Origin of the sequence: Enterobacter chuandaensis (assembly GCF_039718975.1) — a bacterium.
Taxonomy (GTDB): domain Bacteria; phylum Pseudomonadota; class Gammaproteobacteria; order Enterobacterales; family Enterobacteriaceae; genus Enterobacter; species Enterobacter chuandaensis.
The window spans coordinates 794,617-909,959 of record NZ_CP097173.1; the positions used below are offsets into that span (position 1 = coordinate 794,617).

The 115,343-nt window shown below is 55.4% G+C and carries 100 protein-coding genes and 1 riboswitch (2 of these 101 only partly in view); of the genes, 48 read left to right on the plus strand and 52 right to left on the minus strand.

The genetic code is table 11. The features are described from left to right. The 3 genes in view from pdxA to lptD are tightly spaced (at most 53 nt apart) and all read right to left on the minus strand, a layout consistent with a single transcriptional unit that may run on beyond the window. Positions 1-171: the 5' portion of a 4-hydroxythreonine-4-phosphate dehydrogenase PdxA gene (gene pdxA / locus MX657_RS03940; RefSeq protein ID WP_346807381.1), read on the minus strand. It extends 816 nt beyond the left edge of the window; 171 of the gene's 987 nt are visible here — the first part of the coding sequence; the start codon lies at positions 169-171; its stop codon lies beyond the left edge, outside the window. Beyond that, positions 171-1,457: a peptidylprolyl isomerase SurA gene (surA, locus tag MX657_RS03945; protein ID WP_080328714.1), complete on the minus strand. Its 1,287-nt coding sequence runs from the start codon at positions 1,455-1,457 to the stop codon at positions 171-173. The genes pdxA and surA overlap by 1 nt, the downstream gene beginning before the upstream one ends. A gap of 53 nt (positions 1,458-1,510) precedes the next feature. Continuing rightward, positions 1,511-3,862: an LPS assembly protein LptD gene (gene lptD, locus MX657_RS03950; protein WP_346807382.1), complete on the minus strand. Its 2,352-nt coding sequence runs from the start codon at positions 3,860-3,862 to the stop codon at positions 1,511-1,513. Between the two features lie 239 nt (positions 3,863-4,101). Between lptD and djlA the strand changes: the two genes are divergently transcribed. Next, the gene (gene djlA / locus MX657_RS03955; protein WP_080328712.1) at positions 4,102-4,917 is read left to right on the plus strand and encodes a co-chaperone DjlA; all 816 of its coding nucleotides are present in this window, start codon (positions 4,102-4,104) and stop codon (positions 4,915-4,917) included. Between the two features lie 30 nt (positions 4,918-4,947). On the opposite strand, the gene rluA is transcribed toward djlA, so the two are convergent. The 6 genes from rluA to araB all read right to left on the minus strand — a co-directional run bounded on the left by rluA (position 4,948) and on the right by araB (position 15,053). Next, entirely contained in the window at positions 4,948-5,607 is a 660-nt protein-coding gene (gene rluA / locus MX657_RS03960; protein ID WP_346807384.1) for a bifunctional tRNA pseudouridine(32) synthase/23S rRNA pseudouridine(746) synthase RluA, read from the minus strand. A 12-nt stretch (positions 5,608-5,619) separates the two neighbouring features. Further along, positions 5,620-8,526, minus strand: coding sequence for an RNA polymerase-associated protein RapA (gene rapA / locus MX657_RS03965; protein ID WP_119916059.1), 2,907 nt, complete (start codon positions 8,524-8,526; stop codon positions 5,620-5,622). A 129-nt stretch (positions 8,527-8,655) separates the two neighbouring features. Beyond that, positions 8,656-11,013, minus strand: a complete 2,358-nt coding sequence (gene polB, locus MX657_RS03970) for a DNA polymerase II (RefSeq protein WP_346807385.1) — start codon at positions 11,011-11,013, stop codon at positions 8,656-8,658. A 74-nt stretch (positions 11,014-11,087) separates the two neighbouring features. After that, positions 11,088-11,783, minus strand: a complete 696-nt coding sequence (gene araD / locus MX657_RS03975; RefSeq protein ID WP_119916057.1) for an L-ribulose-5-phosphate 4-epimerase — start codon at positions 11,781-11,783, stop codon at positions 11,088-11,090. Between the two features lie 47 nt (positions 11,784-11,830). Then, complete coding sequence (gene araA / locus MX657_RS03980; protein ID WP_080328707.1) at positions 11,831-13,333, minus strand: L-arabinose isomerase; 1,503 nt, start codon at positions 13,331-13,333, stop codon at positions 11,831-11,833. 10 nt (positions 13,334-13,343) lie between these two features. Beyond that, entirely contained in the window at positions 13,344-15,053 is a 1,710-nt protein-coding gene (araB, locus tag MX657_RS03985) for a ribulokinase (RefSeq protein WP_346807387.1), read from the minus strand. A gap of 337 nt (positions 15,054-15,390) precedes the next feature. On the opposite strand from araB, the gene araC reads away from it, so the two are divergent. Continuing rightward, the gene (araC, locus tag MX657_RS03990) at positions 15,391-16,236 is read left to right on the plus strand and encodes an arabinose operon transcriptional regulator AraC (RefSeq protein WP_032625458.1); all 846 of its coding nucleotides are present in this window, start codon (positions 15,391-15,393) and stop codon (positions 16,234-16,236) included. 118 nt (positions 16,237-16,354) lie between these two features. Further along, the gene (locus tag MX657_RS03995; RefSeq protein ID WP_119916054.1) at positions 16,355-17,122 is read left to right on the plus strand and encodes a DedA family protein; all 768 of its coding nucleotides are present in this window, start codon (positions 16,355-16,357) and stop codon (positions 17,120-17,122) included. A 29-nt stretch (positions 17,123-17,151) separates the two neighbouring features. Here MX657_RS03995 and thiQ read toward each other — a convergent pair whose 3' ends face one another. The 4 genes from thiQ to sgrR form a co-directional block, all read right to left on the minus strand. Next, positions 17,152-17,853 carry a thiamine ABC transporter ATP-binding protein ThiQ gene (thiQ, locus tag MX657_RS04000; protein ID WP_080328704.1) on the minus strand — a complete coding sequence of 234 codons (702 nt, stop codon included), beginning with the start codon at positions 17,851-17,853 and terminating at the stop codon, positions 17,152-17,154. Continuing rightward, complete coding sequence (gene thiP / locus MX657_RS04005) at positions 17,837-19,447, minus strand: thiamine/thiamine pyrophosphate ABC transporter permease ThiP (protein WP_346807389.1); 1,611 nt, start codon at positions 19,445-19,447, stop codon at positions 17,837-17,839. Before thiP ends, thiQ begins: the two co-directional genes overlap by 17 nt. Then, positions 19,423-20,406 carry a thiamine ABC transporter substrate binding subunit gene (thiB, locus tag MX657_RS04010; RefSeq protein ID WP_346807391.1) on the minus strand — a complete coding sequence of 328 codons (984 nt, stop codon included), beginning with the start codon at positions 20,404-20,406 and terminating at the stop codon, positions 19,423-19,425. The genes thiP and thiB overlap by 25 nt, the downstream gene beginning before the upstream one ends. A gap of 31 nt (positions 20,407-20,437) precedes the next feature. After that, positions 20,438-20,538: riboswitch (TPP riboswitch) on the minus strand. Between the two features lie 36 nt (positions 20,539-20,574). Continuing rightward, positions 20,575-22,230: an HTH-type transcriptional regulator SgrR gene (gene sgrR, locus MX657_RS04015; protein WP_252002939.1), complete on the minus strand. Its 1,656-nt coding sequence runs from the start codon at positions 22,228-22,230 to the stop codon at positions 20,575-20,577. Between the two features lie 88 nt (positions 22,231-22,318). On the opposite strand from sgrR, the gene sgrT reads away from it, so the two are divergent. The 3 genes from sgrT (at position 22,319) to MX657_RS04030 (ending at position 24,139) form a co-directional block, all read left to right on the plus strand. Continuing rightward, positions 22,319-22,471, plus strand: coding sequence for a glucose uptake inhibitor SgrT (gene sgrT / locus MX657_RS04020; RefSeq protein WP_119916050.1), 153 nt, complete (start codon positions 22,319-22,321; stop codon positions 22,469-22,471). 120 nt (positions 22,472-22,591) lie between these two features. After that, entirely contained in the window at positions 22,592-23,770 is a 1,179-nt protein-coding gene (locus MX657_RS04025) for a sugar efflux transporter (protein WP_346807392.1), read from the plus strand. Between the two features lie 216 nt (positions 23,771-23,986). Further along, the gene (locus MX657_RS04030) at positions 23,987-24,139 is read left to right on the plus strand and encodes a Hok/Gef family protein (protein ID WP_010427008.1); all 153 of its coding nucleotides are present in this window, start codon (positions 23,987-23,989) and stop codon (positions 24,137-24,139) included. A 91-nt stretch (positions 24,140-24,230) separates the two neighbouring features. Here the strand turns inward: MX657_RS04030 and leuD are convergent, their stop codons facing one another. The 5 genes from leuD to leuL all read right to left on the minus strand — a co-directional run bounded on the left by leuD (position 24,231) and on the right by leuL (position 29,090). Further along, positions 24,231-24,836, minus strand: coding sequence for a 3-isopropylmalate dehydratase small subunit (gene leuD / locus MX657_RS04035; protein WP_346807394.1), 606 nt, complete (start codon positions 24,834-24,836; stop codon positions 24,231-24,233). Between the two features lie 10 nt (positions 24,837-24,846). Continuing rightward, positions 24,847-26,247, minus strand: coding sequence for a 3-isopropylmalate dehydratase large subunit (gene leuC, locus MX657_RS04040; RefSeq protein WP_119916048.1), 1,401 nt, complete (start codon positions 26,245-26,247; stop codon positions 24,847-24,849). Positions 26,248-26,249: 2 nt separating this feature from the next. Further along, on the minus strand, positions 26,250-27,341 hold the full coding sequence (leuB, locus tag MX657_RS04045) for a 3-isopropylmalate dehydrogenase (RefSeq protein ID WP_014882533.1): 1,092 nt from the start codon (positions 27,339-27,341) through the stop codon (positions 26,250-26,252). Next, the gene (gene leuA, locus MX657_RS04050) at positions 27,341-28,912 is read right to left on the minus strand and encodes a 2-isopropylmalate synthase (protein WP_346807396.1); all 1,572 of its coding nucleotides are present in this window, start codon (positions 28,910-28,912) and stop codon (positions 27,341-27,343) included. The genes leuB and leuA overlap by 1 nt, the downstream gene beginning before the upstream one ends. Before the next feature lie 91 nt (positions 28,913-29,003). Next, entirely contained in the window at positions 29,004-29,090 is an 87-nt protein-coding gene (gene leuL / locus MX657_RS23665; RefSeq protein ID WP_119916046.1) for a leu operon leader peptide, read from the minus strand. A gap of 611 nt (positions 29,091-29,701) precedes the next feature. Here leuL and leuO point away from each other — a divergent pair. From leuO to mutT, 23 genes are all read left to right on the plus strand, one after another. Further along, a complete protein-coding gene (gene leuO / locus MX657_RS04055) occupies positions 29,702-30,646 on the plus strand; it encodes a transcriptional regulator LeuO (RefSeq protein WP_119916045.1) in 945 nt (314 codons plus the stop codon). A gap of 380 nt (positions 30,647-31,026) precedes the next feature. After that, entirely contained in the window at positions 31,027-32,751 is a 1,725-nt protein-coding gene (ilvI, locus tag MX657_RS04060) for an acetolactate synthase 3 large subunit (RefSeq protein ID WP_333017258.1), read from the plus strand. Between the two features lies 1 nt (position 32,752). After that, the gene (ilvN, locus tag MX657_RS04065; RefSeq protein ID WP_045259452.1) at positions 32,753-33,244 is read left to right on the plus strand and encodes an acetolactate synthase small subunit; all 492 of its coding nucleotides are present in this window, start codon (positions 32,753-32,755) and stop codon (positions 33,242-33,244) included. Positions 33,245-33,423: 179 nt separating this feature from the next. Beyond that, complete coding sequence (gene cra, locus MX657_RS04070; RefSeq protein ID WP_014168621.1) at positions 33,424-34,431, plus strand: catabolite repressor/activator; 1,008 nt, start codon at positions 33,424-33,426, stop codon at positions 34,429-34,431. Between the two features lie 598 nt (positions 34,432-35,029). Next, positions 35,030-35,488: a division/cell wall cluster transcriptional repressor MraZ gene (gene mraZ, locus MX657_RS04075; protein WP_014882537.1), complete on the plus strand. Its 459-nt coding sequence runs from the start codon at positions 35,030-35,032 to the stop codon at positions 35,486-35,488. 2 nt (positions 35,489-35,490) lie between these two features. Next, positions 35,491-36,432 carry a 16S rRNA (cytosine(1402)-N(4))-methyltransferase RsmH gene (gene rsmH, locus MX657_RS04080; RefSeq protein ID WP_028015503.1) on the plus strand — a complete coding sequence of 314 codons (942 nt, stop codon included), beginning with the start codon at positions 35,491-35,493 and terminating at the stop codon, positions 36,430-36,432. Further along, positions 36,429-36,794: a cell division protein FtsL gene (gene ftsL, locus MX657_RS04085; RefSeq protein ID WP_006173860.1), complete on the plus strand. Its 366-nt coding sequence runs from the start codon at positions 36,429-36,431 to the stop codon at positions 36,792-36,794. The genes rsmH and ftsL overlap by 4 nt, the downstream gene beginning before the upstream one ends. A 15-nt stretch (positions 36,795-36,809) precedes the next feature. Continuing rightward, a complete protein-coding gene (locus tag MX657_RS04090) occupies positions 36,810-38,576 on the plus strand; it encodes a peptidoglycan glycosyltransferase FtsI (RefSeq protein WP_346807400.1) in 1,767 nt (588 codons plus the stop codon). Beyond that, complete coding sequence (murE, locus tag MX657_RS04095; RefSeq protein ID WP_346807402.1) at positions 38,563-40,050, plus strand: UDP-N-acetylmuramoyl-L-alanyl-D-glutamate--2,6-diaminopimelate ligase; 1,488 nt, start codon at positions 38,563-38,565, stop codon at positions 40,048-40,050. The genes MX657_RS04090 and murE overlap by 14 nt, the downstream gene beginning before the upstream one ends. Next, on the plus strand, positions 40,047-41,405 hold the full coding sequence (gene murF, locus MX657_RS04100) for a UDP-N-acetylmuramoyl-tripeptide--D-alanyl-D-alanine ligase (protein WP_346807404.1): 1,359 nt from the start codon (positions 40,047-40,049) through the stop codon (positions 41,403-41,405). The genes murE and murF overlap by 4 nt, the downstream gene beginning before the upstream one ends. Continuing rightward, entirely contained in the window at positions 41,399-42,481 is a 1,083-nt protein-coding gene (gene mraY / locus MX657_RS04105; protein WP_008501985.1) for a phospho-N-acetylmuramoyl-pentapeptide-transferase, read from the plus strand. The genes murF and mraY overlap by 7 nt, the downstream gene beginning before the upstream one ends. 2 nt (positions 42,482-42,483) lie before the next feature. Then, on the plus strand, positions 42,484-43,800 hold the full coding sequence (gene murD / locus MX657_RS04110; RefSeq protein ID WP_346807406.1) for a UDP-N-acetylmuramoyl-L-alanine--D-glutamate ligase: 1,317 nt from the start codon (positions 42,484-42,486) through the stop codon (positions 43,798-43,800). Next, positions 43,800-45,044: a cell division protein FtsW gene (gene ftsW / locus MX657_RS04115; RefSeq protein WP_218728546.1), complete on the plus strand. Its 1,245-nt coding sequence runs from the start codon at positions 43,800-43,802 to the stop codon at positions 45,042-45,044. Before murD ends, ftsW begins: the two co-directional genes overlap by 1 nt. Beyond that, complete coding sequence (gene murG / locus MX657_RS04120) at positions 45,041-46,105, plus strand: undecaprenyldiphospho-muramoylpentapeptide beta-N-acetylglucosaminyltransferase (protein ID WP_219366769.1); 1,065 nt, start codon at positions 45,041-45,043, stop codon at positions 46,103-46,105. Before ftsW ends, murG begins: the two co-directional genes overlap by 4 nt. A 56-nt stretch (positions 46,106-46,161) precedes the next feature. Beyond that, positions 46,162-47,637 (plus strand): UDP-N-acetylmuramate--L-alanine ligase, encoded by a 1,476-nt coding sequence (gene murC, locus MX657_RS04125; protein ID WP_119916037.1) that lies wholly within the window; start codon positions 46,162-46,164, stop codon positions 47,635-47,637. Beyond that, the gene (locus tag MX657_RS04130) at positions 47,630-48,550 is read left to right on the plus strand and encodes a D-alanine--D-alanine ligase (protein ID WP_217479513.1); all 921 of its coding nucleotides are present in this window, start codon (positions 47,630-47,632) and stop codon (positions 48,548-48,550) included. The genes murC and MX657_RS04130 overlap by 8 nt, the downstream gene beginning before the upstream one ends. 1 nt (position 48,551) lies before the next feature. Next, positions 48,552-49,394 (plus strand): cell division protein FtsQ, encoded by an 843-nt coding sequence (ftsQ, locus tag MX657_RS04135; RefSeq protein ID WP_116342512.1) that lies wholly within the window; start codon positions 48,552-48,554, stop codon positions 49,392-49,394. Continuing rightward, positions 49,391-50,647, plus strand: a complete 1,257-nt coding sequence (gene ftsA / locus MX657_RS04140; protein ID WP_006173845.1) for a cell division protein FtsA — start codon at positions 49,391-49,393, stop codon at positions 50,645-50,647. Before ftsQ ends, ftsA begins: the two co-directional genes overlap by 4 nt. Positions 50,648-50,710: 63 nt before the next feature. Next, positions 50,711-51,862, plus strand: coding sequence for a cell division protein FtsZ (ftsZ, locus tag MX657_RS04145; RefSeq protein WP_008501978.1), 1,152 nt, complete (start codon positions 50,711-50,713; stop codon positions 51,860-51,862). 101 nt (positions 51,863-51,963) lie between these two features. Beyond that, a complete protein-coding gene (gene lpxC, locus MX657_RS04150; protein ID WP_008501977.1) occupies positions 51,964-52,881 on the plus strand; it encodes a UDP-3-O-acyl-N-acetylglucosamine deacetylase in 918 nt (305 codons plus the stop codon). Positions 52,882-53,161: 280 nt separating this feature from the next. Continuing rightward, positions 53,162-53,665 (plus strand): secA translation cis-regulator SecM, encoded by a 504-nt coding sequence (gene secM / locus MX657_RS04155; RefSeq protein WP_080328723.1) that lies wholly within the window; start codon positions 53,162-53,164, stop codon positions 53,663-53,665. Positions 53,666-53,724: 59 nt separating this feature from the next. Continuing rightward, entirely contained in the window at positions 53,725-56,430 is a 2,706-nt protein-coding gene (secA, locus tag MX657_RS04160) for a preprotein translocase subunit SecA (protein ID WP_119916035.1), read from the plus strand. Between the two features lie 57 nt (positions 56,431-56,487). Next, positions 56,488-56,877, plus strand: a complete 390-nt coding sequence (gene mutT, locus MX657_RS04165) for an 8-oxo-dGTP diphosphatase MutT (protein WP_080328684.1) — start codon at positions 56,488-56,490, stop codon at positions 56,875-56,877. A gap of 37 nt (positions 56,878-56,914) precedes the next feature. Here mutT and yacG read toward each other — a convergent pair whose 3' ends face one another. Genes yacG through coaE form a run of 3 tightly spaced genes read right to left on the minus strand, consistent with a single transcriptional unit; the run spans position 56,915 to position 58,482 of the window. After that, positions 56,915-57,109: a DNA gyrase inhibitor YacG gene (gene yacG / locus MX657_RS04170; RefSeq protein WP_028015516.1), complete on the minus strand. Its 195-nt coding sequence runs from the start codon at positions 57,107-57,109 to the stop codon at positions 56,915-56,917. A 9-nt stretch (positions 57,110-57,118) separates the two neighbouring features. Next, the gene (gene zapD / locus MX657_RS04175; RefSeq protein WP_119916033.1) at positions 57,119-57,862 is read right to left on the minus strand and encodes a cell division protein ZapD; all 744 of its coding nucleotides are present in this window, start codon (positions 57,860-57,862) and stop codon (positions 57,119-57,121) included. Next, entirely contained in the window at positions 57,862-58,482 is a 621-nt protein-coding gene (gene coaE / locus MX657_RS04180) for a dephospho-CoA kinase (RefSeq protein ID WP_080328682.1), read from the minus strand. The genes zapD and coaE overlap by 1 nt, the downstream gene beginning before the upstream one ends. A 228-nt stretch (positions 58,483-58,710) precedes the next feature. Here coaE and MX657_RS04185 point away from each other — a divergent pair, with 228 nt between their 5' ends. Further along, positions 58,711-59,754, plus strand: a complete 1,044-nt coding sequence (locus MX657_RS04185; RefSeq protein ID WP_217479516.1) for a GMP reductase — start codon at positions 58,711-58,713, stop codon at positions 59,752-59,754. 41 nt (positions 59,755-59,795) lie between these two features. On the opposite strand, the gene hofC is transcribed toward MX657_RS04185, so the two are convergent. From hofC to nadC, 4 genes are all read right to left on the minus strand, one after another. Next, positions 59,796-60,980, minus strand: a complete 1,185-nt coding sequence (gene hofC, locus MX657_RS04190; RefSeq protein ID WP_346807413.1) for a protein transport protein HofC — start codon at positions 60,978-60,980, stop codon at positions 59,796-59,798. Further along, positions 60,970-62,352: a type II secretion system protein GspE gene (gspE, locus tag MX657_RS04195; protein ID WP_346807415.1), complete on the minus strand. Its 1,383-nt coding sequence runs from the start codon at positions 62,350-62,352 to the stop codon at positions 60,970-60,972. Before gspE ends, hofC begins: the two co-directional genes overlap by 11 nt. A 10-nt stretch (positions 62,353-62,362) precedes the next feature. Continuing rightward, entirely contained in the window at positions 62,363-62,800 is a 438-nt protein-coding gene (ppdD, locus tag MX657_RS04200) for a prepilin peptidase-dependent pilin (protein WP_346807417.1), read from the minus strand. Positions 62,801-62,974: 174 nt separating this feature from the next. Beyond that, positions 62,975-63,868 carry a carboxylating nicotinate-nucleotide diphosphorylase gene (nadC, locus tag MX657_RS04205; protein ID WP_080328677.1) on the minus strand — a complete coding sequence of 298 codons (894 nt, stop codon included), beginning with the start codon at positions 63,866-63,868 and terminating at the stop codon, positions 62,975-62,977. Positions 63,869-63,955: 87 nt separating this feature from the next. Between nadC and ampD the strand changes: the two genes are divergently transcribed. Then, positions 63,956-64,507, plus strand: a complete 552-nt coding sequence (ampD, locus tag MX657_RS04210) for a 1,6-anhydro-N-acetylmuramyl-L-alanine amidase AmpD (RefSeq protein WP_333017270.1) — start codon at positions 63,956-63,958, stop codon at positions 64,505-64,507. Between the two features lie 9 nt (positions 64,508-64,516). Continuing rightward, complete coding sequence (gene ampE / locus MX657_RS04215) at positions 64,517-65,371, plus strand: beta-lactamase regulator AmpE (protein ID WP_346807420.1); 855 nt, start codon at positions 64,517-64,519, stop codon at positions 65,369-65,371. An 18-nt stretch (positions 65,372-65,389) separates the two neighbouring features. Here the strand turns inward: ampE and MX657_RS04220 are convergent, their stop codons facing one another. From MX657_RS04220 to MX657_RS04235, 4 genes are all read right to left on the minus strand, one after another. Further along, positions 65,390-66,340, minus strand: a complete 951-nt coding sequence (locus MX657_RS04220; protein WP_119916027.1) for a glycoside hydrolase family 43 protein — start codon at positions 66,338-66,340, stop codon at positions 65,390-65,392. A gap of 10 nt (positions 66,341-66,350) precedes the next feature. After that, a complete protein-coding gene (locus tag MX657_RS04225) occupies positions 66,351-67,748 on the minus strand; it encodes a glycoside-pentoside-hexuronide (GPH):cation symporter (RefSeq protein ID WP_080328673.1) in 1,398 nt (465 codons plus the stop codon). A 164-nt stretch (positions 67,749-67,912) separates the two neighbouring features. Beyond that, positions 67,913-69,283: an aromatic amino acid transporter AroP gene (aroP, locus tag MX657_RS04230; protein WP_028015528.1), complete on the minus strand. Its 1,371-nt coding sequence runs from the start codon at positions 69,281-69,283 to the stop codon at positions 67,913-67,915. A 46-nt stretch (positions 69,284-69,329) separates the two neighbouring features. Next, complete coding sequence (locus MX657_RS04235; RefSeq protein ID WP_218729195.1) at positions 69,330-69,557, minus strand: hypothetical protein; 228 nt, start codon at positions 69,555-69,557, stop codon at positions 69,330-69,332. Between the two features lie 263 nt (positions 69,558-69,820). Between MX657_RS04235 and pdhR the strand changes: the two genes are divergently transcribed. From pdhR to lpdA, 4 genes are all read left to right on the plus strand, one after another. Continuing rightward, positions 69,821-70,585, plus strand: a complete 765-nt coding sequence (gene pdhR / locus MX657_RS04240) for a pyruvate dehydrogenase complex transcriptional repressor PdhR (RefSeq protein ID WP_006173806.1) — start codon at positions 69,821-69,823, stop codon at positions 70,583-70,585. 123 nt (positions 70,586-70,708) lie between these two features. Continuing rightward, positions 70,709-73,372, plus strand: a complete 2,664-nt coding sequence (gene aceE, locus MX657_RS04245) for a pyruvate dehydrogenase (acetyl-transferring), homodimeric type (RefSeq protein WP_080328671.1) — start codon at positions 70,709-70,711, stop codon at positions 73,370-73,372. Between the two features lie 14 nt (positions 73,373-73,386). Beyond that, positions 73,387-75,285, plus strand: a complete 1,899-nt coding sequence (gene aceF, locus MX657_RS04250) for a pyruvate dehydrogenase complex dihydrolipoyllysine-residue acetyltransferase (protein ID WP_346807423.1) — start codon at positions 73,387-73,389, stop codon at positions 75,283-75,285. A gap of 175 nt (positions 75,286-75,460) precedes the next feature. Then, entirely contained in the window at positions 75,461-76,885 is a 1,425-nt protein-coding gene (gene lpdA / locus MX657_RS04255) for a dihydrolipoyl dehydrogenase (protein WP_165465407.1), read from the plus strand. Positions 76,886-76,938: 53 nt separating this feature from the next. Here the strand turns inward: lpdA and MX657_RS04260 are convergent, their stop codons facing one another. Both MX657_RS04260 and MX657_RS04265 read right to left on the minus strand, forming a co-directional pair. Continuing rightward, positions 76,939-77,730 carry a DUF2950 family protein gene (locus tag MX657_RS04260; RefSeq protein ID WP_346807425.1) on the minus strand — a complete coding sequence of 264 codons (792 nt, stop codon included), beginning with the start codon at positions 77,728-77,730 and terminating at the stop codon, positions 76,939-76,941. A 10-nt stretch (positions 77,731-77,740) separates the two neighbouring features. Next, complete coding sequence (locus MX657_RS04265) at positions 77,741-79,303, minus strand: DUF3300 domain-containing protein (RefSeq protein WP_346807427.1); 1,563 nt, start codon at positions 79,301-79,303, stop codon at positions 77,741-77,743. 893 nt (positions 79,304-80,196) lie between these two features. On the opposite strand from MX657_RS04265, the gene acnB reads away from it, so the two are divergent. Further along, positions 80,197-82,794 carry a bifunctional aconitate hydratase 2/2-methylisocitrate dehydratase gene (acnB, locus tag MX657_RS04270; RefSeq protein ID WP_139784175.1) on the plus strand — a complete coding sequence of 866 codons (2,598 nt, stop codon included), beginning with the start codon at positions 80,197-80,199 and terminating at the stop codon, positions 82,792-82,794. 154 nt (positions 82,795-82,948) lie between these two features. Continuing rightward, positions 82,949-83,311 carry a protein YacL gene (gene yacL / locus MX657_RS04275; protein WP_346807429.1) on the plus strand — a complete coding sequence of 121 codons (363 nt, stop codon included), beginning with the start codon at positions 82,949-82,951 and terminating at the stop codon, positions 83,309-83,311. 31 nt (positions 83,312-83,342) lie between these two features. Here the strand turns inward: yacL and speD are convergent, their stop codons facing one another. The 3 genes from speD to MX657_RS04290 all read right to left on the minus strand — a co-directional run bounded on the left by speD (position 83,343) and on the right by MX657_RS04290 (position 85,471). After that, positions 83,343-84,137 (minus strand): adenosylmethionine decarboxylase, encoded by a 795-nt coding sequence (gene speD / locus MX657_RS04280; RefSeq protein ID WP_080328665.1) that lies wholly within the window; start codon positions 84,135-84,137, stop codon positions 83,343-83,345. Further along, entirely contained in the window at positions 84,138-85,007 is an 870-nt protein-coding gene (gene speE, locus MX657_RS04285) for a polyamine aminopropyltransferase (protein ID WP_119916021.1), read from the minus strand. 116 nt (positions 85,008-85,123) lie between these two features. Further along, complete coding sequence (locus tag MX657_RS04290; protein WP_014882582.1) at positions 85,124-85,471, minus strand: YacC family pilotin-like protein; 348 nt, start codon at positions 85,469-85,471, stop codon at positions 85,124-85,126. Between the two features lie 145 nt (positions 85,472-85,616). Between MX657_RS04290 and cueO the strand changes: the two genes are divergently transcribed. Further along, complete coding sequence (gene cueO / locus MX657_RS04295) at positions 85,617-87,185, plus strand: multicopper oxidase CueO (RefSeq protein WP_346807431.1); 1,569 nt, start codon at positions 85,617-85,619, stop codon at positions 87,183-87,185. A 91-nt stretch (positions 87,186-87,276) separates the two neighbouring features. Here cueO and MX657_RS04300 read toward each other — a convergent pair whose 3' ends face one another. Continuing rightward, complete coding sequence (locus MX657_RS04300) at positions 87,277-89,667, minus strand: glucose/quinate/shikimate family membrane-bound PQQ-dependent dehydrogenase (RefSeq protein ID WP_119916019.1); 2,391 nt, start codon at positions 89,665-89,667, stop codon at positions 87,277-87,279. Positions 89,668-89,875: 208 nt separating this feature from the next. On the opposite strand from MX657_RS04300, the gene hpt reads away from it, so the two are divergent. Continuing rightward, positions 89,876-90,412: a hypoxanthine phosphoribosyltransferase gene (gene hpt, locus MX657_RS04305; protein WP_032644976.1), complete on the plus strand. Its 537-nt coding sequence runs from the start codon at positions 89,876-89,878 to the stop codon at positions 90,410-90,412. Positions 90,413-90,510: 98 nt separating this feature from the next. Here the strand turns inward: hpt and can are convergent, their stop codons facing one another. Continuing rightward, the gene (gene can / locus MX657_RS04310; RefSeq protein WP_013095615.1) at positions 90,511-91,173 is read right to left on the minus strand and encodes a carbonate dehydratase; all 663 of its coding nucleotides are present in this window, start codon (positions 91,171-91,173) and stop codon (positions 90,511-90,513) included. A gap of 107 nt (positions 91,174-91,280) precedes the next feature. On the opposite strand from can, the gene MX657_RS04315 reads away from it, so the two are divergent. The 4 genes from MX657_RS04315 to MX657_RS04330 all read left to right on the plus strand — a co-directional run bounded on the left by MX657_RS04315 (position 91,281) and on the right by MX657_RS04330 (position 94,830). Then, a complete protein-coding gene (locus MX657_RS04315) occupies positions 91,281-92,207 on the plus strand; it encodes an ABC transporter ATP-binding protein (protein ID WP_119916018.1) in 927 nt (308 codons plus the stop codon). Next, positions 92,204-92,974: an ABC transporter permease gene (locus MX657_RS04320; RefSeq protein ID WP_023334536.1), complete on the plus strand. Its 771-nt coding sequence runs from the start codon at positions 92,204-92,206 to the stop codon at positions 92,972-92,974. Before MX657_RS04315 ends, MX657_RS04320 begins: the two co-directional genes overlap by 4 nt. Before the next feature lie 104 nt (positions 92,975-93,078). After that, complete coding sequence (locus tag MX657_RS04325; protein ID WP_119916017.1) at positions 93,079-93,519, plus strand: PTS sugar transporter subunit IIA; 441 nt, start codon at positions 93,079-93,081, stop codon at positions 93,517-93,519. Between the two features lie 63 nt (positions 93,520-93,582). Then, positions 93,583-94,830, plus strand: a complete 1,248-nt coding sequence (locus MX657_RS04330) for a polysaccharide deacetylase family protein (RefSeq protein ID WP_119916016.1) — start codon at positions 93,583-93,585, stop codon at positions 94,828-94,830. Position 94,831: 1 nt separating this feature from the next. Here the strand turns inward: MX657_RS04330 and MX657_RS04335 are convergent, their stop codons facing one another. From MX657_RS04335 to thpR, 16 genes are all read right to left on the minus strand, one after another. Beyond that, positions 94,832-95,896, minus strand: a complete 1,065-nt coding sequence (locus tag MX657_RS04335) for a fimbrial protein StkG (protein WP_346807435.1) — start codon at positions 95,894-95,896, stop codon at positions 94,832-94,834. A 13-nt stretch (positions 95,897-95,909) separates the two neighbouring features. After that, on the minus strand, positions 95,910-96,518 hold the full coding sequence (locus MX657_RS04340) for a fimbrial-like protein (protein ID WP_119916014.1): 609 nt from the start codon (positions 96,516-96,518) through the stop codon (positions 95,910-95,912). 13 nt (positions 96,519-96,531) lie between these two features. Continuing rightward, positions 96,532-97,095, minus strand: a complete 564-nt coding sequence (locus tag MX657_RS04345) for a fimbrial protein (protein WP_346807437.1) — start codon at positions 97,093-97,095, stop codon at positions 96,532-96,534. A 26-nt stretch (positions 97,096-97,121) separates the two neighbouring features. Continuing rightward, positions 97,122-97,697 carry a fimbrial protein gene (locus MX657_RS04350; RefSeq protein ID WP_119916012.1) on the minus strand — a complete coding sequence of 192 codons (576 nt, stop codon included), beginning with the start codon at positions 97,695-97,697 and terminating at the stop codon, positions 97,122-97,124. A gap of 28 nt (positions 97,698-97,725) precedes the next feature. Continuing rightward, positions 97,726-100,320 carry an outer membrane usher protein gene (locus MX657_RS04355; protein WP_346807439.1) on the minus strand — a complete coding sequence of 865 codons (2,595 nt, stop codon included), beginning with the start codon at positions 100,318-100,320 and terminating at the stop codon, positions 97,726-97,728. Between the two features lie 80 nt (positions 100,321-100,400). Then, complete coding sequence (locus MX657_RS04360) at positions 100,401-101,144, minus strand: fimbrial chaperone (protein WP_119916010.1); 744 nt, start codon at positions 101,142-101,144, stop codon at positions 100,401-100,403. A gap of 81 nt (positions 101,145-101,225) precedes the next feature. Then, a complete protein-coding gene (locus MX657_RS04365; protein WP_119916009.1) occupies positions 101,226-101,834 on the minus strand; it encodes a fimbrial protein in 609 nt (202 codons plus the stop codon). 251 nt (positions 101,835-102,085) lie between these two features. Beyond that, positions 102,086-102,466, minus strand: coding sequence for an aspartate 1-decarboxylase (gene panD, locus MX657_RS04370; RefSeq protein ID WP_014168672.1), 381 nt, complete (start codon positions 102,464-102,466; stop codon positions 102,086-102,088). A gap of 32 nt (positions 102,467-102,498) precedes the next feature. Then, complete coding sequence (panC, locus tag MX657_RS04375; RefSeq protein WP_217479535.1) at positions 102,499-103,350, minus strand: pantoate--beta-alanine ligase; 852 nt, start codon at positions 103,348-103,350, stop codon at positions 102,499-102,501. 11 nt (positions 103,351-103,361) lie between these two features. Then, on the minus strand, positions 103,362-104,153 hold the full coding sequence (panB, locus tag MX657_RS04380; RefSeq protein ID WP_217479536.1) for a 3-methyl-2-oxobutanoate hydroxymethyltransferase: 792 nt from the start codon (positions 104,151-104,153) through the stop codon (positions 103,362-103,364). A 123-nt stretch (positions 104,154-104,276) separates the two neighbouring features. After that, positions 104,277-104,756 (minus strand): 2-amino-4-hydroxy-6-hydroxymethyldihydropteridine diphosphokinase, encoded by a 480-nt coding sequence (folK, locus tag MX657_RS04385; protein WP_336239212.1) that lies wholly within the window; start codon positions 104,754-104,756, stop codon positions 104,277-104,279. Continuing rightward, positions 104,753-106,150: a polynucleotide adenylyltransferase PcnB gene (gene pcnB / locus MX657_RS04390; RefSeq protein WP_208861685.1), complete on the minus strand. Its 1,398-nt coding sequence runs from the start codon at positions 106,148-106,150 to the stop codon at positions 104,753-104,755. Before pcnB ends, folK begins: the two co-directional genes overlap by 4 nt. Before the next feature lie 42 nt (positions 106,151-106,192). Next, positions 106,193-107,083 (minus strand): tRNA glutamyl-Q(34) synthetase GluQRS, encoded by an 891-nt coding sequence (gluQRS, locus tag MX657_RS04395; RefSeq protein ID WP_333017285.1) that lies wholly within the window; start codon positions 107,081-107,083, stop codon positions 106,193-106,195. 59 nt (positions 107,084-107,142) lie between these two features. Further along, a complete protein-coding gene (gene dksA, locus MX657_RS04400; protein WP_001155232.1) occupies positions 107,143-107,598 on the minus strand; it encodes an RNA polymerase-binding protein DksA in 456 nt (151 codons plus the stop codon). A 176-nt stretch (positions 107,599-107,774) separates the two neighbouring features. After that, a complete protein-coding gene (gene sfsA, locus MX657_RS04405) occupies positions 107,775-108,479 on the minus strand; it encodes a DNA/RNA nuclease SfsA (RefSeq protein WP_119916005.1) in 705 nt (234 codons plus the stop codon). Beyond that, entirely contained in the window at positions 108,469-109,023 is a 555-nt protein-coding gene (gene thpR, locus MX657_RS04410; protein WP_119916004.1) for an RNA 2',3'-cyclic phosphodiesterase, read from the minus strand. Before thpR ends, sfsA begins: the two co-directional genes overlap by 11 nt. Before the next feature lie 73 nt (positions 109,024-109,096). Between thpR and hrpB the strand changes: the two genes are divergently transcribed. The 4 genes from hrpB to MX657_RS04430 all read left to right on the plus strand — a co-directional run. Then, positions 109,097-111,526 carry an ATP-dependent helicase HrpB gene (gene hrpB, locus MX657_RS04415; RefSeq protein WP_346807448.1) on the plus strand — a complete coding sequence of 810 codons (2,430 nt, stop codon included), beginning with the start codon at positions 109,097-109,099 and terminating at the stop codon, positions 111,524-111,526. Positions 111,527-111,681: 155 nt separating this feature from the next. Continuing rightward, positions 111,682-114,204, plus strand: a complete 2,523-nt coding sequence (gene mrcB / locus MX657_RS04420; RefSeq protein WP_080328734.1) for a bifunctional glycosyl transferase/transpeptidase — start codon at positions 111,682-111,684, stop codon at positions 114,202-114,204. Between the two features lie 335 nt (positions 114,205-114,539). Further along, positions 114,540-115,112: a fimbrial protein gene (locus MX657_RS04425; protein WP_119916002.1), complete on the plus strand. Its 573-nt coding sequence runs from the start codon at positions 114,540-114,542 to the stop codon at positions 115,110-115,112. Positions 115,113-115,154: 42 nt separating this feature from the next. Beyond that, a protein-coding gene (locus MX657_RS04430) for a fimbrial biogenesis chaperone (RefSeq protein WP_080328736.1) crosses the window boundary here: on the plus strand, positions 115,155-115,343 show its 5' end (the start). It continues 525 nt past the right edge of the window; only the first 189 of its 714 coding nucleotides appear in the window; it begins with the start codon at positions 115,155-115,157; its stop codon lies off the right edge, out of view.

Below are 115,343 nucleotides of genomic sequence, written 5' to 3' on the forward strand. Positions count from 1 at the left end.
AGGGATGAGCGTTAAAGGCAGACCGAGCAGCGTGGCCCGGTCTTGTAACAGTGTTGCATCCGCGCAGACAACCAGTTCCACCGGCCAGCTGCGCTGGGCAAGCTGGACAACGAGGTCAGGCCCAATCCCGGCAGGTTCGCCGGGCGTGATAACAACACGATGCGGTTTCATTAGTTGCTCAGCACTTTCACGTAAGCACTGGCGCGCTGTTCCTGCATCCAGGTTGCTGCTTCTTCAGAGAACTTACGGTTAAACAGCATACGGTAGGCTCTGTCTTTCTGCGCCGCATCCGTTTTGTCCACGTTGCGGGTGTCCATCAGCTCGATCAGATGCCAGCCGAACGACGAGTGAACCGGGGCACTGATCTGGCCTTTGTTCAGCTTCATCAGCGCATCGCGGAAGGCAGGATCGTAAATATCCGCAGCCGCCCAGCCCAGATCGCCGCCCTGGTTCGCAGAGCCTGGATCCTGAGAGAACTCTTTCGCTGCATTGGCAAACGAGGTTTTACCGCTCTTAATGTCCGCAGCAATCTGTTCCAGCTTCGCACGCGCCTGATCGTCAGTCATGATCGGTGACGGTTTCAGCAGAATGTGGCGGGCGTGAACTTCAGTGACTGAAATGTTCTGGCTCTGACCGCGCAGATCGTTCACTTTCAGAATGTGGAAACCTACGCCTGAACGGATTGGACCTACGATATCGCCTTTCTTCGCCGTGCTCAGCGCCTGGGCAAAGATGGATGGCAGCTCCTGAATACGTCCCCAGCCCATCTGGCCGCCTTTCAGCGCCTGTTGGTCAGCGGAGTAGGTGATTGCCAGCTTGCCGAAATCGCCGCCGTTACGCGCCTGGTCGACGATAGAACGCGCCTGGCTTTCTGCTTCCGCAGCCTGATCGGACGTTGGATTCTCTGGCAATGGGATCAGAATGTGGCTCAGGTTCAGCTCTGTGCTCGCATCGTTCTGGTTACCCACCTGTTTTGCCAGCGCGTCTACTTCCTGCGGCAGGATCGTGACGCGACGACGCACTTCATTGTTACGCACTTCTGAAATCAGCATCTCTTTACGGATCTGATTACGGTAGGTGGCGTAGCTGATGCCATCATAGGCCAGACGGCTGCGCATCTGGTCCAGCGACATGTTGTTCTGCTTCGCAATGTTCGTGATGGCCTGATCGAGCTGCTCGTCAGTCACCTTCACACCCATTTTCTGACCCATCTGCAGGACAATCTGATCCATGATCAGACGTTCCAGGATCTGGTGGCGCAGCGTGGCGTCATCCGGAAGTTGCTGACCCGCTTCGCCCGAATTGAGCTTCACGGATTTCATCAGACCATCAACGTCACTTTCGAGCACGACGCCGTTGTTAACGACAGCGGCGACCTTATCAACAACCTGGGGGGCCGCGAAGCTGGTATTCGCAACCATAGCGACACCAAGCAGCAGCGTTTTCCAGTTCTTCATACTTTTTCCATTTCAATTAACCGCAAAGCGGATTACGTTGTAAATCAAGCACATTACAAAGAACTACTGTACGGCAGAATGTTCGAACGCAGCATCTGATGTGTGCCAAGGCCGTAGTTGGAGCTCAGGCCGCGCAGTTCGACATTAAAGCCAATCACGTTATCGTATTTGCTCTGATTGTTTACAGTGTCCCAGCCGTTAAGCTTACGCTCGTAACCGACGCGCAGCGCGTAACAGCAGGAGTTATATTGCAGACCCACCATCTGGTCAGCTGGCTTGTTCGCGTTAGTGTCAAAGTAGTAAGCGCCTACGATTGACCAGCGGTCGGCGATAGGCCAGCTTGCTGCGCCACCCACCTGCGAGATGCCGTCTTTATACTGTTCATTGCCAGCATAAGAAGGCAATGTTGCCTGAATATATTCCGGGCTGGCATAACGATACGTCAACTGTACCATGCGGTCTTCATCGCGACGGTACTCAATAGCGGCACTGCTTGTGGCGATATTATCGAGGCGAGTGTCATATTGCACACCACCACGCAGACCCCAACGGTCAGTCATGCGCCAGTACGTGTCTCCCGCCCAAACCAGCGAGCCCGTTTTGTTGTCTTTCTCCCAGTTAATGTTGTCATCACCGGTACGTGACTCGGTGAAATAGTAGATTTGACCAACAGAAACGTTAAAACGTTCAACGGCGGCATCATCATAAACACGTGTTGTGACGCCGGTCGTTAACTGGTTAGCGGATGCAATACGGTCCAGACCGCCGTAAGTACGGTCACGGAACAGGCCGCTGTAGTCAGACTGCAGTAAAGAGGAGTCGTAGTTCTGAATCTTGCTCTGATCGCGGTACGGTACGTACAAATACTGCATACGTGGCTCAAGCGTCTGGGTATAACCATCCGCCAGCAGGCCCATATCACGCTCGAAGATCAGCTTGCCGTCCATTTTGAACTGCGGAAGCGTTCGGTTAACTGACTCTTCCAGATGCGTATTGTTCGTGGTGTTGTAGTTATCAACATTTTTTTGCTGATAGTGTGTCGCCATCAGCTTGGCTTCGGTATTCAGGCTTGCCCAGTCGTTAGACCACGGCAGATTGATCGTCGGCTCAATGTGAACACGCGTGGCTTCCGGCATGTCCGAATCCGTGTTCACGAAATGTACCGCCTGAGCGTAAACCCGGGTATCGAAGGGACCTACGTTATTCTGATACCAGTTAACGTCCAACTGCGGCTCTGCGCCATAGGTCGGCGTGGACTGGTCAGAGAATACCTGGAACTGCTTGGTCGAGACGGTGGCATCAAAGTTCTGCACCGCATAGCCTACGCTGAATTTCTGCGTGGCATAGCCATCCGTGCTCGAACCGTATTTAGACGAGAAGTCGTTAAAATATGATGAGTCGCTAACTTTGGTGTAGTCAATATTAAAGCGCCACACCTGATCCATCACCCCGGCATGCTGCCAGAAGAATAACCAGCGGTGTTTATCGCCTTCTTTAGGGTGCTCATCCTGGAAAACCTTATCCGACGGCAGGTAATCCAGCTCCATCAGGCCAGCACCGGCCTGGGTCAGATAGCGGAACTCGTTTTCCCACATGACGTTGCCGCGCTTATGTATATAGTGCGGCGTGATCGTGGCGTCCATGTTGGGCGCGATGTTCCAGTAATACGGCAGGTAGAACTCAAAGTAGTTCGTGGTGCTGTATTTGGCGTTAGGGATCAGGAAACCTGAGCGACGCTTGTCACCCACGGGAAGCTGAAGATAAGGGCTGTAGAATACCGGCACCGGACCCAGCTTAAAGCGGGCGTTCCAGATCTCCGCAACCTGCTCTTCACGGTCGTGAATCACTTCGCTCCCGACCACGCTCCAGGTATTTGAACCCGGCAGACACGAGGTGAAGGAACCATTTTCCAGAATCGTATAGCGGTTTTCACCGCGCTGTTTCATCAGGTCCGCTTTACCGCGCCCCTGGCGACCCACCATCTGGTAATCACCTTCCCAGACGTTAGTGTCTTTGGTATTCAGGTTTGACCAGCCTTTCGGACCTTTCAGGATGACCTGATTGTCGTCATAGTGCACATTACCCAGCGCATCCACCGTTCGTACCGGCTCGGCCGCACCATCCGGCTGTTTCTGGTGCAACTGCACTTCGTCCGCCTGCAGGCGGCTATTGCCCTGGTTAATATCCACATTGCCCGTAAACGTGGCATTGTCAGGATAAGTACCTTTAGAGCTATCGGCAGTAATGGTTACCGGCAAGCTATTTGTATCGCCCTTCACCAGTGGACGATTATAACTTGGGACGCCAAGCATACACTGCGAGGCGAGATCGGCCGCCAGCCCCTGTTGACTGTACAGGGCGGTGCCAATCATTGTGGCCAGGAGGGTGGGGATACGTTTTTTCATACGTTGTATTTTATTGTTCCGTCATCAGTGGCTACGGCTTACAAACGCTCAGAGACTATCTTACTCATCAGCGCAGTACCAGCGTTAATCCTGCCCGTTTGCGTGCCAGAGTGTTAGGCTCGCTATCGAATGACGAGTATGATAAAGCAAATTATAGGCGATGTCCTTCAATTGACCGTGGCTTGAACACTGTGATGATGACGTTGCGTCGGCCAGGAATATGACTATCCGGGGAGTATATGCAGTATTGGGGTAAAATAATCGGCGTTGTGTTCGCCATCATCATGGGTGCCGGGTTCTGGGGAATTGTGCTTGGGCTTATTATTGGCCATATGTTTGATAAGGCGCGCAGCCGCAAAATGGCCTGGTTTGCCAACCAGCGCGAGCGTCAGTCGCTCTTTTTCTCCACCACCTTTGAGGTCATGGGGCACTTAACCAAATCCAAAGGGCGTGTAACCGAAGCGGATATTCAGATTGCCAGCGTCTTTATGGATCGCATGAACCTGCATGGTGAATCCCGCCTGGCGGCGCAGAATGCATTTCGCATCGGTAAAGCCGACAACTATCCGCTGCGTGAAAAGATGCGCCAGTTCCGCAGCATCTGCTTCGGACGTTTTGATTTAATTCGGATGTTTCTGGAAATCCAAATCCAGGCGGCGTTTGCCGACGGCTCGCTTCACCCAAATGAACGTGATGTCCTGTACGTTATCGCGGAAGAGCTGGGCATCTCCCGTATGCAGTTCGACCAGTTCCTGCGCATGATGCAGGGCGGCGCCCAGTTTGGCGGCGGCTATCACCAGCAGTCGTCCGGTGGTGCCTGGCAGCAGGCGCAGCGTGGTCCGACACTGGAAGATGCCTGTAACGTGCTGGGCGTGAAGCCTTCTGACGATCAGACCACCATTAAACGTGCCTACCGTAAGCTGATGAGCGAGCATCACCCTGACAAGCTGGTGGCGAAAGGTTTACCGCCGGAAATGATGGAGATGGCGAAGCAAAAAGCGCAGGAAATTCAGAAAGCGTACGAGCTTATTAAAGAGAAGAAAGGTTTCAAATAAGAAAAAGCCCGACGATGTCGGGCTTTTTCTTTAGAAGTCCACCGGGGATTTAAACGTCATCGCGTTCCCGAAGGCCGGATGAGTGATGGTGAGCGTCTGCGCATGGAGCTCCAGGCGTGATGCTAACGCCAGCGCTTCCGGCGGCGCGTAAAAGCGGTCGCCCAGAATCGGGTGACCCAGGGCAAGCATATGCACGCGCAGCTGGTGTGAACGCCCGGTAATCGGTTTAAGCAGCACGCGCGCGGTGTTATCCGCCGCGTACTCCAGCACTTCATACTCGGTCTGCGCGGCCTTGCCGGTTTCATAGCACACCTTCTGCTTTGGCCGGTTCGGCCAGTCGCAGATCAGCGGCAAATCCACCAACCCTTCCGCCTGCGCCGGGTGGCCCCAGACGCGGGCAACATACTGCTTTTTCGGCTCGCGCTCGCGGAACTGACGCTTCAGCTCGCGCTCCGCCGCTTTATTTAGCGCCACCACAATCACACCGCTGGTGGCCATGTCCAGGCGATGGACGGACTCGGCCTGCGGATAATCGCGCTGAATGCGCGTCATCACGCTGTCCTTGTGCTCATCCAGACGCCCCGGCACGGATAACAGGCCGCTTGGCTTGTTGACCACCATAATGTGCTCGTCCTGATACAGAATGACCAGCCAGGGATCCTGCGGCGGATTATACGGCTCCATCACCATCTTGCGCTCCGTTTACTGATGCGTCACAACGATAAGACGCAGGGCATCCAGACGCCAGCCTGCCTGATTCAGGCTTTCCAGCACCTGCTGGCGGTTGCTTTCAATCGCTGCCAGTTCGTCGTCGCGAATGTTCGGGTTGACCGCTTTTAACGCTTCCAGACGTGACAGCTCCGCAGACAATTTCTCGTCGGCCTCACTGCGCGCCGCGTCGATCAGCACTCTGGCCGCTTTCTCGGCCTGGGTTTCACCCAGCTGGAGAATCGCGTGCACGTCCTGCTGCACCGCGTTCACCAGCTTGCTGCCGGTATGACGGTTCACCGCACTCAGCTGACGGTTGAAGCTTTCGAACTCCACCTGTCCGGCCAGGTTCGTACCGTTTTTATCCAGCAGCAAACGCACCGGCGTTGGCGGCAGGAAGCGGTTGAGCTGAAGCTGTTTCGGCGCCTGCGCTTCCACAACGTAGATCAGCTCCAGCAGCAGCGTACCCACCGGCAACGCTTTGTTTTTCAACAGGGAGATGGTGCTGCTGCCGGTATCGCCGGAGAGGATCAGGTCCAGCCCGTTACGGATCAGCGGGTGTTCCCAGGTGATGAACTGGGCATCTTCGCGGGACAGCGCCACATCACGCTCGAAGGTGATGGTGCAGCCATCTTCCGGCAGGCCCGGGAAATCGGGCACCAGCATGTGGTCTGACGGGGTTAACACGATCAGGTTCTCGCCACGATCGTCCTGGTTAATCCCGACAATGTCGAACAGGTTCATGGAGAAGCTGATCAGACTGGTGTCGTCATCTTGTTCTTCAATGCTCTCGGCAAGCGCCTGCGCTTTTTCGCCGCCGTTGGAGTGGATCTCAAGCAGGCGATCGCGACCCTGTTCAAGCTGCGCCTTCAGCGCTTCATGTTTCTCGCGGCAGGATTTAATCAGATCGTCAAAACCGTCGGTATTTTCCGGCGCGGCCAGATAACCGATCAGATCGCCATGCACCTGGTCATAAATGGTGCGACCCGTCGGGCAGGTATGCTCAAACGCATCCAGACCTTCGTGGAACCAGCGCACTAGTACCGACTGGGCGGTTTTTTCCAGATACGGCACGTGGATCTGAATATCATGCGCCTGACCAATACGATCCAGACGGCCGATACGCTGCTCCAGCAGATCCGGGTTGAACGGCAGATCGAACATCACCAGATTGCTGGCGAACTGGAAGTTACGCCCTTCAGAACCGATTTCGGAACACAGCATCACCTGCGCGCCGCTGTCCTCTTCACCGAACCACGCCGCCGCGCGGTCGCGCTCGACGATAGACATGCCTTCGTGGAACACGGCGGCACGAATGCCTTCGCGTTCGCGCAGAACCTGCTCCAGCTGCAGCGCGGTGGCGGCTTTGGCGCAGATCACCAACACTTTCTGGGAGCGGTGCGCAGTCAGGTAGCCCATCAGCCACTCCACGCGCGGGTCGAAGTTCCACCATGTGCCGGTATCGCCTTCAAACTCCTGATAAATCTGTTCCGGGTAGAGCATGTCACGCGCGCGCTCTTCCTGAGTTTTGCGCGCGCCCATAATGCCGGAGACTTTAATCGCCGTCTGATACTGCGTCGGCAGCGGGAGCTTGATAGTGTGCAGCTCGCGTTTCGGGAACCCTTTCACGCCGTTACGGGTGTTACGGAACAGCACGCGGCTGGTGCCGTGACGGTCCATCAGCATGTCGATCAGCTCTTTACGCGCGGATTCCGCGTTGTCGCTGTCGCTGTTCGCAGCTTGCAAAAGCGGCTCGATATCCTGTTCGCCAATCAGATCGCTCAGGGTGTTGAGTTCGTCGTTTGAGAGACGTTTACCCGCCAGCAGCAGCGCGACGGCATCCGCAACCGGGCGGTAGTTATTCTGCTCTTCCACGAACTGCGCGAAGTCGTGGAATCGGTTTGGATCGAGCAGGCGCAGACGGGCGAAGTGACTTTCCAGACCGAGCTGCTCCGGCGTTGCGGTCAGCAGCAGGACGCCAGGTACGCGCTCGGCAAGCTGTTCAATCGCCATATATTCACGGCTTGGGGCATCTTCACTCCACACCAGGTGGTGCGCTTCGTCGACAACCATCAGATCCCATTCGGCATCGCACAGGTGCTCAAGACGCTGCTTGCTGCGGCGCACGAAGTCCAGCGAGCAGATCACCAGCTGTTCGGTTTCAAACGGGTTATCCGCGTCGTGCTGCGCTTCGGCATAGCGCTCGTCGTCGAACAGGGAGAAGCGCAGGTTAAAGCGGCGCAGCATCTCAACCAGCCACTGGTGCTGCAGGGTTTCAGGCACGACAATCAGCACGCGCTCGGCAGCGCCGGAAAGCAGCTGCTGGTGCAGGATCATACCCGCTTCGATGGTTTTCCCCAGGCCCACTTCATCTGCCAGCAGCACGCGAGGTGCGTGGCGACGGCCCACGTCATGAGCGATATTCAACTGGTGGGGGATCAGGCTGGTGCGCTGGCCGCGCAGTCCGCTCCACGGCATGCGGTACTGTTCGCTCTGGAACTTGCGCGCGCGGTAGCGCAGGGAGAAACGATCCATACGGTCGATTTGCCCGGCAAACAGGCGGTCCTGCGGCTTGCTGAACACCAGTTTGCTGTCGAGCAGCACTTCACGCAGGATAACATTGGCTTCATCCGTATCAAGGCGAGTACCAATGTAGGCGAGCAGTCCATTTTCTTCTTTTACGTCTTCAATCTTGAGCTGCCAGCCGTCGTGGCTGGTCACGGTGTCACCCGGATTGAACATCACGCGGGTCACAGGGGAGTCATTGCGAGCGTACAGGCGGTTTTCACCGGTGGCAGGGAAGAGGAGGGTAACCATGCGCGCATCGACGGCAACGACGGTTCCTAATCCAAGTTCGCTTTCTGTATCGCTGATCCAGCGTTGACCAAGTGTAAAAGGCATAGTTGTTCGGCTCTAATCTTTAATTGCAGGCAATAGTTCGACCCCCGTCAAAAAAAGACGGTCATCGAAAAATGGGTCCGGGAATGGAAAGGGCGCTATGGTACTGGATGGCAGCCATTTCGTCACGCGTCAAAATAGGCCAAGTTGCCCTGTCACTAGTGTAGCAAAATCATCGTCGATGAAGGGCAAAATTCCCTCCGCGACTGGCTGAAGCTGGCGCGTCAGGTAGTGATCGTAATCGAGCGGCGATTGCTGATAATCAACCGGCTCCGGGCCGCTGGTAGTCCAGACGTATTTGATGCTGCCACGGTTCTGATACTGCGGCGCGCGTCCCCGGCGCACGTTCTCTTCGTCCGCCAGACGCGCGGCGCGCACGTGGGGCGGGACGTTGCGCTGGTACTCCGCCAGCGGGCGACGCAGGCGTTTGCGATAGACCAGCTGGTCATCCAGCTCGCCGGCCATCAGGCTGGCGATGGTTTCGCGGATGTAGTCCTGATAGGGCTCGTTGCGAAATATCCGCAGATAGAGCGTCTTCTGGAACTGCTGGGCCAGCGGGGTCCAGTCGGTGCGCACTGTTTCCAGCCCTTTAAAGACCATCCGCTGCGTGTCGGCTTCCTGAATCAAACCGGCGTAGCGCTTCTTGCTGCCCTGGTCGGTTCCGCGGATGGTGGGCATTAAAAAGCGGGCGAAATGCGTTTCAAATTCCAGCTCCAGCGCGCTGCTTAACCGCTCTTTTTGCAAATGCTTTTGCCACCATTCATTTACGAAGGCCACCAGATCTTTGCCGATTCGCGAGGCATCGTCTTCCGAGTGTGCGCTTTTCAGCCATACAAAAGTGGAGTCCGTGTCGCCGTAAATAACGTCATAGCCACGGGATTCAATCAGCGCTTTAGTCTGGCGCATAATCTCATGCCCGCGCATGGTGATGGACGACGCCAGACGGGGATCAAAGAAGCGGCAGGCGCTGGTGCCCAACACGCCGTAAAAGGCGTTCATGATGATTTTCAACGCCTGTGATAGCGGCTTATTACCGTGGCGTTTCGCCTCGTCGCGGCCGTGCCAGATGTTTCCCACAATTTCAGGCAGGCAGTGTTTTTCCCGTGAGAAGCGGGCCCCGAGAAAACCTTCCGTGCTGTGTTCAGCATCCGGCTGCGCCATGCCCTCAACCAGCCCCACCGGGTCAATCAGGAAGGTGCGGATAATTGACGGGTAGAGGCTTTTGTAGTCCAGCACCAGAACCGAATCATACAGTCCTGGACGGGAGTCCATCACGTAGCCGCCGGGGCTGGCCTGGGGCGGTACGTCGCCGAGATTAGGAGCGACATATCCCGCACGGTGCATCCGTGGAAAATAAAGGTGGCTAAACGCAGCAACCGATCCGCCGTGCCTGTCGACCGCAAGACCGTTCACCGTCGCCCGCTCCAGCAGGAACGGCATGATCTCGGTTTTGTGGAAAATCTGCGTCACCAGCTCGCAGTCTTTCAGGTTATAGGTGGCGAGCGCCGGTTTGTCTTCGTTAAAGCGCCGGTCGATCTCGTCCATGCGGTCCCACGGATTGTCGATGGATTTACCTTCACCCAGCAGCTCCTGCGCCACCGCTTCGAGAGAGAAAGAGGAGAAATTCCAGAAGGCGGACTTAAGCGCCTCGATGCCGTCGATAATCAGGCGGCCGTTGGCCTGCGCAAAGAACACGCCGTTCTTAAAGCCGTGCTCGCGCCACTCCAGCTCCGTATTTCCGCGCCCGAGCATCAGCGGGATGCGATACCGCTCGGCGTGTTTTTGCAGGACGCGCAGGTCAAACTGCACCACGTTCCAGCCGATCAGCACGTCCGGATCGTGCTCGGCAAACCACTGGTTAAGCTTCTCCAGCAGCTGCGGGCGGCTGTTGACGTACTCAAGCTGAAAATCGAGCGCGGACGCATCGCCGTTCGGCGGCCCGAGCATATAGACAACCCGCTGTCCGCAGCCTTCCAGACCAATACAGTACAGTTCACCGTGGCGGGTGGTTTCGATATCCAGCGAGACCCACTTCAGCGGCGGGCGATAGTACGGGTTAGGTTTCAGACGCGCGTTAACGAGGCTGCCGTTGTGCGCGGTGCCGTCGACCCAGACGGGGGCGGTGATGAACCGCTCCATCAGAAAACGTTCCGGCGGGCGGATATCCGCTTCGTAGAGCGTCACGCCCGCTTCGCGGAGCAGTTTTTCATAGCGCATCAGCTGTCGATGGGCGCGACAGTAGAGACCGTAAACCGGCTGGCGGTGGAAATCTTTCAATTCAAGCGGCGTGATGCGCCAGCCGTTTTCGCCGCGCAGCAGCTGTTTCACTTTTTCGACGTGGGCTTCAGGAATAAAGGCCACGGATTCCTGTGGCGGCAGCGTGACCTGCAGCGGGCCGTTGTCCGTAGCCAGCCAGAATTCAACCTCAGTGCCCTGAGGCGTATCCCGCCAGTGTCGGGTCAGTAAAAAACCTTCTTGCGCCTGCGCCACGCCGTTATCCCATAAAACAAAACCAGGCCTGATTATAGCCTGGTTGAATATTTTATGCTGGGTATATATACAGTTTACTGTCCGTAATAGGCCTTCGCGCCGTGCTTGCGAAGATAATGCTTATCCAGCAGGGTTTGCTGCATATCCGGCAACTGCGGCGCCAGCTGGCGACAGAAGATCCCCATATAGGCCACCTCTTCGAGCACGATCGCGTTATGCACCGCATCTTCCGCGTTTTTACCCCAGGCAAACGGGCCGTGGGAGTGCACCAGCACGCCGGGCATCTGCGCCGCGTCGATTCCCTGTTTCTCGAAGGTTTCGACAATCACGTTACCCGTTTCCCACTCGTACTCGCCGTTGATCTCTGCATCGGTCATCAGGCGCGTGCAGGGAATGGTGCCGTAAAAATAGTCCGCGTGCGTGGTGCCGGTGGCCGGGATGGACTGACCCGCCTGCGCCCAGATGGTCGCGTGACGCGAATGGGTATGCACAATCCCGCCGATAGTCGGGAATGCCTGGTACAGCAGACGGTGGGTGGGCGTATCGGAGGAGGGCTTTTTGTTGCCTTCCACCACTTTACCCGTTTCGATACTGACCACCACCATATCTTCTGCGGTCATCACCGTGTAATCCACGCCGGAAGGCTTGATCACGAACACGCCTTTTTCCCGGTCAACGGCGCTGACGTTCCCCCAGGTGAGGGTCACCAGGTTATGTTTTGGCAGCGCCAGGTTGGCTTCGAGTACCTGACGTTTGAGATCTTCTAACATCGTTGTCTCCCTGCCCGGTGAGCGTCGCGTCACCGGGCATTCCGTACTTAGCGTTTTGAACCGTAATAGACTTCGTTCCAGCGCAGCGCGTCTTTGAAGGCTGGCAGGCGGGTGTCGTTATCAATCACGGTCAGTTCGATATCGTGCAGCTCGGCGAACTGACGCATGTCGTTGAGGTCCAGCGCGTGGCTGAAGACGGTATGGTGCGCACCACCCGCCAGGATCCACGCCTCTGACGCGGTTGGCAGGTCCGGTTGAGCCTTCCACAGGGCGTTGGCGACCGGCAGTTTCGGCAGAGAATGCGGGGTTTCAACCGCATCGACGCAGTTCACCAGCAGGCGGAAACGATCGCCGAGGTCGATCAGGCTGGCGTTGATGGCCGGGCCGGTACGGGTGTTGAAGATCAGACGCGCCGGATCCGCTTTACCGCCGATGCCGAGATACTGCACGTCGAGGATCGGTTTCTCTTCGACGGCGATCGTCGGACACACTTCCAGCATGTGCGAGCCAAGCACCAGGTCGTTGCCGTTCTCGAAGTGGTACGTATAGTCCTCCATAAAGGAGGTGCCGCCCTGCAGACCGGTCGACATCACCTTCATGATGCGAAGCAGAGCGGCAGTTTTCCAGTCGCCTTCGCCCGCAAAGCCATAGCCCTGCTGCATCAGACGTTGTACCGCCAGACCCGGCAGCTGTTTCAGGCCGTGGAGGTCTTCAAAAGTGGTGGTAAAGGCATGGAAACCGCCCTGTTCCAGGAAGCGTTTCATGCCCAGCTCGATGCGCGCCGCATCCAGCACGTTCTGGCGCTTGTCGCCGTTGATTTGTGCCGCAGGCGTCAGGCGGTAGCTACTTTCGTACTCGTCCACCAGCGCGCTCACGTCGCCGTCGCTGATTTCATTCACCACCTGCACCAGGTCCCCCACGGCCCAGGTGTTCACGGAGAAGCCGAACTTGATCTGCGCGGCCACTTTGTCGCCGTCGGTGACCGCCACTTCACGCATGTTGTCGCCGAAACGCACCACTTTCAGATGGCGGGTATCCTGCTTAGAGACCGCCTGACGCATCCAGGAGCCGATACGTTGTTGCGCCTTGCCGTCCTGCCAGTGGCCGGTGACTACCGCGTGCTGCTGGCGCATGCGCGCGCCGATGAAGCCGAACTCGCGGCCGCCGTGTGCGGTCTGGTTCAGGTTCATGAAGTCCATATCGATGCTGTCCCACGGCAGGGAGGCGTTGAACTGGGTATGGAACTGCAGCAGCGGTTTGTTGAGGATCGACAGGCCGTTGATCCACATTTTGGCCGGCGAGAAGGTGTGCAGCCACACAACCAGGCCAGCGCATTTATCGTCGTAGTTGGCGTCACGGCAGATATTGGTGATTTCGTCCGGCGTGGTGCCCAGCGGCTTCAGCACCAGCTTGCACGGCAGTTTGGCTTCCGCGTTCAGCGCGTTAACCACGTGCTCCGCGTGTTTCGTTACCTGCTGCAGCGCTTCCGGTCCGTACAGATGCTGGCTGCCAATCACAAACCACACTTCATAGTTATTAAAAATGGTCATCATCGTGTCCTTAATGGGTCAGGGTTGCCGTAGTGTCCGCGGTGCTTTTGGCCGGGGCGGCGACAGGGAGATAGTGAAGCTCGGCGCTTTTTGACCACTGCTGGTAGCGCTGATAAAGCTGTTCGAAGCGTTGTGCCTGCCGGGCGCGCGGCTGGAGCGTGTTTTCGACGGCGCTCGCCATATGCTGCTGCGCGGTCGGGATGTCGGCATGGATGCCTGCGGCCACGGCGGCGAAAATTGCTGCGCCGAGCGCGCAGCACTGATCGGAGGCCACAATCTGCAGCGGACGGTTCAGCACGTCGCAGCAGGCCTGCATGATCACCGGGTTTTTACGGGCGATGCCGCCCAGCGCCATCACGTTATTCACGTCGATGCCCTGTTCGGTGAAGCACTCCATAATGGCGCGGGCACCGAAGGCGGTTGCGGCAATCAAACCGCCGAACAGCGCCGGGGCGTCGGTCGCCAGGTTGAGATCGGTAATCACCCCTTTCAGGCGCTGGTTGGCAAACGGCGTACGGCGGCCGTTAAACCAGTCCAGCACCACCGGCAGGTGTTCGAGAGACGGATTTTTTGCCCAGGCTTCGGTGAGCTGCGGCAGAAGCTGCTTTTTGCTCTCGGCGATCTGGGTTTTCAGTTCTGGATGTGCCGTCGCCAGCTGGTCCAGCGGCCAGCCGAGCACGCGGCCAAACCAGGCGTAGATATCGCCAAACGCGGACTGACCGGCTTCAAGGCCGATAAAGTCCGGCACCACGCTGCCGTCAACCTGGCCGCAGATACCTTTCACCGCGCGGTCGCCGACGCTGGCTTTATCTGCAGTCAGGATGTCGCAGGTTGAGGTGCCGATAACTTTGACCAGCGTGTTTGGCTGCGCGCCCGCGCCCACGGCGCCCATATGACAGTCAAACGCGCCGCCGGAGATGGTTACGTTTTGCGGCAGGCCGAGGCGTTTCGCCCACTCTTCGCAGAGCGTGCCGACCGGAATATCGGCGGTGAAGGTGTCGGTAAACAGCGGGTATGTCAGGTTCTTGTTGATGATCGGGTCGAGATCGTCGAAAAACGCGGCTGGCGGCAGGCCGCCCCAGTTTTCATGCCACAGGGATTTGTGCCCGGCGCTGCAGCGGCCGCGGCGGATGTCCTGCGGACGGGTAGTCCCGGAGAGCAGGGCTGGCACCCAGTCGCACAGCTCAATCCACGATGCCGCCGCCTGCGCAACGGAGGCGTCGGCGCGGGTAACGTGGAGGATCTTGGCCCAGAACCACTCGCTGGAGTAGATCCCGCCGATGTAGCGCGAGTAGTCGGTTTTACCCGGCTGGTGGCATAAACGGGTAATGGCTTCTGCCTCTTCTACGGCGGTATGGTCTTTCCACAGTACGAACATGGCGTTCGGGTTGTCGGCAAACTCGGGGCGCAGCGCCAGCACGCGGCCTTCAGCGTCTACCGGGGCTGGCGTTGAGCCGGTGCTGTCGACGCCAATGCCCACGACATCGGCCCGCTGGGCGTCGGTCAGTTCGGCCAGTACGGTTTTGATCGCCGCTTCCATCGACTCGATGTAGTCGCGCGGGTGGTGACGGAACTGGTTGTTCGGCGCGTCGCAGTAGCGCCCCTCTTGCCAGCGCGGATACCACTCAACGCTGGTTGCTATCTCCTGGCCGGACGTACAGTCCACTGCCAGCGCGCGAACCGAGTCGCTGCCAAAATCGAGGCCAATTGCAATTGCCATGGTGTTGCTCCATCCAAAAAACAGGTATGGAAGAACATTAGAGACTGGGGGCGAAAATCGTCAGGCAGGATCCGCTAATCTTATGGACTAAATTGCTGTTGCGATTGAAAGTGTGACGCCGTGCAAATATTCAATGTGGACATTTCTGCCGCACTTATAGACACTTTTGTTACTGCTTATCTGCCCGTGCTGGCGGAGAAATCAGGGGGAAAGGCTGAAACATGGCGGACGTAAAAGAGGCGTGATGCTTTTAAGATCTTTTTGCGGGCCATTTTTAACCTGCTTTTAGTGATATGGACAATTGGTTTCCTTCAGGACCCTTGGGAGAACTGAATCTATGGCCGAACCGCAAAACGATCCCCTGCTGCCGGGATACTCGTTTAACGCGCACCTTGTGGCGGGACTGACCCCTATCGAGGCCGAGGGATATCTCGATTTTTACGTCGACCGACCGCTCGGCATGAAAGGATATATTCTCAACCTGACCGTACGCGGGGAAGGGGTGATCAAAAACGGCGATCGGCAGTTTATCTGCCGCCCCGGCGATATGTTGCTGTTCCCGCCAGGGGAAATCCACCACTACGGGCGTCACCCGGACGCCAAAGAGTGGTATCACCAGTGGGTCTATTTCCGTCCGCGCGCCTACTGGCAGGAGTGGCTGTCGTGGCCGGCCATTTTCGCGCAAACCGGTTTTTACCGTCCGGATGAGGCGCATCTGGCGCAGTTTCGTGAGCTGTTCGCGCAGATTATTGAGGCGGGGCAGGCGGGCGGGCGTTACGCCGAGCTGCTGGCCATTAACCTGCTCGAGCAGGTGCTGCTGCGCCGCATGGAAGCCATCAACGAATCCCTTAACCCACCGCTGGACAACCGCGTCCGCGACGCCTGCCAGTACATCAGCGACCATCTGGCCGACAGCCAGTTTGATATCGCCAGCGTCGCCCAGCACGTCTGCCTGTCGCCGTCGCGGCTCTCACATCTGTTCCGCCAGCAGCTTGGCGTCAGCGTGCTGAGCTGGCGTGAAGATCAGCGCATCAGCCAGGCGAAACTGCTGCTCAGCACCACCCGGATGCCTATCGCGACCGTCGGACGCAACGTGGGCTTTGAAGATCAGCTCTATTTTTCTCGCGTGTTTAAGAAGTGCACTGGCGCCAGCCCGAGCGAATTCCGCGCGGGATGTGAATAAACGGTAAACATTCAGGTGAACTTCAGGAGCATCCTGTAAACTATTCAGACAATTGATGCCTTGACGCGGTGCGGGGCGCTAAGCAGAATCGCTGATTCGTTTTCTGACCGGAATAGTTATGCAGGCATTGCTGGAACACTTTATTACCCAGTCCGTTATGTACTCGCTCATCGCCGTGGCGCTGGTGGCGTTTCTCGAATCGCTGGCGCTGGTTGGGCTGATCCTGCCCGGCACCGTGATGATGGCGGGGCTCGGTGCGCTGATCGGTAGCGGTGAGGTCAATTTCTGGCAGGCGTGGCTGGCCGGGATTATCGGCTGCCTGCTGGGCGACTGGATCTCCTTCTGGCTGGGCTGGCGCTTTAAGAAGCCGCTGCACCGCTGGTCGTTTATGAAGAAGAACAAAGCGCTGCTGGATAAAACCGAGCATGCGCTGCACCAGCATAGCATGTTCACCATTCTCGTCGGCCGCTTTGTCGGGCCAACGCGTCCGCTGGTGCCGATGGTGGCGGGGATGCTCGATCTGCCCGTCGCGAAGTTTGTAGTGCCGAACATTATCGGCTGCGTCTTCTGGCCGCCGTTTTACTTCCTGCCGGGTATCCTGGCGGGGGCGGCGATCGATATCCCTGACGGTATGCAAAGCGGTGAGTTTAAGTGGCTGCTGCTGGGAACGGCGGTACTGCTGTGGCTGGCGGCCTGGCTCTGCTGGCGCCTGTGGCGCAGCGCGAAAGCCAGCGTCGATCGCCTGACGCGCTATCTCCCGCGCGCGCGCCTGATCTGGCTGGCCCCGCTGACGCTGGGTGTGGCCGTGGTGGCCCTGGTCGCGCTGATTCGCCACCCGCTGATGCCAGTGTACGGCGAGATTTTATTAAAAGTGGTCAGCCGTTAAGGACTTTTCCCTCTCCCTTGGAGAGGGCATCAGACCGTACGAATGCCCAACAATGAAGACGCCCCCGCTTTACCACTCAGCAGTTCTTCCGTTTCCCCATCCCATAGAATACGTCCTTCGGCAATGACCACCGATCGGGGCGCAATCCGTGCGGCATCTTCAATGCTGTGCGACACCATCAGCATCGTGATCTGCTCGCGCTGGCAAACCTCCTCCACCAGCGAGAGCATCTCCTGGCGCAGCGCGGGATCGAGCGCCGAGAACGGCTCATCAAGCAGCAGGATCGGCTGCTCGCGCACCAGACAGCGCGCCAGCGCCACGCGCTGGCGCTGGCCGCCGGAAAGCTCGCCTGGCAGTCTGTCGATGAAGGCGGAAAGCCCCATTTGTTCGGCGATCGCCGCCAGCTTTTGCCGCTGCGCAGCATCGAGTTTTAACCCCGGATCCATCCCCAGCGCGATGTTCTGCCACACCGTAAGATGATTGAACAAATTGTTTTCCTGAAACAGCATCGATACCGGGCGTTTAGCCGGAGGGGCATGGGTGAAATCACGATTATCGATGACTATCGACCCGCTGGCAGGCGGCAAAAAACCGGCAATTAAATTGAGCAGGGTACTTTTTCCCGCGCCGCTTGGGCCAAGTACAGCGACCATCTCCCCCTGACGCACGGAGAGCGTGAAGCGCATCGGCAGATGCTGGTAAAGCCAGGTTACATCAGTCAGTTTTAACATCACGCCCCGGAAGTTTTTCGATAACGGTAAATAACGCAAAGCACAGCACCAGCAGTAAAAGTGCCGTGACCGCGCCGTCCTGGCTGCGATAGGAGCCAATTTGCTGATAAAGCCAGAACGGCAGCGTGCGGAAATCTTCATTGCCAAAGAGCGCCACTACGCCAAAATCGCCAATCGACAGCACGCAGGCGAAGGCCAGCGCCTGGGCGAGCGGGCGTTTCAGCGCGCGGAGTTCCACCACTTTCAGACGCTGCCAGCCTTTCATGCCCAGCGACTGGCACAGCAAACTGTAGCGGCTATTGACGTCGCGCATCGGGTTTTCCAGCACCTTGAGCGCGTAAGGGATGGCCATCAGTGCGTTGGTGAAAATCACGATGCCGTCGGCACTTTCCGGCAGGCCGATGGTGCTGTTGAACAGCAAAAAGAACCCTGTCGCCAGCACGATGCCCGGCATCGCCAGAATCAGCATGCCCGACAGCTCCAGCGCGTGTCCGGCTCTACGGGCATGTCGCGCGTACAGCTCGCGGCTGCTCCAGAGCAGCATCATGGTCAGCGTCACGCAGATTAGCCCCGCTGCCAGCGCGATGCGCAATGAGGTCCATGTCGCTTGCCAGAGGACGGGCTGTTGCAGTACTGACAGCACGTTCATATTCAGACCATCAATGATAACAGCCAGCAGTGGCGGCAGCAGAAGCAGGAGCGCCAGCGCGATCAGCATAAAATCCGAGACGCGGCTGTGCAGGCTGTCCTGCGGATCGCGCCAGCCTGTAATGCTGTTGCTTCCTGCGGGAATCGCTTTACTCAGACGCTGGCTCAGCAACACCAGCACAAGGCAGCATGCCATCTGCACCATCGCCAGCAGCGCGGCGCGGCCCGGATCGTAGTCGTAACTTAAGGCCTGATAGATTGCCAGCTCGATGGTAGTCGCCTGCGGCCCGCCGCCGAGAGAGAGCACGGTGGCAAAGCTGGCAAAGCAGAGCATAAAGATCAGTGCGGCTACCGGGGCAATCTGGCGGCGCAGCCACGGCCATTCAACAAAGTGGAAGAATGACCAGCCGCGCATGCCGAGTTGGGCGGCAATCTGGCGCTGCTCACCGGGTATGTTCTCCAGCGCCTGCAAAAAGAGACGCGTTGCCATTGGCATATTGAAAAAGACGTGCGCAAGCAGAATGCCCTTCAGCCCGTAGGGAGAGAAGGTCCATTCCAGGCCTGAAGACGCAAAGAGCGAGGCCAGCCAGCCCTGGCGACCGTAGACGCTCAGAATACCAAAAACGGCCACCAGAACCGGCAGGATCAGCGTCATGGCGCACAGGCGCAGCAGCGCCTGCCTGCCGGGAAAGCGTCTGCGGTACAGCGCCCGCGCGAGGAAGATGGCCGGGAGCGTCGACAGCAGCGCGGAGAGAAACGCCTGCCAGAAGGAGAACCGGATAACGTGCCAGAGATAGCTGTCGTGCCAGAGCGCAAACAGGTCGCTCTCCGGCGCGTTAAACCACAGTGCAAGGAACGCCCCCAGGCTGACCGCCACCATCAGCAGGGCGGCGAGCAGACCGGGCATTAACCAGCCGGGAATTAACGGCTGACGGCGCGTTGCCATTCACTTACCCATGCGGCACGCTGCGCGGCAACCTGCTGCGGCGTAAACTCCAGCGAGGTTGTTGGTTTGGTCAACTGCTCGAAACCTGCGGGCAGCGCAACGTCAGTGACCGGATACATCCAGTTGCCTGCGGGAATGGCGTTCTGGAACGCCGGTGAAACCATAAATTTCAGGAACTTCTCGGCCAGTTCCGGCTGCTTGCTGGCGGCGGTACGGGCCGCCACTTCCACCTGCAGGTAGTGACCTTCAGCGAAATTCGCAGCCGCGTAGTTGTCTTTCTTTTCGGCGATAATGTGGTAGGCCGGAGAGGTGGTGTAGCTCAGCACAAGATCGCTTTCTCCTTTCAGGAACAGGCCGTAGGCTTCGCTCCAGCCTTTGGTGACGGTGACGGTTTTAGCGGCCAGCTTCTGCCACGCTTCCGGCGCTTTATCCCCGTAGACTTTCTGCATCCACAGCAGCAGGCCCAGACCCGGCGTGCTGGTGCGCGGATCTTCGTAAATCACGCGCCACTTCTGGTCACTTTCGACCAGCTCTTTCAGGCTCTTTGGCGGGTTTTTCAGCTTGTTTTTGTCGTAAACAAAAGCAAAGTAGCCGTAATCGAACGGCACAAAGGTGTCGTTTTTCCAGCCGCCCGGCACGTTAACGGCATCTGCCGCCACGCCGCTTTTGGCAAACAGTTTGGTTTGCGTCGCGGCTTCCAGCAGGTTGTTATCCAGCCCGAGCACCACGTCGGCCTTGCTGTTTTTCCCTTCCATGCGCAGACGGTTGAGCAGCGACACGCCATCTTCCAGCGCGACGAACTTCAGCTCGCAGTTGCAGTCGGCTTCGAAGGCTTTTTTCACCACCGGGCCAGGGCCCCAGTCAGCGGAGAAGGAGTCGTAGGTGTAGACCGTCAGGACGGGCTTAGCAAAAACAGGCAGCGCAACCAGCGCCAGCAGGGGAAGAACGTTTTTTAACACTTTGCACCTCAGGGTTGAGTGGCAAAGGATTTTGAGCGACAGCCTCAAATCCCTTCGCCGGCGTTATCCGGATCAGGTTCGACGGGTATTATCTCAGCGCACATCAGTGATGCAGCACCCCGTTGAGAACGGCAGTATTGTAATGATTTGGTGAATATTACGAAAGCGTTATGGCTCCGGCGGCGCAAACCAGGCGGATTTAAAATCAAACCAGCCCAGGGTATTCATCCGCAGGCCGCGCATGCTGCGCTGCCCCTGGATCATCAGCCAGTGGTGGATCAGCGGCACGATCGCCTGTTCGGCCAGCAACTGCTGGCACCAGGTGGCCAGATTCATCTCACCCGCGCGCCACCCGGCGGCGTCCTGCTGCCAGTCCCGATCGATGCAGTGCTGGATCAGCGGGACTTCATACAGGTGCGAGAAGAGCGAGAAATCGAGCGGCAGGGTGAAGTTGGCGCTGTTGAGCCAGATATCACTGGTGATATCCCCCTGGTGCCATTCGTCATAGTCGACTTCGTTGACCTCCAGCGTGACCCCCTCGGCCGCCAGCAGCCGGATCATGATTTTAGCGATAAAGCGGTGCTCCACGTGCTCGCGGTAGTAGGTCAGGGTGATGGATTCCAGCCCGGCAGGCTTTTCGCAGCGTGCGGGACGCGCGTGGTGCCAGCGTGGAAGCAGGCCGTAGGCCGGGAACCACCAGGCCTGATACTGAATGTCGGCATGGTAGATCAGGTTCGCAGGGGCCAGAATGTGGCTTACCCACTGACGCACGTCGTGGCTTGCCCCGCGATGGGTGCGACGGTCAAACAGCAGATAATAACAGCCCTCCTCAAGGCGGCTCTCGACGGCCTTTTCACCGGTGGTTGGGCCTTCCAGCGTTAGCCCGGCGCTCAGCTCTTCGTTAAGGTCCGGCAGCACCCAGACGTTCACTTCGTCGATCAACGCCCGGTAGCCAAAATAGTCGTCAAAGGCGCGTATCTTGAGCTGATTGTTGTTATTGCGCGAGACGGCGTAGGGACCGGTGCCAATCGGCTGGCTGGCAAAATTGCTCAGCGATTCCCACTCGCCGGGCAGGATCATCGACGGCACATAGCCCAGCAGCCAGGGCAGCCACTTATCCTGCTGAGACAGCTCAATATCCAGCGTCCAGGCCGTGGGGGAGTGAATGCGCGAGATGTGCGAGTAGAGCGGAAGCGTGCGGGCGCGTTCCAGAGAGGCGATGACGTCACTCATCTCCAGCTCGCGACCGTGGTGGAAGTGAATGCCCGGGCGTAAAAAGAAACGCCAGTGCAGGGGAGAAAGCTGCTGCCAGTGGTGGGCGATATCCGCTTCCAGTTCCCCGTTTTCCTCATTTATGCGCGTCAGGCCGCTGAAAATTTGTCGGGCCATGTGGGTTTCAGAGCGCCGTAATGCCGTGCCGGGCAACAGATTTTTCATCGGACGGTAGTAGAGCACCCGCAGAATATGCCGACCCTGACGAAAACTGCGCCCAAGGTGTGAGACCAGCATCTGGCGCACGGCGGCCTTGTCGCCCACCAGCTGTACCAGCTGATCGATGCGGTCCTGCTCCAGCAGATCTTCCGCTCGCTGCTGCTGCAGCGCCAGCCCGGTATAGAGGAAGGTCAGGCGCGAGCGCTTACCGCGTCCGGCCTCGGCTTCCCAGTTCAGCCAGCCCTGCTGCTGCATGGTGTTGAGCAACGTGCGCATATGTCGGCGTGAACAGCTGAGCAGGTCAGCCAGCTCGTTCAGCGTGGTCTCCTGCGATTGCCCCTCGCAGCATTGCCAGAGGCGGATAAATTGTTGTTGCAGACGACCAGAAGGCATAAAAGGGGAACTCCTGACAAAAAACCAGCAATTTATTTATCCCTATATTAGGCCAATAATCCTTCCCGATGAAGCGAGGAGGTAAATTATGAAGAGGTCTACCGCACGTCAGTTTTATCAGCAGTACTTTTCAGCGACAAAGGGAGTGTCCTGGCTGGCCCGCCAGTGTGCAGAGCAACGGCTGAAAACGTTAGAAGAATTGATGCAGTGGGACGTTACGAAACCGACCTCTTCCCGCTAACTCGCCTCGATCATGTGTGACTGAGTATTGGTGTTTATCACCCGCCAGCAAAATGTTTTTGCTGGCTTTTTTCGTTTATTCTTTCACCCAATCTCGATTCGCTTTCACAAGGACTTGCGCATGCTGTGGTTGATGACGATGGGGCGACGCCTGAACGGCGTGTACGCCGCTTTTATGCTGGTGGCCTTTATGATGGGCGTGGCAGGGGCGCTTCAGGCACCGACGCTGAGTCTGTTTCTCAGCCGCGAGGTGGGGGCGCAGCCGTTTTGGGTGGGGCTGTTTTACACCGTCAACGCGATTGCCGGGATCCTGGTCAGCCTCGCGCTGGCGAAACGATCCGACAGCCAGGGCGATCGCCGTAAGTTGATCCTCTTTTGCTGCGCGATGGCCGTGGGCAACGCGCTGCTCTTTGCCTTCAACCGCCACTACCTGACGCTCATCACCTGCGGCGTGCTGCTGGCCTCTCTCGCGAATACCGCCATGCCGCAGCTCTTCGCGCTGGCCCGTGAATACGCCGATAACTCGGCGCGGGAAGTGGTGATGTTCAGCTCGGTGATGCGCGCACAGCTCTCTTTGGCGTGGGTCATTGGCCCGCCGCTGGCATTCATGCTGGCGCTGAACTACGGCTTTACGGTCATGTTTTCCATCGCGGCAGGCATTTTTATTATCAGCCTGGCGCTGATTGCCTTTGCGCTGCCGTCGGTTGCCCGGGTTGAGCAGACGACGGATAAGCCCATCACCCAGGTGAGCGGCTGGCAGGATAAGAACGTCCGGATGCTGTTTATCGCCTCCACGCTGATGTGGACCTGCAACACCATGTACATCATCGATATGCCGCTGTGGATCAGCAGCGATCTGGGTCTGCCGGACAAGCTCGCGGGGATCCTGATGGGCACCGCCGCCGGGCTGGAGATTCCGGCGATGATTCTGGCGGGGTATTACGTTAAGCGCTTCGGAAAACGCCGGATGATGATCGTCGCCGTGGCGGCCGGGGTGCTTTTTTACGCGGGGTTGATCCTTTTCCATTCGCGTGAAGCGTTGCTGGCGCTGCAGCTGTTTAACGCCGTGTTTATCGGGATTGTTGCCGGGATCGGCATGCTCTGGTTCCAGGATCTCATGCCCGGTCGTGCAGGCTCGGCGACCACGCTATTCACCAACAGCATTTCGACGGGCGTTATTCTTGCCGGTGTGATTCAGGGGGCGCTGGCGCAAAGCTACGGGCATGCCTCGGTTTACTGGATGATTGCGGCGATTTCGGTGGTGACGCTTGGGCTGACCTGCCGGGTCAAGGATGTTTGATTCTGGAAGGCGGCTTCACGAAATGAAACGACTTTCTGACAGGAGCAGAGAAGGCGCATAGAGTGCGTGGCGGGTGCTTGAGGCTGTTTGCCTCAGGCTTTCGCAAGAGGCAAACAGTGGAGAGTCCCACATCAAAAAACTGATGGGGAGACCAACTTCACAACCCACATTGCGAGGTTAGTCTCTTCATTGTCGAAAAGCAATAAGGAGGCTGGAATGCCAAAACGTACTCTGCTGTTAGGTTTGTTTCTGATCTGTACGACGCTGTTGATCTTCACCTGGATGGTGCGCGACTCGCTGTGTGAGCTGCACTTCAGACAGGAGAAAACAGAGCTGGCGGCAGTGTTGGCTTACGAAGCAAAACGTTAGCGGTATTGGCGGGGAAATTTCCCCGCCTCTCCAGAGTGGTTGAGCCTCAACGCACCCTTATCAATGGCCCGCGTCCTGCGGGCCATTGCCGTTAGCCCATAAACGCAGGCTGTTTTTTCTCGTACGCGGAGATGGCGTCTTCGTGCTGGAGCGTCAGGCCAATGCTGTCCAGACCATTCAGCATGCAGTGACGACGGAAGGCATCAATGCTGAAGCTGTAGCGCTTGTCTCCGGCTTTCACCACTTCCGCTTCCAGATCCACCTCAAACGCCATGCCCGGATTTGCCTGCACCATCGCAAACAGTTCATCCACCTGTTCATCACTCAACGTGACCGGCAGCAGCTGGTTGTTGAAGCTGTTGCCGTAGAAGATATCCGCGAAGCTCGGGGCGATAACTACCTTAAAGCCGTAATCGGTCAGCGCCCAGGGCGCGTGTTCACGCGAAGATCCGCAGCCGAAGTTTTCGCGCGCCAGCAGAATGGATGCCCCTTTGTATTCCGGGAAGTTCAGGACGAATTCCGGATTCGGCACTTCGCCTTTGTCGTCGAGGAAACGCCAGTCGTTGAACAGGTGCGCACCAAAACCGGTGCGGGTCACCTTCTGCAAGAACTGCTTGGGAATGATCGCATCGGTATCGACGTTAGCGGCGTCCAGCGGGACAACCCGGCCCGTATGTTGGGTAAATTTCTCTGCCATGATTGTCTCCTTATTTCAGGCTGCGAATATCGGCGAAATGGCCGGTGACTGCCGCGGCGGCGGCCATTGCCGGACTGACCAGATGGGTACGCCCACCGCGGCCCTGGCGGCCTTCAAAGTTACGGTTGCTGGTGGAGGCGCAGCGTTCACCCGGATTCAGCCGGTCGTTGTTCATCGCCAGACACATTGAGCAGCCTGGCAGACGCCATTCGAAGCCTGCTTCGATAAAGATCTTATCCAGTCCTTCCGCTTCCGCCTGGGCTTTCACCGGACCGGAGCCGGGAACCACCAGCGCCTGTACGCCCGGCGCCACCTTGCGGCCTTTCGCAATCTCTGCCGCCGCGCGTAAATCTTCGATGCGGGAGTTGGTGCAGGAGCCGATAAAGACTTTATCGATGGCGACATCGGTCAACGGCACGCCTGGTTTCAGCCCCATATAGGCCAGCGCTTTTTCCGCGCTGGCGCGCTCGACCGGATCGGCAAAGGACGCCGGATCGGGGATGCTGTCGTTGACGGAAATCACCTGGCCCGGATTGGTGCCCCAGGTGACTTGCGGCGCAATCTCTTCCGCCTGCAGCGTGACAACGGTATCAAAGGTGGCACCGTCGTCAGTTTTCAGGGTTTTCCAGTACGCGACCGCGTCGTCAAAATCCTGGCCTTTCGGCGCGTGCAGACGCCCCTTCACATAGTTAAAGGTGGTTTCGTCCGGCGCGACCAGGCCTGCTTTAGCGCCCATCTCAATGGCCATATTGCACAGGGTCATACGACCTTCCATGCTCAGCGCCTGAATGGCTTCGCCGCAGAATTCCACCACGTGGCCGGTACCGCCTGCGCTGCCGGTTTTACCGATGATCGCCAGCACGATGTCCTTGGCGGTGATACCCGGCGCGGCTTTACCCTTCACTTCAATCTTCATGGTCTTGGCGCGGCCCTGCTTCAGGGTCTGCGTGGCCAGCACATGTTCCACCTCAGACGTCCCAATCCCGAACGCCAGCGCGCCAAACGCGCCGTGGGTCGCGGTATGGGAGTCACCGCAGACGATGGTCATGCCCGGCAGGGTAATACCCTGTTCAGGCCCCATCACGTGGACGATGCCCTGATACGGATGGTTCAGATCGTACAGCTCAACGCCAAATTCGTTGCAGTTCTTAATCAACTCCTGCATCTGGATACGGGCCATTTCGCCGGACGCGTTGATGTCTTTGGTCTGGGTGGAGACGTTGTGATCCATCGTTGCGAAGGTTTTACCCGGCTGACGCACCGGGCGCTTGTGCGCGCGCAGGCCGTCAAATGCCTGAGGTGAGGTCACTTCGTGCACCAGGTGGCGGTCGATGTACAGCAGCGGGGTTTCGTTTGGCGCCTCGTAGACAACATGGGCGTCAAACAACTTTTCATATAACGTCTTAGCCATGATTACACCCCTTCTGCGACATAGCGGGCAATAATGTCGCCCATTTCATCGGTACTGACTGCTGCCGTGCCGCGTGCTAAGTCACCGGTACGGACGCCTTCTTCTAACGCCCGGTTAATGGCGTTTTCAATTGCGGTTGCTGCGTCGCCTGCATCCAGGCTGTAGCGCAGCAGCAGGGCCAGGGAGAGGATCTGCGCAATCGGGTTCGCAATGTTTTTGCCGGCGATATCCGGTGCGGAGCCGCCCGCCGGTTCGTACAGGCCAAAGCCTTCTTCATTCAGGCTGGCGGATGGCAGCATGCCCATAGAGCCGGTGATCATTGCACACTCATCAGAAAGAATGTCGCCGAACAGGTTGGAGCAGAGCAGCACATCAAACTGGGACGGATCTTTAATCAGCTGCATCGTCGCGTTGTCGATGTACATGTGCGACAGCTCAACGTCCGGGTACTGCTTAGCGACTTCACTGACGATCTCGCGCCACAAAATGGACGACTGCAGCACGTTCGCCTTATCGATGGAGGTCACCTTATGGCGGCGCTTGCGCGCAGATTCAAAGGCGATATGGGCGATACGTTCAATTTCGAAACGGTGATAGACCTCGGTATCAAACGCTTTTTCATGCTGGCCGCTGCCTTCGCGGCCCTTTGGCTGACCGAAGTAGATCCCACCGGTCAGCTCACGCACGCAGAGAATGTCGAAACCGTTGGCGGCAATATCCGCGCGCAGCGGGCAGAACTCTTCAAGCCCCTGATACAGCTTCGCCGGGCGCAGGTTGCTGAACAGCTTGAAATGCTTACGCAGCGGCAGCAGTGCGCCGCGCTCTGGCTGCTCTGCCGGCGGCAGGTGTTCCCATTTCGGGCCACCGACGGAGCCAAACAGCACGGCATCGGCATTTTCGCAGCCTTCAACGGTCGCTTTCGGCAATGGCGTACCGTGGTTATCAATCGCAATACCGCCCACGTCGTAGTGGCTGGTGGTAATTTTCATCGCAAAACGCGAACGAACAGCTTCCAGTACTTTCAGCGCCTGTGCCATCACTTCCGGGCCAATACCGTCACCCGGCAATACAGCAATATGGTAATTCTTCGACATTACACGGTTTCCTTGTTGTTCTCTTTATTCTGAGCTTTGCGTTGCAACTCTTTTTCGACTTCAGCGGCGCGCCAGATGTTGTTCAGGACATGCACCATCGCTTTCGCGGAGGATTCAACGATATCCGTCGCCAGTCCCACGCCGTGGAAGCGGCGGCCATTGTAGTTGACGACGATATCCACCTGACCCAGCGCGTCTTTACCGTGCCCTTTTGCCGTCAGGTCATATTTCACCAACTCAACGTCGTACTCGGTGACGCGGTTAATTGCCTGGTAAATCGCATCAACGGGGCCGTTACCGTTTGCCGCTTCCGCTTTAATTTCATCACCGCAGGCCAGTTTGACCGAAGCGGTAGCGATGTCGCTGGAGCCGGACTGCACGTTGAAGTAATCCAGACGGAAGTGCTCAGGCTCTTCCTGCTGCTTGTTGATGAAGGCCAGCGCTTCCAGGTCGTAATCGAATACCTGGCCTTTCTTGTCGGCCAGCTTCAGGAACGCGTCGTACAGCTGATCCATGTTGTAATCGCTGTCCTTGTAACCCATCTCTTCCATACGGTGTTTCACCGCAGCACGGCCGGAACGGGAGGTCAGGTTCAACTGCACCTGGTTCAGGCCGATGGATTCCGGGGTCATGATTTCGTAGTTTTCACGGTTCTTCAGTACGCCGTCCTGGTGAATACCGGAGGAGTGGGCGAAGGCGCCGGTGCCGACAATCGCCTTGTTGGCAGGAATCGGCATGTTGCAAATCTGGCTAACGGTCTGGCTGGTGCGCCAGATTTCGTTGTGATTGATGCGGGTGTGCACGTCCATGATGTCTTTGCGCACCTTGATCGCCATGATCACTTCTTCCAGCGAGCAGTTGCCCGCGCGTTCACCGATGCCATTCATCGCGCCTTCAACCTGACGTGCACCGGCATGCACTGCGGCGATAGCGTTGCCGACGGCAAGACCCAAATCATCGTGGGTGTGTACTGAGATAATCGCTTTATCAATGTTATGTACGCGGTCATACAGGCCGGTAATGATGTTCGAGAACTCGAACGGCATGGTGTAGCCGACGGTGTCCGGGATGTTGATGGTTTTGGCGCCCGCGTTAATGGCGGCTTCGACTACACGCGCCAGGTCTTCGATTGGCGTACGGCCCGCATCTTCACAGGAGAATTCAACGTCGTCGGTGTAGTTGCGTGCGTGTTTCACCATGTAGACCGCGCGCTCAATGACTTCATCCAGCGTGCTGCGCAATTTGGTTGCGATATGCATTGGCGATGTCGCAATAAAGGTGTGAATACGGAACGCTTCGGCGACTTTCAATGACTCGGCGGCAACGTCGATGTCTTTCTCTACGCAGCGTGCCAGGGCACATACGCGGCTGTTTTTAATAGTGCGAGCGATAGTCTGGACGGATTCAAAATCACCAGGAGAAGAGACCGGGAAACCGACCTCCATCACGTCGACGCCCATACGTTCGAGAGCCAGCGCAATCTGCAGTTTCTCTTTTACACTCAGGCTTGCCTGTAATGCCTGTTCACCGTCACGTAAAGTAGTATCGAAAATAATGACTTGCTGGCTCATGGGTTAGGTCCTTGTCAGTCTTAGGGCGCCTTGCTACGAGCATAAAAAAACCCGCGCAGTGGCGCGGGTTTTTAGTCTTACTGGTGACGATTCAACGCTGAATTTCGCCCGCCAGTCTACCGCGCACAGTGGATGCGTTTAGTAGTAGTAGACCGGTGAAACGAGTGGTGCGTGTCATGAATCGTGCTCCGTTAAATTCAATATGCTTTTAGTGGTACTGGATACGGCTGTTCATGTCAACCCCTGCTGATAAAAACGGTGTCGGCAGGCCGAAAAGCGAGGATATGTTCTTTAGCTTATTGTGCTGGATTTTACTTTTCAGACTTAACGAATTGTCTAATTTTGGACTTAAAAAATGGTTGCATAAAAGAATAAATATAACGGGTATTTTTTAGTCGACGATCCGTCCTTTGAGGTCTTGTACTTAAACTTTTTTGATATCATTTAGTTATCAGTTTTATGAATGTTTTTCGTCGGTTCGCAAACCGAATGATGATAACAGAATATTAACTTAATAGATCGCGAGAGGTATAACAGTTTAATAATACTTAAGTCATCATTAACCGAATGCCAATTGTATATTGATTGGGTTTATGGTTTCATTCCAACTCTAAAGTTAAACATATCTTTAGAACCGATTTTTTTATTTTAGCATGATTGCATCATCTTTATATATTCCGATTTTTAAACAATTCTCTTTCGCTGGTCGTATTTGCATGGTAAATCATATTTTTCGAAATTATTACAGTGCGTTGGCGAAGGGAGTGTAGCGTGACAGTGGAGTCAGAAGTGCCAGAAAATAATATTAAACAGCCGCAAATTACTGATGGAATTAAACCACAGTTGCGCACGGTGGATCTTAATCTACTGACGGTGTTTGATGCTGTCATGCAGGAGCAAAATATCACCCGCGCGGCACAAACGTTGGGCATGTCGCAACCCGCGGTAAGCAACGCGGTTGCCAGGCTGAAAGTGATGTTCAACGACGAATTATTCGTTCGTTATGGCAGAGGTATCCAGCCTACAGCGCGGGCTTTCCAGCTTTTCGGCTCCATCCGTCAGGCGCTGCAGTTGGTACAAAATGAACTGCCGGGCTCGGGCTTTGAACCCTTAAGCAGTGAGCGCGTATTCCATCTCTGCGTCTGCAGCCCATTAGATAATTATCTGACATCGATTATTTATAATAAAGTTGAAGAGATTGCGCCTAATATTAACCTGGTCTTTAAATCATCCTTAAATCAAAACACTGAACACCAGTTACGTTATCAGGAAACCGAATTCGTGCTGGGATATGAAGAGTTCCGCCGCCCTGAATTTTCCTGCGTGCCGCTGTTTAAAGATGAAATGGTGCTGGTTGCCAGTAAAAAACATCCGCGACTGAATTCTCCGCTACGTGAAAGTGATGTATATAGCGAACAACATGCCGTTGTTGCACTCGACAGATATGCTTCCTTTAGCCTTCCGTGGTACGACACTGCGGATAAACAGGCCAGCGTGGCGTATCAAGGGATGGCTATGGTCAGCGTATTAAACGTTGTCTCCCAGACGCAGCTGGTGGCTATTGCGCCGCGCTGGCTGGCGGAAGAGTTCTCAGATGCGTTAAATCTGCAAATTCTGCCCCTGCCGCTCAAGCTAAATAGCCGTACCTGCTATCTCTCCTGGCATGAAGCCGCGGGACGCGATAAGGGTCATCAATGGATGGAAGAGTTGCTTATTAGCATCTGCCGTCGTTAATGGTGTCAGGATAAATTGCATCTTCGCATGTGATTTATCCTGGTTTTGTTTTGTTTATTGCTATTTTGTTCTGTTGTTGTTTTTATCTGACGGCTGCCAGGCCTGTAAAAATAGATGATTTCCTGTATCGCCGCGCTTTTCAGCGATGAATTATCATCTCATCCTCTAATTTCAGATGAATTAACCATATCCCCTCCCAATGTCTGTTTTTTCTGCTTTGAGTGCCTCTTCGCTCTCCTGGTTTGCTAATTGCCTGCCTTATAACGAGCGGTTAAGGTAAGTATCACTCTGCAAAATAGAAGACGGGTTTGTCCCGATCGCAAGACGGTGCGGAAATGAATTCGGCGGTCCGTCTATAACAAAATGCCTGGAGGCAAAGCATGGAGATGTTGTCTGGCGCGGAAATGGTCGTCCGATCGCTGATCGATCAGGGCGTAAAGCAAGTGTTCGGCTATCCTGGCGGCGCGGTCCTTGATATTTATGATGCCCTTCATACGGTAGGCGGCATTGACCATGTTCTGGTTCGTCATGAGCAGGCTGCGGTACACATGGCTGACGGCCTGGCCCGTGCGACGGGGGAAGTGGGCGTGGTTTTAGTCACGTCCGGACCGGGTGCAACAAACGCCATTACCGGTATCGCGACGGCCTATATGGACTCTATCCCGCTGGTGATCCTTTCCGGGCAGGTGGCGACATCGCTGATTGGCTACGATGCGTTTCAGGAGTGCGACATGGTCGGGATTTCGCGTCCCGTCGTGAAGCACAGCTTCCTGGTCAAGCAAACCGAAGATATTCCTGGGGTGCTCAAAAAAGCGTTCTGGCTGGCTGCAAGCGGACGCCCGGGACCGGTGGTGGTCGATCTCCCCAAAGATATTCTGAACCCGGCCAACAAGCTACCGTATGTCTGGCCGGAATCGGTGAGTATGCGCTCTTACAACCCAACAACGCAGGGCCACAAAGGTCAGATCAAGCGCGCACTGCAGACGCTTCTGGCCGCTAAAAAACCGGTGGTCTATGTGGGTGGCGGTGCAATCAGCTCTGCGTGCGAGCCACAGCTCCGTGAACTGGTTGAAAAGCTCAATCTTCCTGTTGCCTCGTCGCTGATGGGGCTGGGGGCATTTCCCGCGACCCACCGTCAGGCGCTGGGTATGCTGGGCATGCATGGTACCTATGAAGCCAACATGACGATGCATCACTCCGACGTGATCTTTGCCGTCGGCGTGCGCTTTGACGATCGTACCACCAACAACCTGGCGAAGTATTGCCCCAACGCCACCGTGCTGCACATTGATATCGATCCCACGTCAATTTCAAAAACGGTGTCGGCTGATGTACCTATTGTCGGCGACGCCCGACAGATTCTAGAACAAATGCTGGAACTGCTGGCCCAGGAAAGCACGGCTCAACCGCTGGATGAGATCCGCGACTGGTGGCAGATGATTGAACGGTGGCGCGCGCGCCAGTGCCTGAAATATGACACGCAAAGCGAGCATATTAAGCCGCAGGCGGTCATCGAAGCGGTCTGGCGACTGACGAAAGGCGATGCATATGTAACTTCTGACGTCGGTCAGCATCAAATGTTTGCCGCCCTCTATTATCCGTTTGATAAACCACGTCGCTGGATCAATTCGGGTGGTTTAGGCACGATGGGCTTTGGCCTGCCTGCCGCGCTGGGGGTAAAGCTGGCGCTGCCGGATGAAACCGTTGTCTGCGTGACCGGCGACGGCAGTATCCAGATGAACATTCAGGAACTCTCCACCGCGCTGCAGTATGAACTTCCGGTACTGGTGCTGAACCTCAATAACGGCTACCTCGGTATGGTGAAGCAGTGGCAGGACATGATCTACTCAGGCCGCCATTCGCAGTCATACATGAACTCTCTGCCTGATTTTGTCCGTCTTGCTGAAGCTTACGGTCATGTAGGCATGCGGGTGACCGATCCGGCTGAACTGGAAACGAAGCTCGCAGAAGCGCTTGAGCACGTCAAAAACAACCGCCTCGTCTTTATGGATGTCATCGTTGATGGCACCGAGCACGTTTATCCGATGCATATCCGCGGCGGTGGTATGGATGAAATGTGGTTAAGCAAAACGGAGAGAACCTGATATGCGTCGGATATTATCGGTATTACTGGAAAACGAGTCTGGCGCACTGTCGCGCGTCATTGGGCTTTTTGCACAGCGCGGTTACAACATTGAAAGCCTGACCGTTGCGCCAACGGACGACCCGACGCTGTCGCGGATGACGATTCAGACCGTCGGCGATGCCAAAGTGATCGAGCAGATCGAGAAACAGCTGCATAAGCTGGTCGATGTGCTGCGCGTGAGCGAGCTGGGGCAGGGGGCTTACGTTGAGCGTGAGGTCATGCTGGTCAAAATTCAGGCCAGCGGCTACGGGCGAGAAGAGGTCAAACGCAATGCGGACATTTTCCGCGGTCAGATCATCGACGTCACGCCTTCTCTCTATACGGTTCAACTGGTCGGAACCAGTGACAAGCTGGATGCTTTCCTGGCGTCCGTGCGGGATGTAGCAAAAATTGTTGAGGTGGCGAGATCGGGCATTGTCGGTCTGTCACGCGGCGAGAAAATCATGCGTTAGTTGTCAAAAAGGTTCGCCTCTTTCAGCCCGGTCAGCAAAGCCGGGCTTTTTTTTGTGTAATCAGCCGACAACGCAGATAAAAGCGGTTGCCGCGAAGGCTTTTCTGCGTTTAGATGTTAAAAGATTTAACCATAACCTTGACAGGGCCATGGACTCTTTTCTTTTTTTAAGGGGCAATTGTGAAACTGGATGAAATCGCCCGGCTAGCCGGCGTGTCACGAACAACGGCCAGCTATGTGATTAACGGCAAAGCAAAGCAGTACCGCGTCAGCGATAAGACCGTTGAAAAAGTGATGGCGGTGGTTCGTGAGCATAATTACCATCCGAATGCTGTCGCTGCCGGTCTGCGTGCCGGGCGCACCCGCTCTATTGGTCTGGTGATCCCGGATCTGGAAAACACCAGCTATACCCGTATCGCCAACTATCTTGAACGTCAGGCGCGCCAGCGCGGCTATCAACTGCTGATTGCCTGCTCGGAAGATCAGCCCGATAACGAGATGCGCTGCATTGAACATCTGCTGCAGCGCCAGGTTGACGCCATTATTGTGTCAACTTCCTTACCGCCAGAGCATCCGTTCTACCAGCGTTGGGCGAACGATCCTTTCCCTATTGTTGCGCTGGATCGTGCGCTCGATCGCGAGCATTTCACCAGCGTCGTGGGGGCGGATCAGGATGACGCGGAAATGCTGGCGGCAGAGCTGAGAACCTTCCCCGCTGAAACGGTGCTGTATCTTGGCGCGCTGCCCGAGCTTTCCGTAAGCTTCCTGCGTGAGCAAGGGTTCAGAACCGCCTGGAAAGACGATCCGCGTGAAGTTCACTATCTCTATGCCAACAGCTATGAACGCGAAGCCGCTGCGCAGCTGTTCGAGAAATGGCTGGAGACGCACCCGATGCCTCAGGCGCTGTTTACCACCTCGTTTGCGCTCTTGCAGGGGGTAATGGATGTGACCTTACGCCGTGAAGGCAAGCTTCCCTCCGACCTGGCCATTGCCACGTTCGGGGATAACGAACTGCTCGACTTCCTTCAATGTCCGGTGCTGGCCGTAGCGCAGCGTCACCGCGATGTGGCTGAACGCGTGCTTGAGATCGTTCTGGCAAGCCTGGACGAACCGCGAAAACCGAAGCCGGGTCTGACGCGTATCAAACGTAATCTCTATCATCGCGGAATTTTGAGCCGCCATAAATGAAATGACGGGGCGGCGAAAATCGCCCCTTTTTGCTGAAATAATTCGCGGCGTTAATTCCCGCAGAGAAATTAGGATAATTCCTGAGGGATCGTAATCTACTATTTTTCTTAATTCATTTTGCCTTTTTAAATGTTCTTTTAAGAGCCACGAAGTGATTTTAAAAGCCTCTCTTTGTATTATTTTGTTACAAACCCTCTTCGGTCGATGAATATTCAGACGTTTTTCCTTCACCTTCGCCAGCCAGCATGCTCACCGCCGCGTCCGCTGAGTGCCTGAGTGAATCTGCCGCTGTTATCCCCAGTGAATCTGTCATAAAATGCTGCCCGCGTCGCAAACTGACACTTTATATTTATCTGCGATGATATTGAGTGAGCCTTAACGCTAGTGTGCATATTCGGTTTTTTTTTTACAAATATTCATAACGTTAATTTTGCCTCGCCAGTTGTGCAGTTATTAACCAGGACTGTTTATCTCTGTAAATAGAGGGCTTTCGGGTCCTTATAGGGAGAGTCCTGGCTTGACAAGCTTTTCCCTCGCTCCGTAAACTCCTTTAGGTGGGAATTTGTGGGTTAAAGTGGTGAGGAGGGGTGAGACTGGCATGTTCCGTGGAGCTACGTTAGTCAATCTCGACAGCAAAGGGCGTTTATCGGTACCAACCCGATACCGCGACCAGCTGATTGAGAACGCTTCGGGTCAAATGGTTTGCACCATTGACATCAACTCCCCCTGCCTGCTGCTTTACCCCTTACCCGAATGGGAAATTATCGAGCAAAAGCTGTCGCGACTGTCGAGCATGAACCCGCAGGAACGCCGCGTGCAGCGGCTTTTATTGGGACATGCCAGTGAATGTCAGATGGATAGCGCAGGGCGATTACTGATTGCGCCCGTGCTGCGGCAACATGCCGGTCTGACCAAAGAAGTGATGCTGGTCGGGCAGTTCAACAAGTTTGAACTGTGGGATGAAACGACCTGGTATCAACAGGTCAAGGAAGATATCGACGCTGAGCAGTCCGATTCCGCGACATTATCGGAACGGCTGCAGGACTTGTCTCTATAAATATGATGGAAAATTATAAACATAAAACGGTGTTACTGGACGAGGCCGTCAACGGCCTGAATATTCGTCCGGATGGCATCTACATTGATGGCACCTTTGGTCGCGGTGGTCACTCGCGTTTGATCCTCTCCCAGCTTGGTGAGGAAGGACGTCTGCTGGCAATCGATCGCGATCCGCAGGCGATTGCTGTTGCACAGACCATCAATGACCCACGCTTTTCCATCGTGCATGGACCTTTCTCTGCGCTCGCGGATTATGTAGCCGAGCGCGATCTTACGGGCAAGATCGACGGGATTCTTCTCGATCTTGGCGTCTCTTCACCCCAGCTTGATGATGCCGAACGCGGCTTTTCCTTTATGCGCGACGGTCCGCTGGACATGCGTATGGACCCGACGCGCGGCCAGTCTGCAGCCGAGTGGTTACAGACCGCTGACGAAGCGGATATTGCCTGGGTGATCAAAACCTTCGGTGAAGAACGTTTTGGCAAGCGCATTGCGCGCGCCATCGTTGAGCGCAATCGCGTTGAGCCAATGACCCGCACCAAAGAGCTGGCCGAAGTGATTGCGGCGGCCACGCCGGTGAAGGATAAGCACAAACATCCCGCGACCCGTACCTTCCAGGCGGTTCGCATCTGGGTAAACAGTGAACTGGAGGAAATAGAGCTGGCGCTAAAAAGCTCGCTCGACGTGCTGGCCCCGGGTGGGCGGTTATCCATCATCAGCTTCCATTCGCTGGAAGACCGCATTGTGAAACGCTTTATGCGTGAACAGAGCCGCGGTCCTCAGGTTCCTGCGGGGCTGCCGATGACGGAAGAACAACTCAGGAAACTGGGTGGCCGTCAGTTGCGAGCATTAGGCAAGTTGATGCCGGGCGAAGAAGAGGTGGCAGAGAATCCACGCGCCCGTAGTTCAGTGCTGCGAGTTGCAGAGAGGACGAACGCATGATCGGCAGAGTGACAGAAACCCTAAGCAAAGTTAAGGGATCGTTAGGAAGCAACGAGCGCCATGCCTTGCCTGGCGTGATCGGCGACGATCTTTTGCGGTTCGGGAAACTGCCACTCTGCTTGTTCATTTGCATCATTGTTACGGCAGTCACGGTGGTAACGACTGCCCACCATACTCGTTTATTGACTGCGCAACGCGAGCAGCTGGTGCTGGAACGCGATGCGCTGGATATTGAATGGCGAAATCTGATCCTTGAAGAAAACGCGCTCGGCGATCACAGCCGGGTTGAACGGATCGCAACGGAAAAGCTGCAACTGCAGCATGTTGATCCTTCCCAGGAAAATATCGTAGTACAAAAATAAGGGAACACGCGACGCATGAAAGCAGCGGCAAAAACGCTCAAACCAAAACGTCAGGAAGAACAGGCCAACTTTATCAGTTGGCGTTTTGCGTTGCTTTGCGGCTGCATTTTAATGGCGCTGGGTTTCCTGCTGGGACGCGTGGCGTGGTTGCAAATCATCGCCCCTGACATGCTGGTACGCCAGGGGGATATGCGCTCCCTTCGCGTTCAGGAAGTGTCGACTTCTCGCGGAATGATCACTGACCGTTCCGGTCGCCCGCTGGCGGTGAGCGTGCCGGTAAAAGCGATCTGGGCCGACCCGAAAGAACTGCACGATGCCGGTGGCATTACGCTTGATAACCGCTGGAAAGCGCTGTCTGATGCACTGAAAATGCCGCTCGATCAGCTAGCCTCCCGCGTCAACGCCAACCCGAAAGGGCGTTTTATCTATCTGGCGCGTCAGGTTAACCCTGACATGGCGGACTACATCCGTAAACTGAAGCTGCCGGGCATACATCTGCGTGAGGAATCCCGTCGGTATTATCCTTCAGGCGAAGTAACCGCTCACCTCATCGGCTTCACCAACGTCGACAGCCAGGGGATTGAGGGCGTTGAAAAAAGCTTCGATAAGTGGCTCACCGGCCAGCCTGGCGAGCGTATCGTACGTAAAGACCGCTACGGACGCGTCATTGAGGATATCTCTTCCACTGACAGCCAGGCAGCGCACAACCTGGCGCTGAGTATCGACGAGCGCCTGCAGGCGCTGGTCTACCGCGAGCTGAACAACGCCGTGGCCTTCAACAAGGCCGAGTCTGGCAGCGCCGTATTGGTAGACGTCAGCACCGGCGAAGTGCTGGCGATGGCCAACAGCCCGTCCTACAACCCGAATAATTTTACCGGCACCGCAAAAGATGCGATGCGTAACCGGGCGATCACCGACGTGTTCGAACCCGGCTCCACGGTGAAACCGATGGTGGTGATGACAGCGCTTCAGCGCGGTATCGTCAATGAAAACACGGTTCTTAATACCATCCCTTACCGTATCAACGGCCACGAAATTAAAGACGTGGCGCGCTACAGCGAATTGACCCTGACCGGGGTGTTACAGAAGTCGAGTAACGTCGGTGTTTCAAAGCTGGCGTTAGCGATGCCGTCCTCAGCGTTAGTAGAGACTTACTCACGTTTTGGGCTAGGAAAGGCGACCAATTTGGGGTTGGTCGGAGAACGCAGTGGCTTATATCCTCAAAAACAACGGTGGTCTGACATAGAGAGGGCCACCTTCTCTTTCGGCTACGGGCTAATGGTAACTCCGTTACAGTTAGCGCGAGTCTACGCAACGATTGGCAGCTATGGCGTTTATCGCCCGCTGTCGATTACCAAAGTTGATCCACCGGTTCCGGGCGAGCGTATCTTCCCGGAATCTATCGTTCGTACCGTTGTGCACATGATGGAAAGCGTGGCGCTGCCGGGCGGCGGCGGCGTGAAGGCGGCCATCAAAGGCTACCGCATCGCCATTAAAACCGGTACGGCGAAAAAAGTGGGGCCAGACGGCCGCTACATCAACAAATACATTGCCTATACCGCAGGCGTTGCGCCTGCAAGCAATCCGCGTTTTGCGCTGGTGGTCGTGATTAACGACCCACAGGCGGGTAAATACTACGGCGGCGCCGTCTCCGCGCCTGTGTTCGGGGCCATCATGGGCGGCGTACTGCGCACCATGAACATCGAACCGGATGCGCTGGCGACGGGCGAAAAAAGTGAATTTGTAATTAATCAAGGCGAGGGTACAGGTGGCAGATCGTAATTTGCGCGACCTTCTCGCTCCGTGGGTGCCTATGCTACCTGCGCGAGCACTACGAGAGATGGTACTGGACAGCCGCGTGGCTGCTTCTGGCGATCTTTTTGTGGCGGTGGTCGGTCATCAGGCGGACGGGCGTCGTTATATCCCGCAGGCGATTGCGCAAGGTGTTGCTGCCATTATTGCTGAGGCCAAAGACGAGGCAACCGACGGTGAGGTCCGTGAAATGCACGGTGTGCCGGTTATCTATCTCAGCCAGCTGAATGAGCGTCTCTCTGCGCTGGCAGGACGTTTTTATCATGAACCTTCTGACCAGCTGCGGCTGGTTGGCGTGACGGGCACAAACGGAAAAACGACCACGACCCAGCTGATGGCGCAGTGGGCGCAGCTGTTGGGAGAAACCGGTGCGGTGATGGGCACCGTGGGTAACGGCCTGCTGGGCAAAGTGAGCCCGACGGAAAACACCACAGGCTCCGCGGTTGACGTACAGCACGTGCTTGCCGGTCTGGCAGGGCAGGGGGCAACCTTTGCCGCGATGGAAGTTTCCTCGCACGGCCTGGTACAGCACCGTGTGGCAGCGCTGAAATTTGCGGCTTCCGTGTTTACCAACCTGAGCCGCGATCATCTTGACTATCATGGTGATATGGAACAGTACGAAGCCGCGAAATGGCTGCTGTTCTCCACTCACCATTACGGACAAGCCATCATCAACGCCGACGACGAAGTGGGCCGCCGCTGGCTGGCGAAGCTGCCGGACGCGGTAGCGGTGTCGATGGAAGACCATATTAATCCGAACTGCCACGGCCGCTGGCTGAAGGCGGTTGCGGTGAATTATCACGATAGCGGGGCGACAATTCGCTTTACCTCTTCGTGGGGTGAAGGCGAAATTGAAAGCCGTCTGATGGGCGCTTTTAACGTCAGCAACCTGCTGCTGGCGCTGGCGACGCTGCTGGCGCTGGGGTACCCGATGGACGAACTGCTGAAAACGTCAGCGCGTCTGCAGCCGGTTTGTGGCCGTATGGAAGTGTTTAGCGCGCCGGGCAAACCGACCGTGGTGGTCGATTACGCCCACACGCCGGATGCGCTGGAAAAAGCGCTGGAAGCGGCGCGTCTGCACTGCACCGGTAAGCTCTGGTGCGTGTTTGGCTGCGGCGGCGATCGTGACAAGGGCAAACGTCCCCTGATGGGCGCCATTGCGGAGCAGTTCGCAGATATTCCGGTAGTCACCGATGACAACCCGCGTACGGAAGAGCCGCGCGCCATCATCAACGACATTCTGGCGGGCATGCTGGACGCGGGCCGCGCTCGCGTGGTGGAAGGCCGCGCGGAAGCCGTGACGAACACCATCATGCAGGCAAAAGAAAACGACGTGGTTCTGCTGGCCGGTAAGGGTCATGAAGATTATCAGATTGTTGGCAACCGTCGTCTGGATTACTCCGACCGCGTAACGGCAGCGCGTCTGCTGGGAGTCGTCGCATGATTAGCATCACCTTAAGCCAGGCCGCTGCCGTGCTGCACGGTGAACTGCTGGGTCAGGATCTGACCATTGACGCCGTCACGACCGATACGCGCAAAGTGACCGCGGGATGTCTGTTTGTGGCGCTGAAAGGCGAGCGTTTTGATGCGCATGATTTTGCCGGACAGGCCAAAGAGAATGGCGCGGGCGCGCTGCTGGTCAGCCGCAGGCTCGACATCGATCTGCCGCAGATTGTGGTGAAAGATACGCGTCTTGCGTTCGGTGAACTGGCCGCCTGGGTGCGTCAGCAGGTATCTGCTCGCGTCGTCGCGCTGACCGGGTCATCAGGCAAAACGTCAGTAAAAGAGATGACGGCTGCCATTCTCAGCCAGTGTGGTAACACGCTTTATACCGCGGGCAACCTCAATAATGACATCGGCGTGCCGATGACATTACTTCGCCTGACCAAAGAGCATGACTATGCGGTGATTGAGTTAGGGGCAAACCACCAGGGCGAAATCGCCTGGACTGTAAGCCTGACTCGCCCGGAAGCGGCGCTGGTGAATAACCTCGCGGCTGCGCATCTGGAAGGCTTTGGCTCGCTGGAAGGCGTGGCGAAAGCCAAAGGTGAGATTTACACCGGCCTGCCGGATGACGGTATTGCCATTCTGAACGCCGACAACAACGACTGGCTGAACTGGCAGAGCATCATTGGTTCGCGTAAAACCTGGCGTTTCTCGCCGAACGCAGCCAACAGTGATTTTACCGCGACCAATATCCATGTGACGTCGCATGGCACGGAATTCACGCTGACAACCCCAACGGGTGGCGTTGAGGTGCTGCTGCCGCTGCCGGGTCGCCATAACATTGCCAACGCGCTTGCGGCTGCGGCGTTGTCCATGGCGGTAGGCGCATCGCATGATGCGATCAAAGCAGGTCTGGCGAACCTGAAAGCCGTGCCGGGGCGTCTGTTCCCGATTCAGCTTTCGGAGAACAAGCTGCTGCTGGATGACTCCTACAACGCCAACGTCGGCTCAATGACGGCAGCGGTGCAGGTGTTATCTGAAATGCCGGGCTATCGCATCATGGTAGTTGGCGATATGGCAGAGCTGGGCGACGAAAGCGAAGCCTGCCATACCCAGGTGGGAGAAGCGGCGAAAGCGGCGGGGCTGGACTGCGTGCTGAGCGCAGGAAAACTGAGCCAGGCGATTAGCCAGGCCAGCGGCGTTGGCGAACATTTTGCTGACAAAACCGCGTTGATAGAGCGCCTTAAAGCGTTGATTACAGAAAAACAAATTGTGACAGTGTTAGTGAAAGGTTCACGTAGTGCCGCCATGGAAGAGGTTGTGCACGCATTACAGGAGAACGGGACATGTTAGTTTGGCTGGCCGAACATTTGGTCAAATATTATTCAGGCTTTAACGTCTTTTCCTATCTGACGTTTCGCGCCATCGTCAGCCTGCTGACTGCGCTGTTCATCTCATTGTGGATGGGCCCGCGCATGATTGCCCGTCTGCAAAAACTCTCTTTCGGTCAGGTTGTGCGTAACGACGGTCCGGAGTCGCACTTCAGCAAGCGCGGTACGCCGACCATGGGCGGGATCATGATCCTGACCGCGATCGTCGTTTCCGTACTGCTGTGGGCCTATCCGTCTAACCCGTACGTCTGGTGCGTGCTGACCGTACTGGTGGGCTACGGCATCATCGGGTTTGTGGATGATTACCGCAAAGTCGTTCGCAAAGATACCAAAGGCCTGATTGCCCGCTGGAAGTATTTCTGGATGTCGGTGATCGCGCTGGGCGTCGCCTTCGCGCTGTATCTGGCAGGAAAAGACACGCCCGCCACCGAACTGGTGGTGCCGTTCTTTAAAGACGTGATGCCTCAGCTGGGGCTGTTCTACATCCTGCTGGCCTACTTTGTGATTGTCGGCACCGGGAACGCCGTTAACCTGACTGATGGTCTGGATGGTCTGGCGATTATGCCTACCGTCTTCGTGGCGGCCGGCTTTGCGCTGGTGGCGTGGGCGACCGGTAACATGAACTTTGCGAACTACCTGCACATTCCTTATCTGCGTCATGCGGGTGAGCTGGTTATCGTCTGTACGGCGATTGTCGGCGCGGGGCTGGGCTTCCTGTGGTTCAACACCTATCCTGCGCAGGTCTTTATGGGCGACGTCGGTTCTCTGGCGCTGGGCGGCGCGCTCGGCATTATCGCCGTGCTGCTGCGTCAGGAGTTCCTGCTGGTGATCATGGGCGGCGTGTTTGTGGTTGAAACCCTGTCGGTGATTTTGCAGGTCGGCTCCTTCAAGCTGCGCGGTCAGCGCATCTTCCGGATGGCGCCGATCCACCACCACTATGAACTGAAAGGCTGGCCGGAGCCGCGCGTGATCGTGCGCTTCTGGATTATTTCGCTGATGCTGGTGCTGATTGGCCTGGCAACGCTGAAGGTACGTTAATCATGGCAGATTACCAGGGCAAAAAAGTCGTTATCATCGGGTTAGGCCTCACTGGCCTGTCCTGCGTGGACTTTTTCCTTGCGCGTGGCGTGACGCCGCGCGTGATGGATACGCGTGTCTCTCCGCCGGGTCTGGACAAGCTGCCAGAACAGGTTGAACGCCACCTTGGTGGTCTGAATGATGACTGGCTGCTGGCAGCCGATCTGATTGTTGCCAGCCCGGGTATGGCGCTGGCGCACCCTTCGCTGAGCGCCGCTGCGGATGCGGGCGTTGAAATTGTTGGCGATATCGAGCTGTTCTGCCGCGAAGCGCAGACACCCGTTATCGCGATTACCGGTTCCAACGGCAAAAGTACCGTCACCACCCTGGTGGGTGAAATGGCGAAAGCAGCGGGGAAAAATGTCGGCGTTGGCGGCAACATTGGTTTACCAGCGCTGATGCTGCTGGACAAAGGCTGCGAGCTGTACGTGCTGGAACTCTCCAGCTTCCAGCTTGAAACCACCTCCAGCCTGCATGCCGCCGCTGCAACGATCCTCAACGTGACGGAAGATCATATGGACCGGTATCCATTTGGTCTGCAGCAGTACCGCGCCGCCAAGCTGCGCGTATACGAAAATGCCAAAGTCTGCGTGGTTAATGCCGATGACGCGCTGACCATGCCGGTGCGCGGCGCGGACGAGCGCTGCATCAGCTTTGGTATCACCATGGGGGATTACCACCTGAACCGTCAGCTGGGCGAAACCTGGCTGCGCGTGAAAGGCGAGAAAGTGCTGAACGTGAAGGAGATGAAGCTTTCCGGCCAGCACAATTACACCAATGCCCTGGCGGCGCTGGCGCTGGCGGATGCCGTAGGGCTGCCGCGCTCCTCCAGCCTGAAAGCGTTGACCACGTTTACTGGTCTGGCGCACCGCTTCCAGCTGGCGCTGGAGCATAACGGCGTGCGCTGGATTAACGACTCCAAAGCCACCAACGTGGGCAGCACGGAGGCCGCGCTGAACGGCCTGCACGTTGACGGTACCCTGCATCTTCTGTTGGGCGGTGACGGTAAATCCGCTGATTTCTCCTCCCTGAAGCAATACCTCACCGGCGATAACATCCGTCTGTACTGCTTTGGCCGTGACGGCAGCGAGCTGGCTGAGCTACGCCCGGAAATTGCCGAGCAAACTGAAACGATGGAGCAGGCGATGCGCCTGATCGCCCCGCGCGTGCAGCCTGGCGACATGGTTCTGCTCTCTCCGGCCTGCGCCAGCCTCGATCAGTTTAAGAATTTTGAACAGCGTGGCGATGTCTTTACCCGCCTTGCGAAGGAGTTAGGCTGATGCGTTTATCTCTCCCTCGCCTGAAAATGCCGCGCCTGCCAGGATTTGGGATCCTGGTGTGGCTGTTTGCGGCGCTGAAAGGCTGGGTGATGGCTTCACGGGATAAAGATTCCGATAGCCTGATTATGTACGACCGCACCCTGTTCTGGCTGACGCTGGGGCTGGCGGCGATCGGCTTTATCATGGTGACCTCGGCTTCCATGCCTGTTGGACAGCGTCTGGCGAACGATCCCTTCCTGTTCGCCAAGCGTGACGGGTTGTACATCATTCTGGCGTTCTGCCTGTCGCTGGTGACGCTTCGTCTGCCGATGGCGTTCTGGCAGCGGCACAGCACCGCGATGCTGATCGCCTCCATCATCATGCTGCTGATCGTGCTGGTTGTCGGGAGCTCCGTTAACGGGGCATCGCGCTGGATCGCCTTCGGGCCGCTGCGTATTCAGCCAGCGGAATTTACCAAGCTTTCGTTGTTCTGCTATCTGGCGAACTACCTGGTCCGTAAGGTTGATGAAGTGCGTAACAACCTTCGCGGCTTCTTAAAACCGATGGGCGTGATTCTGGTGCTCGCGATCCTGCTGCTGGCGCAGCCTGACCTCGGGACCGTTGTCGTACTGTTTGTTACCACGCTGGCGATGCTGTTCCTGGCGGGGGCCAAGCTGTGGCAGTTCATCGCCATTATCGGGATGGGGATTTCAGCGGTGGTGCTGCTGATTCTCGCCGAGCCTTACCGTATCCGCCGCGTGACCTCGTTCTGGAACCCGTGGGAAGATCCGTTCGGTAGCGGCTATCAGCTGACGCAGTCGCTGATGGCCTTTGGTCGCGGTGAAGTCTGGGGGCAAGGTCTGGGCAACTCAGTACAGAAACTGGAGTATTTACCGGAAGCGCACACCGACTTCATCTTCTCCATTATTGGGGAAGAACTGGGTTATATCGGTGTGGTATTAGCGCTTTTAATGGTATTCTTCGTCGCTTTCCGCGCCATGTCGATTGGCCGAAAAGCGCTGGAGATCGATCACCGCTTCTCGGGCTTCTTAGCCTGCTCAATTGGTATCTGGTTTAGCTTCCAGGCGCTGGTTAACGTCGGGGCCGCAGCAGGTATGCTGCCGACCAAAGGTCTGACGTTGCCGCTGATCAGCTATGGTGGTTCGAGCCTGTTGATCATGTCGACGGCCATTATGTTTTTGTTACGTATAGATTATGAGACGCGTCTGGAGAAAGCCCAGGCGTTTACACGAGGTTCACGATGAATCAACCGAAGCGGTTAATGGTGATGGCAGGCGGTACCGGCGGACACGTGTTCCCGGGGCTGGCGGTTGCGCACCATTTAATGGAGCAGGGCTGGCAAGTACGCTGGCTGGGAACCGCAGACCGCATGGAGGCCGACCTGGTGCCGAAGCACGGTATCGAGATCGACTTTATTCGTATTTCCGGCCTGCGTGGCAAGGGCCTCAAGGCCATGCTGATGGCGCCGGTGCGTATTTTTAACGCCTGGCGTCAGGCGCGCACCATCATGAAGCGCTTTAAGCCCGATGTGGTGCTGGGCATGGGCGGCTATGTTTCTGGCCCCGGCGGGCTGGCTGCGTGGTCATTAGGCATTCCCGTTGTGCTGCATGAGCAAAACGGTATCGCCGGTCTGACCAACAAGTGGCTGGCGAAAATCGCCACCAAAGTGATGCAGGCGTTTCCCGGCGCGTTTCCGAAAGCGGACGTGGTGGGTAACCCGGTGCGTGTGGACGTGCTGGCGCTGCCGCTACCGGACGCTCGCCTGACGGGCCGTGAAGGGCCGGTTCGTATACTGGTCGTCGGCGGCTCTCAGGGGGCGCGTGTCTTAAACCAGACGATGCCGCAGGTTGCCGCAAAGCTGGGCGATACCGTCACGATCTGGCATCAAAGCGGAAAAGGCGCGCAGCAGACCGTTGAACAGGCTTATGCCGGGGCAGGGCAGCCGCAGCATAAAGTCACAGAGTTTATCGACGACATGGCGGCAGCGTATGCCTGGGCCGATGTCGTGGTCTGTCGCTCTGGCGCGCTGACGGTGAGCGAAATCGCCGCCGCAGGTTTACCCGCGCTGTTTGTGCCGTTCCAGCACAAAGACCGACAGCAGTACTGGAATGCGTTGCCGCTTGAGAAAGCCGGCGCGGCAAAAATTTTTGAGCAGCCACAATTTACCGCCGATGCGGTCGCCACCACCCTGGCGGGCTGGAACAGAGACGCACTGCTGGAGATGGCTCAGCGCGCGCGCGCGGCCGCTATCCCTGATGCGACGGAACGGGTGGCAAAAGAAGTGAGCCTGGCAGCCCAGGCTTAACCCTCGCAGCGCGTGTTGCGCTGCACGAATTTTAAGTAGTCGATGGCGTTTAGAGAATGAATACACAACAACTGGCAAAACTGCGTTCAATCGTGCCCGAGATGCGTCGCGTCCGGCACATTCACTTTGTTGGCATCGGTGGTGCTGGCATGGGCGGTATTGCCGAAGTGTTAGCTAACGAAGGCTATCAGATCAGCGGGTCTGACCTGGCGCCAAACCCTGTAACGCAGCAGCTGGCGTCGCTTGGGGCGACTATCTATTTCAACCATCGCCCGGAAAACGTGCGCGATGCTAGCGTGGTGGTGGTCTCGAGCGCCATCTCCTCTGACAACCCGGAAATCGTTGCCGCGCACGAAGCGCGCATTCCGGTGATCCGCCGTGCAGAAATGCTGGCGGAACTGATGCGTTTCCGCCACGGCATCGCGATTGCCGGGACCCACGGTAAAACCACGACCACGGCGATGGTTTCCAGTATTTATGCGGAAGCGGGTCTCGACCCGACGTTCGTCAACGGCGGTCTGGTTAAAGCCGCAGGCGTACATGCGCGTCTGGGCCACAGCCGTTATCTGATTGCGGAAGCGGATGAGAGCGATGCGTCGTTCCTGCACCTGCAGCCGATGGTAGCGATTGTCACCAATATCGAAGCTGACCATATGGATACCTACCAGGGTGACTTCGAGAACTTAAAGCAGACCTTTATCAACTTCCTGCACAACCTGCCGTTCTATGGACGTGCGGTGATGTGCGTGGACGACCCGGTGATCCGCGAGCTGCTGCCGCGCGTCGGGCGTCAAATCACCACTTACGGCTTCAGCGACGATGCTGACGTCCGCGTGGAAGAGTACAAGCAGATTGGTGCGCAGGGGCATTTCACCCTGGCGCGTCAGGACAAAGAGCTGCTGCACGTCACGCTGAATGCGCCAGGACGCCATAACGCGCTCAATGCCGCAGCGGCAGTGGCCGTTGCGACGGAAGAAGGCATTGATGATGAGGCTATTCTGCGCGCGCTGGAAAGTTTCCAGGGCACGGGCCGTCGCTTCGATTTCCTCGGTGAGTTCCCGCTGGACGCGGTGAACGGTAAGCCAGGCACCGCCATGCTGGTGGACGACTATGGTCACCATCCGACCGAAGTGGATGCGACCATCAAAGCCGCACGTGCGGGCTGGCCGGAGAAAAATCTGGTGATGATCTTCCAGCCGCACCGCTTCACGCGTACCCGCGATCTGTATGACGATTTTGCCAGCGTGCTGTCGCAGGTCGATACCCTGCTGATGCTGGATGTTTACGCCGCAGGCGAAACGCCGATCCCGGGTGCGGACAGCCGTTCCCTGTGTCGTACAATCCGCGGGCGCGGTAAAGTGGACCCAATTCTGGTTTCTGACCCGGCTCAGGTGGCGGAAATTCTGGCACCGGTCCTGACCGGTAACGATCTGATCCTGATTCAGGGGGCGGGAAATATCGGCAAAATCGCCCGTACCTTAGCTGAAATCAAACTGAAGCCGCAAAACCAGGAGGATGAGCATCATGGCTGATAAGATTGCTGTCCTGTCTGGCGGCACCTCCGCTGAGCGCGAGGTTTCTCTGAATTCCGGCGCAGCCGTACTGGCGGGCCTGCGTGAAGGCGGCGTAGACGCGCACCTGGTCGATCCAAAAGAGATCGACGTAACGCAATTAAAAGCGATGGGCTTCGACAAAGTCTTTATCGCATTACATGGTCGTGGCGGTGAAGACGGAACCCTGCAGGGACTTCTGGATTTAATCGGCCTGCCGTACACCGGCAGCGGCGTGATGGCCTCCGCCATTTCTATGGATAAACTGCGCAGTAAGTTACTCTGGCAGGGAGCGGGTTTACCCGTTGCGCCGTGGGTGGCACTGACGCGCAGCGAATTTGAATTGGGTCTGTCGGACAGCGTTAATGCACGCATTGCGGCACTGGGCTTACCGGTTATTGTTAAGCCGAGCCGGGAAGGGTCGAGCGTGGGGATGTCAAAGGTCGATAAAGCTGTCGATTTAGCGTCCGCTTTAGCGCTGGCTTTTCAACATGATGAAGAAGTTTTGATTGAAAAATGGCTCAGCGGCCCGGAATTTACCGTCGCGATGCTGGGTGAAGAAATTTTACCGTCGATTCGCATCCAACCTGCTGGCGTCTTCTATGATTATGAGGCGAAGTATCTCTCTGACGAGACGCAATATTTCTGTCCATCTGGTCTTGAAGCCGAGCGTGAAGCCGAATTACAGTCTCTGGTGCTCAAAGCCTGGAATGTACTGGGGTGCAGCGGCTGGGGGCGCATTGATGTGATGCAGGATCAAGACGGGCAATTTTATCTGCTGGAAGCAAACACTTCTCCAGGCATGACCAGCCACAGCCTTGTGCCGATGGCCGCGCGTCAGGCGGGAATGAGCTTCTCGCAGTTAGTCGTACGTATTCTGGACCAGGCGGGCTGATATGTCTCAGGCTGCATTGAACACGCGCAACCGCGATGACGAAGAAGAATACACGTCTTCACGCCGGAGTAATGGAACGCGTCTTGCAGGGATAATTTTCCTGCTCGGGGTGCTGTGCACCGTGTTTATCAGCGGCTGGATGGTGCTGGGCTGGATGGAAGATGCGCAGCGCCTGCCGCTGTCAAAGCTGGTGGTGACCGGCGAGCGTCACTACACGCGTAACGATGATATTCGCCAGTCTATTCTGGCGCTGGGATCGCCTGGCACCTTTATGACGCAGGACGTCAATATTATCCAGAGCCAGATTGAACGGCTGCCATGGATAAAACAGGCGAGTGTCAGAAAGCAATGGCCTGATGAATTGAAGATTCATCTGGTTGAATATGTGCCCATTGCGCGTTGGAATGATCAGCACATGGTTGACGTAGACGGAAATTCCTTCAGCGTCCCGAGCGATCGTGTCAACAAGCAAAATTTACCGATGTTGTATGGCCCTGAAGGTAGCGAAAACGAAGTATTGCAGGGTTTTCGTGAAATGGGGCAGGTGCTGGCGAAGGACAGGTTTACGTTAAAAGATGCTGCGATGACGGCGCGCCGCTCCTGGCAGTTGACGTTGACGAACGGCATAAAGCTAAACCTGGGACGCGGCGACACAATGAAACGTCTGGCGCGTTTTGTAGAACTTTACCCGGTTTTACAACAGCAGGCGCAGACGGACGGCAAACGGATAAGCTACGTTGATTTGCGCTATGACTCAGGCGCAGCAGTCGGTTGGGAGCCGGCTCCGGTCGAGGAACCTAATCAGCAACAGAATCAGGCACAGGTACAGGCAGAACAACAATGATCAAGGCGACGGACAGAAAACTGGTAGTTGGACTGGAGATTGGCACCGCGAAGGTTGCCGCTTTAGTAGGGGAAGTTCTGCCCGACGGTATGGTCAATATCATTGGCGTGGGCAGTTGCCCGTCCCGTGGTATGGATAAAGGTGGGGTAAACGACCTTGAGTCGGTGGTGAAATGCGTACAGCGCGCCATCGATCAGGCTGAATTAATGGCAGATTGCCAGATTTCTTCTGTCTATCTGGCCCTTTCTGGCAAGCACATTAGCTGCCAGAACGAAATCGGTATGGTGCCGATTTCCGAAGAAGAAGTGACGCAGGAAGACGTTGAGAATGTTGTGCATACGGCGAAGTCCGTGCGCGTGCGCGATGAACATCGCGTGCTGCACGTGATCCCGCAAGAATATGCGATCGACTACCAGGAAGGGATCAAGAACCCGGTTGGTCTGTCCGGCGTGCGTATGCAGGCAAAAGTGCACCTGATCACATGTCACAACGATATGGCGAAGAACATTGTAAAAGCTGTTGAACGTTGTGGCCTGAAAGTTGACCAACTTATTTTCGCCGGTCTGGCGGCAAGTTATTCCGTGCTGACCGAAGACGAACGTGAACTGGGTGTCTGTGTGGTCGATATCGGTGGTGGTACAATGGACATGGCCGTGTATACCGGCGGTGCGCTGCGCCACACCAAAGTGATCCCGTATGCAGGGAACGTTGTGACCAGCGATATTGCTTACGCTTTTGGTACGCCACCGAGCGATGCAGAAGCGATTAAAGTGCGCCACGGCTGTGCGCTGGGTTCCATTGTTGGCAAAGATGAGAGCGTTGAAGTGCCGAGCGTGGGCGGCCGTCCGCCGCGTAGCCTGCAGCGCCAGACGTTGGCAGAGGTGATTGAGCCGCGCTATACCGAGCTGCTCAACCTGGTCAACGAAGAAATTTTACAGCTTCAGGAACAGCTTCGTCAGCAGGGTGTTAAGCATCATCTTGCGGCGGGGATTGTATTAACCGGCGGTGCAGCGCAAATTGAAGGTCTTGCGGCCTGCGCTCAGCGCGTGTTCCATACGCAGGTGCGTATTGGTGCGCCGCTGAATATTACCGGTTTAACGGATTATGCTCAGGAGCCGTACTATTCAACGGCTGTGGGCCTGCTCCACTACGGGAAGGAATCTCATCTCAGTGGTGAAGCAGAAGTGGAAAAACGCGTCTCAGTGGGGTCGTGGGTCAAACGACTGAACAACTGGTTGCGAAAAGAGTTTTAATTTTTTTAAGAGACCGGAGAGAATTAGCGGTCTCGGGCGACAGGCACAACGGAGAGAGAAATTATGTTTGAACCTATGGAACTGACCAACGACGCGGTGATTAAAGTCATCGGCGTCGGTGGCGGCGGCGGTAACGCCGTAGAGCATATGGTGCGTGAACGCATTGAAGGTGTTGAATTCTTCGCAGTTAACACCGATGCGCAGGCACTGCGTAAAACGGCTGTAGGCCAGACTATCCAGATCGGCGGTGGTATCACCAAAGGGCTGGGCGCTGGGGCTAACCCGGAAGTCGGTCGCAACGCGGCTGAAGAAGATCGTGAAGCCCTGCGTGCTGCACTGGAAGGTGCGGACATGGTCTTCATCGCAGCTGGTATGGGCGGCGGTACCGGTACCGGTGCAGCACCTGTTGTGGCTGAAGTGGCAAAAGATTTAGGTATCCTGACCGTTGCTGTCGTGACCAAGCCTTTCAACTTCGAAGGTAAGAAGCGTATGGCCTTTGCGGAGCAGGGTATCACCGAGTTGTCCAAGCATGTGGACTCGCTGATCACCATCCCGAACGACAAGCTGCTGAAAGTTCTGGGTCGCGGTATCTCCCTGCTGGACGCGTTCGGTGCAGCAAACGACGTGCTGAAAGGCGCGGTTCAGGGTATCGCTGAACTGATTACCCGTCCTGGCCTGATGAACGTTGACTTTGCAGACGTTCGCACCGTGATGTCTGAAATGGGCTACGCGATGATGGGCTCTGGCGTGGCAAGCGGTGAAGACCGTGCGGAAGAAGCGGCTGAAATGGCGATCTCTTCTCCACTGCTGGAAGATATCGATCTGTCTGGTGCGCGCGGCGTGCTGGTCAACATTACCGCTGGCTTTGACCTGCGTCTGGATGAGTTCGAAACCGTGGGTAACACCATCCGTGCGTTCGCCTCTGACAACGCGACCGTGGTAATCGGTACTTCCCTTGACCCGGAAATGAACGACGAGCTGCGTGTTACCGTTGTTGCGACCGGTATCGGTATGGACAAGCGTCCTGAGATCACCCTCGTGACCAACAAGCAGACTCAGCAACCGGTAATGGATCGTTACCAGCAGCACGGTATGTCTCCTCTGACTCAGGAGCAAAAACCGGCCGCGAAAGTAGTGAACGACCCAACGCCGCAAACGGCGAAAGAGCCAGATTATCTGGACATCCCGGCGTTCCTGCGTAAGCAAGCTGACTAAGAATTGGCTGGAATTTGGGGATTTGCGCTCTTTGTGCTAAACTGGCCCACCGTTAGTGATATACACTCTCGGTTGGATAGTTAATTTGGCGAGATTATACGATGATCAAACAAAGGACACTTAAACGTATCGTTCAGGCGACGGGTGTCGGTTTACATACCGGCAAGAAAGTCACGCTGACGTTACGCCCTGCGCCGGCCAATACCGGGGTCATCTATCGTCGCACCGACTTGAATCCACCGGTAGATTTTCCGGCCGATGCCAAATCTGTGCGTGATACAATGCTCTGTACTTGTCTGGTGAACGAGCATGACGTGCGGATTTCTACCGTAGAGCACCTGAACGCCGCCCTGGCGGGTCTGGGTATCGACAACATTATTGTTGAAGTCGATGCACCAGAAATCCCGATTATGGATGGCAGTGCTGCTCCGTTCGTTTATTTGTTGCTGGATGCCGGCATCGAAGAACTGAACTGCGCGAAGAAATTTGTTCGCATCAAAGAGACCGTTCGCGTCGAAGATGGCGACAAGTGGGCTGAATTCAAACCGTACAATGGTTTCTCGTTGGACTTTACCATCGACTTTAACCATCCGGCGATTGACTCCAGCACCCAGCGCTATGCGATGAACTTCTCTGCTGATGCGTTTATGCGCCAGATCAGCCGCGCACGTACGTTTGGCTTCATGCGTGATATCGAATATCTGCAGTCCCGCGGCCTGTGCCTGGGCGGCAGCTTCGATTGTGCCATCGTTGTTGACGATTATCGCGTACTGAACGAAGACGGCCTGCGTTTTGAAGATGAATTCGTTCGTCACAAAATGCTGGATGCGATCGGCGACCTGTTTATGTGTGGTCACAACATCATTGGTGCATTTACCGCGTTCAAATCCGGTCATGCACTGAACAACAAACTGTTGCAGGCCGTCCTGGCAAAACAGGAAGCCTGGGAATATGTGACCTTTGAAGACGAAGCTGAACTGCCGCTGGCCTTCAAAGCACCAAGCATGGTTCTGGCGTAACGGTCTATACCGTTCGTAAAAAATCGACTGGTTAACCTGGTACTCTCTCCGACCAGGAAGACCAGTCGTTTTTATTTTTATCCCTTCTTTGGCGACTCCAGCTTCTTTTCTTAAATTACCCGGCGCAGAAAATCTGTGCGTTAGCTGCATTCTTGACCGTTTTTCCCTGCGACAGGACGTCATTCCTGCTGCTGTGTATTGGCTTTAGTGGTAATATCTGGGCGCTAAAAAAGAATAACTGACTTCAGCCTGTAACAGGCTGGCTTATGTGGTGGAGCAGGTGAGCGGAATACTGACGCGCTGGCGACAATTTGGCAGACGTTACTTCTGGCCGCATCTCTTATTAGGGATGGTCGCGGCGAGTCTCGGCTTGCCTGCGCTCAGCAACAGCGCGGAAGCGGCGACGCCAGCACGTTCCACTACGACCAAACACGATCTCTCGACGCGGGTTAACTTTACTAACCTCGCATGGCTTGAAGCCAGCCGTCGTCCAAATTTCTCCGTTGATTACTGGCAGCAACACGCCATCCGCACGGTTATCCGTCATCTGTCGTTCGCGATGGCGCCGCAGACGATGCCTGCTGCGGAAGAAACGCTGCCGGTTCAGGCTCAGCATCTTGCCCTGCTCGATACGCTTAATGCGCTTCTGACGCAGGACAACCAGCCGCCTGTAACCGTGAGCCAGACGGCACAAACCTGGTTTGTTCCCCCAGCATCATTCTCCATTTCAACCTGGATTAGCCAGGCTCACGGCATCCGTGCCGGGCCACAACGCCTCAGCTAAATTAATCCTTTTTCAATACCTTAATTTATCTGCCCATCTGGGGCGTTTGAGAATTTATTATGCTAATCAAATTATTAACCAAAGTTTTTGGTAGTCGTAACGATCGTACCCTGCGCCGTATGCGCAAAGCGGTAAACGTCATCAACGGTATGGAACCGGCGATGGAGAAGCTCTCCGACGACGAGCTGAAAGCGAAAACCGCGGAATTCCGCGCGCGTCTGGAAAAAGGTGAAACCTTAGAAAGCCTGATCCCGGAAGCTTTCGCCGTAGTACGTGAAGCAAGTAAGCGTGTGTTCGGCATGCGTCACTTCGACGTTCAGCTGCTGGGTGGTATGGTGCTCAACGAGCGCTGCATCGCGGAAATGCGTACCGGTGAAGGTAAAACCCTGACCGCAACGCTGCCAGCTTACCTGAATGCACTGACCGGTAAGGGCGTTCACGTCGTTACCGTCAACGACTATCTGGCGCAGCGTGACGCCGAAAACAACCGTCCGCTGTTCGAATTCCTCGGCATGACCGTTGGCATTAACATGTCCGGACTGCCGGCACCCGCCAAGCGCGAAGCCTACAACGCGGACATCACCTACGGCACCAACAACGAATACGGCTTCGACTACCTGCGCGACAACATGGCGTTCAGCCCCGAAGAGCGCGTACAGCGTAAGCTGCACTATGCGCTGGTGGATGAGGTTGACTCCATTCTGATCGATGAAGCGCGTACCCCGCTGATCATCTCCGGCCCGGCCGAAGACAGCTCCGAAATGTACCGTAAAGTCGACAAAATCATTCCACACCTGCTGCGTCAGGAGAAAGAAGACTCCGATACCTTCCAGGGTGAAGGCCACTTCTCCGTTGATGAAAAAGCGCGTCAGGTCAACCTGACTGAACGCGGCCTGGTGAAAATCGAAGAGCTGCTGGTCGCTGAAGGCATCATGGAAGAGGGTGAGTCCCTGTACTCCCCGAGCAATATCATGCTGATGCACCACGTGACCGCTGCGCTGCGTGCCCACGCGCTGTTTACCCGCGACGTCGACTACATCGTAAAAGACGGTGAAGTCATCATCGTCGATGAACATACTGGCCGTACCATGCAGGGGCGTCGCTGGTCTGACGGTCTACACCAGGCTGTTGAAGCCAAAGAAGGCGTGGATATTCAAAACGAAAACCAGACGCTGGCCTCTATCACCTTCCAGAACTACTTCCGTCTGTACGAGAAGCTGGCAGGGATGACCGGTACTGCCGATACCGAAGCGTTTGAATTCAGCTCCATCTACAAGCTGGATACCGTAGTAGTACCTACCAACCGTCCGATGATCCGTAAGGATATGCCGGACCTGGTGTACATGACCGAAGCGGAAAAAATTCAGGCGATCATCGAAGATATTCGCGATCGTACCGCCAATGGTCAGCCGGTGCTGGTGGGGACCATCTCGATTGAGAAATCTGAGGTGGTTTCCAACGAGCTGACCAAAGCGGGCATCAAACACAATGTTCTGAACGCCAAATTCCACGCTAAAGAAGCAGATATCGTTGCGCAGGCGGGTTATCCGGCAGCCGTGACCATCGCCACCAACATGGCGGGCCGTGGTACCGATATTATGCTCGGCGGTAGCTGGCAGGCGGAAGTGGCGGAGCTGGAAAACCCAACGCCAGAACAGATCGCGCAGATCAAAGCCGACTGGCAAGTGCGTCACGACGCGGTGCTGGCATCCGGTGGTCTGCACATCATTGGTACCGAGCGTCACGAATCTCGTCGTATCGACAACCAGCTGCGTGGCCGTGCAGGTCGTCAGGGTGATGCCGGTTCCTCCCGCTTCTACCTGTCTATGGAAGATGCGCTGATGCGTATTTTCGCCTCCGACCGCGTGTCGGGCATGATGCGCAAGCTGGGCATGAAGCCAGGCGAAGCCATCGAGCACCCGTGGGTGACTAAAGCGATCGCAAACGCCCAGCGTAAAGTGGAAAGCCGCAACTTCGATATTCGTAAGCAGCTGCTGGAATACGATGACGTTGCCAACGACCAGCGTCGTGCAATCTACACCCAGCGTAACGAACTGCTGGACGTGTCCGACGTGAGCGAAACCATCAACAGCATTCGCGAAGATGTGTTTAAAGCCACCATCGACGCACATATTCCACCGCAGTCTCTGGAAGAGATGTGGGATGTTGAAGGCCTGCAGGAACGCCTGAAAAACGACTTCGATCTCGATCTGCCAATCAAAGAGTGGCTGGATAAAGAGCCTGAGCTGCATGAAGAGACCCTGCGCGAGCGTATCTACGAAACCGCGCTGGACGTCTACAAGCGTAAGGAAGAAGTGGTTGGCGCAGAGATGATGCGTCACTTCGAGAAAGGCGTCATGCTGCAAACCCTGGACTCCCTGTGGAAAGAGCACCTGGCGGCAATGGACTACCTGCGTCAGGGTATCCACCTGCGTGGCTATGCGCAGAAAGATCCGAAGCAGGAGTACAAGCGTGAATCCTTCTCCATGTTTGCCTCTATGCTGGAATCACTGAAGTACGAAGTAATCAGCACCCTGAGCAAGGTTCAGGTGCGCATGCCGGAAGAAGTGGAAGCGATGGAGCAGCAGCGTCGTGAAGAAGCTGAGCGTCTGGCGCAGATGCAGCAGCTGAGCCACCAGACTGACGAAAGCGAAGCCGCAGCCGCGATCGCCGCGCAGACCGGCGATCGTAAAGTGGGTCGTAACGATCCGTGCCCGTGTGGTTCCGGTAAAAAGTACAAGGCGTGCCACGGCCGTCTGAGCTAAGTTCATAAAAAAACAAAAAGGCGCAGATTTCTGCGCCTTTTTTATGGAAGTGACACTATGAAAATACTGCAAATTGCCGTCGGGATTATTCGCAACCCGCAAAACCAAATCTTCATCACCCAGCGCGCTGCCGACGCCCATATGGCGAACAAGTGGGAGTTTCCTGGCGGTAAAATCGAGTCAGGTGAAACGCCGGAAGAGGCGCTGATTCGGGAGCTTCAGGAAGAGGTGGGAATAACTCCGCTTGGCGCAACGCTGTTTGATAAGCTTGAATACCAGTTTCCGGACAGGCACATCACGCTGTGGTTCTGGCTGGTGGAAAACTGGGAAGGTGAACCCTGGGGAAAAGAGGGACAGCCGGGTAACTGGGTGGAACTTCAGGCCAGTGATGCCGAAAAATTTCCGCCAGCTAATGAGCCCGTGATCCTGCGGTTAGCTGCACAATAGCAGGCCTGCTAAGCGAAGCGCCAGCAGGCTTTGGATGTTACTGCTGGCTTTCACTCCAGTCATCGCTGTCCGAGAGATCGCCTTCGCTTGGAATGCGTTTCTCTTCCGCCGCCCATTCGCCCAGGTCAATGAGCTGACAGCGCTTGCAGCAGAATGGGCGGAACGGACTCACTTCGCCCCAGACAACGGTTTTGCCACAGGTCGGGCAGTTTACGGTGGTGACGTCAGACATTGGCACTCCTTAACAACAGGCCAGTTCAAAATCGAGGCGTTCCGGCACGGTGCCATTTTCACTGTCCAGCGGCATAAAGCGGATCGCAAAACGGCTTTTATGTCCGGATATTTGCGGGTAAAGCTGTTCGTCGAGAGACAGGTTCAGGCGCAGCAGATCGGCGTCATCGCCGTTGTCCTGATAGAAACCGTTGAGGCTGGTTTGCTTGCGGAACGGGGCTGAGTTACGCACAAGATCGAGGATGAGCGATAACGTCTGATGCATTGGCTCCAGGCTTCCCAGCCAGTTGTTCACCTGGCGATCGCGCTGTTCCTGAGGCATGTGCAGCCACATATGCAGCGTTGGCAGGTCAAAACTGCAACATCCGCCCGGTATGCTCAGACGCTGGCGCACCAGCGCAATTAAACGATCCTCTCGTAAAAACTGCCCGACGCGCGGTGCGGCCATCAGCGTCGTGCTGCTGTTTTTCAACTGCTGACGTAAGGCGTCAATTCGACTTTGATCCACGCCCGGCACTTCGGCCCAGGCCTGTAATTTACGCTGCTGGCGCTCCAGCTCTTTCAACAGCTCAGTGCGGACATCGCCACGCTCAATCACATCCAGCAGATCGCCTACGTTGCGAAAGAAGTGCAACGCCGTGGCATGATCGTTAACAGGCAGATGTTGTGAAAGCTGTTGGATGAGAAATTCAATGCGCAGCCAGGTACGCATTTTTTCATTAAGCGGATGCTCAAAAAGGATGTGAGTCGACATTATGGTTTTTCCTGTGCAACGGCCTGCGCGGCGAACGACAGATACTGCGCGTGCAGACGGGCAACATCCGATGCAATGGCATCTGGTGCGCCGTTATTATCAATGACATCATCCGCAACGGCAAGGCGCTGAGCGCGCGTGGCCTGAGCGGCAAGAATTTGTTCAGCATGTTCACGCGAGACATGGTCGCGCGTCATGGTTCGCTGGATTTGCGTCTCGGGTGCAACATCAATCACCAGCACCCGATCGGCTTTCTTATGCAGCTGATTTTCAACCAGGAGCGGAACCACCCACAAGACATAAGGCGAGCGGGCTGCGGCTATCTGACGCTGAGTTTCCTGATGGATAATGGGGTGGAGCAGGGCATTAAGCCAGGCTTTTTCCGCAGAATCGGAAAAAATGCATTCGCGAAGCTGGCGGCGATTCAGTGTGCCATCGGCATTGATGATTGCCTGACCAAAATGGTCTGCGATGGCCTTTAGCGCGGGTGTATGGGGCTCTACCACCTGACGGGCAATGATATCAGCATCAATAATCGCGATGCCGAGGCGAGAAAACGCGTCCGCAACGGTACTTTTGCCACTACCGATGCCGCCGGTTAATGCGACGATATACCCCATTAAATCAAATCCTGGGAATTATTCATTATTAAAATCAGATGCTTAAAAAACAAACGTGCGACAGCAAATGTTTGGCTCTCTTTACCGGCTTTTTACCAGGTAAATTTATAGGATTGTAGCGTAAAAAAAGAGAATTTCGCAGTCTTGCGGAGCAGGTATTAGTGCGTATGATAGCGTCACTGGAGTTGTGCTTTTAACATATTTGCCTCTAACCCCAGGAATCCGCACATGCGTATCGAAGAAGATCTGAAGTTAGGTTTCAAAGACGTTCTTATCCGCCCTAAACGCTCTACACTGAAAAGTCGCTCAGACGTTGAACTCGAACGTCAATTCACCTTTAAGCATTCCGGTCAGACCTGGTCTGGCGTGCCCATCATTGCTGCCAACATGGATACGGTCGGTACCTTTGAGATGGCAACGGCGCTGGCTCAGTTCGATATTCTTACCGCGGTCCACAAACACTACACCCCTGAAGAGTGGAATGCGTTTGTTGCCTCAGCGTCTGCTGACGTGGTCAAGCACGTAATGGTTTCTACCGGTACCTCCGATGCCGATTTCGAGAAGACCAAACAGATCCTGAATGCTAACCCGGCGCTTAACTTCGTTTGTATTGATGTGGCGAACGGTTACTCCGAGCACTTCGTGCAGTTCGTCAGCAAGGCGCGCCAGGCCTGGCCGACCAAAACCATCATCGCGGGCAACGTGGTGACCGGGGAAATGTGTGAAGAGCTGATTCTTTCCGGGGCTGACATCGTGAAAGTGGGCATTGGTCCGGGTTCCGTATGCACCACGCGCGTCAAGACCGGTGTCGGTTATCCGCAGCTCTCTGCGGTGATTGAATGTGCCGATGCGGCGCACGGTCTGGGCGGCCAGATCATCAGCGACGGCGGTTGCACCATGCCAGGCGACGTGGCTAAAGCCTTTGGCGGCGGCGCGGACTTCGTGATGCTCGGCGGTATGCTGGCAGGCCACGAAGAGAGCGGCGGCACCGTGGTGGAAGAGAACGGCGAGAAATTCATGCTGTTCTACGGTATGAGCTCTGAATCCGCGATGACCCGCCACGTCGGTGGCGTGGCCAAATACCGTGCGGCAGAAGGCAAAACCGTGAAGCTGCCTCTGCGCGGCCCGGTTGAAAACACCGCGCGAGACATCCTGGGCGGCCTGCGCTCAGCCTGTACCTACGTCGGTGCATCCCGCCTGAAAGAGCTGACGAAACGCACAACGTTTATTCGCGTTCAGGAGCAGGAAAACCGCGTTTTCAATAGCCTGTAATGGCTTTCGCTGGCGCATGCTCGTGCGCCAGCGCTGCTGCACTACCCCGCGCTTATCGCATCCCCCAGATGGAAAATCGGCAAATACATTGCCACCACCAGCGTGCCGATGATGACCCCCGTCACAACCAGGAGCAGCGGCTCCAGAAGCGCTGCCAGATTATCGGCTAACTGAAAGGTTTGCTCCGTGTGATGACGGGCAAGATTTGCCAGCATCACGTCCAGCGAACCTGACATCTCGCCGGTTCGCAAAAGCTGAATACAGAGCGGGGTAAACAAAGCCGCCTTCTGAAAAGATGACCAGACGGGGAGACCTTTTTCAATGTCCTCCCGCACACTGCGAAGAATCTCTTGCCAGTACCGGCTTTCAACGGTCTCCTCTGCACTCTCAAGCCCCTGCAGGAAAGCAATGCCCGCCTGCTGCGTGAGCGACAGCACGGTGAAAATCTGCCCCATTTTTTGCCCTTTTATTAGCGTTCCCATTACGGGCATATGCAACAGAATACGCTGCCAGCGAGGATGGTGCCGCAGAGCCCGGGCTGCGATGACAGGAATCAGTAGCATCGCGAACAGCGCGAGGGCATATGACTGCATAAAAGCGGCTATCCCCATCACAATTCGCGTCAGCGCCGGAAGCGGAGTATTAAACGTTTTGTAGATCGCGGCAAATTCGGGCAATACCAGGGTGACCATTGCCAGTACGACGAGCACGGCCAGCATCAGGACGATCGCCGGGTAGCGAAGCGCTTTTTGCACTTTCGCACTGAGTTGCTGCTGCGATTTTTGCTGCTCAGCAAGCTGACGGCAGCACTCTTCAAGCTTTCCCGTTAGCTCCCCGGTCTTCACCATTGAGATATGCAGTGGGCTAAAGACCGCTGGCCACCGTTTGAGCGCCTCAGAAAAAGGAGACCCTTCGCTGAGCTCATCGGCAACGCTTTGCAGCAGCGCCCGCCACGGTTCGAGTGGATGCTGTTCTGCCAGCATTTGCAGGCTATGCGCAAGCGTCAGGCCAGCCTGCAGAAGCGTTGCAAGCTGGCGAAACATCTCGTAGCAGTGATGTGGCCGCCAGCGGTGTCGCGGAGGGCTTCGGGTTAACGTCAAAGGATGGAGATCCTCACGCATCAGCCTGGTGAAGGCCGCGTTGCGGTCTTCTGCCCAGAGAGCCCCGCTTCTGGGCTCCCCTTCTTTGGTGAGCGCTCGCCAGCGCCAGAGTTGATTAGCAGCCATCGGGCATACCCAGAACTCGCACTAACTCCTCGAGCGTAGTCATCCCTTGTTCAACGGCCATACAGCCATGTTCAAACAGCGAGACTAATCCTGCCTGCCGGGCGCTGGCTTCTATCACCTCGACGCCTGCTCCGCTGGCAATCGCCTGCCGCAGGGGATTATCGATTGCAAGCACTTCAAAAATAGCCACGCGGCCATAAAAACCGTGGTAGCAACGCTCGCAGCCTGCGGGCTGCCAGCGTGGAAGCGGCTGCCGCCAGATTGAGCGGGGTAAGTCTGTATGTTCGCCGGTTTTCTGTCGGCAGTGTGGACACAGACGCCGAACCAGCCGCTGGGCAATCACCATCGTGAGCGCGGAAGAGATCATCCACCGCGCGACGCCCATTTGCTCCAGGCGAATGAGGGTTTCCGTCGTTGAGTTGGTGTGCAGCGTCGACAGCACCAGATGGCCGGTCTGCGCGGCATTAATGGCGATTTCTGCCGTTTCGCCATCGCGAATTTCACCGACCATAATGATGTCGGGATCCTGACGAAGCAGCGCCCTCAACACGCTCTGGAAGGTTAAGCCCGCGCGGGGGTTAATCTGCGTCTGATTCAGCCCCGCAAGCGGGATCTCAATGGGATCCTCTACGCTGCAGATGTTGACATCAGGAGTGTTACGCGCCTGCAGCGCACTGTACAGCGTTACGGTTTTGCCGCTGCCCGTGGGGCCGGTGACCAGAATCAGCCCCTGAGGCTGGTGGAGCACCTCATTAAAACAGGCCAGCTGTTGAGCGCTCATACCAAGCGCGTTAGGTTCCAGCGCCTGCTGAACCTGATGCAGCAAACGCAGCACAATTTTCTCACCGCCGTTGCAGGGAAGCGTGGCGATACGAAACGAGACCGGCTCGTTTGTTAGCTCAACCGTAAACTGGCCATCCTGCGGTAAGCGGCGTTCAGCGATATCCAGATTACCCAGCACTTTTAACCGGGCGCTGAGCATCGTCGCCAGCGCAGCGGAAAGAGGAGGCTGTGGGCAAAGTACGCCGTCGATACGCAGGCGGATCTGGCAGGCGTGTTCCATCGGCTCAATATGAATGTCGGATGCGCGCTGGCTTATCGCCTGCTGCAGCGTATGGTTAAGGATATCCACCGCTGAGTGGGTTTGCGAAACGACGGGCAGATGCGACTGTGCGGTTAACTGCCGGTGCTTTTCCATGCGTTCAGCGCTCCAGCATTCGATATCAATCCGCTTCTGGGTTGCGAATCGCAGTGCCTCCATCAGCTCAGTCGCCGGGTTTCCCACGACGGCGATGCTAATCATGTCGCTGTCACTGGTGAGCAGCAGAGCATGATGGCGAAGACAAAGCGCCACGAGTTGATCGGTGTTCATTATCCGCTCCTCAGTTAGTGTCGAAGCGGAAAACGTCTTCGCAGGCCTGCTTAAGCGCGCTGTCAGCACTGATGTTGCAGTCACGCGTCCAGCCTGTCATGCCGTTGCCGTTGCTCCACTGCGGCGTCATGATGACCGTCAGCCCGTTCAGGCTCTCCTGGCCTGTCAGACTCACGATCCCTTTCGCCACGCTCATCCCCGAGACGTAACGCGTCGTGGTGGGGGAAGGGATGCCGTTACTGCCCGCATCGCAGCTCTCTACGCCACCATGATCCAGCGCGCACAGCTCAATGGCAGTGCGATAGGGAACGAAGGTTTGCAGCATATCGGTGAGAGCTGCTTTACGAAGGTAGTTCTGATAGGCGGGAACGCCGATGGCGCTCAGAATCGCAATAATGCCAATGACCACCATCAGCTCAATGAGTGTGAATCCTTGTTGTCTGTCCATATCTGCTCCTTATGCAAAGTGGCGCTACTTTGTCAGCGGGACAGGGTAGAAACGAGAGGGAAAAAACGGAACGGGAAAGGGGCTTCAGAGATTTCATTCCGCGTTGCAGAAAAGGGCAACGGAATTGCGAGCGAGGCTGAAATTCCCCTCTCCGCGCAGAGAGGGGAGCGAGTGTTATTTGAAGCGCATTGAGAGGTCGAGGGCGCGGACGTGTTTGGTCAGCGCGCCGACGGAGATGTAATCCACGCCGGTTTCGGCGAATTCACGGATCGTGTCGAAGGTGACGTTCCCGGACACTTCCAGCTGGGCCCGGCCGTTCGTCAGTTTTACCGCCTCGCGCATCTGCTCTGTTTCGAAGTTATCGAGCATGATGATATCGGCCCCCGCCTTAATTGCCTGCTCCAGCTCTTCAAGGCTTTCGACTTCCACTTCAACAGGCACATCCGGGTGCAGCCAGAAGGCTTTCTCCACCGCCTGACGTACGGAGCCAGAAGCAATAATGTGGTTCTCTTTAATCAGGAAGGCGTCGGATAAGCCAAGACGATGGTTTGCGCCGCCGCCGCACAGCACCGCATACTTCAGCGCAGTGCGCAGGCCTGGCAGCGTTTTGCGGGTATCCAGCAGCTGGGTTCGGGTACCGGCCAGAAGGTCAACGTAGCGACGCACTTCACTGGCGACGCCTGAGAGGGTTTGGACAAAATTGAGCGCGGTACGCTCGCCGGTCAGCAGTACGCGTGAAGGACCGTCCAGCTCGAACAACGGCTGATTGGCTGTTACCGCATCACCATCTGCAACATGCCATGTCACCTGCACTTCGTCGCCCGCCAGCTGGGTAAAGACCTCTTCAACCCAGCGCTTGCCGCAAAAAACACCCTCTTCACGGGTAATAATGACCGCGTGCGAGCGTGACTCTTTTGGCAACAATTGTGCGGTAATGTCTTTTTCGGCATTAACGTCACCCCCCAGGTCTTCTTTCAACGCATGGGCGACGCTTGCCGGAATATCCATATTAATACGTTCCAGAAGCGCTTCACGTCGATGGTCGGGGTTATAGCGGCGAGGCGGCATGATAAAACTCCAAATTGGTAACGAATCATAATATTGAAACATGCTACTCTGAACCGAGTCATTGCACCATACAGAAGGAGTTCCAGCATGTTGTTAGAAAACGGATGGCTGGTGGATGCGCGGCATATGCCTTCGCCGCACCACGACTGCCGCCCGGAGGATGAAAAGCCCACACTGCTGGTGGTTCATAATATAAGTCTCCCGCCGGGTGAGTTTGGCGGTCCGTGGATCGATGCGTTATTCACGGGAACGATAGATCCGAATGCTCATCCCTTCTTCGCTGAGATTGCGCATCTGCGCGTGTCGGCTCACTGTCTGATTCGTCGTGATGGCGAGGTGGTTCAGTACGTCCCTTTTGATAAGCGCGCCTGGCATGCCGGGGTATCGATGTATCAGGGGCGCGAACGGTGCAACGATTTCTCCATCGGGATCGAGCTGGAAGGCACGGATACCACGCCTTACACGGATGCACAGTATCAACAGTTAGCAGCCGTGACCCGAACGCTTATCGAGCTCTATCCGGCAATCGCTGACAATATTACCGGACACAGTGATATTGCTCCGGCGAGAAAAACCGATCCCGGCCTGGCATTTGACTGGTCACGGTTTCGCGCCATGCTTACCGCGTCGTCAGAATAAGGAGATACCATGACGTTGTTTACCATGCTGCTGGTTATCATCGCTGAACGCCTGTTCAAGCTCGGCGAGCACTGGCATCTGGATCACCGGCTGGAGGTGATATTCCGCCGGATTAAGCACTTTTCCATGCTGCGTACGCTGTTGATGATGGCGGGCGTCATGCTTATTACTTTCCTGCTGCTGCGCTCGCTGTACGGACTCTTTTTCAACGTGCCGCTGCTGGTGGTGTGGATCCTGCTTGGGGTGCTGTGCATCGGTGCGGGTAAGGTGCGTTTGCACTATCACGCCTACCTGAAAGCCGCCTCCCGTGATGATGCCCACGCGCGCGGTGCCATGGCGAGCGAGCTGACGATGATCCACGGCGTGCCGCCGGACTGCGATGAGCGCGAGTTTCTGCGCGAGCTGCAAAACGCGCTTTTGTGGATTAACTTCCGCTATTACCTGGCGCCGCTGTTCTGGTTTGTGGTGGGCGGCCCGTGGGGGCCGGTACTGCTGATGGGCTATGCGTTCCTGCGCGCCTGGCAGACCTGGCTTGCCCGTTACCTGACGCCGCACGAGCGTTTGCTCTCGGGCATTGATGCCATCCTGCACGTGCTCGACTGGCTCCCGGTGCGTCTGGTGGGCGTGGTGTATGCGTTAATTGGTCACGGTGAAAAAGCGCTGCCCGCATGGTTCGCCTCTCTTGCGGACCGCCATACGTCGCAGTATCAGGTGTTGACGCGCCTGGCGCAGTTCTCGCTGGCGCGAGAGCCGCATACCGACAGGCTCGAAACGCCAAAAGCCGCCGTCTCAATGGCGAAGAAGACCTCGTTTGTGGTGGTGGTGATTGTGGCGCTGCTGACCATTTACGGCACGCTGGTGTAAGCCAGCGCGCCGAAGCCGTTACAACGTATCCGCAGGCGGGATGCCGAAATCAGGCATCCCGTTTTCATTCCAGCGGACAAGCTTCAGGCGGGTATGACGGTTCGGATCGTAGAGCGGATCGCCTTCAATTTCGGTGTAATTTCTTGCGTGATACACCAGCACATCTTCCCCTTCCGGCGTTTGCGTAAAGCTGTTGTGGCCTGGCCCGTACTGGCGGTTCTCGTAGCTGGTGACGAAAACCGGGCGAGGGGATTTGTGCCAGTTTGCCGGGTTTTGCGGATCGGCATTCAGGTCTATCCACAGTAACCCCATGCAGTAGTTCTCGTCGGTCGCGCTGGCGGAATAGCTGATAAACAGCTTATCGCCGTGAACCAGCACCGCCGGACCCTCGTTGACCCAGAAACCGCGGCACTCCCAGTCATACTCCGGCTTGCTGAGCATCACCGGCTCGCCTTTCAGCGTCCACGGGTTCTCCATTTCGCAAAGATAAAGATTAGAGTTACCGGAAATATGTGGGGCTTTTTGCGCCCACAGGTACCAGCGTTTGCCCTGATGCACGAACGTGGTAGCGTCCAGCGCAAAGGTGTCGAACGGCGTTTTTATTTGGCCTTTTTCTACCCACGCGCCGGTAAGCGGATCGCTGTCGGCACATTCAACAGCAAACATACGGTGCTGGAACATCCCGAGCGCGTCGAGCGCCTGGGTGTGCGTCGCGGCAAAATAGATGTACCACTTGCCGTCAATGTGGTGCAGTTCCGGCGCCCAGATTAGCTGACTCATCGGGCCGCTCTCGGGTTTACGCCAGACAACGACCTCTTCAGCGTCGCGTAGCCCTTCCAGCGAGTCCGCGCGGCGGATCGCCAGCCTGTCGTACTCCGGCACGGAGGCAATGAAATAGTATTGCCCCTCGTGATGCAAAATATACGGATCGGCGCGTTGTTCAATAAACGGGTTTGGCCAGGTTTGCATTTAGCTTTCCTTATTTAGTCTCAGCGGCTTTAAGTTCCTGATAATCGTTCAGCTCGCGGTAGTTGGCGCGACGCTTTTCCAGATCGGACTGGATCTGCTTCATGGTTTCGCGGTCCACTTTCAGCAGACGTACCACGCCAGCGGTAATTAAGTATCCAATGCCGGGAATGACGGTAAAGAGCAGCACGATCCCGTTAATGGCGTCCGCGCTCTGCGCTTTTGCGCCCGCGTCATAACCGTACCAGGAGAGCAGGAAGCCGACCATCGCCCCGGCAATCGCCAGGCCCAGCTTCAGGAAGAAGATGTTGCCGGAGAAGCTGATCCCGGTGATGCGTTTCCCGGTTTTCCACTCGCCGTAGTCGTCCACGTCGGCCATCAGCGACCAGTGCAGCGGAGACGGGATCTGGTGCAGGATGTTCAGCAGGAAGTAGAGCACCACGATGGTAACGGTGGCTTTCGGGTCGAAGAAATAGAAGGCGCAGGAGAATACCGCCAGCACGATGTTGGTCCAGAAGAAAACCTTCAGCTTACACCAGCGGTCGGTCAGCACTTTCGCCAGCACGCTGCCAAGCATCATGCCGACCACGCCCAGGCTGATAAACAGCGTGGCGAAGTGGGTGCTCTGGCCCATCACCCAGGTGACGTAATACATGGTCGCGGCCATACGGATAAAGCCCGGGCAGACGTTGCACAGCGTCAGCAGCAGAATGCGCACCCACTGATCGTTTTTCCACACGTCTTTCAGGTCGTTTTTCAACTCGTCATTGGTTTGCACCGCCGGACGCACGCGCTCGCGCACCGTGGCGAAGCAAAACAGGAACATGCAGGTACCAATCAGCGCCAGAACGGTCATCGCCATCTGGTAGCCTTTGGCTTTGTTGTCCCCGCCAAACCAGTCGGCCATCGGCAGCAGCGTCAGAGACAGCAGTAGCGTGGCGATGCCGACCAGCACGAAGCGATACGACTGGCAGGCGACGCGCTCTTTCGGATCGTTGGTGATCACCCCGCCGAGCGAGCAGTAGGGAATGTTGATTGCTGTGTAGGTCAGCGACAACAGGAAGTAGGTGACAAAGGCATAGATAACTTTGCTGTTATAGCTCCACTCTGGCGTGGTGAACATCAGGATGCTGAACAGCGCGTAGGGGAACGCAATCCACAGCAGCCATGGACGAAACCGGCCATATTTACTGCGGGTACGGTCGGCAATCGCCCCCATGATCGGGTCCGTTACGGCGTCAATCACGCGGACGGACAGCAGCAGCACGCCGACCAGCGCAGGCGCGAGGCCAAAAATATCCGTATAGAAATAGTTAACAAACAACATGATGGCGCCGAAGATGATGTTGCATCCCGCGTCACCCATTCCATAGCCGATCTTTTCTTTTACTGACAGTTTGTTGTTATCCATCGACAGCTCTCCGGTTTACGGTATGGAGAGAATTATTTGCTGGCAAAGGAATATATGCGTTGCAGTATCAGGGCGGTGATATGGATAAATGCGCTGTGGGAGCGAAAGTGTGAGGGAGATAACAACGCGCGGCACCCGCAAAAGCAGGCGCCGCGGAGAAGGGCTTAGTGTGCCTTCATGGCATTACGGCTTTTCTGGCTAAAGAGATAGCCAACGCCAAGGATCGCAATCCAGACCGGGATCAGGTAGACGGAAATCGCCATCCCCGGCGTGATCAGCATGATCACCAGCACGGCCGCCATGAACAGCAGGCAAATCCAGTTACCCAGCGGATAGAGCAGGGCAGGGAAGCGCGTAGTCACGCCCTGCTGCTGTTTCGCGCGGCGGAACTTCATATGCGCCAGGCTGATCATCGCCCAGTTGATAACCAGGGCGGAGACTACCAGCGCCATCAGCAGGCCAAACGCCGATTCCGGTGCCATGTAGTTAATCAGCACGCACAGCGCGGTCACGATGGCTGAAACAATGATGGTATTGACCGGCACGCCGCGTTTATCAACGTTGAGCAGCATCTTAGGCGCGTTGCCCTGCTGAGCCAGGCCGAACAGCATGCGGCTGTTGCAGTATACGCAACTGTTATAAACGGAGAGCGCGGCGGTCAGCACCACGATGTTCAGGGCGTTAGCGACAAACGTATCGCCCAGCTCATGGAAGATGAGAACAAACGGGCTGGTGTCAGCGGTCACGCGCGTCCACGGCAGCAGAGAGAGCAGCACGGCCAGCGAGCCCACGTAGAAGATCAGGATGCGGTAGATAACCTGGTTAGTGGCTTTTGGAATGCTTTGCTCCGGATTATCGGCTTCCGCGGCGGTGATACCCACCAGCTCCAGGCCGCCGAAGGAGAACATAATGATCGCCATCATCATCACCAGACCGGTCATGCCATGAGGCAGGAAGCCGCCCTGTTCCCAGAGGTTGCGCACGGTTGCCTGCGGGCCGCCGTTGCCGCTGAACAGCAGCCAGCCGCCAAAGATGATCATCGCCACAACGGCAATGACTTTGATAATGGCAAACCAGAACTCCATCTCGCCGAACACTTTTACGTTGGTCAGGTTAATGGCGTTGATAATCACGAAGAAAGCCGCAGCAGAGGCCCAGGTTGGGATCTCGGGATACCAGAACTGAATGTATTTCCCAACGGCGGTCAGTTCAGCCATGGCAACCAGAACGTACAGCACCCAGTAGTTCCAGCCGGAGGCGAAGCCCGCGAAGCTGCCCCAGTATTTATAGGCAAAGTGGCTGAAGGAGCCTGCGACCGGCTCTTCTACGACCATTTCACCCAGCTGGCGCATAATCAGAAAGGCAATAAAACCGGCAATCGCGTAACCCAAAATAATGCCGGGACCGGCTGACTGGATAACAGATGCGCTGCCCAGAAACAGGCCGGTACCAATCGCACCGCCCAGTGCGATGAGCTGTATATGGCGGTTTTTAAGCCCGCGCTTTAGCTGATCGCCGTGCTGTTGAGCTTCCATTTGAAACCTCGTGTGTGGTTGTTATGTTCACGCTGTGCGTGTGTAATTATGAAAGTCCATATTCTGTATTTATTTCTTTACGGTAAACGATACCGAAAAAAGCGGTGGTGACTTCCGTAAGCGCCAGAATAGTGGTAAGCGCCTGCGAATGCACCTGCTTTATGAAGGGATGATGACCACTTGAATAAAAAGAAACCATTTGTAAATCGGCCCGCTTATTCTTCCTAACCCAACCTATAGAATAGAAATGCTCCGTAAGTGGGCGAATTTTCATTATTTGCCTTGTTGAATCGCTTCAGATTGCAAAAACCCTCGTTTCATTATGGTTAAAACTCCCTCTTTGGGAGTAATCAACTCATTTGTGCAAAGTTACATTTCTGAAACGTTATTTCTGTAAGGTTGTTAAAATGTGCAGGGTTTACTGATTTCAATCAAAACCAATATGGACAGAAGGTGAATACTTTGTTACTTTAGCGATACGAAATAGAAATTGGTAAGACCAATTGACTCCGGGCAAAAAGGCGTAAGACAGGGAATATGGCCTACAGCAAAATTCGCCAACCAAAACTATCTGATGTGATTGAGCAGCAGCTGGAGTTTTTAATCCTCGAAGGGACTCTGCGCCCGGGTGAGAAACTTCCGCCAGAACGCGAGCTGGCAAAACAGTTCGACGTTTCACGTCCCTCTCTGCGTGAGGCGATTCAACGTCTCGAAGCAAAGGGCTTGCTGCTTCGTCGCCAGGGCGGCGGAACCTTTGTGCAAAACAGCCTGTGGCAGAGCTTCAGCGATCCGCTGGTAGAACTTCTCTCTGACCACCCAGAATCCCAGTTTGACCTGCTTGAGACCCGTCACGCGCTGGAAGGTATTGCGGCCTATTACGCCGCCCTTCGCAGCACTGATGAAGATCGCGTGCGTATCCGCGAACTGCATCAGGCCATTGAACGGGCACAGCAGTCCGGCGATTTAGACGCCGAGTCCAGCGCCGTTGTCCAGTATCAAATCGCCGTCACCGAAGCAGCACACAACGTAGTGCTCCTCCATCTGCTACGCTGCATGGAGCCGATGCTGGCCCAGAACGTTCGTCAGAATTTTGAATTGTTGTATGCCCGTCGGGAGATGCTCCCACTGGTAAGCAACCATCGCACCCGAGTATTCGAGGCGATAATGGCCGGGGAACCGGAGCAGGCGCGCGAAGCGTCGCACCGCCATCTGGCTTTCATTGAGGAAATCTTGCTGGACCGCAGCCGTGAACAATCGCGTCGCGAACGTTCATTACGCCGCATACAGCAACGAAAGGATTAAGCGCCAGGTACTTTTAGAGCGCGGCAACTAAACGCAGAACCTGTCTTATTGTGTTCTTGCCCAAGAGCACAATGGGACAGGTTCCAGACAAATCAACGTATTAGATAGATAAGGAATACCCCCATGTCAGAACGTCTCCAAAATGACGTGGATCCGATCGAAACTCGCGACTGGCTACAGGCGATCGAATCGGTCATCCGTGAAGAAGGTGTTGAGCGCGCTCAGTATCTGATTGATCAGCTGCTTTCTGAAGCCCGCAAAGGCGGCGTGAAGGTTGCTTCAGGTGCAGGGGCTAGCAACTACGTAAACACGATTGCCGTTGAAGACGAACCGGAATACCCGGGCAATCTGGATCTGGAACGTCGTATCCGTTCTGCAATCCGCTGGAACGCCATCATGACCGTTCTGCGTGCGTCCAAGAAAGACCTGGAACTGGGTGGCCACATGGCGTCCTTCCAGTCTTCTGCAACCGTTTACGAAGTGTGCTTCAACCACTTCTTCCGTGCAGCGAACGAGAAAGACGGCGGCGATCTGGTCTACTTCCAGGGCCACATCTCTCCGGGCATCTATGCACGTGCATTCCTTGAAGGCCGTCTGACTGAAGAGCAGATGAACAACTTCCGTCAGGAAGTTCACGGTAAAGGTCTGTCTTCTTATCCGCACCCTAAACTGATGCCTGAATTCTGGCAGTTCCCGACCGTATCTATGGGTCTGGGTCCAATCGGTGCGATCTATCAGGCTAAATTCCTGAAGTACCTGGAACACCGTGGTCTGAAAGACACCTCCGAGCAGACCGTTTACGCCTTCCTGGGCGACGGCGAAATGGATGAGCCAGAATCTAAAGGTGCGATCACCATCGCAACCCGTGAGAAGCTGGACAACCTGTGCTTCATCATCAACTGTAACCTGCAGCGTCTGGATGGTCCGGTAACCGGTAACGGCAAGATCATCAACGAACTGGAAGGCATCTTCGCGGGTGCTGGCTGGAACGTGATCAAAGTCATGTGGGGCGGTCGTTGGGATGAGCTGCTGCGTAAAGACACCAGCGGTAAACTGATCCAGCTGATGAACGAAACCGTTGACGGTGACTACCAGACCTTCAAATCCAAAGACGGTGCCTATGTTCGTGAGCACTTCTTCGGTAAATATCCTGAAACCGCAGCACTGGTTGCAGACTGGACTGACGAGCAGATCTGGGCCCTGAACCGCGGTGGTCACGATCCGAAGAAAGTCTACGCTGCACTGAAAAAAGCGCGTGAAACCAAAGGTAAAGCGACTGTAATCCTGGCCCACACCATCAAAGGTTACGGCATGGGTGATACCGCAGAAGGTAAAAACATCGCTCACCAGGTTAAGAAAATGAACATGGACGGCGTGCGTTATATCCGCGACCGTTTCAACGTTCCAGTGACCGATGAGCAGGTAGAAAACCTGTCTTACATCACCTTCCCGGAAGGGTCTGAAGAGCACAAGTACCTGCACGAACGTCGTCAGGCGCTGAAAGGCTACCTGCCTGCTCGTCAGCCTAACTTCACCGAGAAGCTGGAACTGCCAGCGCTGGAAGACTTCTCTCAGTTGCTGGAAGAGCAGAACAAAGAGATCTCTACCACTATCGCTTTCGTTCGTGCCCTGAACGTGATGCTGAAGAACAAGTCGATCAAAGATCGTCTGGTTCCAATCATCGCTGACGAAGCGCGTACTTTCGGTATGGAAGGTCTGTTCCGTCAGATCGGTATTTACAGCCCGAACGGCCAGCAGTACACCCCGCAGGACCGTGAGCAGGTTGCATACTACAAAGAAGACGAGAAAGGTCAGATTCTGCAGGAAGGTATCAACGAGCTGGGCGCAGGCGCATCCTGGCTGGCTGCTGCGACTTCATACAGCACCAACAACCTGCCGATGATCCCGTTCTACATCTACTACTCCATGTTCGGGTTCCAGCGTATCGGTGACCTGTGCTGGCAGGCAGGCGACCAGCAGGCTCGCGGCTTCCTGATCGGTGGTACTTCTGGTCGTACGACCCTGAACGGTGAAGGTCTGCAGCACGAAGATGGTCACAGCCACATTCAGTCTCTGACTATTCCTAACTGTATCTCTTACGATCCGTCTTATGCGTACGAAGTGGCAGTCATCATGCATGACGGTCTGCAGCGCATGTACGGTGAAGCGCAAGAGAACATTTACTACTACATCACCACCCTGAACGAAAACTACCACATGCCGGCAATGCCAGCAGGTGCCGAGGAAGGTATCCGTAAAGGTATCTACAAACTCGAAACCGTTGAAGGTAGCAAAGGTAAAGTTCAGCTGCTGGGCTCCGGTTCTATCCTGCGTCACGTCCGTGAAGCAGCGCAGATCCTGGCGAAAGACTACGGTGTGGGTTCCGACGTGTACTCTGTAACCTCCTTCACTGAGCTGGCGCGTGATGGCCAGGATTGTGAGCGCTGGAACATGCTGCACCCAATGGAAACTCCACGCGTTCCGTACATCGCTCAGGTGATGAACGATGCACCAGCGGTGGCGTCTACTGACTATATGAAACTGTTCGCTGAGCAGGTTCGTACTTACGTTCCAGCGGATGATTATCGCGTACTGGGTACTGACGGCTTCGGTCGTTCTGACAGCCGCGAAAACCTGCGTCACCACTTCGAAGTTGATGCTTCTTACGTGGTTGTAGCAGCACTGGGCGAACTGGCTAAACGTGGCGAAATCGATAAGAAAGTGGTTGCAGACGCAATCACCAAATTCAACATCGATGCAGAAAAAGTTAACCCGCGTCTGGCGTAAGAGGTAAAAGAATAATGGCTATCGAAATCAATGTACCGGACATCGGGGCTGATGAAGTTGAAATCACCGAGATCCTGGTCAAAGTGGGCGACAAAGTTGAAGCTGAACAGTCGCTGATCACCGTAGAAGGCGATAAAGCCTCTATGGAAGTCCCGTCTCCTCAGGCTGGCATCGTTAAAGAGATCAAAGTCTCTGTTGGCGATAAAACCGAGACTGGCAAACTGATCATGATTTTCGATTCCGCCGACGGTGCAGCAGCTGCTGCACCTGCGCAGGAAGAGAAGAAAGAAGCCGCTCCTGCTGCTGCTCCAGCAGCGGCCGCGGCAGCGAAAGAAGTTAACGTGCCTGACATCGGCGGTGACGAAGTTGAAGTCACCGAAATCCAGGTGAAAGTGGGCGACACCGTTGCGGCTGAACAGTCACTGATCACCGTAGAAGGCGACAAAGCCTCTATGGAAGTGCCAGCGCCGTTCGCCGGTACCGTTAAAGAGATCAAGATCAACACCGGTGACAAAGTGTCTACCGGGTCGCTTATCATGATCTTCGAAGTGGCGGGTGCTGCCCCAGCTGCCGCGCCTGCACAGGCCGCTGCGCCGGCTCAGGCTGCTGCACCAGCGGCGGCTGGCGGCGCGAAAGACGTTAACGTTCCGGACATCGGCGGTGACGAAGTTGAAGTGACCGAAGTGATGGTAAAAGTGGGCGACAAAGTTGCCGCTGAACAGTCACTGATCACCGTTGAAGGCGACAAAGCTTCTATGGAAGTGCCAGCGCCGTTCGCCGGTACCGTTAAAGAGATCAAAATCAGCACTGGCGACAAAGTGTCTACCGGCTCTCTGATCATGGTCTTCGAAGTGGAAGGCGCTGCGCCTGCCGCCGCTCCGGCTGCAGCTGCAGCTCCGGCACCGGCTGCTGCACCGGCTCAGGCTGCTAAACCAGCTGCTGCCCCTGCTGCGAAAGCGGAAGGCAAATCTGAGTTCGCTGAAAACGACGCTTACGTCCACGCAACTCCGCTGATTCGTCGCCTGGCGCGCGAGTTCGGTGTGAACCTGGCGAAAGTGAAAGGAACCGGCCGTAAGGGTCGTATCCTGCGCGAAGACGTTCAGGCTTACGTGAAAGATGCGGTGAAACGCGCCGAAGCTGCACCAGCTGCAGCCGCTGGCGGCGGTATCCCGGGTATGCTGCCATGGCCGAAAGTGGACTTCAGCAAGTTCGGCGAAATCGAAGAAGTGGAGCTGGGCCGTATCCAGAAAATCTCTGGTGCGAACCTGAGCCGTAACTGGGTGATGATCCCGCACGTTACGCACTTCGACAAAACCGATATCACCGATCTGGAAGCGTTCCGTAAACAGCAGAACGCCGAAGCTGAGAAGCGTAAACTGGACGTGAAATTCACCCCAGTGGTCTTCATCATGAAAGCCGTTGCCGCTGCCCTGGAGCAGATGCCACGCTTCAACAGCTCCCTGTCCGAAGACGGCCAGAAGCTGACGCTGAAGAAATACATCAATATCGGTGTTGCGGTAGATACGCCAAATGGTCTGGTTGTTCCGGTCTTCAAGGACGTGAACAAGAAGAGCATTACCGAGCTGTCCCGTGAACTGACCACCATCTCCAAGAAAGCGCGTGATGGTAAGCTGACTGCCGGCGAAATGCAGGGCGGCTGCTTCACTATCTCCAGCATCGGCGGCCTGGGTACCACCCATTTCGCGCCGATTGTTAACGCGCCGGAAGTGGCTATCCTTGGTGTGTCCAAGTCCGCGATGGAGCCGGTGTGGAATGGCAAAGAGTTCGTGCCGCGTCTGATGATGCCAATCTCTCTGTCCTTCGACCACCGCGTGATCGACGGTGCTGATGGTGCGCGTTTCATCACCATCATCAACAACACCCTGAGCGACATTCGCCGCCTGGTGATGTAATCGAAAAGCCGGCCAATCGGCCGGCTTTTTTCTGGTAACCTCTTGGTGGTTGTGAGGTTATCGGCGAAAGCGATAATTCGTGAGCCGTTTGTTGTTTCAAAATTGTTAACAATTTTGTAAAATGCGAGCGGATAGAACGACCCGGTGGACGACGGGTATAAATTAAGAGGTCATGATGAGCACAGAAATCAAAACTCAGGTCGTAGTACTTGGGGCAGGCCCGGCAGGTTACTCCGCAGCATTCCGCGCAGCGGATTTAGGTCTGGAAACCGTCATCGTAGAACGTTACAGCACCCTCGGCGGTGTTTGTCTGAACGTCGGCTGTATCCCTTCTAAAGCGCTGCTGCACGTAGCGAAAGTTATCGAAGAAGCCAAAGCGCTGGCTGAACACGGTATCGTCTTCGGCGAGCCGAAAACCGATATCGACAAAATTCGTACCTGGAAAGAGAAAGTTATCACTCAGCTGACCGGCGGTCTGGCGGGTATGGCCAAAGGCCGTAAGGTGAAAGTGGTCAACGGTCTGGGTAAATTCACCGGTGCGAACACCCTGGAAGTGGAAGGCGAAAACGGCAAAACCGTGATCAACTTCGACAACGCGATCATCGCGGCAGGCTCTCGCCCAATCGAACTGCCGTTCATTCCACATGAAGATCCACGCGTGTGGGATTCCACCGATGCCCTGGAGCTGAAAACCGTTCCTGAGCGTCTGCTGGTTATGGGCGGCGGTATCATCGGTCTGGAAATGGGTACCGTGTACCATGCGCTGGGTTCACAGATCGACGTGGTTGAAATGTTCGACCAGGTTATCCCGGCTGCCGACAAAGACATCGTTAAAGTCTTCACCAAGCGCATCAGCAAGAAATTCAACCTGATGCTGGAAACCAAAGTGACTGCCGTTGAAGCGAAAGAAGACGGTATTTACGTTTCCATGGAAGGCAAAAAAGCCCCATCCGAACCACAGCGTTACGACGCCGTGCTGGTGGCTATCGGCCGTGTGCCGAACGGTAAAAACCTCGACGCGGGCAAAGCTGGCGTGGAAGTGGACGACCGTGGCTTTATCCGCGTTGACAAACAGCTGCGCACTAACGTGCCGCACATCTTTGCTATCGGCGATATCGTCGGTCAGCCAATGCTGGCGCACAAAGGTGTTCACGAAGGTCACGTTGCCGCTGAAGTTATCGCTGGCATGAAGCACTACTTCGATCCGAAAGTGATCCCATCTATCGCCTACACCGAGCCAGAAGTGGCATGGGTCGGTCTGACCGAGAAAGAAGCGAAAGAGAAAGGCATCAGCTACGAAACCGCCACCTTCCCGTGGGCTGCTTCTGGCCGTGCTATCGCGTCCGACTGCGCAGACGGTATGACCAAACTGATCTTCGACAAAGAGACTCACCGCGTCATCGGTGGTGCGATTGTCGGTACCAACGGCGGCGAGCTGCTGGGTGAAATCGGTCTGGCTATCGAAATGGGCTGCGACGCGGAAGACATCGCGCTGACCATCCACGCTCACCCGACTCTGCATGAGTCCGTGGGCCTGGCGGCAGAAGTGTTTGAAGGTAGCATCACCGACCTGCCAAACGCGAAAGCGAAGAAGAAATAAGTTTCTTCAGATGAAAAAAGCGGCCTGAGGCCGCTTTTTTTTATGCGTCGCGTTCAGGGTGTGACAGGCTGCCAGGTTTTATCCGGATGGTATGCGGCGAGAGCCTGCGCCTTCTGCGCCGAATCGCTGCCAAGGTCTGACTGATATACTTTATCATCCTGGTTTATCACGAAGCTCATTACGCCCGTTTGACCATAGCTAACCGGCCAGGCCACCATCGCAAAACCGTTGTCATCCGGCAGGATGCGGAAGCGATAGCCGTGGTATCCCGCACCCGGCTCTTTCGGACTGAATGCCGGGCCAAGCGGGCTTGGCGCTTCGCCAGGCGAAACGGGCCAGTACAGACCGTCCTTTTTCCCTTCAGAGCTGACAATTTTCTGCGCGTATTTCTGATTCATCGCAAAATAGCTCTGCTGGGCATCCACGTAGGCATGTAAAGCATCAATGGCGGCGAGCTCGTTACGTCCAATTTCGCGGGTCAGGATCTCCTCGGCCCCTTCTTTGATGTCAAATTGCCAGCCGGAGGCGGTTTTGATTACCGGAATGGGAAGCTGCCAGCCGCTGTCGCCGACCACAAGATGCGCCGTATCCCCTTCGACAACGGTGTTATGACGCACTTTCCAGTCGCGCAGGAAGCGATCGACCGCATCAGGATCAACACCTTCAGGTGGCAGAAAATCGCGCCAGTTTTCACCGAGCAGGTTGTTCATGGCACTTTCGTTTTGCTCACTGATGGCGCTTGCCAGCGCATTGGTCGCCTGTTCTGGCGAACTGAACGACTGCTGCGCCATAACGGTCGCCGAGACCATGAACAACACCATTCCACTGAGTAAGTTACGTTTCATGTCGGCTTCCTTAACGATGACGGAATTCACGGCGTTCAGCGCGTTCGCCAGAGAACTGGCGCGGCTGATGTTGACGAGCAGCGAGCTGCCGGCTTTGCGCACCGCGCTGCTGCTGCGCCTGCCAGTTCGCGGAGCGGCTGTCGTTGCCGCTCAGCGCATTGGCACGGGGCTGGCTGCTTCGCTGCTGGTGTGCGCGTTGCTGTGCAGGCTGGGAAACCCGTTTCTCTTGTCTTTGTGCGGCGGTCTGGCGGTTTTCTCGCTGCTGCGTAGTGGTCCGCTTCGCCGTTTGCGGTTTGGTGTCATAGCCACGGTAGTTATTGCGCTGAGAAATCTGCTTCAGCTGTTCGGCTGAAGCCTGACGCTGCACATCTTTACTTCCCGGACGCGCCGTTTGGGGGAACGTTTTGCCCGTGGATTTCTCCATCTGACTAAGGGCAGCCTGACGCTGGCTATCACGATTAACCGGTTTTTGCTGCGTTGAACTGAGCCCTGTAGCTGTGTTAGTGGAGTGGAAGCGCGTGTTGAGCTGGTTAGTCGGGTAGGGCACACCTTCACGATAGGCCGGGTTGTGCTGCCAGGTACGGTTGGCGTCCGTCAGTCGCTGGCCGCTGATCTTATTGAAGTTCTCAACGTTAATATTGATGTTGTTATCACCGTTGCGGTTATAGCCGCCGTGATTATCCCAGTCGTCATGATGATGATCCCAGTCATCGTCATCATCCCAGTCGATATTGCTGAAGATGGCATAGGTGGTGGCGACGCCCAGGCTGAAACCTAAACCGTTTACGAAGCTGTTGCCAAACTGCTCCCCGGGTGAGGGTGGGAGGTAGGTGGGCGGATAGGCGGTGTTTGGCCAGGTCCCGTAAACCGTATTGGGGTTGTAGGTGGGGACGTAAACGACCTGCGGATCGGCAGATTCTATTTTGATCACCGTTGGGGCCGGTGCGGGTGTTGTTGCTGCGGTTGTCGTTGCCTCGGTGGTGCTGGTTTTGGCCGATGCGGGTTTTGTCACGGTGGTGACCGTCTGCTGAGGCGTCGATTGTAAGGCGCCGGTCTTCTGTGCCAGCGCGCGCAGGCGTTGAACGGAATCCATCACGTCTTTCGGTTGTGCGAGAAACGCATCACCCAAATTTTGTACCCACGGCGGGTTTTCACCCATCAGGGACATCAGTTGAGGGAACGCGACCAGCGATTTTACGCTGGGATCCCACGGCTGGCTGGCAACGGCCTGAATCGCGGCGTCTCCCTCCATTTTAGGGTTGTCTTTGGACCACTGCGCTGCCTGGATAACGTTAGACGGGTAGGTTGACGCCATTAAAATCTGCGACAGCAGGGCATCCGGGTAGAGCGCGATGGGCGCAACCCATTGATCGATTTGCGCCGCAGTGTAGGTTGGCGCAGCGACAGGGGCGGGCTGGGCTGCGGCAGGCACCGGTGCAGCCGGTTGTTGTGCGACGGTGGCTGGCGCAGCGGGCTCCGTTGCGCGGCCTTTGACAAACATGACGCCTGAGGCGGCAAACAGCCCGGCACTGCACAGAAGGACAAGCAGATGTGGCTTAAAGGGCAACTTCATAAAATGACTCCAACGAGACAAGCGCTGTGCCGTGAGGCGTTACGGTTGGCGTGAGTATTATTCACCCGTCTTTTACTGTTTTGACTTTTATTGGGAAGCGTCTGGTACGTCCGGATAAAGAGTGTGAGTATTTATTACACAATTATATGCGATGCGGGAAAAACCACAGGGAATTCAGAAGGCCGCTCTTACGAGCGGCCAGCAGCTAGTTGCCGAGGTTGACGACAAACAGCACCGTGATGTCGGAAATATTCCAGCCACCGTGCAGTGCGGTAAGCAGTAAACCGATCGCAACGATCAGCGCAGTGATTCGCATCTCCATTGCGTGCGTTCCTGTACAGGCTACGCGGGTTCCTTCTTCACCGGGAAAGGCAGAACCAGGCAAATGAGTACATTGCCGCGTAGGTTACGGAACTGCTTCCGGGCCCGGTGACTGGTTGCTACACCAGCGAAGCAGGCCGGGGGCAACAGTATTACAGCCGAAATGGACTGAAAAGAGGTGAAATGCAGTTTCATCCTTTTACATTCAAAACTGGATGGCGGCTCGTAAACACAAAATATGTGCTTGCGGATCTGCATACTCAGGAGCATTATTCATGCCGAGTGCATTGCCGCAAATCTGCCAGCCCGGTGTGCTACCACCGCAAGGCAACAAATAAACCGCTACCAGGCGGTTTTTTTGTACCCAAAATTCCTCTCGTCTCCCCGCTATACCATGCTTAACGATTCAGCAAATTTTTTAATGTTGCTTTTTTGTAAACGGATTAACACTGTGCAGAAATCCTGCTATGCTGCCCGACGCGGTATCGGGCATTTATCCTACAAACTGCTGTCTCACAGGAGCGTGAAGAGAACGCCCGCCGCATATGACAATGAGAGCGAGGAGAACCGTCGTGCTAGAAGAATACCGTAAGCACGTAGCAGAACGTGCCGCCGAGGGAATTGTACCCAAACCTTTAGATGCAACCCAAATGGCCGCGCTCGTCGAGCTGCTGAAGAACCCGCCTAAGGGCGAAGAAGAATTCCTGTTAGATCTGTTGATCAACCGCGTACCGCCTGGCGTAGATGAAGCTGCCTACGTAAAAGCCGGATTCCTTGCTGCTATCGCCAAGGGCGAAGCCACCTCCCCACTGGTTACTCCTGAAAAAGCCATTGAACTGCTCGGCACCATGCAGGGTGGTTACAACATTCATCCGCTGATTGACGCGCTGGATAACGACAAGCTGGCACCAATTGCTGCTAAAGCGCTCTCTTCCACGCTGCTGATGTTCGATAACTTCTACGACGTAGAAGAAAAAGCCAAAGCGGGCAACGTCTATGCGAAGCAGGTGATGCAGTCCTGGGCTGATGCCGAATGGTTCCTGAACCGTCCAGCTCTGGCTGAAAAAATCACGGTGACCGTCTTTAAGGTGACCGGTGAAACCAACACCGACGACCTCTCTCCGGCACCGGACGCGTGGTCTCGCCCGGATATCCCACTGCATGCTCTGGCGATGCTGAAAAACGCCCGTGAAGGCATTGAGCCTGATCAGCCAGGCGCTGTTGGCCCGATCAAACAGATCGAAGCGCTTCAGAAGAAAGGTTTCCCGCTGGCTTATGTCGGTGACGTTGTCGGTACCGGCTCTTCCCGTAAATCCGCCACCAACTCCGTGCTGTGGTTCATGGGCGACGACATTCCGCACGTGCCGAACAAGCGCGGCGGCGGTCTGTGCCTCGGTGGAAAAATTGCGCCAATCTTCTTCAACACCATGGAAGATGCGGGCGCGCTGCCAATTGAAGTGGATGTGAGCAACCTGAACATGGGCGACGTCATTGACGTTTACCCGTATAAAGGCGAAGTGCGCAACCACGAAACCAATGAACTGCTGGCAAGCTTCGAGCTGAAAACCGACGTGCTGATCGACGAAGTGCGTGCCGGTGGCCGTATTCCGCTGATCATCGGCCGCGGCCTGACCACCAAAGCGCGTGAAGCGCTGGGTCTGCCGCACTCCGACGTTTTCCGTCACGCGAAAGATGTGGCCGAAAGCAACCGCGGCTTCTCGCTGGCACAGAAAATGGTCGGTCGCGCGTGCGGCGTAGCCGGTATCCGTCCTGGCGCGTACTGCGAACCAAAGATGACCTCCGTGGGTTCTCAGGACACCACAGGTCCAATGACCCGTGACGAACTGAAAGATCTGGCATGCCTGGGCTTCTCTTCAGACCTGGTAATGCAGTCCTTCTGCCACACGGCGGCGTATCCGAAGCCGGTTGACGTCACTACGCACCACACGCTGCCAGACTTCATCATGAACCGCGGCGGCGTATCTTTGCGTCCGGGAGACGGCGTTATCCACTCCTGGCTGAACCGCATGCTGCTGCCCGACACCGTGGGTACCGGCGGTGACTCCCATACCCGTTTCCCAATTGGTATCTCCTTCCCGGCGGGCTCCGGTCTGGTGGCATTTGCTGCCGCGACCGGCGTAATGCCGCTGGATATGCCGGAATCGGTGCTGGTGCGCTTCAAAGGCAAAATGCAGCCGGGCATCACCCTGCGCGACCTGGTTCACGCGATCCCGCTGTATGCGATTAAACAGGGCCTGCTGACCGTTGAGAAGAAAGGGAAGAAAAACATCTTCTCTGGCCGCATTCTGGAAATTGAAGGTTTGCCGGATCTAAAAGTGGAGCAGGCGTTCGAGCTGACCGATGCCTCCGCCGAGCGTTCTGCGGCGGGCTGTACCATCAAGCTGAACAAAGAGCCGATTATTGAGTATCTGACCTCCAACATCGTGCTGCTGAAGTGGATGATTGCAGAAGGCTACGGCGATCGTCGTACGCTGGAGCGTCGTATTCAGGGCATGGAAAAATGGCTGGCGGATCCGCAGCTGCTGGAAGCTGACGCAGACGCAGAGTACGCGGCGGTGATCGACATCGATCTGGCGGATATCAAAGAGCCAATCCTGTGTGCGCCGAACGATCCGGACGATGCGCGTCTGCTGTCTGACGTGCAGGGTGATAAGATCGATGAAGTGTTCATCGGTTCCTGTATGACCAACATCGGCCACTTCCGAGCTGCCGGTAAACTGCTGGATACTCACAAAGGCCAGCTGCCGACCCGCCTGTGGGTGGCACCGCCAACCCGTATGGATGCGGCGCAGCTGACTGAAGAGGGTTACTACAGCGTGTTTGGTAAGAGCGGTGCGCGTATCGAAATCCCTGGCTGTTCCCTGTGTATGGGCAACCAGGCGCGCGTGGCTGACGGTGCGACTGTGGTCTCCACCTCAACCCGTAACTTCCCGAACCGTTTAGGTACCGGTGCGAACGTCTACCTGGCCTCTGCGGAGCTGGCGGCGGTTGCGGCGCTGATCGGCAAACTGCCAACGCCGGAAGAGTACCAGACCTTCGTGGCTCAGGTGGATAAGACGGCGGTAGATACCTATCGCTATCTGAACTTCGACCAGCTCTCTCAGTACACCGAGAAGGCCGACGGGGTTATCTTCCAGACGGCGGTATAAAAAACGACCCCTCACCCCCAGCCCCTCTCCCCTTTGGGGAGAGGGTTAGGGTGAGGGGGGATTCTTTTTTATTTTCATTCCTCCTGCCTCTCCCGCTTTTTTTCTTTCTCTCTGCTGCGATAATTACCCTAATGGCTTTGCAGAGGAAAACGCTATGGATTACGAATTTTTGCGCGATATCACCGGCGTGGTGAAAGTGCGCATGTCGATGGGGCATGAAGCCGTTGGACACTGGTTTAACGAAGAGGTGAAAGAGAATCTCTCGCTGCTGGATGAAGTCGAACAGGCGGCAAATACGGTGAAAGGCAGTGAACGCTCCTGGCAACGCGCCGGGCATGAATACACGCTGTGGATGGATGGCGAAGAGGTCATGGTGCGTGCCAACCAGCTCGAGTTTTCAGGTGACGAGATGGAAGAGGGGATGAGCTACTACGACGAAGAGAGCCTGTCGCTGTGCGGCGTGGAAGACTTCCTGCAGGTAGTGAATGCCTACCGTGAGTTTATGAAACAGAAGTAACTCCCCGAAGCGTCCCTGCTTCGGGCAACACTTACACGGTCGGAATATTGCGGCCGTAGTAGATTTCGCGCATCTCTTTCCAGAGCAGGTCGGTAATGACCTTACGCTCTTCTTCGCTCAAATCTTCCGGCCTGGTGTGGAACATGTAGTGCTTAAGGTCGAACTCTTTAAGCATCATCTTGGTATGGAAGATGTTTTCCTGATACACGTTCACGTCCATCATGTCGTACAGTGATTTCATGTCCTCGGACATAAAGTTCTGAATGGAGTTTATCTCGTGGTCGATGAAGTGCTTCATGCCATTGATATCACGGGTAAAACCGCGTACGCGATAATCAATGGTGACGATGTCGGATTCCAGCTGGTGGATTAAATAGTTCAGCGCGTTCAGCGGTGAAATCACGCCGCAGGTCGACACTTCAATATCCGCGCGGAAGGTACACAGCCCGCCTTCGGGGTGGCTTTCCGGGTAGGTGTGAACGCAGATATGGCTTTTATCCAGATGGGCGACGACCACTTCCGGCAGCGGGCCCGGGTGTTCGGTTTTGTCGATAAGCTGCGGGTCGACCGGCTCTTCGCTGACCAGAATGGTCACGCTGGCGCCCTGAGGCTCATAATCCTGTCGGGCGATGTTCAGGATATTGGCACCAATAATCGAGCAGGTTTCTGACAGGATCTCGGTCAGACGGTTGGCGTTGTAGAGTTCATCGATATAGGCGATGTAACCATCGCGTTCTTCCGCTGTTTTGGCATAGCAGATATCGTAAATACAAAAACTCAGGCTTTTGGTCAGGTTGTTAAAGCCATGCAGTTTAAGCTTTTTCAATTAGCTCACCCCCTTAGTGGATAATGCGTCTTGCAGGTACTGCGGTAAAGCAAACGCTGCGGTATGAATAGCCGGATTGTAGTAGCGGCACGTGAGCCCGGCCTGATGGAAGCGGGCCTGGATAATTTCGGTGGAGAGATGACGCAGCACGTCGTTATCCGTCGCCCAGGCAAAGGTCATGATCCCGCCGTAGTACGTCGGAATGGCCGCCTGATAGAAGCTGACGTCGCCGAAATAGGTGCTCAGCTTACGATGGCTGTCGAGGGCTTCATCCTGCTGCAGGAAGCAGACGCCGTTTTGCGCCACAAAAATGCCGCCAGGGTTCAGGCAACGTTTGCAGCCTTCGTAGAACGAAGAGGTAAACAGCGACGCGCCCGGGCCGATAGGGTCGGTACAGTCGGAGATAATCACGTCAAAGGTTTGCGTGGTTTGATTAACGAAGTTAACGCCGTCGTCAATCACCAGCTTGAAGCGCGGATCGTCATAGCTACCGGCATTGTGGTTGGGCAGGTACTGGCGGCAGAAAGAGACCACGCCCGCATCGATTTCCACCATGGTGATGGTTTCAATGGACTGATGGCGGGAAACTTCACGCAGCATTGCGCCGTCGCCGCCGCCGATAATCAGAACATGCTTCGCGTGTCCGTGGGCCAGCAGCGGGACGTGGGTCATCATCTCATGATAGATAAACTCATCCCGCTCGGTCGTTTGCACGACGCCATCCAGCGCCATGACGCGGCCAAAGGCGGCATTCTCGAAGATGATCAGATCCTGGTGATCGGTTTTCTCATGATAGAGCACGTTATCAACGGCAAAGTACTGACCAAACTGGTCATGCAGTGTTTCATGCCACAACGTGTGGTCGGCCATACGCGGACTCCTCCTTTGTTAACATCCGTAACACTCACAAAAAATGAGCGAAACATGATAGCTAACTATAACCGTGGTTGCACGGTTATAGGTTTAACAGGGGGGCGTCGGGAAGATTATTTAACGTAGGCGAGCAGGCTGAGTGAATCGCGAGCCAGCGCTTTGCATTTTTTAGCCGTGGGAATGCCAATACCGCTCAAGTCACGGTAGCTGTCTTCACCGAGCGCCTTCATGTCAAAGCTGTCGTAGTTGCTGAGATCCCACTGGTTTTGCTGGGCAAAAAAGACCAGCGCGCGGCGAATTTGCCCGTTGGGTAAATTCTGGTAGCCACAATCATTTTTCAGGAATACAAAAACCGCCGTTAAATCGGCCATATCTTCCGCTTCATTTTCACTGAGCGCATAGCTGTTCGCACACATTGCCATCAGGCTACCGAACAAAATTGTCCTGAAAAACGTCTTCATTGCTTCTACCACTTCTTCACGGAAAATTAACGTTAGCATACTTGATGCCAGTGCGACGATCTTTATTATTGCCGCCGTGCTTGACCTTCCGGTAAGGGGAGGGTTTATGCTCAAAAGATCGCCGGCTGGAAATAAGGAAATGAACATGCAACGTCGTGATTTTTTAAAGTATTCCGCTGCGCTGGGGGCTGCCAGCGCATTACCACTCTGGAGCCGCGCCGTTTTCGCGGCTGACAGGCCTGCCTTACCCATCCCTGACTTACTGACCGCAGACGCCCGTAGCCGTATTCAGCTCGTTGTTCAGGCCGGTAAAACGACCTTCGGCGGGCACAGCGCGACAACGTGGGGCTATAACGGCAATTTGCTCGGCCCAGCGCTTCAGTTACGCAAAGGGAAAGCGGTGACGGTGGATATCCACAACACGCTCGCCGAGGAGACGACCCTGCACTGGCACGGGCTGGAAGTGCCGGGCGAGGTGGACGGCGGGCCGCAGGGCGTCATCAAGGCCGGTGGTACGCGCAGCGTCACTTTTACGCCGGATCAGCGTGCGGCGACCTGCTGGTTCCATCCGCATCAGCACGGCAAAACGGGCCATCAGGTGGCTATGGGGCTGGCGGGGCTGGTGCTGATTGAAGACGATGAAAGTCGCCTGCTGCGCCTGCCGAAACAGTGGGGCATCGACGACGTGCCGGTGATTGTGCAGGACAAAAAATTTACCGCCGACGGGCAAATTGACTATCAGCTCGACGTAATGAGCGCGGCGGTCGGCTGGTTTGGCGATACGCTGCTGGCCAACGGCGCGATCTATCCGCAGCACGCGGCCCCGAAGGGCTGGCTGCGCCTGCGCCTGCTCAACGGCTGCAACGCCCGCTCGCTAAACTTTGCCGCGAGCGATAAACGCCCGCTCTACGTGGTGGCGAGCGACGGCGGCCTGCTGCCGGAGCCGGTGAAGGTGAGCGAGCTGCCGATGCTGATGGGCGAACGCTTTGAGGTGCTGGTGGATATCAGTGACGGCAAACCGTTTGACCTGGTGACCCTGCCGGTCAGCCAGATGGGGATGGCCGTGGCGCCGTTTGATAAGCCGCATCCGGTGCTGCGCATTCAGCCGCTGCTGATTACCGCCTCCGGTACGCTGCCGGATACCTTAGCCGCGCTGCCAGCACTCCCGTCTCTTGACGGGCTTACGCAGCGCAAACTCCAGCTTTCCATGGACCCGATGCTCGACATGATGGGCATGCAGGCGCTGATGAAGAAGTACGGCAATCAGGCCATGGCGGGAATGCACCACGGCCAGATGATGGGCCATATGAATATGGACCACGGCAAAATGGGCGGCATGGGGAACATGAATCACGGCGGTCACGGGTTTGATTTCCACAACGCCAACATGATCAACGGCAAAGCGTTTGATATGAATACGCCGATGTTTGCTGCCACGAAGGGGCAATTCGAGCGCTGGGTGATCTCCGGCGAAGGCGACATGATGCTTCACCCGTTCCATATCCACGGCACGCAGTTCCGCATTCTGTCTGAGAACGGTAAAGCGCCGGAAGCGCATCGAGCAGGCTGGAAAGATACGGTGAGAGTGGAAGGCGGTGTCAGCGAGGTGCTGGTAAAGTTCGACCATGAGGCACCGAAGGAGTTTGCCTATATGGCGCACTGTCATCTGCTAGAGCATGAAGATACGGGGATGATGCTGGGGTTCACGGTGTAAATCAGCGCGGCCTGATGCCCTCACCCCGGCCCTCTCCCACGGGGAGAGGGTGCAAAAACTAAAAACGGCAACCGAAGTTGCCGTTTTGCTTTTATTTTGCGTCGTCCGGCAACGCATACGCGACAATATAGTCGCCCATCTTCGTGCCAAACGAACCGTGACCACCCGCAGAGATGACAACGTACTGCTTGCCATTCACTTCATAGGTCATCGGCGTTGCCTGTCCACCGGCTGGCAGACGGCCTTGCCACAGTTTCTCACCGTTGGTCATGTTGTACGCGCGCAGGTAGTTATCTGCGGTTGCCGCGATGAACAGCACGTTACCGGCGGTGGAGATTGGGCCACCCAGCATCGGCATACCCATATTGAACGGCACCGGAACCGGCATCGGGAACGGCATGCTGTCCTGTGGCGTACCAATACGTTTTTTCCATACGATCTGGTTGGTTTTCAGATCCAGACCTGAGATATACCCCCAGGCAGGCTGTTTACACGGCAGACCAAACGGAGACAGGAACGGGTTCAGGGTCACGCCAAACGGTACGCCATACTGCGGCTGGATACCGGCTTCGGTACCGCTGCCTTTCGCGTCTTTCGGCTGCTCCATCGGGTTACCCGGACCGCGAGGGATCAGACGGGAAACGAACGGCAGCGCCATTGGGTTGGCAATCGCCACCTGACGGTTAGGGTCAACGGAGATACCGCCCCACTCGAACATCCCCAGGTTGCCCGGGAAGACCAGCGTGCCTTGCTCAGACGGCGGCGTAAAGATGCCTTCATAGCGCAGTTGATGGAACATTACGCGGCACACCAGCTGATCAAACATAGTGGCACCCCACATGTCTGCACCGCTGAGGTCTTTCTTCGGACGGAAGCTCAGGTCAGAGAACGGCTGCGTTTTGGTGACGTAGTCGCCCTTGGCCGCACCCTGCGGGACCGGTTTTTCCGGTGCAGGCACAACCAGCTCGCCGTTACGACGGTCCAGCACGAAGATGTTGCCGGTTTTCGCCGGGGCGTAAATCACCGGCACGGTTTTGCCGTTAACGGTAATGTCCGCCAGCGTCGGCTGGGACGGCATATCCATGTCCCACAGATCGTGGTGAACGGTCTGGTAGCTCCATGCCAGTTTACCGGTCGTCGCATTCAGCGCCAGGATAGAGCTGGCATAACGCTCCTGCTCCGGCGTGCGGTTGCCGCCCCAGATGTCCGGCGTGGTGACGCCCATCGGCAGGTAAACCAGGTCCAGCTTCGCGTCATACGCTGCCGGTGCCCAGGAGTTCGGCGAGTTGAAGGTAAAGGTGTGCTCGTCCGACGGGATCGCGTTTGGATCTTTCGCACCCGGGTCGAAGGCCCACAGCAGTTTACCGGTGTTCACGTCAAAACCACGGATGACGCCGGAGGTTTCGCGCGTGGAGAAGTTATCCGTTACCGAACCGGCAATCACGATGGCTTTATCGGTGATGATTGGCGGTGAAGTTGGTTCATACAGACCCGGCGTGGTGTCCGGCATGTTGGTCTGCAGGTTCAGGATGCCTTTGTTGGCGAAGGTTTCGCACAGCTTGCCCGTTTCGGCATTGATGGCGAACAGACGGCCATCGTTCACCGGCAGCATAATGCGGCGAGGACAGTCGGCAATGACTTCCGGGCTGGCATTATCGGCACGCGCTTCGTGGTAAGAGACGCCACGGCAGGTGATGTGCTGGAACGACGGGTTAGAGTTCAGCTGTGGATCGAAGTGCCATTTCTCTTTACCGGTGGCCGCGTCGAGCGCGAACAGACGCTGGTGCGCCGTACACAGGTAAAGCATGTCGCCCACTTTAATTGGCGTCACTTCGTTGGTCAGCTCGCCCGGATCGTTCGGCATTTTCAGGTCGCCGGTACGGAATACCCAGGCTTCCTTCAGGTTTTTCACGTTATCGGCGTTGATCTGCTTCAGCGGGGAGTAACGTTGACCTTCCTGGTTACGGCCATACGCTGGCCAGTCGCCGTCCGCCACCTGCGAGATAGCCGCAGCAGGCGTGGATTCCGCGTTCAGCGTACCGTTGATCTCCTGCGGATCGTTAAAGCCGGCCCAGGTCAGAATGCCGCCGCTGATTAACAACGCCACCAGCAGGGCCGCAACCGCACCGCTGGAAGGGACAATCAGGCGACGCCAGACGAACGGCAGGATCAGCCAAATACCGAAGAAGACCAGGATATCGCTGCGAGGCGTCAGTGCCCAGAAGTCGAAACCGACTTCCCAGACGCCCCAGATCATCGTGGCAAGGAGGAGTGCGGCATACAGCCACAGTGCGGATTGTTTTCTACGCCAGAGCAGGACGGTTACGCCAAGCATAACCAGGCCCGCAATCGGGTAGTACCAGGAGCCGCCGATCGCGACCAGCCAGACGCCACCGATTAACAGGTACAAGCCGCAGAAGGCGGCGAATAACGCTGTTAGTGTCACCAGTAGACGCGGCTGTTTAGAGTTTGTTTCAGCCATAGAAAGTGTACTCGTCAGTTTTTGTTAATAATTTGCTAGCAACTAATTATAGGTATTAACAAGTGTGATCGGAATCACAATATTTGCTTTTTATAACTCATACGCCCCGGTTATCCATTTACTGGTATAATGGCGGGCTTGCGTATCAATGCCGGAGATTAATTCATCTGCATTGAGAGATTTTCATTAAAATCATATGGTTAGCAATATGAAACATACTGTTGAAGTGATGATCCCGGAAGCCGAGATCAAAGCGCGTATCGCCGAACTGGGTCGTCAAATCACCGAACATTACAAGGACAGCGGCAGCGAAATGGTGCTGGTCGGTCTGTTGCGTGGCTCTTTCATGTTCATGGCGGACCTGTGCCGTGAAGTGCAGGTGCCACACGAGGTCGATTTTATGACCGCCTCCAGCTACGGCAGCGGCATGTCCACAACCCGTGATGTGAAAATCCTGAAAGATCTGGATGAAGATATTCGTGGCAAAGATGTGCTGATCGTTGAGGACATCATCGACTCCGGCAACACCCTTTCAAAAGTGCGCGAGATCCTGAGCCTGCGCGAGCCAAAATCACTGGCGATTTGTACGCTGCTGGATAAACCGGAGCGTCGTGAAGTGCAGGTGCCGGTTGAGTTCGTGGGCTTCTCCATCCCGGACGAGTTCGTGGTGGGTTACGGCATTGACTACGCGCAGCGTTATCGTCATCTGCCGTATGTTGGGAAAGTGGTATTGCTGGACGAGTAATTGCGGTTTTTTGCCCGGTGGCGCTACGCTTACCGGGCCTACGAAGGCATATGTAGGCCGGGTAAGGCGCAGCCGCCACCCGGCTTTTTAACGACCACTTATTTATGATTGACGTGCTTAAGCTTGAGGTTGGCAATCCCCGAACGGTAACGCTGCTCCAGCGTTTCGCGGTTGGTGGCGGTTACTTCCAGATTGCGCAGCAGGCCATCATGAATACCATACGCCCAGCCGTGGATAGAAACCTTTTGCCCGCGCTTCCACGCCGACTGCATGATGGTTGAATGCCCAAGGTTATACACCTGCTCCATCACGTTCAGCTCGCACAGGGTATCCATGCGGCGCTCCTGCGGCATTTCACCCAGCAGTGAGCTATGTTTGAACCAGATATCGCGGATGTGCAGAAGCCAGTTATCAATTAAACCCAGCTCCGGGTTTTCAACCGCCGCCTGCACGCCGCCGCAGCCGTAGTGGCCGCAAATAATGATGTGCTCGACTTCCAGAACGTCAACGGCATACTGAACCACTGAAAGGCAGTTGAGGTCGGTGTGAATCACCAGGTTGGCAACGTTACGGTGAACAAACAGTTCGCCGGGTTCGAGGCCGGTCAGGCGCTCGGCAGGTACGCGGCTGTCGGAACAACCAATCCAGAGAAAGCGCGGGTTCTGTGCCTGTGCGAGTTTTCCAAAAAATCCGGGGTCTTCCTCCACCAGCATTTTTGACCATAGTGCATTGTTGCTGATGAGTGTATCTATGTTGTTCATGGAGGTTAGCGACCTGTAACCGAGTAATTGCGTTGCGCTACTATAGGGTAACCCGACTTTTAATGAAACCACACAACGTGTGTAAGAACTGAAGGTAAGTTAAATTCATGGCAATTGCACTGGAGCTTGAGCAGCTTAAAAAAACCTATCCGGGTGGCGTTCAGGCGCTACGCGGGATAGATCTAAAAGTAGAGGCCGGGGATTTTTACGCGCTTCTGGGGCCGAATGGAGCGGGGAAATCCACCACCATCGGGATCATCAGCTCGCTGGTGAACAAATCCTCCGGCCGCGTCAGCGTGTTCGGATACGATCTGCAAAAAGATGTGGTCAACGCCAAGCGCCAGCTGGGGCTGGTGCCGCAGGAGTTCAACTTTAACCCGTTTGAGACGGTGCAGCAGATCGTTGTTAACCAGGCGGGGTATTACGGCGTCGAGCGTAAAGAGGCGCTTGAGCGTAGCGAAAAGTACCTGAAACAGCTCGATCTGTGGGAAAAGCGTAACGAACGTGCGCGCATGTTGTCCGGCGGAATGAAGCGCCGCCTGATGATTGCCCGCGCGCTGATGCATGAGCCGAAGCTGCTGATCCTCGATGAACCGACCGCGGGCGTGGATATCGAACTGCGTCGTTCCATGTGGGGCTTCCTGAAGGATCTCAACGACAAAGGCACCACCATCATTCTGACCACCCACTACCTTGAAGAGGCGGAAATGCTGTGCCGCAACATCGGCATTATTCAGCACGGCGAGCTGGTGGAAAACACCTCAATGAAGAACCTGCTCTCCAAGCTGAAATCCGAAACCTTCATTCTCGATTTGGCGGCAAAAAGCGCGCTGCCAAAGCTGGAAGGGTACCAGTATCGCCTGGTGGATACCTCGACGCTGGAAGTGGAAGTGCTGCGCGAGCAGGGGATCAACAGCGTGTTCTCCCAGCTGAGCGCGCAGGGGATTCAGGTCTTAAGCATGCGTAACAAAGCGAACCGACTGGAAGAGCTGTTTGTCTCTCTGGTGCACGATAAACAAGGAGACAAGGCATGACGCATCTTTACTGGGTCGCGCTAAAAAGTATCTGGGCGAAAGAGATTAACCGCTTTATGCGTATCTGGGTGCAAACCCTGGTACCGCCGGTCATCACCATGACGCTCTATTTCATCATCTTCGGTAACCTGATCGGTTCCCGGATTGGTGAGATGCACGGTTTTACCTATATGCAGTTTATCGTCCCGGGCCTGATCATGATGGCGGTGATCACCAACGCCTACGCGAACGTGGCCTCGTCGTTCTTTAGCGCCAAATTCCAGCGCAACATTGAAGAGCTGCTGGTGGCGCCGGTGCCGACGCACGTCATTATTGCCGGTTACGTGGGTGGCGGCGTGGCGCGTGGTCTGTGCGTGGGGATCCTGGTGACGGCGATTTCGCTGTTCTTCGTGCCGTTCCAGGTGCATTCGTGGCTGTTCGTGGCGCTGACGCTGCTGCTGACGGCAATCCTGTTCTCGCTGGCTGGATTGCTGAACGCGGTGTTTGCTAAGACGTTTGACGACATCAGCCTGATCCCGACCTTCGTGCTGACACCGCTGACCTATCTCGGCGGGGTGTTCTACTCCCTGACGCTGCTGCCACCGTTCTGGCAGGCGCTGTCGCACCTGAACCCGATTGTCTACATGATCAGCGGCTTCCGCTTTGGCTTCCTCGGCATCACCGATGTGCCGCTGTTTACCACGGTGGCGGTGCTGGTGGTGTTTATCATCGCCTTCTACCTGCTGTGCTGGTATCTGATCCAGCGCGGGCGCGGGTTGCGTAGCTAGCCTTCTGCCCGGCGACGTTCTGTTTGCCGGGCACTTTCTTTGACAGTTATCACCGAAAGCTAACCTTCACTCCGCTAAACTACTTGCCTGCTAAGGAGAAAGTTATGCTGGGATGGGTTATCACCTGCCACGATGAACAGGCACAGGAAATACTGGATAAGCTTGAAGCCAGATTTGGTCCGCTGGTGCAATGCCGCGCGGTTAACTACTGGCGCGGGCTAAGCACCAATATGCTCAGCCGGATGATGTGCGATGCCCTGCATGAAACGGACACCGGTAATGGCGTGATATTTCTCACCGACAGGTCAGGGGCGGCACCTTACCGTTCCGCGGCGTTAATGAGCCACAAGCACGATAACTGTGAAGTTATCTCGGGTATCAGCCTGCCTCTACTCGAAGCCATGTATCCACTGCGCGCTACGTTAAGCAGCGCTGAGTTTCGTCACGCCATTGTGGCGCAGGGCGCGCCGGGCGTGAGCAGCCTGTGGCACCAGCAGCAGAAGAACCCGCCTTTCGTTCTGCTTCACGATCTGTATAAGCATTAAACATTGGTATTGATGTCGCTTTTGCTACAATGGCGACTGATTTCCCGTGTCGATTTATATCCTATGTTCATGCGCGTTATCTTTATCCTTTTGCTGCTGGTTTCCGGCGGGGCGTCTGCCAGCCTGTTAAGCCAGCAGAGACTTCCTGCTCAATATATGCAAACGACTGAGGATGCTGCTATCTGGTCTCAGGTGGGTAACTCCGTAGTTAACGTGGGCAATATCCGCGCCGGGCAGATCCTCGCGGTCTTTCCGGCCGCGGCGGATTATTACGAATTTCGCTTCGGGTTCGGCACGGGGTTTATTGATAAAGAGCATCTGGAGAAAGTGCAGGGCAAGCAGCGCGTGGAGGACAGCCTGGGCGACCTGAACAAGCCGCTCAGTAACCAGAACCTCATCACCTGGAAAGATACGCCCGTCTATAACGCGCCCAGCAGCGGAAGCGCGCCCTTTGGCATCCTTAGCGCCAACCTGCGTTATCCCATTCTGAACAAACTTAAAGACCGTCTGAATCAGACCTGGTATCAGATCCGCATCGGCAACCGCCTGGCCTGGATTAGCAGCCTGGATGCGCAGGAAGATAATGGCATTCCGGTTCTGACCTACCACCATATTCTGCGTGATGAAGAGAACACCCGTTTTCGTCATACCTCCACCACCACCAGCGTGCGCGCGTTCAGCAACCAGATGACCTGGCTTCGCGATCAGGGTTACACCACGCTGACGATGTACCAGCTGGAAGGATACGTGCGTAATAAGATGAACCTGCCCGCGAAGGCGGTGGTGATTACCTTTGACGACGGCCTGAAGTCGGTGAGCCGCTACGCGTATCCTGTCTTGAAAGAGTACGGCTTCAACGCGACGGCGTTTATCATTTCCTCGCGTATTAAAGGCCACCCGCAAAAGTGGGACCCGAAATCGCTGCAGTTTATGAGCGTTCAGGAAATTAAGGGCATCCAGGACGTGTTCGACATTCAGTCGCATACTCACTTCCTGCATCGCGTGGACGGGTATAAACATCCGATCTTACTGAGCCGCAGCTATCACGTGATCCTGTTTGATTTTGAGCGTTCTCGCCGCGCGCTGGCGCAGTTCAACCCGCGTGTGCTGTATCTTTCGTATCCGTTTGGCGGCTATGACAATAAAGCGATAAAGGCGGCGAATGATGCCGGTTTTCATCTGGCGGTGACGACGGTGAAAGGGAAGGTGAAGCCGGGGGATAATCCGTTCTTACTGAAACGTCTGTATATCTTAAGAACGGATTCGCTGGAGACCATGTCGCGGCTGATCAGCAATCAGCCGCAGGGGTAGATTATTCGTAAGTGATCTGGAAGGTGATGTTGGAACCAAATGCTCCCACGGTAACCGGGTCGCTACCGATTTTGACCACCTGGGCAGTGAAGGGGGCGTCAACAAAGTAAACTGGATCGCCCGCCATTTCTGAATGCGAAATCAAGGTCTTAAAATCTGCTTTCAGATGAGAGTAGTGGTAGGGTTGTGCCAGTTTTACACCCACCCCTTCTGCAGCAACAACGCCTCCCCCGCCAACCGAGTTCGTGAAATAACTTTTGTCTGCGGTAACGTGCGTGGAAGTCGCTACAGCCCAAACCTGGGTTGTATTTGAACATGTCCCTGAAATTTTAAACTCGACAGGCGTTGTATTGCCATGTTCAACATCTCCTACGAACCAATCACCAAGATCGACAGTAGCAGGTGCACGCATAGCACAGGTTGGCCGGTTTAACGGAATGTTGAATGACATCTGAGACATACTCACATGCGAACGCGGGTGATCGTCCTTCTTGAGTTCATCAGGGTCGCCGACAACAATTTGACCGATTGGTCCGCTGTTTGCGGTCAGGAAATTCTCATCAACTGGCACACCGGTAAACCCGTTTGTCTGCCAAAACTCCATACGAACATGCCAGTTTTTCTCCTGGAGCATGTCATAATCATAACCGACAATACCTGTTCTATAAAATGCGTTCGGGCTTGGAGGAAACCATGCCGTTACGCCATTGCCATCTGGAAAAAACGCCAGCGTGTAGTAAATCCCTGGGATGTTGGTGCGAAACATGGCTTTGCCATCTATTTCCCCTTCCAGCATGGTATTATAGGTTGACTGGTAAACATCTGCGCCATCATCACCGCCTGCGCAGTGCGATCTCAATGTCGGTGTTGTCTCCATAATAATAGTGGTGCTGATCTGTGTTGGGGTGGTTACCGTGCCGACTGGCAAAGGGGTGATGACAGGCTGCGTACCCGGAGACATAATCAACACATCGTCCGTGCCCGCGTAGAATTTACACTCGTAAGCTTGCGTTGCGCCAGAAATACCGAACACAAAAAATGCTAATATATTTAGGTACTTATTCATTAAAAAAATCCCTTTATTCGTAACTTACATTCACCAGAACAGAGCTCATTACCATTCCGCTAGTGATGGGGCCTGTGTTCTGATAACGCGCGTAAAATCCATAATCCTTTATATAACTTTCACTGTTTCCGCTGACACCATAAATAACATTAGATGTGCCATCGCTGTTCAATACATTCGTGTTAAACTTGTCAGAGAATATAACGATACCCACATTCTCAGCCGCGCCGGCCGTTGCTTCATTTTTAAATACCTGGTTGTGGTCACTCCAGAAACCATTTTGCGGGGCAAAACTAAATTTCAGTTGATTAATATTCCCGCCGTCTTCACTGCTCGCATAGCAGTTATCAACGTGAATAGTAAAAGGGGTTCCGGCTTCATCATCGGTTGGCGATAAGCGATCGCTTTTATCGCTGTTATAAAACCAGTCTCGTGTGACGGTCGGCAAATAAATCTCTCCGCCATTTTCAACGCTCAACTGGCATGTATTATTAACAATATTTGCTGTCAGGTTTACATCAACACCTGAACTTGCCTGGCTTACGCCAGGCAGAATATAACCAGCCAGACCGATAAGCAACATCAGACCGGGCTGGTGTAAAGTAAACGCTGATAGTTGCATAGTATTTCCTGAATTACGGGTACGCGATAGTGAAGGTGATTGGCGCGGAGACGGCACCAGTACCGACATCAGCGATACTTCTGTCTTTAGCGATAACGATGCGTGAGTTCATTGGGAACTCACCTGCACCATCAGTAATGGTGACCTCTTGACCTGCCGGAGGACGCTTGCAACTCATCATTACGCCCGTGTCGACCATCCCTGACCAGATTTCGAAGCCTGTCGCTAGTCCTGCAGTATAGGAGTCGCCATCAACATTGGGGCCAGAGCAACCACTGCCGGCGCCTGGTGCAGAGGATACCGTGGCCTTCGTCACGCCAGAACAGTTAGTGAAGGTGATTTTGAGCGGCTCGACGCGGGTTTTGTTAACAAGATCCGATTTGTATACATCGCCAAACGCAATTTCTGTAGATGCTGTTCCTGCGCCATTAATCACTTGTGCTGTACATGTGCCCGATACCACTTTTGTTTGAATCGTCAATTCTGCACTACTGGTGCCTGTAATTGCTGCACTGGCCATTCCAGAGAACAGAAGGGCAGAAACGGACAGGGCGATAAGGGTTGATTTAAATTTCATAATGTTGCTCCGTTGTCCTGCGTCAATCACTCGTAGCTAAATTCAAAAGTGGCCACGGCCTGAAAATCACCAATGGTCATACTGTCTGCCTGGGTTTCACGCAATGTAGCGACTAAAGGCACTTCTTTATTTTGAATTTCCGTTGCGCTCCAGACCAGACGTTCTGCATCCACGGTGGAGTTAATCTTAAAAGGCGCATCCGGTGTGCTGGCTCTGGCAATTTCAACCGCAGAGAAATCTGCGCCACCGTTAGCTTTCGTAATCTGGTTAACGAGCCCGGTAGCTAAATTTCCTGATGCTGTTCCTTTCACCGTGGTTTTTAATGCCGTCAGCGATGATGGGCACTCAACCATCATGATTTTAAACGTTCCATTCGCGGTACCTGCTTTGACATCATCGATACGCACCTGGCCATTGTTGCCCAGGATAAGTGTTTGCTGTGTATCAGAGCCTGTGCCTCCCGCCAGTTTCATATCACAGGTAGTTTCACGGATATTCGCTGTGAAATTCACATTAAGATCCGTGCCTTCGGCAAGTACCGAACTTGATAAAGCCAGCATCGTAATGGCAACGACTGGCAGGCTAGAATGATTTTTTTTCATACTTACTCTCATCTATTTTCCTGAATAATTACATTTGGCACTGTTGATTACTGAGTACCGTTGTAAGTCCTACTTTTTGAGCTTGTGGTGAAACGCTATAATGCACATCACATTGATTGTCCTTATCACTTCCCCAGACAACATGAAGCGTGCCTTCATCTTCGACACCGCGAATATATGCCTGGCCGGCCTGTCCTACGGTACCTACGGATTCATTTTTTTCATTCAGGACGTCAGCACCCAACGGAATAAACCCTTTATCGGTACGCTGGAGTTCTAAAATATAAGAACGACCTTCATTCGTTTCAAAATCAACCAGTACAACGGAACCGCTTCGCGGGACTGTGATTTCACTAGTGTTTATTATTTCAACGTCAGTTTCGAGAGTGCTGATATCCAGATATACCCGGTTTTCACGATATGCTGACATATACGGTAAAATACCGTAGCCAGAGCCATCAATTTGACTGCTGCCGAAACCAATGCCTGCACCTTTCGCACCACTGGCTTTTACCAACGCCAGTGCATCGTTGTCACCAATACTTCCAGGTGCAAAGGCGATACCGCCTGAATGCAATACCATTCCGCCGTTATAGGAAGCAGAATATTGTTTGCTGTTATCGTCACCGAATGAAGCTGATAATCCAAGAGGACCATACATACTATTCCATGAACCATAACCACTGAACTGGTTCAGATTGCCGTAATTACCGCTGTTAGTGGCAGCGCTGACAGAATAACTTATTTTATTATCCTGTGTGTTTCCGCTCGCAGAGGTGTTATAGCTTGTGCCACCTTTAAGATCGGAGCGTAAGCCCATATTAATATTAGAGAAACCACCCGAACGTGAACCGTCATGTGAAAATACATTTAACGGAACGCTAAGGCTTAAATACACGCTGTCGTCTTTTTTACCATTCTGATCATAGGTTCGCTGTAATGACAGGCTGTAGCTGCCATACGTGAAACTGTTGTTATATCCAATGTTGTAGTTAGACGTTGACCCGGAGGCGTTCCAGTAATCCTGCCATGTGCCGCTGATATATAGAGAGCCATAACTCTCTTCGCCTGCGTTTAGCGGCTGGTTAAGACTAATTTGTACCTGATTTTTGGTACGCTGGTAGTCATCATAAAGCGCTTCGTTTGAGTCATAGCTACGGTTAGCGTATTTCTGATGCTTAATACTGTCCTGAAGCTGAGCCGCATCGTTAAGGCTTAGATAATCTTCAGTCGAGAATCGATACGCAGCTACGTTAAAAGAGGTATCTGTAGCCTCAATCATTTTACTGTATGTTAAGCGATAACTTTGACCGCTTAATGTATCCAGCCCCTCAATCTGCGCACGAGACTGGGTAATATCGACGGCAAAAGCACCAATGCGGGTATTCATCGCCAGACCGATAATTCCGGCATAAAAATCCATATCGGTATACTGCGCACCAACGTAACCCGTGAAGGTATTATTCAGGCCGTAATACAGCGTGCCATAGCCAACTTTAGGTGCTTCAATCAGTGACTTGTCATTTAATTCACCCAACCCGATGTCCCAGCGAGAAGCACCAGGGCGAAGCATTTGAGTCACCGAAGAAAAAGGCACAGTAAAGGAGCGTTTACTGCCATCCGCTTCTTCAATCGTGACCAGCAAATCATTGCCGTATCCCGTGGTACTCAGGTCGTTTATCTCAAACGCGCCAGGGGGGACCGAGGTTTCATAAATTTTATTACCGCTCTGTGTAACGCTCACTTTTGCGTTACTGTTCGCAACACCCCGGATGACCGGCGCGTAGCCTGTTGAGCCCATAGGCAGCATGCGGTCATCACTGTACATACGTGCGCCGCGCAGGCTCATGGAGTCAAACGCTTCACCGCGCGTGTACGAATCGCCCACAACGAATTGTGCACTGAGTGGGGTCACATCACGTTGCAAATAAACATCCTGACTGGAATATTTTGAGCCGCTATCTTTATCCCAGTTGAGGTTGCCGCGTGACCGCAGACGCCAGGGTCCCATATTGAGCCCATAGCGTAACCCCATATAGGCGCTTTCCGACGTGCTGCCACCATTCTCGCTGTGCCAGGCGTTCATGTCGTAAGAAACCAGCGCGGCAGGAATACCGTTTTCCCAAAGCGAAGGGTCAACAAAGCCTGCAGGGCGTTTCAGTACATAGATCTGTGGGAACGTGAGATCCATCGTCTGCTTCCCGCTGTCATAGTTAGCCGCAGCTCCGGGGTAAGCTTTTTTAATGTCAACACATACTGTGTTGTCGTCTTCCTGCTGTTTATCCAGCGTACTTGTGTCCACACCTGCTTGTGCCAACAGCAGTTTTGTCAGGCATGCTGTAGCACGGGGAGTTCCGTTATCTTTAAATGTCACCTCGACGGTCGATTTTAATTTACCGTTCAGGTTAATCTTGATTCGATATGTCCCTGGTAACACGGGGTTGCCATGCGCAAAACGGTTAATATCAATATTTCCGCTACCGTTAAGAAGAAACTGATCGTTGAATTCAATAGCTTCTTCATTTTCTGGTGCGTCATCTACTGATGCAGTATTTTCTGCAAGGGCGTAGAATGGCAATGCCGCACTAATTGCAAGGCATAAAATAGAATGTCGAAATAACATGATACATCCACTTAATCAGTGCAGATAATATTATCCGCAGCGTTAATGCTATCAATTATAATTTATAAAGGATGTTCGATTCATTTAAGCCCAGCCGTATGATGATCTGTGCCGCCATAATCGTTAATCGTGTCAAACTCCACGCTGCCGCTTACTGCGGAAGACAAGCCTTTGATCACCATCGTCGCATCACTAAACGGTTGAACGGATTGGTGTACGGCGTCATAGGTTTTTTGGCTACTTTTCATTTTCACCGAAGAAACGGATACGTTGTAAGGTGAATTGTTGTGAGCCACGAGTTTGACCGTGTTGCCTTCTTTCATCTGCGTCCAGGTTAACTTCTCGGCCGCATCGCCTGGCGTTCCTTTTAAACCATCAGGACGGTAAAAGAATTTAATTCGTGTTCTGAATGCCAGTTGCAACTGGTTAAGGTTTTCTTTACCGGTTGCTTTAGATTTAGGTGGGATCTCGAGGACGTTGAACCAGAATAAAGATTCACGATCCTGTGGCAATGGTGTACCAGTGTAAGTAATACGTACTGATTGGCCTTTTTTAGGGTCAATTCGTGATACCGGGGGCGTAATGATGAACGGTAACTTAAGTTCTTGTGGGTTTACATCGCTACGGCCATCATCCAGCCATGTCTGAACCAGAAGCGGTTTATTACCATGGTTATCAAGGTTAACCACAACATCTTTTGATGATTGCGGATAGACAATTCGGGTGCCTGAAATAACAATATCTGCACTTGCGTTAAACGCAATAAATAGTGACGAGGCGAGCAGTAAGGATTGAAAACCCTTAACGAATGAAAACGTAGACATTTTTCCACTTCCTTTTGGAATTTTACAAACAATCCCTCACTGTTAAATGAGGGATTGTTAATTTTAAATTTTACGAATGTATTATTCGTAAATCATGGTGAAGGCAACCTGCGCCTGCACGGTACCCGCAGATACCGGGTTAGACGCTGCATCCCAACCCTGACCCTGGGTATAGGCTACGCGGTAGTAAAGGTTACCCGCGCCAGTTGCTGCATCGATATCGGCTTTCTGGGTGTTGTTGGTCTGGTCAACTTTAATTTGATCGGTAGCAGTATTACCGTCGTTTGACAGTACCAGGTTAACGTTCTTAGCAGAACCCTCAGCATTGGCTGGTGGAACCAGCAGACCACCTTCAGTGGAAGAGGAACCTGCCCAGGAAGAGAACTGTGCGGAAGCTTTCTTAACGGTTTCAGGATCACAACCTGTCAGCGACAGGGAGAATTTCTTCTCGCCCAGGGTACTAGTGGTACCCAGCGCATTTGCGAAGTCACGTACAAAAACAGTATCCAGCGTAACGTCGAAGTCGTTACCGTTCTGATCGATCTTCTGATCAAGAGAAACCTGGCAGGTATTGTTAGAAACCATACCGTGGAAAGTGATAGTGCCAGTGTCAGAATCTGCTGCTACTGCAGAACCCGCAGCCAGAACCGATGCCATTGCAATTGCCAAGCCATAATTTTTAAAAGTCATCTTAATATCCATATTGGTAGAAACAGTAAACTCAAAAAAGTCTTTTTGAAATTAAATTTCGAGGCGAATTCTAGGAGCTTTTTCTTTTGAAATATACGGGGTACACATGACTTAAACTTAATCTATAATTAAGTTAATTTAATGTTTGGATATTGTGATTGAAGAGAAGGGAAGGGGTTATATTAAATAATAATTTATGGGTGGAGACCCATTCATTAAATAAATAATGAATGGGCGGTATAGCAAAACTATCATGCAACCTGCACAGGAATCGCCTTCGCAGTGCGTTTCATTTCGTTGTCGCCCTCAAAGTAGGCGACTTTAGGCTGCCAGCGACGCGCTTCTTCGTCAGACATCATCACGAAGCTGGCGATAATCACGATATCACCCACGTCAGCGCAGTGTGCTGCCGCGCCGTTGACGGAGATGATTCTGGAGCCGCGCTCGGCGGCAATGGCGTAGGTCGAGAAGCGTTTGCCGTTGTTAACGTTCCAGATATCAATCGCTTCGTTTTCAAGGATACCCGCCGCGTCGAGGAAATCCTGGTCAATGGCGCAGGAGCCTTCATAGTGCAGGTCGGCCTGAGTGACTTTCACACGGTGAAGCTTACCTTGCAGCATTTTGCGAATCATTACGTTTACCTTTAATTATCAAGGGTGAAGAACTACACCAGCTCAACGACTTTATTGTCAATCAGGCGTGCCTGGCCGAGCCATGCCGCCACCAGAATCACCGCGCGTTTGCTGATCTCTGTCAGTTCAAGCAGGGTATCAGCATCGCGGATTTGAATATCGTCAGCGCGGAAGCCTTTGTCGTTCAGCGCCTGCTCTGCAAGGGCGACGATCTCTTCTGCGTTTAGCTCTTTCGCCAGCAGCTGTTCCGCCATGGTGTTCATGACCTTGCTTAAGCCCGGCGCGATCTTGCGCTGGTCAGCGGTCAGGTAGCCGTTGCGGGAGCTGAGCGCCAGACCGTCTTTCGCACGCACAATCGGTACGCCGACGATCTCGATATCGTAACCCATGTCAGCAACCATCTTGCGGATCAGCGCCAGCTGCTGGAAATCTTTCTCGCCAAAGCAGGCAACGTCCGGCTGCACCAGATTGAAGAGCTTGCTGACGATGGTGGAAACGCCGCGGAAGTGGCCAGGGCGGCTTGCGCCTTCCAGCATGGTGGAAATGCCCGGAACGTCAACATACGTTGCCTCTTCCGTACCCTGCGGATACACGTCCGACGGCGCCGGAGAGAAGACAATATCCGCATGGCGTTTTTTGAGCTTCTCGCAATCTTCCTGCAGGGTGCGCGGATAGCGAGCCAGATCGTCGGCGCGGTCAAACTGCATTGGGTTAACGAAAATACTGACCACCACGATATCTGCGCGGGCTTTTGCTTCGTCGACCAGCTTCATATGGCCATCGTGCAGGTTGCCCATGGTCGGGACCAGTGCGATACGTTTACCTTCCTGACGCGCGCGACGAATATGCTGGCGGAGCAGCGGCAGGGTTTCAATGATTAGCACAACGAGACTCCTTAATGGAAACTGTGTTCTTCACCCGGGTAAACACCGGATTCAACGTCGGCAATATACTGCCTGACCGCAGCGCGCATGTCGCCCGCTTCAGTGAGGAAATTTTTGGCAAATTTGGGGATATGCCCGCCGGTAATACCAAAGGCGTCGTGCATCACCAGAATCTGACCGTCGGTGACGTTGCCTGCACCAATACCAATCACCGGTATGGAGAGCGCGTCGGTGATGCGTTTCGCCAGCTCAACCGGCACGCACTCCAGCACCAGCAGCTGTGCGCCTGCGGCTTCCAGCGCCAGGGCATCGTCAAACAGCGTCTGCGCCGCATCGCCACGGCCCTGCACCTTATACCCGCCAAAGATGTTGACGGACTGCGGGGTCAGGCCCAAATGACCGCACACCGGTACGGCGCGTTCGGTGAGCTTTTTCACCGTCTCCACCAGCCAGGCGCCGCCTTCAATTTTGACCATGTTCGCGCCCGCGCGCATCACCGCCGCCGCGTTTTCAAATGCCTGCTCTGGCGTGGCATAGGCCATAAACGGCAGGTCGGAGAGCAGCAGGCAGTTCGGTGCGCCGCGGCGCACGGCGCGGGTATGGTAAGCGATATCCTCAACCGTGACCGGCAGGGTGGAATCATGTCCTTGTACCGTCATCCCTAACGAATCTCCGACCAGCATGACGTTGATACCCTCTTCGGCAAACAGTTTTGCGAAGCTGTAGTCATACGCGGTGATGGTGGCGAAGCGTTTTTTTTCCTGTTTGCATTTTTGCAGTAAGGAGATGGTGGTTGGTTTCATACTGTTTCCTGATAGCCCAAAAGCGAATCTTTGCGCATTCTAACAGTAACATTCGAGGGAACAATGATTTTAGGCAACCGATTAACCACAATTATTTAGCGGCTAATCGGTGGAGGAAAAGGATCACCAGCGAGCGGGTTTTTCCGCGTTGAGGTTGTCCAGAATGACCCTGAGCGGGATGCCATCCGGGAAGGTGAGATCGGGCGCCACTTCAAAGAGCGGCCAGAGCATAAAGCCGCGGTTTTTCATGTCGTAATGCGGTACGGTGAGGCGTTCCGTATTAATCACCTCATGGCCAAACAGCATAATATCGAGGTCAAGCGTGCGCGGTCCCCAGCGTTCGGCTTTGCGAACGCGGCCCTGCTGCAGCTCGATGCGCTGGGTGTTGTCCAGCAGCGTTTCGGCATCGAGGGACGTTTCCAGCACCACGGCGGCGTTCAGATAATCAGGCTGATCCTGGGGGCCGAGCGGCGGCGTGCGGTAAAGCGAGGAGACCGCCACAATACGGCTTTGCGGGATCTCACCCAGCGCCTGTACGGCAGCGTTAACCTGCTCCAGCGGAGAGGCTAAATTGCTGCCGATGGCGATATACGCGAGGGTCATGCTGTCCCTTCACGACGCGGCGCGCGTTTGCGCGGACGACGATGACGGCGACGCGGTGCAGGCTCTTCATCCAGACCGGTCAGCATATCTTTCTGCTCCGGCGGGGCGGAAACCTGGAATTCAGCCCACCACTGCGCCAGGCGCTGCAGCTCCTGGTTACGTTCGATTTCCGCACGCAGCGACAGCAGGTCAAAGGCGGCGCGGAACTTTGGATGCTCCATCAGCTTCCAGGCGCGTTTGCCCTGACGACGGGACATGCGCAGCTGAAGCTGCCAGATATCGCGCACCAGCGTGGTAATGCGTTTCGGAATAGCGAGCGTGCGGCACCCTTCGTCCAGCACGTCGTTTGCGGCCAGCGCGAAGGCATCGTAATAGGCGAGGCCGCTCTCCTGGGTAATTCTTTGAGCCGTTTCCAGCAGCGGGTACCAGAACATTGCCGCAAACAGGAACGCCGGGTTCACGCGCATGTCGTTATGGATGCGGGTATCCGTATTTTTCAGCACCTGCGCAATCATGCGCTCCATTGGGCTATCACCATTTTCGGTGAAGTAGCGGGTAATGGTCGGGAATAGCGGCTGGAAAAGGTTGTATTCGCGCAGCAGAGTGTAGGTTTCAAACCCGTAGCCAGCCTGCAGAAGCTTCAGCGCCTCTTCGAACAGACGGGCAGGCGGCACGTCGTTGATCAGTGTTGCCAGACGCGGGATCGGCTCTGCGGTTTCCGGGCTGATGCGCATGTTCAGCTTGGCGGCAAAACGCACGGCGCGCAGCATACGCACCGGATCTTCGCGGTAGCGCGTTTCCGGTGTGCCGATCAGGCGGATCAGACCCTCTTTCAGGTCCTGCATGCCGCCGACGTAATCGCGCACGGTGAAATCCGCCACGCTGTAATAAAGGCTGTTGATGGTGAAGTCGCGGCGTTGGGCATCTTCTTCGATGGAGCCGAAGATATTGTCGCGCAGCAGCATGCCGTTCTGGCCGCGCTGTGACGTGGTGCGATCGGATGCGCCCGCTTCGTGGTGGCCGCGGAAGGTTGCCACTTCGATAATTTCCGGCCCAAACATCACGTGAGCCAGACGGAAACGGCGGCCAACGAGACGGCAGTTACGGAATAATTTGCGCACCTGCTCGGGCGTGGCGCTGGTCGTCACGTCGAAATCTTTCGGTTTTTTGCCCAGAAGTAAATCACGCACCCCACCGCCAACGAGATAGGCCTCGTAGCCCGCTTTATTCAGACGATAGAGCACCTTGAGGGCATTTTCACTGATATCTTTGCGGGAAATATTGTGCTGCTCACGCGGAATAACCGACATGTGTGGCTGTGCAATAGCATCGTTCGCCATGCTCTCTTCGCGGCTTAGCACTTTACGGCAAAAATTAGCGACTCGGGTAAAAATGGTACACCTCGTAGTGTGTTTTGTTATGAAAAAAGCGGCTAATCATAGCTCAGCGCAACGCATTTGAGAATGCTGGATTTTTGGCACTGCCGTGAGCGTCCAGTTGGCAATGGCTATTTTCAGCAGTTCGTCAATGCGCAGATCCTGCCATTCGTTGGTTACATTCTGGTTGAGAAATCGCAGCGCGTCGATCAAAACAGGACGTGGATCGCCGTCTGGCAGGGCCGGAGCGTGGTTTTGCTTGGAGAGCTTAACGCCCTGCGCGTTGACCGCCAGCGGCAGATGAATGTAATCCGGCGCCGTCCAGCCAAACTGATGATAAAGCGAGATTTGCCGTACGGTCGGTTCGACCAGGTCCGCCCCGCGCACAATTTCCGTGACGCCCTGAAAATGATCGTCGACCACCACTGCCAGGTTATACGCAAACAGACCATCACGACGGTGGATAATAAAATCTTCACATGCCAGACGTTCATCCGCCTGAATCTCACCGGAGAGCCGATCGTGGAAGCGGGTGACGGGCGCGCGCTGTAGCAAGCGTACGGCGGCATTTTCCGGGGGAAGATTCAGCAGACGGCAGTGGCCGTCATAAACCCCTCCTACGCCTTGAATACGCGCGCGGGTGCAGGTGCAGTTATAAGAGAGCCCCTGAGCGCTAAGCCATGCCAGGCGTTCCCGATAAGCCTCATGACGTTGTGACTGCCACAGAACGTCGCCGTCCCAGTGAAGACCGTAATGTTCCAGCTGACGCAGAATGGTGTCTGCAGCACCGGGAACTTCACGCGGAGGGTCGATATCTTCGATGCGGACGAGCCATTTGCCCTGGCTGGCGCGAGCCTGCAGGTAGCTGCCGAGCGCGGCAATTAATGAGCCGAAGTGTAATTCACCGGAAGGAGATGGCGCGAAGCGCCCGATATAGTGTGATTCAGACATATCAACAGTAACAAGGCGGGAGAGACTCCCGCCTTTGGAGTGTGTAAACAGCGCTGGTATTAACCGGCCATCTGTTTTTCGCGGATTTCGGCCAGCGTTTTACAGTCGATGCACAGATCGGCGGTTGGACGCGCTTCCAGGCGACGAATACCAATTTCAACACCGCAGGATTCGCAGTAGCCAAAATCTTCGTCTTCGACTTTTTTCAGCGTTTTCTCGATCTTTTTGATCAGTTTGCGTTCGCGGTCACGGTTACGCAGTTCGAGGCTGAACTCTTCTTCCTGAGCGGCACGGTCGACCGGATCCGGGAAGTTAGCAGCTTCATCCTGCATATGAGTAACGGTGCGATCGACTTCATCCCTGAGTTGATTACGCCATGCTTCAAGAATACGCTTGAAGTGCGACAGCTGGGCTTCGTTCATATACTCTTCGCCCGGCTTCTCTTGATACGGCTCCACCCCAGCGATGGCGAGAATACTCAGGGACGATGTTTTACGGTTTTGCCCTTCTTGCATGTTGCTTCTCCTTAACACGCACTATCGATCCCCGTGTTGGGGGAAAAATCAGGTCGCTATAAATAGCAGATGCTTTTCCGTATGGCAATTATCTAAACGTAACACTTGACAAGCCTGTGAGGAAAAGCGTATTTGCGCACGCGGCCAGAACACTTATTCATCAATCGTCTAATCCCTTATAAGACAATGGGAAGAGAGGATCTCAGAGTCATATTATCGGCAGAAAGTTCCGCTTTATAAGCTAAAACCTCTACCCCCTGCTTTTGTGCCTCATTCAACAGTTGTGCGTATTTAGGATCGATATGGCGGGCAGGGGAAAACCGTACAATCGCTGAGTGCAATACCGCAAACAGCAATACGGCGCGTTTGCCCGCCGCCGCAACACTCATCAGCTCCCGCAGATGCTTCTGCCCGCGTAGCGTTACCGCATCCGGAAAGAAGCCATTTTCCTGTTCCGCTAACGTTACTGATTTTACTTCAATATAGCACTCAGGCCGGTCTTCCGCCTGTAACATGAAGTCAATTCTGCTGCCTTCATCGCCATATTTCACTTCGCTTTTATGCGTACCGTAACCCACCAGTTCGGGAATAGTGCCATGAGTCAGTGCTTCCTTAACCAGCTGATTTGCGCGCAGAGTGTTAACACAAATAAATGCCCCGTTTTGCGTCTCGGTCATTTCCCAGGTATGGGGATATTTACGTTTAGTATTTTCTGAAGTGGAATACCACACCGTGTCACCCGGCGTGGCGCAGCCGGTCATGGCGCCGGTGTTGGGGCAGTGCAGAGTAAGCGCTTCGCCTTCTGGCGTCACCACGTCCGCGAGGAAGCGTTTGTAGCGTTGGATCAGCGTGGCAGATTGTAGTGCAGGGCTAAACTTCATCAGGATTCCTTGTGGTGTCGCCCAGCGTCCAGCGCTGTAGCGGCTTGTAACGGGTGCGTCCCTGTGCAAAGACGGATTCGTAAAGCGCGAACTCATTGACCGGAATAGCCCAGTGAAAACCCGGCGGCGGAATGGCAACGGCCTGACCCGCATCGCGCAGCAACGTGATATGCGGATGAAACGGCTGTGGGCTCTGATAACAGCCGCTGCGCGCTGCCTGCGCGCGCAGCATATTCGCCAGCTGTAATAAGCCGCGCGGCGGCTGGCGCGTCCCCATCCAGACCACGCGCGAACGCAGCCACTGACCCGCATCATCAAGGTGCAGCGTAAACGGTGGCTGAGAAATTCGCCCGGCCATGGCGGCTAACGCCCGCTGTTTTTCGGCACTGACGTCGCCCAAAAAGGCCAGCGTCAGGTGCAGGTTTGCCGCCGCTACAGGGCGGCCAGCTTCCGGCGGGAAGTGTTCAGCGCGCCAGCGTACAATTTGACGCTGTATTGGAGTGGGCAACTCAATGGCAAAAAACAGCCGTTTCGACTCAGACATACGGGGGACTCGGTAATGATATGCGCCGATGCTACAATGTACGCCGACTAATGTTAACCCTCTGGAGCTGTTAGTGTCCTCATTGCCGGTCGCCGTCGTCCTTCCTGAGCTTCTCGCTGCCTTACAATATGCCCCACAGGTGCTGCTTAACGCGCCCACGGGGGCGGGTAAATCCACCTGGCTGCCGATTCAGCTTCTGAAAGACGGGAATATCAGCGGGAAAATTATCCTGCTGGAGCCGCGCAGGCTGGCCGCGCGCAACGTAGCGCAACGCCTGGCGGAACTGCTGAACGAAAAACCGGGCGAGACGGTGGGCTACCGGATGCGCGCCGAAACCTGCATCGGCCCGTCCACGCGTCTTGAGGTGGTCACCGAGGGCATTCTCACCCGCATGCTGCAAAACGACCCGGAGCTGACCGGCGTCGGGCTGGTGATCCTGGATGAATTCCACGAGCGCAGCCTGCAGGCCGATCTGGCTCTCGCGCTGTTGCTCGACGTTCAGCAGGGGCTGCGCGACGATCTGCGGCTGCTGATTATGTCGGCGACGCTGGATAACGAGCGGCTACGACAGGCATTACCCGATGCGCCGGTCATCAGCTCAGAAGGGCGGGCATTTCCTGTTGAGCGGCGCTATCAGCCGCTTCCTGCTCATCAGCGCTTTGATGAAGCGGTGGCTATCGCCACCGCCGAATTGCTTCGCCAGGAGCCCGGCTCGCTGCTGCTGTTTTTGCCCGGCGTGGGGGAGATTCAGCGCGTACAGGAGCAGCTTTCTACCCGCGTAGGCGGCGATGTGCTGCTTTGCCCGCTCTACGGCGCGTTGTCGCTACAGGATCAGCGTAAAGCCATCCTTCCAGCCCCGGTGGGGCAGCGCAAGGTGGTGCTGGCGACCAATATCGCCGAAACCAGTTTAACCATCGAAGGCATTCGCCTGGTGGTGGATAGCGCGCAGGAGAGGGTGGCAAGCTTTGACCCGCGCACCGGGCTGACTAAACTGCTTACCCAGCGCATTAGTCAGGCATCGATGGTGCAGCGCGCGGGCCGTGCGGGGCGTCTTGAGCCGGGTATTTGCCTGCATCTAACCAGCGCGGAGCAGGCTGAACGTGCGGCTATGCAAAGCACGCCTGAGATTTTACAAAGCGATCTCTCCGGGCTGGTGATGGATCTGCTGCAGTGGGGCTGCCCGAGTCCTGAACAGCTCACCTGGCTTAATCCTCCGCCTGCCGTGAACCTCGCTGCTGCGCGCACCTTGCTGAGCCAGCTTGGCGCGCTGGAAGGCGAGCGTCTGACGGCGCGCGGTCAGAAAATGGCGGCGCTGGGCAACGATCCGCGGCTGGCGGCGATGCTGGTGGCCGCGCAGGGCGAAGATGAAATTGCCACGGCGGCAAAACTGGCGGCTATTCTTGAGGTGCCGCCTCGCGGTGGCAGCAGCGATCTGGGGCAGGCGTTTTCGCGCAATCAGGGGAACTGGCAGCAGCGGGCGCAGCAGCTGTGCAAACGTCTGAATTGCCGGGGCGGTTCACCTGATAGCGATAAGATTACCTCCCTGCTGGCGCTGGCCTTCCCGGACAGGATTGCACGCCGTCGCGGGCTGGATGGACGCTATCAGCTGGCAAACGGCATGGGCGCGATGCTGGACAGCGACGATGCGCTGACGCGACATGAATGGCTGATCGCGCCGCTTTTATTGCAGGGGAGCCACTCCCCGGATGCGCGTATTTTGCAGGCGATTGCCGTGGACATAGACGCTCTGACGCGCGACTGCCCGCAGCTGCTTCAGCAATCGGACATCGTGGAGTGGGATGATGCGCAGGGCACGCTGAAGGCGTTTCGGCGCAGCCAGATTGGCAAACTGACGCTCGGCACAAAGCCGCTGGCGAAGCCGTCGGAAGAAGAGTTGCACCAGGCGATGCTCAACGGCATCCGGGAAAAGGGGCTGGGCGTCCTGAACTGGACGCCGGAGGCTGAACAGTATCGCATTCGCCTGCTTTGTGCCGCGAAGTGGCTACCGGAATATAGCTGGCCCGCAGTGGATGATGAGACGCTACTCGCGACGCTTGAGCAGTGGCTGCTGCCGGAAATGCGCGGCGTGCACTCTCTGCGCGCCCTTAAAGCACTTGATGTTAAGACCGCGTTACAGAATTTACTGGACTGGTCATTACGTCAACGTCTGGATAGTGAGCTTCCTGGGCATTACACTGTGCCCACCGGAAGCCGGATTGCCATTCGTTATCATGAGGATAATCCTCCGGCGCTGGCAGTGCGGATGCAGGAGATGTTTGGTGAGGCCACCACGCCGTCTATTGCGGAAGGGCGCGTTTCTCTGGTGCTTGAACTATTGTCTCCGGCGCACCGCCCGTTGCAGATCACCCGCGATCTGGGGGCGTTCTGGGCGGGGAGCTACCGTGAAGTGCAGAAAGAGATGAAGGGGCGCTACCCCAAACACGTCTGGCCGGACGATCCGGCGAATACGGCACCGACGCGGCGCACGAAGAAGTATTCGTGAGTCAGGAGAAAGAGGAGAGTGCGGTCTGATGCCCTCACCCCGGCCCTCTCCCACAGGGAGAGGGAGAAAACTAATTTTGAGAGATTTCTTCTTTCACAGGTCAGTGGAAGAAATGAGAATCGGGCCTTTGCGCCTGAACGTTGCGGAGAAAAAGCATGGCGGGGAATGACCGCGAGCCAATTGGGCGTAAGGGAAAACCAACGCGTCCGGCCAAAGAAAAGGTGAGCCGTCGTCGCCTCAGAGATGAGGACTATGACGATGACTATGAAGACGATTATGAGGATGAAGAACCGATGCCGCGTAAAGGAAAAGGCAAAGGGCGTAAGCCTCGGGGCAAGCGCGGCTGGTTCTGGCTGCTGCTGAAGCTGTTCATTGTTTTTGTTGTGCTGATGGCGATTTACGGCGTCTATCTGGATCAGAAGATCCGCAGCCGTATCGACGGTAAAGTCTGGCAATTGCCTGCGGCAGTGTATGGTCGCATGGTGAACCTTGAGCCTGACATGTCGATCAGTAAGAACGAGATGGTAAAACTGCTGGAGGCCACCCAGTATCGTCAGGTGTCTAAAATGACCCGACCTGGCGAATTTACCGTGCAGGCGAAAAGCATTGAGATGATCCGCCGTCCGTTCGACTTCCCGGACAGCAAAGAGGGGCAGGTGCGCGCGCGTCTGACCTTTGACGGCGATCGCCTGGAAACCATTGAGAACATGGATAACGACCGCCAGTTCGGTTTCTTCCGTCTCGATCCGCGCCTGATCACCATGCTGTCGTCCGCAAACGGCGAACAGCGCCTGTTCGTGGCGCGTAACGGCTTCCCGGACCTGCTGGTGGACACGCTGCTGGCAACTGAAGACCGTCACTTCTACGAGCACGACGGTATCAGCCTCTACTCCATTGGCCGTGCGGTGCTGGCCAACCTGACGGCGGGCCGTACAGTACAGGGAGCGAGTACGCTGACCCAGCAGCTGGTGAAGAACCTGTTCCTCTCCAGCGAGCGCTCATACTGGCGTAAAGCCAACGAAGCGTACATGGCCGTACTGATGGATGCACGCTACAGCAAGGATCGTATCCTTGAGCTGTACATGAACGAGGTGTATCTCGGTCAGAGCGGCGATAACGAGATCCGCGGCTTCCCGCTGGCGAGCCTGTACTACTTTGGCCGTCCTGTTGAAGAGCTGAGCCTTGACCAGCAGGCGCTGCTGGTGGGCATGGTAAAAGGGGCGTCCATTTATAACCCGTGGCGTAACCCGAAACTGGCGCTGGAGCGTCGTAACCTGGTACTGCGTCTGCTGCAACAGCAGCAGGTCATCGACCAGGAGCTGTACGACATGCTGAGCGCGCGTCCGCTGGGCGTTCAGCCGCGCGGTGGGGTGATCTCTCCGCAGCCTGCGTTTATGCAGATGGTGCGTCAGGAGCTGCAAAGCAAGCTCGGTGATAAGGTCAAAGATCTTTCCGGCGTGAAGATCTTCACCACCTTTGACTCCGTGGCGCAGGATGCGGCAGAAAAAGCGGCTGTGGAAGGTATTCCGGCGCTGAAGAAGCAGCGTAAGCTGAGCGATCTCGAAACCGCGATGGTGGTGGTTGACCGTAATACCGGCGAAGTGCGCGCGATGGTCGGCGGCGCCGAGCCGCAGTATGCGGGCTATAACCGTGCGATGCAGGCGCGTCGTTCGATTGGTTCTCTGGCAAAACCAGCGACCTATCTCACCGCGCTGAGCCAGCCGAACCTCTATCGACTGAACACCTGGATTGCCGATGCGCCAATCTCCCTGCGCCAGCCTAACGGCCAGGTCTGGTCACCTCAGAACGATGACAAACAGTTCAGCGGCCAGGTGATGCTGGTGGATGCGTTGACCCGCTCCATGAACGTACCAACGGTTAACCTCGGTATGGCGCTGGGTCTGCCAGCGATTGTCGACACCTGGCAGAAACTCGGCGTTGCGAAAGATCAGCTGCATCCGGTGCCGGCGATGATTCTTGGGGCGCTTAACCTGACGCCGATCGAAGTGGCGCAGGCGTTCCAGACCATTGCCAGCGGCGGTAACCGCGCTCCGCTCTCGGCGCTGCGTTCGGTGATTGCCGAAGATGGCTCCGTGCTGTATCAAAGCTTCCCGCAGGCGGAACGTGCCGTTCCTGCGCAGGCGGCTTATATGACGTTGTGGACGATGCAGCAGGTTGTGCAGCGTGGTACCGGGCGTCAGCTGGGGGCGAAGTATCCGGGTCTGCACCTGGCGGGTAAAACCGGGACCACCAATAACAACGTCGATACCTGGTTTGCCGGTATTGATGGCCGTGAAGTGGTGATCACCTGGGTAGGCCGTGATAACAACCAGCCGACCAAACTGTACGGGGCGAGCGGGGCGATGTCGATTTACCAGCGCTATCTGGCGAATCAGTCTCCTGTGCCGCTGAATCTGGTTGCGCCGGAAGATATCGTGGATATGGGCGTGGATGGTTCCGGTAACTTTGTCTGCGGCGGCGGGATGCGTACTCTGCCTGTCTGGACGACCAACCCGGACTCGCTGTGCCAGCAGAGCCAGCCTGAACAGCCAACGGGCAACCCGTTCGATCAATCCTCTCAGCAGCAGCCGCAGCAACAACAGCCGCAGCAGCAGAATGAGAAGAAAGACAGCGATGGCGTCGCTGGCTGGATCAAGGATATGTTTGGTGGGAACTAATTAATTCCCTGAATAAAAAGCCGCTTTAATATAAAGCGGCTTTTTTTTATCTTTTACATTCTGCAATTTTTAAAAAAATTAAACATCTAATTTAGAATTTTTAAGCTCGCACTTTTTTTATCTAAAACATGTAGTTGGAATCATCTGCGTGTTACGTGACATTATCCTCTCTGGACATAATGAAGAATAATCTGATGTAATCGCCTCAAGAAATTCACTGGCTCAAAGGATGTTCCTATTTAGTCAGTCATGTGTAACAAGCTGGATAACATTTCGACTCAAAATATTTGTAGTGCGAATGGATGCCCCAATTGTCAAATATAAGGATATTTTTCATGAACAAACAAATTTTTTCTACATTATTAGCCGGAAGCATTATGGCTGCGCTGTCTCTGCCTGTATTTGCATCCAATGATTCCGGTACGGTGAATTTCGCCGGGAAAATTGTTGCCGATACCTGCGAAATTAACGTTGATGGCTCAGGAACGAACGCCTCCACCGTTACGTTTGCGGATACCTATCCTTCAGACTTTGGCGCTGATGGTACGGTGGGTACCTCCAAAGCGTTTAAAATTGAAGTGAAAAAATGTGATCCACTGGTTGCAAAACTGAACCTCAAGTTCAGCGGTACAACGACAGACGCCGCCTACAAACGTTTGAAAAACGATCTCTCCGGCGCAGGCAATGCAACCAACGTTGGCATCATCGTCAGCAATGATAATGGCTCTAAAGGGGATGTGGTCTTCGATGGCTCAGTACCGGATTCAGGTACCGATGTGAATAACGACGCGACGGGGGCAACGGCTTCTGTCTTTAACTACACCGCGAAAGTGATTCAGGTGGGTGATACCGCGCCAACCGCGGGTCATTACTCCTCCTCTGCAACATTCGAGGTTGTCTATCGCTAAGCAATTACGGGCAGCCTGAACGGCTGCCTTCTGGAACGTTGTATGAAGACTTTATTTAAATTGTTATGTGGTTGTTTAATTATTTCTTGCTGTTCAGTACAGGCAAGCGTTGTGCTCGGTGGTACGAGAATTATTTATCCATCGAATAAGTCTGAAGTTCAGATAGCACTTAAAAATAAAGATCCTCATACACGTTATCTGGTGCAGAGCTGGGTTAGTTATCCCAATGAC

Excerpts from the sequence above, each read along its gene's own strand:
- surA (WP_080328714.1), bottom strand. The coding sequence starts at position 1,457 with ATGAAGAACTGGAAAACGCTGCTGCTTGGTGTCGCTATGGTTGCGAAT.
- lptD (WP_346807382.1), bottom strand. The coding sequence starts at position 3,862 with ATGAAAAAACGTATCCCCACCCTCCTGGCCACAATGATTGGCACCGCC.
- djlA (WP_080328712.1), top strand. The coding sequence starts at position 4,102 with ATGCAGTATTGGGGTAAAATAATCGGCGTTGTGTTCGCCATCATCATG.
- rluA (WP_346807384.1), bottom strand. The coding sequence starts at position 5,607 with ATGGTGATGGAGCCGTATAATCCGCCGCAGGATCCCTGGCTGGTCATT.
- rapA (WP_119916059.1), bottom strand. The coding sequence starts at position 8,526 with ATGCCTTTTACACTTGGTCAACGCTGGATCAGCGATACAGAAAGCGAA.
- araD (WP_119916057.1), bottom strand. The coding sequence starts at position 11,783 with ATGTTAGAAGATCTCAAACGTCAGGTACTCGAAGCCAACCTGGCGCTG.
- araA (WP_080328707.1), bottom strand. The coding sequence starts at position 13,333 with ATGACCATTTTTAATAACTATGAAGTGTGGTTTGTGATTGGCAGCCAG.
- araB (WP_346807387.1), bottom strand. The coding sequence starts at position 15,053 with ATGGCAATTGCAATTGGCCTCGATTTTGGCAGCGACTCGGTTCGCGCG.
- araC (WP_032625458.1), top strand. The coding sequence starts at position 15,391 with ATGGCCGAACCGCAAAACGATCCCCTGCTGCCGGGATACTCGTTTAAC.
- MX657_RS03995 (WP_119916054.1), top strand. The coding sequence starts at position 16,355 with ATGCAGGCATTGCTGGAACACTTTATTACCCAGTCCGTTATGTACTCG.
- thiQ (WP_080328704.1), bottom strand. The coding sequence starts at position 17,853 with ATGTTAAAACTGACTGATGTAACCTGGCTTTACCAGCATCTGCCGATG.
- thiP (WP_346807389.1), bottom strand. The coding sequence starts at position 19,447 with ATGGCAACGCGCCGTCAGCCGTTAATTCCCGGCTGGTTAATGCCCGGT.
- sgrR (WP_252002939.1), bottom strand. The coding sequence starts at position 22,230 with ATGCCTTCTGGTCGTCTGCAACAACAATTTATCCGCCTCTGGCAATGC.
- sgrT (WP_119916050.1), top strand. The coding sequence starts at position 22,319 with ATGAAGAGGTCTACCGCACGTCAGTTTTATCAGCAGTACTTTTCAGCG.
- MX657_RS04025 (WP_346807392.1), top strand. The coding sequence starts at position 22,592 with ATGCTGTGGTTGATGACGATGGGGCGACGCCTGAACGGCGTGTACGCC.
- MX657_RS04030 (WP_010427008.1), top strand. The coding sequence starts at position 23,987 with ATGCCAAAACGTACTCTGCTGTTAGGTTTGTTTCTGATCTGTACGACG.
- leuD (WP_346807394.1), bottom strand. The coding sequence starts at position 24,836 with ATGGCAGAGAAATTTACCCAACATACGGGCCGGGTTGTCCCGCTGGAC.
- leuC (WP_119916048.1), bottom strand. The coding sequence starts at position 26,247 with ATGGCTAAGACGTTATATGAAAAGTTGTTTGACGCCCATGTTGTCTAC.
- leuB (WP_014882533.1), bottom strand. The coding sequence starts at position 27,341 with ATGTCGAAGAATTACCATATTGCTGTATTGCCGGGTGACGGTATTGGC.
- leuA (WP_346807396.1), bottom strand. The coding sequence starts at position 28,912 with ATGAGCCAGCAAGTCATTATTTTCGATACTACTTTACGTGACGGTGAA.
- leuL (WP_119916046.1), bottom strand. The coding sequence starts at position 29,090 with ATGACACGCACCACTCGTTTCACCGGTCTACTACTACTAAACGCATCC.
- ilvI (WP_333017258.1), top strand. The coding sequence starts at position 31,027 with ATGGAGATGTTGTCTGGCGCGGAAATGGTCGTCCGATCGCTGATCGAT.
- ilvN (WP_045259452.1), top strand. The coding sequence starts at position 32,753 with ATGCGTCGGATATTATCGGTATTACTGGAAAACGAGTCTGGCGCACTG.
- mraZ (WP_014882537.1), top strand. The coding sequence starts at position 35,030 with ATGTTCCGTGGAGCTACGTTAGTCAATCTCGACAGCAAAGGGCGTTTA.
- rsmH (WP_028015503.1), top strand. The coding sequence starts at position 35,491 with ATGATGGAAAATTATAAACATAAAACGGTGTTACTGGACGAGGCCGTC.
- ftsL (WP_006173860.1), top strand. The coding sequence starts at position 36,429 with ATGATCGGCAGAGTGACAGAAACCCTAAGCAAAGTTAAGGGATCGTTA.
- MX657_RS04090 (WP_346807400.1), top strand. The coding sequence starts at position 36,810 with ATGAAAGCAGCGGCAAAAACGCTCAAACCAAAACGTCAGGAAGAACAG.
- murF (WP_346807404.1), top strand. The coding sequence starts at position 40,047 with ATGATTAGCATCACCTTAAGCCAGGCCGCTGCCGTGCTGCACGGTGAA.
- mraY (WP_008501985.1), top strand. The coding sequence starts at position 41,399 with ATGTTAGTTTGGCTGGCCGAACATTTGGTCAAATATTATTCAGGCTTT.
- murD (WP_346807406.1), top strand. The coding sequence starts at position 42,484 with ATGGCAGATTACCAGGGCAAAAAAGTCGTTATCATCGGGTTAGGCCTC.
- ftsW (WP_218728546.1), top strand. The coding sequence starts at position 43,800 with ATGCGTTTATCTCTCCCTCGCCTGAAAATGCCGCGCCTGCCAGGATTT.
- murG (WP_219366769.1), top strand. The coding sequence starts at position 45,041 with ATGAATCAACCGAAGCGGTTAATGGTGATGGCAGGCGGTACCGGCGGA.
- murC (WP_119916037.1), top strand. The coding sequence starts at position 46,162 with ATGAATACACAACAACTGGCAAAACTGCGTTCAATCGTGCCCGAGATG.
- MX657_RS04130 (WP_217479513.1), top strand. The coding sequence starts at position 47,630 with ATGGCTGATAAGATTGCTGTCCTGTCTGGCGGCACCTCCGCTGAGCGC.
- ftsQ (WP_116342512.1), top strand. The coding sequence starts at position 48,552 with ATGTCTCAGGCTGCATTGAACACGCGCAACCGCGATGACGAAGAAGAA.
- ftsA (WP_006173845.1), top strand. The coding sequence starts at position 49,391 with ATGATCAAGGCGACGGACAGAAAACTGGTAGTTGGACTGGAGATTGGC.
- ftsZ (WP_008501978.1), top strand. The coding sequence starts at position 50,711 with ATGTTTGAACCTATGGAACTGACCAACGACGCGGTGATTAAAGTCATC.
- lpxC (WP_008501977.1), top strand. The coding sequence starts at position 51,964 with ATGATCAAACAAAGGACACTTAAACGTATCGTTCAGGCGACGGGTGTC.
- secA (WP_119916035.1), top strand. The coding sequence starts at position 53,725 with ATGCTAATCAAATTATTAACCAAAGTTTTTGGTAGTCGTAACGATCGT.
- mutT (WP_080328684.1), top strand. The coding sequence starts at position 56,488 with ATGAAAATACTGCAAATTGCCGTCGGGATTATTCGCAACCCGCAAAAC.
- yacG (WP_028015516.1), bottom strand. The coding sequence starts at position 57,109 with ATGTCTGACGTCACCACCGTAAACTGCCCGACCTGTGGCAAAACCGTT.
- zapD (WP_119916033.1), bottom strand. The coding sequence starts at position 57,862 with ATGTCGACTCACATCCTTTTTGAGCATCCGCTTAATGAAAAAATGCGT.
- coaE (WP_080328682.1), bottom strand. The coding sequence starts at position 58,482 with ATGGGGTATATCGTCGCATTAACCGGCGGCATCGGTAGTGGCAAAAGT.
- MX657_RS04185 (WP_217479516.1), top strand. The coding sequence starts at position 58,711 with ATGCGTATCGAAGAAGATCTGAAGTTAGGTTTCAAAGACGTTCTTATC.
- hofC (WP_346807413.1), bottom strand. The coding sequence starts at position 60,980 with ATGGCTGCTAATCAACTCTGGCGCTGGCGAGCGCTCACCAAAGAAGGG.
- gspE (WP_346807415.1), bottom strand. The coding sequence starts at position 62,352 with ATGAACACCGATCAACTCGTGGCGCTTTGTCTTCGCCATCATGCTCTG.
- ppdD (WP_346807417.1), bottom strand. The coding sequence starts at position 62,800 with ATGGACAGACAACAAGGATTCACACTCATTGAGCTGATGGTGGTCATT.
- nadC (WP_080328677.1), bottom strand. The coding sequence starts at position 63,868 with ATGCCGCCTCGCCGCTATAACCCCGACCATCGACGTGAAGCGCTTCTG.
- ampD (WP_333017270.1), top strand. The coding sequence starts at position 63,956 with ATGTTGTTAGAAAACGGATGGCTGGTGGATGCGCGGCATATGCCTTCG.
- ampE (WP_346807420.1), top strand. The coding sequence starts at position 64,517 with ATGACGTTGTTTACCATGCTGCTGGTTATCATCGCTGAACGCCTGTTC.
- MX657_RS04220 (WP_119916027.1), bottom strand. The coding sequence starts at position 66,340 with ATGCAAACCTGGCCAAACCCGTTTATTGAACAACGCGCCGATCCGTAT.
- MX657_RS04225 (WP_080328673.1), bottom strand. The coding sequence starts at position 67,748 with ATGGATAACAACAAACTGTCAGTAAAAGAAAAGATCGGCTATGGAATG.
- aroP (WP_028015528.1), bottom strand. The coding sequence starts at position 69,283 with ATGGAAGCTCAACAGCACGGCGATCAGCTAAAGCGCGGGCTTAAAAAC.
- MX657_RS04235 (WP_218729195.1), bottom strand. The coding sequence starts at position 69,557 with ATGAAAATTCGCCCACTTACGGAGCATTTCTATTCTATAGGTTGGGTT.
- pdhR (WP_006173806.1), top strand. The coding sequence starts at position 69,821 with ATGGCCTACAGCAAAATTCGCCAACCAAAACTATCTGATGTGATTGAG.
- aceE (WP_080328671.1), top strand. The coding sequence starts at position 70,709 with ATGTCAGAACGTCTCCAAAATGACGTGGATCCGATCGAAACTCGCGAC.
- aceF (WP_346807423.1), top strand. The coding sequence starts at position 73,387 with ATGGCTATCGAAATCAATGTACCGGACATCGGGGCTGATGAAGTTGAA.
- lpdA (WP_165465407.1), top strand. The coding sequence starts at position 75,461 with ATGAGCACAGAAATCAAAACTCAGGTCGTAGTACTTGGGGCAGGCCCG.
- MX657_RS04260 (WP_346807425.1), bottom strand. The coding sequence starts at position 77,730 with ATGAAACGTAACTTACTCAGTGGAATGGTGTTGTTCATGGTCTCGGCG.
- MX657_RS04265 (WP_346807427.1), bottom strand. The coding sequence starts at position 79,303 with ATGAAGTTGCCCTTTAAGCCACATCTGCTTGTCCTTCTGTGCAGTGCC.
- yacL (WP_346807429.1), top strand. The coding sequence starts at position 82,949 with ATGGATTACGAATTTTTGCGCGATATCACCGGCGTGGTGAAAGTGCGC.
- speE (WP_119916021.1), bottom strand. The coding sequence starts at position 85,007 with ATGGCCGACCACACGTTGTGGCATGAAACACTGCATGACCAGTTTGGT.
- MX657_RS04290 (WP_014882582.1), bottom strand. The coding sequence starts at position 85,471 with ATGAAGACGTTTTTCAGGACAATTTTGTTCGGTAGCCTGATGGCAATG.
- cueO (WP_346807431.1), top strand. The coding sequence starts at position 85,617 with ATGCAACGTCGTGATTTTTTAAAGTATTCCGCTGCGCTGGGGGCTGCC.
- MX657_RS04300 (WP_119916019.1), bottom strand. The coding sequence starts at position 89,667 with ATGGCTGAAACAAACTCTAAACAGCCGCGTCTACTGGTGACACTAACA.
- hpt (WP_032644976.1), top strand. The coding sequence starts at position 89,876 with ATGAAACATACTGTTGAAGTGATGATCCCGGAAGCCGAGATCAAAGCG.
- can (WP_013095615.1), bottom strand. The coding sequence starts at position 91,173 with ATGAACAACATAGATACACTCATCAGCAACAATGCACTATGGTCAAAA.
- MX657_RS04315 (WP_119916018.1), top strand. The coding sequence starts at position 91,281 with ATGGCAATTGCACTGGAGCTTGAGCAGCTTAAAAAAACCTATCCGGGT.
- MX657_RS04320 (WP_023334536.1), top strand. The coding sequence starts at position 92,204 with ATGACGCATCTTTACTGGGTCGCGCTAAAAAGTATCTGGGCGAAAGAG.
- MX657_RS04325 (WP_119916017.1), top strand. The coding sequence starts at position 93,079 with ATGCTGGGATGGGTTATCACCTGCCACGATGAACAGGCACAGGAAATA.
- MX657_RS04330 (WP_119916016.1), top strand. The coding sequence starts at position 93,583 with ATGTTCATGCGCGTTATCTTTATCCTTTTGCTGCTGGTTTCCGGCGGG.
- MX657_RS04335 (WP_346807435.1), bottom strand. The coding sequence starts at position 95,896 with ATGAATAAGTACCTAAATATATTAGCATTTTTTGTGTTCGGTATTTCT.
- MX657_RS04340 (WP_119916014.1), bottom strand. The coding sequence starts at position 96,518 with ATGCAACTATCAGCGTTTACTTTACACCAGCCCGGTCTGATGTTGCTT.
- MX657_RS04345 (WP_346807437.1), bottom strand. The coding sequence starts at position 97,095 with ATGAAATTTAAATCAACCCTTATCGCCCTGTCCGTTTCTGCCCTTCTG.
- MX657_RS04350 (WP_119916012.1), bottom strand. The coding sequence starts at position 97,697 with ATGAAAAAAAATCATTCTAGCCTGCCAGTCGTTGCCATTACGATGCTG.
- MX657_RS04355 (WP_346807439.1), bottom strand. The coding sequence starts at position 100,320 with ATGTTATTTCGACATTCTATTTTATGCCTTGCAATTAGTGCGGCATTG.
- MX657_RS04360 (WP_119916010.1), bottom strand. The coding sequence starts at position 101,144 with ATGTCTACGTTTTCATTCGTTAAGGGTTTTCAATCCTTACTGCTCGCC.
- MX657_RS04365 (WP_119916009.1), bottom strand. The coding sequence starts at position 101,834 with ATGACTTTTAAAAATTATGGCTTGGCAATTGCAATGGCATCGGTTCTG.
- panD (WP_014168672.1), bottom strand. The coding sequence starts at position 102,466 with ATGATTCGCAAAATGCTGCAAGGTAAGCTTCACCGTGTGAAAGTCACT.
- panB (WP_217479536.1), bottom strand. The coding sequence starts at position 104,153 with ATGAAACCAACCACCATCTCCTTACTGCAAAAATGCAAACAGGAAAAA.
- folK (WP_336239212.1), bottom strand. The coding sequence starts at position 104,756 with ATGACCCTCGCGTATATCGCCATCGGCAGCAATTTAGCCTCTCCGCTG.
- gluQRS (WP_333017285.1), bottom strand. The coding sequence starts at position 107,083 with ATGTCTGAATCACACTATATCGGGCGCTTCGCGCCATCTCCTTCCGGT.
- dksA (WP_001155232.1), bottom strand. The coding sequence starts at position 107,598 with ATGCAAGAAGGGCAAAACCGTAAAACATCGTCCCTGAGTATTCTCGCC.
- sfsA (WP_119916005.1), bottom strand. The coding sequence starts at position 108,479 with ATGAAGTTTAGCCCTGCACTACAATCTGCCACGCTGATCCAACGCTAC.
- thpR (WP_119916004.1), bottom strand. The coding sequence starts at position 109,023 with ATGTCTGAGTCGAAACGGCTGTTTTTTGCCATTGAGTTGCCCACTCCA.
- mrcB (WP_080328734.1), top strand. The coding sequence starts at position 111,682 with ATGGCGGGGAATGACCGCGAGCCAATTGGGCGTAAGGGAAAACCAACG.
- MX657_RS04425 (WP_119916002.1), top strand. The coding sequence starts at position 114,540 with ATGAACAAACAAATTTTTTCTACATTATTAGCCGGAAGCATTATGGCT.